The organism is Sulfurimonas lacustris, from assembly GCF_059705355.1.
In genome coordinates, this window is record NZ_AP046125.1 from 1,490,757 (window position 1) to 1,606,099 (window position 115,343).

Sequence of the window (115,343 nt, forward strand, 5' to 3'; positions counted from 1 at the left end):
ATGCAAAAAAAAGCTAACAAAATCTACATAGAACCAAACATTGAAACCATCAAAGAGCTTGGCGGTTGTTTTACGACACTTGTTGAAAATTTTGAGAAAAACAGAGAACTCTTCTTTGACACCACTCTTTTGAAGTAACAGAGAAGTTATGCTACACTATGGCACTAGATATAACTAACAACGAGTGCTTACAATGAACAAAGACCATCTCAAAAACAAACTCTCAACCCTTGCTTTAGCGATGTTTCGCAAAGATTTTTTTGGTATCTTTCACGGTTCTATCTCTGCAAAAACAGAGTCAAATCGTTTTGTTATCAACACAAAAGAGGCTATTTTCGACTCACTCGACAGTGCAACTCTTATTGAGCTTTACTACAAAAAAGATTATCGCTGGAACCAAGCGAGTATGGATGCAAACATCCATCACAGCATCTACTCCCAGATATCAGATGCAAAATTTATCTGCTTTACGATGCCGCCTTTTACAACAGCCTACTCGCTTGACCACAACATCATCACGCCAAGAGACTATTTTGGCTACAGTGAATTAGGCTCTGTTGACATCATAGACCCTAGAAGTTTTGATGATTGGTACGAGAGAGCAAGCAGTGAAATCGCCTACTATTTTCAAAGCAAAAAGAGAGATATCATGGTCATACGCGGCTATGGCGTCTATGCGTACAACCGAGATATCCATGAGATGGCAAAAAAAATCGCCATTTTAGAGAAGAGCTGCAGACTGCTCCTGCTTGACGCAGCACAAAAAGACTCCTCTTTTGACTAAATCAAACTCTCAATCGCCTCATACGCAACATCCATCATCACATCACACTCTTCTTTTGTGATGATATAAGGCGGCATAAAATAGACAATATGCCCTAACGGACGAAGCAAAACACCTTTTTTAAGCCCATAGTTATAAACCTGAAGCCCTACTCTCTCTTTTGGGTCGTACCCTTGAAGTTCTATGGCGCATATCATCCCTGTTTGTCTAACGGAGCCGACATTTTTGAGGTTTTTAAATCTCGCAAGCTTCTCTCCCATATAGACAGCCGTCTCTCTATTTTTTTCTATAACATTGTCACGTTCAAAAATATCAAGCGTAGCGTTTGCCGCCGCACATGCGAGTGCATTTCCCGTATAGCTATGCGAGTGTAAAAAGGCTCTGTTTTCGTTATAGTCACAGTAAAAAGCACCATAAATCTCATTGGTCGTTAGTGCCACAGAAAGCGGCAAATAGCCGCCCGTAAGCCCTTTTGACAAAACAATAAAATCCGGTGTTATGTTAGCACTCTGACACGCAAACATCTCCCCTGTTCGCCCAAAACCAACCATAACTTCATCGGCTATAAGATGAATGTCATATCTGCTGCAAATCTCACGAACTAAAACCAAAAACTCTTTATGGTACATGTGCATAGAGCCTGCTCCCTGCACGAGAGGCTCTAAGATGATGGCACTTATATCATCGGCTCTTATTGCGCACAACGCCTCAAACGCCGATGCAGCCTCTCTTGCCGCTTCTATGCTCCCATCTTTTGGCACAGGCGTTTGGATACTTTGTATAAGAAGCGGCTCATACGTCTCTTTGTAGAGCTTGACATCGCCGACACTCAGCGCACCGATGGTCTCGCCATGATATGAGTTAGTCAGTGAGACAAAAATAGTTTTTATCTTAGAGTTGTTTTTGTGTGCATGAAAACTCATCTTGAGTGCGACTTCAACAGCGCTTGAGCCGTTATCTGCATAAAAACACTTCTCCAACCCTTTGGGCGTGAGTTTTACTAGTCTCTCAGAGAGTTTCACCACTTGCTCATGCGTAAAACCCGCAAGGATGACATGCTCCAAAGTCTCTAACTGCTCTCTTATTTTTGCATTGATATAGCTGTTTGTATGCCCAAAAAGGTTAACCCACCAACTGCTTATGGCATCGATATAACGATTTCCGTCAAAATCTTCAAGATAGATACCATGTGCTTTTTTTATGGGGATGAGAGGTAACTGCTCATGGTCTTTCATCTGCGTGCAAGGATGCCACAATACAGCCAAATCTCTCTGTGTTAATTCAGCGTTATTCATTGAGGTGTTAATGCTTTATACTCATCCGTATAGCATAAATTTGTACATGCCAAAAGTCCGTAGAGTTCTATCTCTAGCCCGCTCAAATCAAAAAGTTCTTCACCCTCTTCGCCTAAGAAGATAAATTTCTCATATTTATGATTCTCTTTGTCGATGTATTTGGAGTAAACAACATAATACGCATCTTGAAGCTCTCTTATTTTAGACGAGGCTTTGAGAAATTTTTCGCATGTTTTGTCTATTTTTTTAATCTCTAAAACATCAGACTGGATGGTATTTAGAAGCACTACTGGCAGTTTTGGCAACTCTTCTTCAATATTGGCGTATTTTTTTGTTTCTCTCATAAAAAATCCTTGTTACCCTGTAAAATGAGTTTCGATTTTACACCCTTTTAATTTACATTTCTCTTAGACGTTCAAAGTCCCTCGATTCGGCTTTATCAAGGTTTAATACGAATTTACCTAAAATTACAAAAATATCACTTAGCAAGGCTTATAACACGATGATAACATGGATGCAAAAACATAAAAAATATCTCATAGTCACTATCTGGATTTCTACCATCGCATTTGTCGGTGCTGGGTTTGTTGGCTGGGGTCAGTATGACTATGGTGACAAAGCTGGTGCAGTCGCAAAAGTGGGGAGTGTAGAGATTACGATGGGTGAACTGCAAAAGAGCTACTCTGATCTTTACAACCAATACGCGCAGATATTTAAAGGAGATTTTGATGAGGAAAAAGCCAAAAGTTTTGGTTTACAATCACAAGCTCTCAATTTCCTAACACAACAAGCTCTTGTTTTAAATCTTGCAAAATCTTATAGCCTTGACGTGACAGATGCTGAATTGCTAGAACATCTCAAATCTTTAGAGTATTTTCAAAAAGATGGTGTGTTTAACAAGGATATCTATAAAGATGTTCTCTCAAAAAACAACCTCAAAATCAAAGACTATGAAGCCAATGTAAAAAAAGAGCTTCTTATCAAAAAAACACTTATGCTTCTGCCTATCGAGACAAAAGAGAGTGAGTCAAAAATCATCGATACGGCAATGAGCATCGCCGACAAACTTGACTATAAAGTGCTCAAAGAGGAGATTATCACTATCGAGACTACAGATGAACTTTTGAAACCATTTTGGGAAAAGATGCAAAATAGTTTTATGAGCGAAGTGAGTTATGATGTCAAGTATCTCAAACAGCCAAAAGTAACTAAAGAGTATGATGAGGCGCTTCTCGCTGAACACTACAATGAAAACAAAGCAAACTTCAAAGATGGCGAGGGGAAGATTTTAGCTCTTGATATGGCAAAAGAGCAGGTAAAGAGTGCTTTAGATGCAAAAGAGACAAAAAAAGAGGCGCTAAAAAAATACGTTGCTTATAAAAAAGGAGAAGCGGATGTGAGCGAGCTACAACAAGCAACGCTTTTAGCTTCTAGCAACCCTTTTGGAGCAGAAGCTTTGGACGTTGTCTCAAAACTGACGCCTGCATCTCCTTTTTCTAAACCTGTTTTGGTTGGCGAGGAGTATCTCATCTTTGAACTAGTTGCTCTAAATGCAGCAAAACCAAAAACATTTGAAGAGGCAAAAGCCGAGCTTCTCCCTATGTATGTACGAGACCAAAAAAGAATCAAGCTTTTAGAGCTTGCAAAAAACTCATTTGCTACATTTAATGGAAAAATAACCGATTTTATAACGGCAAATGATTCAAACAAACTAACAGATTTAACAAAAGATGAAGCAGACGAGTTTTTAAGCACTCTTTTTTCGTCACAAGAAAAAAGAGGATATATCGCTTTAGAGAGTGGAAATGTTGTTATGTATAACGTTATGGAACAAAGATTGCTTAGCAATACTAACACCGACCCAAACAACTCGATTGCTAGAGTAAAGAGCGGCATGTTTAACGAAGGTTTGATTAAAGTCCTTCAAAACAAGTATAAAACTGAGATTTTCATCCAAGGACTCTAAGTTGAGCAGAACTATTTTAGCCATAGATATAGGTTCGACAAAAATATGTGCAATTATCGCTGAAGTAAGCGCTGATAAATCCATATCTATTATAGGAGCAGGCGTCTGCAAAGCGCAAGGGATTAGAAGAGGGAGTATCACAAATATTGAACTTGCTTCAAAATCCATAAGAACAGCGCTCAACGATGCCAAAAGAGTCTCAGGTTCAGAAGCAAAAACTGCTGCGATAGTTTCTATCTCTGGGGCTTACACAAAAAGTTTAAATTCGAGCGGCATAGTCAACATCCAAAACAAAGAGGTCAGTTTTAAAGAGATAGAGAGAGTTATGCAAGCTTCTCTTTATAACGCTAACATCCCAAACGAGTATGAAGTGCTTCACGCTCTGCCTTATAACTTTAAAGTTGATGACCAAGACTACATCGAAGACCCTCTAGGGATGAACGCTTCAAGACTTGAAGTGGACACACACATCATCACAACACAAAAATCAAATCTCAACAATTTACGCAAAGCAGTTCGCGGTGCAGGCGTTGAAGTTGAAAACATTGTACTTGCCGGATATGCATCTTCTATCGCAACACTCAATCCAGATGAAAAAGAGCTAGGTGTTGCACTTATAGATATGGGTGGCAACACAAGCAATATCGTTATCCACTCTGGAAACTCCATACGTTACAATGACTTTTTAGGTGTTGGTTCTAACCATGTAACAAGTGATTTGTCTATGGCGCTTCATACACCACTCAACATTGCAGAAAACGTAAAGCTCAACTATGGTTCACTTTTAGCGCCGAGTAATGATTTGATTGAGATTCCCATTATTGGCAATGAAAATGCAACGCATGAAGTCTCTTTAGAAGTTGTCCACAATGTTATCTATGCAAGAGTGGAAGAGACACTGATGATTTTGGCACAGTTCCTTGAAAATAGTGGACTTAAAGACAAAATGGGTGCTGGCATAGTACTTACAGGTGGTTTTTCACAAATGGAAGGGATGCGAGAACTGGCAATCGCAACATTTGGCTCTATCCCTGTACGTCTTGCAAAACCAAAAGAGATGCATGGACTCTTCGACAACCTCCGTTCACCTGAGTACTCAAGTGCTATTGGTCTGGTTATTTATGCAGCTTCTGCATATACGCTCTATGAGATAGACGTCAACAGAAGAGTAAGACACTCAAATGAAGTTTTTGAAGAACAACTTCCGATTAACCTTGTAAATGAACCGGAGATTCCTGTTCCTCCTTTTCAGCAGGAGAAAAAAGAGATGATGGTCAATATTGGGCTAAAAAAAGAGAAGAAAAAAGACGAAGCTGGGGTATTTAGTAAATTTTGGAACTGGGCAACCCAGTTATTTTAAGGAGAAGATATGGAACCATTTTTGATTGAAGAAGCACAAAAAATTAGCGGTGCAAGAATAGTAGCTGTTGGCGTTGGTGGCGGCGGTGGAAATATGATTGGTCACATGATCAAAAATGGTGTCACTGGCATAGAGATGATTATGGTAAACACTGATGCGCAAGCACTAAAAGATGCAACAAGTGCAAGAACTATTCAAATCGGAACAAAGCTTACAAAAGGTCTTGGTGCCGGAATGAAGCCTGAAATCGGAAGAGAGTCTGCCCTTGAGAGTTATGATGAGATTAGAAGTGCGCTTGAAGGTGCCGATATCGTCTTTATCTCTGCAGGTCTTGGCGGTGGAACTGGTACAGGCGCTGCTCCTATCGTTGCAAAAATTGCAAAAGAGGTGGATGCACTTACTATCTCTATCGTTACAAAACCTTTTATGTTTGAAGCACCAAAGAGACTAAAACTTGCAAAAATGGGACTTGAAGAACTTAAAAAAGAGAGTGATTCAATCGTTGTTATTCCAAACGACAAACTCCTCTCTATCATCGATAGAAAACTTGGCATTAAAGATAGTTTTAAAATCGTTGATGGTGTTTTAGCTCAAGCTGTTAGTGGAACGGCAGGTGTTATCCTAGCCAATGGCGACAACGACATCAACCTTGACTTTGCCGACTTAAAAACAGTTATGAGTCACAAAGGTATGGCACTTATGGGTGTTGGCGAACATGAGGGTGAAAATGCAGCATATGAAGCCATCAAAGCAGCAATCGAATCACCACTTCTTGACAACGTCTCTATCAATGGCGCTATGGGTGTTTTAGTTCACTTCTATATGCATCCAAACTTCCCAATGATGGAAATATCAGATGCTATGATTGTTGTTCAAGAGAGCGCACATGAAGATGCGGATGTTATCTTTGGTACTTCAACAGACGAATCTCTTCCTGAAGATTATGTAAAAATCACAATTGTTGCAACTGGCTTTGAGAGAGACCTCAAGGTAGTAACAAACAATGAGCATTTTGTTAGTGAAACTCCTGCACATATACAAAAAATCCGCCCACGCCTTGTTGTTGGCGGTGATTTGGATAGTAACCATTTAGACATTCCCTCTTATATGAGAATCCAACAAGACTAACTCCACGCATCGGCTCTCTGCTTTATGCAGAGAGTTAAAATTATTGACAAAAAGAGAATCAGATGAAATTTCTACTCACCGCCCTTTTATTTCCCATATTATCTTTGGCTTCAAACATAACAACAAGGGAGATGCCTCTTGATAAAATGCAAGAACAAAACAGAGAGATTACAAGATTAGCAGCCGCTGAACTCTCAAAATCACTCCCACAAACCATAGACAAACATACAAAACTCACAAAAGTGGAAGCACAAGATACTGTTTTAGTCTATACCTATGAGATTGACGCTGCACCAAAAAGTGATGCACAAATCAAACAAGAAGACCATACAAGGATGCAAGAAGCTATCACGTATGGTGTTTGTTCTAGTTCACAGCGTTTTTTAAAAGCAAACATAGCTATCCGCTACATCTACAACAGTGCACATAGTAAAAACGAACTTTTTCGCTTTGATATAGAGAGTAAAAGCTGCGAAAATATCAAATAAAGAAGCCTTATCGTGCTCCTTAAAGACACTCTCTCTTCCTTAGATTTTTTCTCATCTTTAGGGGATGAAGAGCTGGATTTGCTCATCTCTTTTTCCTCTATAAGTTCTTACGCCAAAGAGTATATTGTCCACTATGAAAAACAAGAGAGTAGTGCACTTCTTTTTTTACTACAAGGAGTGGCAAAAGCATACAAAATCGATAAGCACAACAATGAAATCTTTTTACACTACATCTACGCTCCATCCCTTATCTCAGATATATCAAACTTAAAAAAAGAGAAAATCCTCACCTTCTCCAACGTCTCGCTTATTGAAGATTCTAAAATTCTTGCGATTGAATATAGCAAATTTAAAGAGTTTTTTTTAACAAAAGGACATCTTTGCGTAGAGTTTACGAACGAGGTTATCGCAAAATCAAACCAGTTACAGTCCCTTATCAATAGAGAGTTTATCTTTAGTTCGGTTGCAAAAGTGGCGATGATGCTGCATGATGATTTGGATATGTTTAACACACTTAAAAGAGGCGAAATCTCTTTGATTTTAAACATTCAGCCAGAGACGCTCTCAAGAGTTCTCAACAGACTCAAACGTGACAATATTATCGACTCCAAGAATGCAAAGATTGTCGTTTTGAACAAAGAAGCTCTCCTATCTGTTTATGAGGAATAAATAATGAAAAAGATTAAAATTACTGGTGCACTCATATTTCTGTTCTCTTTGCTACTTGCGTTTCTTTTTAACCACACTTCAACAAGCATAGCACGCCATAACAGTGAAATCACTGCTATGAATGCTCAAAAAAACTTTACACAAGATATCTCTAAAAATATTTTCTACTCCTACAAACACCCTCAAAACTCCTCAAAAGGGTTGGATGACTCCATAAAACTCTTTTTACAAAATATGAGCAATCAAGAAAATGGGCTGCTTCGGGATGAAAAGATAAGAAAACTTTGGAACAATTTTTATCTTCATGTACAACATTTTAGAGATCAGATAAAGCACACATCCATCTACTCAAACATTCTTTTGGAAAAAGAGGTAAAAGAGATTTACGACATCAACCTCGCACTTATCGTGGAGAGTGATAACTTTATTGACAAGGAAATAGCACGCTTTAATGAGGAGCAAAACAAGTATATCATCTTGCAATATCTGCTCTTTTTTATCTTAGTTTCACTGCTTCTCTACATCTTTACACAGCTCAAGAGCGTAATTTTATTTGTACAAAAATTTCTCTGGGCTTCTAAAGAGATACTCTCTCAAACGTCTATCAAAACACTCCAACCCATAGAAGTTCAAGAGAGCAATCACGATATCTGTGAAGCAAAAGAAAATTTCAATGAGCTCGTACAAAAAATCAACGACTCCATCGCTTCTGCCACACAATCCATGGAGCACACCTACAAATCTCTTGAGATAGTAGAACAAAATATAGAAAATCTAGTAGAGCTTATCTACGCAATGCATGAGGACTCTAGGGATAAAGAGCTCAAAAAGAAAGAGGATGCTATCATCCAATCTTTTGAAGAGTTAAGCATTTCAGCAAAAAAACTCAAAAACCTTAAGAGTGATTTGGATAGTTTGATCACACATACAAAATCTTAAATTTTCAAATTAATTTCAAAATTTGACCAGTGTCAAATTTTAACCTCCCTTTTTTTTCTAATATACATTTATGATTTGAGTAATTTTTTAAAACCTCAAACTAATTAAAGGAGAAAAAATGGCTAAGCATTCTAACAAACTTGTTTCGCTTCTTGTTGGTGCTTCTGTAGCTGCGTCACTTACGCATGCGGCAGACGGTGAACTGCAAAAAGTTATGAAAGCAAGAGGACTCAGTGAAATCGATGTCGTTCGTGCTGCAAAAACGTATAATCCTTCAGGCGGAAGAGATGAATTCGTTGTATTTAGCTCAGCTGGTCAAGCTGGACAGATGATTGTTTATGGTGTTCCATCAATGAGAATTTTAAAGTACATCGGTGTCTTTACTCCAGAGCCTTGGCAAGGATATGGATTTGATGAGGAGTCTAAAAAAGTTCTCAGACAAGGAAATATCAGAGGAAGAGAGATTAACTGGGGAGATACACACCACCCTGCTCTTTCAGAAAAAGATGGAAAATATGATGGAAAATGGCTTGCTATCAACGACAAAGCAAATCCACGTATTGCTATCATCGACTTAGCGGACTTTGAGACAAAACAAATCGTTGTAAACCCTGTTTTCAAATCTGCTCACGGTGGAGCGTTCTTCACTCAAAACAGTGATTATATCATTGAAGCGTGTCAGTATGCGGCTCCTTTTGATGATAACTACCACCCAATTGAAGACTATAAAGAGGTCTATCGTGGTGGTGCTACAATGTGGAGATTTGACACGAAAAAGGGAAGAATAGATACAAAAGAGTCTTTCACTATCGAGATGCCTCCATATATGCAAGACTTAAGTGACTCCGGTAAAGGTGTCTCTGATGGATGGGGCTTTACAAACTCATTTAACTCTGAGATGTACACAGGCGGTATCGAAGTTGGTATGCCACCAAACGAAGCTGGTATGAGTAGAAACGATACTGACTTTTTACATGTTTACAACTGGAAAAAACTTGCAGAACTTGCAAAAGACCCTAAAAATGTAAAAGTTGTCAATAACCATAGAATCGTTCCTATGGAAGTAGCTGTAAAACATGATGCGCTCTTCTTGATTCCAGAGCCAAAATCTCCACACGGAGTTGACGTATCTCCAGATGGTGAGTACATCACAGTTTGTGGAAAGCTTGACACACACGCTTCTGTTTATAAATGGAGCAAAATCAAAGAGCTTATCAAAAACAAAGATTATGCAGGTAAAGACCCTTATGGGATTCCTATCTTAGATATGAAAAAATCTCTTCATGGACAAGCAGAGTTGGGTCTGGGGCCATTGCACAACCAATACTCAAATGTTGACGGTGAAATCTATACTTCACTTTATGTTGATAGCCAAATCGTAAAATGGAACTATAAAACTCTAAAAGTTTTAGATAAAGTAAACGTTCACTATAACGTTGGTCACCTTTGTGGAATGGAAGGAAAATCTGCCGATCCTCAAGGTAAATATATCATCTCGCTTAACAAACTTGCGATTGATAGATTCCAAAATGTTGGACCACTGCATCCACAAAACCACCAGCTAATCGATATTAGTGGTAAAAAGATGGACTTACTTGTTGACATGCCTCTTCCACTTGGAGAGCCACACCAAGCAGTTGCAATTCGTGCAGAAAAGCTTCATGGGCACGTAAGATACACAATGGGTACAAACTCAAGAGAAGATAAAATTCACGAGGGTAAAACGCTTGCAGGTCAAGAGAGAGTTGAAAGAGATGGAAACAAAGTTAAAGTTTACGCAACTATGGTTCGTTCTCACATCAATCCTGAGAGAATTACAGTAAACAAAGGTGATGAAGTCACTTTCTACATCACTAACCTTGAGAGAGCACAAGATGAAGCGCATGGATTTACAGTGGACCACTACAACATTCACGCATCGCTAGAGCCTGGTAAAACTTCAAGTATCAAGTTTATAGCAGATATCGAAGGAGTTTTCCCTTACTATTGTACAGAGTTTTGTTCTGCGCTTCACCTAGAGATGATGGGTTACTTGATGGTTAAAGACCCAAATAAAAAGTATGAAAGTACACAAAAGAAAAAGATGCAGACTATGTCTCCAGAGCAACTCAAAGCTGAATACGACAAAACTGTAGCAACAAATGCTGCAACTGACGCTGTTATCCAGTCTGTTGTGAAGTTCTTAAAAGAGAATAAGTATGAAAAACATAAAGTTGTTGCGGATCTTGTAACGGATGCAATGGATCAGTATGGCAAAATCGCTGAAGAGAAAAAGAAATCTGATGCGGCTGTAAAAGCTGGCGATATGGAAAAAGCGATTCTTTTTGAAAACATGATTTGGCAGTACATGGTTAAAACTGCAGACGTTGGTATCAGAGCAAAAGATGCACTAGTAAGACTTGTTGCTACAAAACAGTCAGCTGCTGCAGCTGCGGGTGAAAAAGCATTTGGCGAAGGCGGATGTGGCGGATGTCACGTTATTGGTAAAGTATCTTCTGGTCCAGACTTGACGGGTGTTCTTCAAAGACATGGAGAAAATGGTGAAAAATGGGTAAAAGACTTTATCATGAATCCTGAAAAAATGTACACAGAACCTTATGTTAAAGGTATGATTGACTACTTCAACCTAAGAATGCCAAATCAGCATATGGATGAAGCAGAGACTAAAAACATCATTGAATACCTCAAGTGGGTAGATCAAAATGCAAATCTCTTCTAAGAGAGTTTTTTAAAGTGTCACAAAGGGGGAGGAGATAGATTTCCTTCCCCTTTTTTTATGTCAAATAATAAAAAAAATTTCATAAATCAATCTTATAAAAGAAATTTTGTTATATAATACATATAAAATAAAATTTGAATGTTTCACTCAAGTTTTGAGATTTTATTTTATTCAACAAAGGAACTCTTTTCATGCATCCAAGTATCATAAAAGCAAGAGTATTTGCAACACTAGCCCTTCTCATTTTGACCTTCTCCTTCACTTTTCCTATGATTGCATTTCATGGAACACTTAACAAGATTGAAGCTGGTAAAGTAGAAGAGATACCTGCATTTACTAAAACCGTCTGGAACCTCTACAATCAAGGCAGATATAAGAGTGTAACTACACCAAAAGAGGCTCACAACAACCTTGATGCAATGATAGATTCTGCTGCAGAGATAGGTGTCGCTTCTATGCCTATCTGGGCGGTATCGCTTGAAGCTCCAAACTACCCTAAAGAGGCGTTTCCTTTAGGTATCCCTGTCTTTTTTCACTTTGATGGATATAGCGGCGAAGTGCATGAGATGAACACCATCAATCACTATGTTGGAATGGATCCGATGTGGATTGGCGGAACGATTGAGAGAGAAATTGGCATCTATGCGCTTTTAGCTCTCTCTTTGGGAATGATCTATTTTATAGCGTTCAATGCAAAGATATTTAACTATATCATGCTCGTTCCTGCATCACTTCCTCTTCTTTTTATCGCTGACTACTCCTACTGGCTCTACTGGTTTGGACACAACTTGCATGACTGGGGTGCGTTTAAAATCAAGCCGTTTATGCCGACTGTTTTTGGAGATGGAAAAATCGCTCAGTTTACGACACACTCTTACCCGACTATCGGTTTTTATCTTATCGTAGCAATCGGTCTTTTGAGTCTTTTGGCATTTTTTGCGAAACAAAAAGCTTTTAAAGAGATGAATAAATAAAGATGTTCAAGCCACTCTTTGCACTATTGGTTCTTATTTTGCCCCTCTTTGGTGCAAATGTACTGCAAGAAGCAATTGATGCTGCACCAAGTGGCTCTATCTTGAAACTTCCTGCGGGTGTCTATAAAGGAAATCTGGTTATAAACAAGCCTTTGACTATTATCGGCAAAGAGGAAGGGGTTGTAATCGACGGTGAAAACAAAGGAACTGTTATCAAAATTAAAAGCTCTTTTGTAACACTCAAAAACCTCAAAATTATCAACAGCGGCGATAGACACGAAAACATTGATGCAGCGATTACTATCTCAGATGCAAGCCAATGCGAGGTGAGTGAGTGTATTATCGATGCTTGCCTCTTTGGTATAGATATGCAGATGGTACGTAACTCTATCATAGCTAACAACACTATAACTTCTAAAGATTTTGAACTAGGTCTTAAAGGTGATGGGTTAAGACTTTGGTACAGCAACGACAATATCATCAAGCAAAATAAACTTATTCACTCGCGTGATATGGTTGTTTGGTATAGCCATGGCAATATTATCGAAGAGAACATCGGAGAGCATTGTAGATACTCTTTGCACTTTATGTACGCTGGCAAAAATATCGTACGTAACAATAAGTACCAATACAACTCGGTTGGGATATTTTTTATGTACTCTAAAGATACCATAGCAACAGGCAACTTTGTCAAAAGTTCGCTTGGAGCTACAGGCATGGGCATAGGGCTCAAAGAGGTTTCAAGCTTTACTATCAAAGACAACACTATTTTGTACTGTGCGCAAGGGATGTACATCGATAGATCCTCTTTTGAACCAGATACAAACAACTCTATCGAGAACAACAAAATCCTCTACAACTCCGAGGGAATTCGCTTTCACTCTTTGAGTGAGAGTAACGTTATCAAGTACAACAAGATAATGGGAAATATCGAAGATGTTGTCAATGATGGAAGATCAAGCAAAACATATAACAACGACATAGCGCAAAACTACTGGGACAACTACGAGGGATTTGACAAAGATGGAGACAATATAGGCGATACACCCCACAAAGTGTATCAGTATGCAGACCAACTCTGGGTTTACAATCCAGATGTAAAATTTTTTTACGGCTCACCCGTGATTTCTTTGCTCAATTTTCTAGCAAAGTTGGCACCATTTACAAAACCGCTTTTTTTGTTTGAAGACAAAAAGCCCATAGTTAAAATAGAAGGATGAATTTTGGAAAAAGTAAAAACAGATAAAAGAGAGTTTATTAAGTACTCCACTTTGGGAGTTTTAGGACTTGTTTTAGGTGGCGGAATGGTTTTTTCTCCCTATGTGCTTCGTGCTGAAAACAGACTAAGACCCCCAGGTGCTGTGGATGAGAAAAAATTTTTAGCGCTCTGTATCAAATGTGGGCAGTGTCTTCAAGTTTGTCCTTACCACTCTATCAAACTCGCTGATTTTGTAAGCGGTCATGGAGTTGGAACACCTTACATCGATGCAAACGAGAGGGGCTGTTACGCATGTAGTGCCGTTCCTTGTGTTCTTGCATGTCCTAGTGGCGCACTTGACCATCACTGTGAAAAACCAGAAGATATCAAAATGGGTATAGCAGTGCTGGAGTTTCCAGATACCTGTATCGCGATAAAGAGTATCCCTATCCCAAAGGGGTACAACGAGAAGATGCACGCATTTACCAACTCTGTTGTTAACATCAACCCACTTGAAGAGAAGCTTTTAGAGAAATTTGACTCTTTTGAGGGCAAAGAGTGTACGCTTTGTGCTGATATGTGCCCTATTCCAAACCCTCTAAGCGCCATTGCTATGGTAAGAGATAGTGGCGGCGGTATGAGACCTGAAATCTATGACGGCTGTATCGGATGTGGTGTGTGCCAAGAGGTTTGTCCTACAAACACACCTTCTATCGTCGTAAAACCTAGAGTAACTTATGAACAATTTTATGGAAACAGAGGTTAATACAAATGAAAAATATCAATCTGCTTACACTCTCCACACTCCTCTCTCTTGCACTCTTTAATGGCTGTAGCGATGGAGATAAACAAGAGGGTAAAGAGACGTCAAACAAAGCACAAGAGGTAACCTCCGCACAAAAAATTGAAGTAGTCAAAAATGAAAATGCTGGTGAAATAAAAGTAGCACTCAAAGAGGGCGATGAGAATCAGAGCAAATCATACTACTACGACTACAACGTCAAAAGTGCGTACGACCCAAATATGCAACCAGCAAACAGCGATGCTTCTGTGCGAGAAAAAGCAAGAACTACTATTGATGCGAATTTGCATGTCAGAAGCCCTTATGAAAATGTAGAGATTTCCATGCTTGTCAAAAGACTAAGCAAAGAGTTTATCGTAAAGTGTTCTGCTTGCCACAATGACTATGCAAACGGTGTTATCGGACCCTCACTTCTTGGCAAAGATGCTGATTTTATCTTTGAAAAGATTTTAAAATTTAAAGATGGTTCGGCTACAAATGTACTTATGAAAGACCTTGTAAGTCAGATGAGCACGCAAGAGATACGAGCGATGGCAGACGAGATTTACGAATTTAACAAAAAAATCAAAGAGATGAGAAAATAGATATGAAAAATGTAATTGTAGGGATTTTGACACTTTTAATCGTAGGTTTGATGGCTTATACTGCTTCACAAGGAAGAGCATACCATGGTGGAGAGCACGCAAGAGTTATCGAGGACATAGGTGCAGATAAAAATATGCCTGCGCAAGCCAATACGCAGCAAATGGCACAACCTCAAGAAAAAAGCGATAGAGAAAAAGAGGATGAGCAACTCAAAGCCATCAAAGACAAAGCTGGAAATATCGGTGAAATCAAAGTCAGTGCAGAGTACAAGAGCAAATGTTCCGCGTGCCACGGTGCAAACGGCTCTGGAGAGCAAGATGGCAGAGCACTTATGGGACCAAAACTCTATGGGCAGGATGCAGAGAAAATCTACAAAGATTTGGTTGACTTTAAAGCTGGCAGAAAAGAGAATATCATCATGAAGGGGCTTCTCATCAACACAACTGAAGAGGAGTTGCGTAAGTATGCAGACGAGATTGGCAACTTCCATCTCCAGTCTAAAGAGTAGAAGGAGAGGACATGGATAAGTACAACAACCGAGAAACCATAAAACACTCTACATTTTGGTCCACTTTTTTCAACAAGACAAAAGAGGGCAAAACTGTTCTTAGTTACAGAGCAAAGAGATGGGCGCTAGTCATTGCAGTGCATCTTCTCTTTTTTCTCTCGTTTCATGTCGATATTCAGGCACTTGAGGGGACGCTTAATGGCTCACGCTTTTTAGGTTTTCATCTCATTGATGTCTTTACAACGATGCAGCTCTTTTTAGCAACGCATGAGATACCTGTAAACATGATTATCGGTACGGCTACCATCGTCATCGTTTATATGCTTATCGGCGGGCGGACGTACTGTGCGTGGGTTTGTCCTTATGGACTTCTAAGTGAAATCGGCGAGAAGTGGCACAACACGCTTGTGAGCAAAAAAATCATCAAAGAGAGAAAGTTCGACCACCGTGTCAGACATGTTTTTTGGGCTATCTTTTTGGTACTTGCATTTTTTAGCGGCTTTTTGGTTTTTGAGACATTCAATGTCGTTGGGATTTTAAGCCGTATGGTTGCTTATGGATGGAGCTTAGCACTTCTTTGGGTTGTGGCAGTTTTTGCAATAGAGGTTTTTTACTCACGCAGAGCATGGTGTACTTATATCTGTCCTATCGGGACAACGTATGGCTACATCGGGAAGGTTTCGGCACTTCGCATCGAGTGGAATGACAACTGTGACCACTGTATGGTTTGCCATGATGTCTGTTTTGAAAATCAGGTTTTAGAGATTACAAAAGCAAAATATGACAAACAAAGAGAAGAAAAAGGAATAACAAGAGAGTACATAACAGGTGCTGACTGTACGCTTTGCGGCAGATGTGTAGATGTTTGCCACGCTGATGCGCTTAACTTTGATTTTAGACTCAAAAGTTTGGTATAGCAGATGATAGAAGTAAAAAATCTTACCAAAAAGTTTGGCTCGCACCTCTCCTTAGATAGTGTCAGCTGTACTTTTGACATAGGGGAGTCTATTGCACTTATGGGGGCAAACGGAGCAGGTAAAACGACACTTATCCGTTCCATCCTTGGATACTACCATCCAGATGGCGGTGAAGTGCTTATCAATGGACAAAATCCCATCAAAGAGCGCACAAATGTGCTCAAAGATATCAGTTTTGTTCCACAGCTTCCCCCACCCATCAAACTCAGCATCGAAGAGCTTATGCACTATATCAGCGTGAGTGCAGATGTCGATAAAGAGCTTATAAAGCACTACGCAAACGAGATGAAGCTTGACATCAACGAAAATATGAGTAAATCATTTTTCAAACTAAGCGGCGGTATGAAGCAAAAACTCCTCATTGCTATCAGTCTTGCAAAAAAGAGTAACATCATCATCTATGACGAACCAACAGCCAACCTTGACCCAAAAGCAAGAGACGACTTTTACAGACTTTTAGAGCAAAACGAAGAGCCAAAAACACTTCTTTTTGTGACACATAGACTAGAAGAGGTAAAAGAACTCGTCAACAGACAGATTTATATGGATATGGGAAAAATATTTTCAGATGAAGTTTTTTAAGTTTTTTTCTCTTTTCATCATGTTAGCATTTGCGCTTGGATGCGGCTCTTCTGAGACGCCAACTGCACAAAAAAAAGAGGTATGCCCAAAATGCAATATGCCACTTCCAGAGTCTCACCTGCACACGGCAAAACTTGAAGCCAACTCTAAAAAACGCTCTTTTGATGATATCGGATGTCTAGTTTTATGGGCAAAAGAGCATAACGTGGCACTCGATAGCGCAAAAATAGAGGTTTTTTCAAACGATACACACCAGTACATCGATGCACGCAAAGCACACTTTAGCATCAATGAAAAAACACCTATGAACTATGGATTTGCAGCCTATGAAGCACAAAAATCCGATACAATTCCAATGGATGAAGTAGCACTTAAGATGCTACGCGGCGAACATATGGCAAACCCAAAAATCAGAAAACAGATATTAGGAAACTAGATGAAAAATCTCTCTCTCATCGCATACTTAGACCTCAAAGAGTCCATAAGAGCAAAATGGTTTATCGTCTATTCGCTTGTTTTTGGCGGGCTTATCGCACTCTTTTTCATCGCAGGGGTAACAGAATCTCAAGTGATGGGTTTTAGCGGACTAAGCAGACTTCTTTTGATGTACATCCAAATCACCATCGTGATTTTGCCCATCTTTATCCTCATCACCACCGTTCGCTCCATTTCAGGCGATAGAGACAACCACATCTTAGAGTATATGCTCTCCTTTCCCATTTCGCTCAAACACTACTATTGGGGTAAAATCATAGGAAGATTTATCACGGTCTATCTGCCTGTACTCTTTGCGATGGTTATCGCTATTATTTTTGGAGCTATCAAAGGTGCAGCGATTCCTTGGAGCATCTTCTTTTTATACACTGGGCTTCTCTTTTCGCTCTCAAGTACATTTTTAGGGATTGCTTTTTTTATCTCCTCTTTTGTTAAATCCTCTGAAGTTGCTCTTGGTATCGCATTTTTCATCTGGATATTTTTGTTAGCGTTTATCGACATAGCGCTTATCTCGCTTATGTTGCAACAGAGGATGAATGAGGGCGTCATCCTCTTTATCGCCCTTATCAACCCGATGGAACTCTTCCGTGTTGCTGCAATCTCCCTCTTTGACCCAGAACTCACAGTGATGGGTCCTGTAGCGTTTTACATACTTGATTTGATGAGTCAGGGTATTTTTGTACTTGTTGCCATAGGTTACCCGTTGCTACTTGGGCTTATGTTTGCTACATTTGGGTTTGTTATCTTTAAGAAAAAAGATTTAGTTTAAAGGAAAAATCATGAAAATAGTTCTTATCGCCGTCTTGCTTCTTAGCACACTACTCTTTGCCTACACGATGGATTATGACAAAGAGAGTGAGTGTGTAGTTAGAAAGCTAAAAGTCCACAAAGATCCGCAATGGGTCTCTAAAATCGAACTTACCAACGGTAAAAAACTCTTTTTTTCCAGCCCAAAATCGATGATAGAGTTCTACCACCAACCAGGAAGATGGTATGACATAGGCGTCAAAAGCGAAGAGGATTTTAAAGAACTTCTTGTAACTGACTACAACACACTCAAACCCATCGACGCCAAAGGCGCTTTTTATGTTTATGGAAGCAGTAAAACCTCTCCAGCAGGTGATGATTTAGTCCCTTTTGCAAGCTATGAAGAGGCAAAAATCTTTGCGCAAAACAACAACGGCAAAAAAATACTTAGCTTCAAAGAGATAAAGGAGTCCCTCATCAGGCTCCTCAACAATCGCCTTTAACCACAAAATCCCCATATTAACACTTCATTAACAAAAAATTAACACCCAATTCATACCAAACTTCTATACTTACACAACGCTATCGCTTCTACAAGAGATTGGCTAAAATAAAGGATGTACAGATGAAAAAGATTTTGATTATGTGTTTGCTTAGCTTATCGCTTATGGCGGCTGAGACAAATGTTTTTAAGGCGAGCTACAAAGCTCCGATTGACAAAGTGATGCAAAATATCCGTGATAAATTTAAAGCAGATATGCTCATCATCGTTTGGGAGTTAGATATCCTTGAAGAGTTTAAGACAAGAGGTTTGGTTCAAAAGCTAGGTGCTGAGTATAACAAGGCGGGTGTTACTGCTGTCAAAACTTTTGTCGCATGCAATGGAATGATTGGAAACAGTATCATCAATGCTGACGCCGACATGATGGCATACTGCCCTGTTCGTATCACGCTTACTGAAAAAGATGGCGTAACGTCTGTCCTATACGTTCGTCCAACATCAGCACCAAGAGACTCAAAAGCATACCCTGCTCTCGTAAAATTAGAAAACAAAGTCGTAGCAGCCATCCAAGGCTCAATGGAGATGGAGTAAAACTCCCTCTCCTCTCTAAAACATTCGCACTTTGCAAATGTTTTAGAACAGATTTTCCCACCCCTATCACCTCTCATTTGAATTTTGCCCTCTTTCATGAAGCTTTTATAACAGACTTTATCATCTCTCTCTTCAAATAAACAGAGGCGATAAAAAGAGATATACAAGAAAAAAGGTAAACATAGTTCAGAAAATAGGCTTTAGCCACGCAAAAAACATTTCACATAGAGAGGTACAAAAGTAAAAACATCTACAAGAGAGAGTATATGGAAGAAGCCCTTAGGATGAGACCTAAGAGCTTTGTAGGAGAAAAAAAAGAAGAAAGATTAGAAGTTATAGACGACTGCTGCACGGTAGTGGTTCATTCTTCGCTCAGGAGTTTTTGAAATCACTCTGCCATCAAATTCGCTTAGACGTCTTGCATTGAACACTCTAAAAAACCAGTTTTGATTTGGTTTGTATGTAAATCCTGTATCGATTTCATACGCATCTTCAAGCGCAGTATTTGCTGTAAGGGCTGTAATGCCGCCAACCGTGCTCTTTGATTTGCCATACTCCGCATAATCAACCGTAAATCTAAGTCCCTTCATAACGATGTAGTGTGCACCAATCTTATATGCATCAACATCTGTACGGTATGCGTTACGAGAAAAGATAGTGCTTGTATAGGCAGGGTCAGCTCCCCAAGCATTAAAGTACTGTCCCTCTGTGCCATCTTCATCACCAGATTTGTTATATGCAGCAAAAACACCCCACTGCTTTGCATCATAGGCTACCTTAGCACCAAACATATTGAAGTCTCTCTCGCCTGCAAGTGAATCTCCCGTATCTTTTTGCATAAGATATTGCGCACTGAGTTTAACTGCCGAGCTCTCATTGAGAGGGATTTTGTAGCCAACCTCTGCATAAAAATCATCTGCAACATCATCTGAATGGTACACCCAAAAATCAGCTTGAAGATTTTTGACACCTGTATATGTTGCGCCAACAACACTGCGTCCATTGGTGTTTTTTTTCAAACCTGCCGCTACTCCCATATTGTAAAACTTTGCTTGATCGATATAAGAAGTGGCTGTTTCAAAACTCATAAAGTCATCGTTTTTAAAACCAACACCTGCCGTTCCTGTGTTTTCGCCTATCATACCAGCATCTGCCGCTGCACGAGAACCAAAGGACATCTTCGTGATATGCCCTGCATTGAGACGCAGTCCATCAACAACATTAGTACCTAGCATATACGCCTCATAAAAGTTTGGCATAAGGGAGACTTGAATCTTTGTAAGTGGCGTATCTAAAGTTTGTCGTCCAAGTTTTGCATCAAAATAGCTGTTTTTATAGGTAACAAAAAACTCACCCATAAGTGCTTTTGACGCACCATCAACATCAACACTCAGTCCATATGCGCCCTTGTCATACTCTGGAGCACTATTTTTGTCCCAGTCCGTCAATCCCGCATCGCCATTGACATAAACCCCAACTCCTACCTTGAGATTATCTACCCAAATATCTGGTGTAACGTGCTTTACTTTGACTAAATAACCGCCGCCATTGCTTGGAGCAAAACCATTTTTATGGTCATCAACGACATAAATGCCTTTTAACATAAAATCAAGAGTCCCACCTCTATATCCATCTATGTCAACACTCGCTCCCTGAAGCATTGCTGAACCTACAAGCGCTGCTGCCAATGATAGTCTTATCGCTTTTCTCATTTTTAACCCTTTTTTCTCTTTAGTTTATTGCCGTTTATCTCAGAAAAAAACTCTTAGATAAACTTCATAGTAGCAGTATAAGTAAACAATATAAATCTGTTGTTAATTTTTTGTTAATGGCGTGTTAATGGCAAAATGAATTGTAAAGATGTTAAGCCCCTCTACATGGGTGTAGGAGAGCTCCATTCCATGCTTTTGCAAGATATAGTACACTATATAAAGACCAAGCCCAAAACTCTCTCCCGCATTGATGTCACATTTGGTAAAGGGCTGTATATAGTGCTCAAGCGACTTCTCCATCGGTTGCGCTCTGGAGCAAAAGGAGAGGTCATCCCCTTCTAGGCGCACGAAAACATCACTATCTTGTGAATACTTTATGCCATTGTCAAGAAGATTTTTAAAGACAATGCTCATCAGTTCAAAATCCGCTTCTATGGTATATTTTGTGATGTTGTGCTTGATGCTCTGAGGCTCTAAAAAAAGCAAATCTGCTGCATTGTCTAGGATGTCTAGCAGATTGTAGGTACGTTTATCTATCTGGCAATCACACGCTGTTACATTTTCAATCTGTAAAAATTCTCGCGTCAAGAGGTTGAGGCGCATAAAAACATTTCTCAAAATCTCTTTTGTTCGCGACTCCTCTAAAAACTCAAGAGAGAGCTGCCCTTTTGTAATGGGCGTTTTGAGCTCATGGGTAATGTTGCGTATGAAAATCGCTCGTGAGTTCATCATCGCTTTGATTTTGCTAACGGCTCTGTCAAACTCATTGGAAACCTCGGCAATCTCATCTTTTCGTTTGGATGCAAGGCTTAGATCCGTCTCTCCCTCTCCAAACCTGCGAATCTGCAACTGAAGCTGTTTAAGAGGGTAGATGCTAATAGCGATGGAGAGAAAAAGCGCAAACAAAACAAGGATAAAAGCGCCATAAAGCCACCACATATAGTAAACGTCGATTGGCTCTGTTTGCATATCTTTAAGCACAATTTCGCCTACACTTAAGGGCACCATCATATATCTGTACGCATCCCGCTCATACAAATCAAAGTTTTGCATCCCGCACGAGATAGTTTCAAACCGCTCTTTATCCACAAAAGAGCTATAAAAAGCGCCATCCTCCACCATCTCAATATTTTGATTTTTAAGCGTAAAGAGTAGCTCTTCTTTTGTCGTGCGCCCTATATGCCACAGCATTACAGACTTAGCCACCTTATGGTAGTGCATTTTAAGATTCTCTTTGACGGAGATAAACTCATAATCATGCATCATCTTAAAAAGTACCGTCATGGCTAAAAATGCCAAGAAAAAGAAGAGGCTGATTTTAAAAATGATGGAGTTTTTGTTCATGTCTTCATCCTGTAGCCTATACCGCGGATGGATTCGATGTACTTTGGAGCGCGAGGGTTGTCGCAAAGCTTGGAACGCAAACGGCTGATGATGACATCGATGCTTCTCTCGTCACTCTCCCAGCTAAGCCCCTCTACACCATCTAAGATGCTGCTTCGACTTAGAACCATACCTCGCTGTTTTAAAAACAAAGAGAGAATCCCATACTCCGCAACAGTCAAATCCAGAAGTTTATCATGGTGATAGATACTCATTTGCGCTTTATCTACTTTAAAATCAGCGTGACTCTCCTCCTCTAAGGGGGAGGCAGAGTTTTTTTTGCGACGCAGCATCGCATGGATTCTTGCCACAAGCTCACGAGGGTCGTATGGCTTTGGAAGATAGTCATCCGCACCCTTTTCGAGCCCAAGCACCTTGTCGCTCACTTCATCCCGCGCAGAAGAGATGATGATGGGCACATCAAAGGTAGTAGAAATCTTCTCGCAAAGAAAAAGTCCATCCATCTTAGGAAGGGACAAATCAAGAATCACAAGATCAAAGCTCTCTTTTTTGAGATGTTCGATAACCGTGGTAGGGTCGCCATTTATGGCAACGCTTATCCCGCAATTACGTAGATAACTCCCCAGCAACTCAGACAACACAACATCATCTTCCACCATCAATACTTTTATACCCTCTTGCATCCGCTTCTCCCACAAAAGCGTGCATTGTAGCATTATGAATGTTAAGTTTTTCTTATTTTTAGGGATGAAGTTTTTGCATTTAAAAGAAGTTTAGAGACTCTCTTTTTTACTTCTATACCACTTTTTAAGCCCCCAAAGACTTATCAAAATCCAAAAAAACTCTATGATAAAAGAGGCAAGATTCCAGTTGTACAAAAGCGAATAAACGATAAGCAGTGAGCCAAAAGCATTTAAAAACGAGTACAAAAAACCTTTTGAATCTATCTTTTGGCTCTGTAGTAAAAAATAGGTTATCAAAACCATTACTACACCAATAATGCCGATAGCATCTACCATAAAAGCGCTCATATTATGTTCTCCTTGGTATTTATCTTACCAAACTATAAGCAGGGTCTAGCGTTTTTGCTATAGTCTGGTGGGCCTCATCCGACCACTCTAATTTGAGAGCCATTTAGCCATTCTTGCTTTTACCTTCAAGCAAATTTTTTGCGTTTTGGCTTGTCACTACCTTTTTACCCGTTTTGGCTTCAAGTTCGGCTCTTGCTACTTTTGCTACATTGCCGCCTTGTTTGGCTACATCTTTGCTATCTTCAAAGCTCTTAGGATTTATCGCTTCTGAGATGTCTTTTGTAGAAGCTTCCGCCAACATGTTTAAAATCAGCTCCGTATTTGTCATATTATCCCGCAGGTTCTCTTTTTTTAGACCTTTTAGGATTTTGTACTCTTTTGTTGTTTTATCCGCCCAAGTTTTTGTGATAATGTCTGTAAGTGTCGCAAACTCTGTTCCCTCTTGCACTCCCACTCTTTTCCACTCATCCGTCAGCTCTTTTCGTATCTCTATGCTTTTTAGTCTTTGATTTATCCAGTTTTCGCTATATCCGAGTTCCAAATACTGCTTTAATGCTCTATCGATGCTAAGTTCAGGGTCGCTCATCTCATCAAGGCGCTCACTTGCCACCCTTGCCAACCAAAGCTTAAAAGGCTCTGCTTTTGGTGAGGGAATGGACTGTATAAGCCTAAAAAGCTGCTCGGTATCGGCTACATCCGTTAGCCTCATCTTGCCATCTTCCGCTTTCATTTTCAAACTGTGACATTTTGTCACGGTTTCATTTCCCTCAGCCTTTAGCCTTTGCTTTAGTTTCCTCCAGTAAGCACCTGAGTCGATACTCTCTGTCAATATCTCTACAACATCTACGATAGACACATACCATTTCTCTTGCTCATCATCCCAAAGAGTTCTCACTTTTTTCTCTTCAAAAAGTTTGATAGATTCGTGCGGTTTCATCGGTTTTGCCTTTTATAATCATTTCAAACATTATAGCTTTTGAGACAAATCAACTCAAAAAACATTGCAATTTGCAATACTTTTAAAACTATTTTTCAAAAAAGTAGCAATACTCCAAATTTCCCTCTTTACCTGTGAGTTTTGAAGGCGATTTTAGAAGCAGTTTCCATCCCAAAAGAGAGCATGCGTCTTCAAACTTTATCATGGCGTTTAGTACCGCTTTTTCATCGGTAACCACGCCGTTTTTGTCTCTTTTGGCTTCTCGCCCTACTTCAAATTGCGGTTTGAAAAGCAGGATGATTTTGCTCTTTGCAAGCCTATCGACGGCGTCTAAAATGTAGAGCAGAGAGATAAAAGCGACATCGCTTACTACTATGTCAAACTCCTTGTCGCTCTTGAACTCTCGTATGTCGCAACCCTCGTATGAGCGGACTTTTGGGTCGTTTTTTAGGCTTTTGTGGAGCTGTTCTCGTCCGACATCTACTGCGGTTACTTCGCTCACACCTCGCTCTAGCAAAACCTGCGTAAAACCGCCTGTGGATGCGCCGATGTCTAGTGCGTTCATCCCTTTTACATCAAGCCCTAGCTCATCCAAAAAAGCATCCAGTTTAAAAGCCGCGCGGGAGACATACTCTTTATGCTCTCGCACCGCAACTTTATCGCTCTCTTTGAGTGTATGAGAACTCTTGAGGATTTGCTCGCCGTTTACGCTTACAAGCCCCTCTTTTATGATGCTTTGTGCCTTGTTTCTGCTCTCGCATAAGCCATTTTCTACCAGATAGTTATCAAGCCTACTCAATTTTTTCCCTCATCTCTTGCTCGCTAAGAACCGCAACGCCCAAATCGATGGCTTTGTCGTATTTGCTTCCCGCATCTTCGCCGTAAATGACAAAATCGGTCTTTTTGGAGACGGAACTTACCACCTTTGCGCCCAGAGCTTCCAGCATCTCTTTTATGGCGTCTCTTGAGAGGCTCATGCTTCCCGTCAAAACAACGCTTTTGCCTTTAAATGGATTCTCATGTGCTTCTTCTCTTTGAAGCGGTTCAAGCGGGCGCAAAATCTCTTGAAGTTTTGCAATCGTCTCTTTGTTGACACGCACAAACTCCAAAACAGACTCCGCCATCTCCTCTCCAAATCCCTCAAGTGCGACTATCTCCTCTTTTGAGGCATCCACAAAAGAGCTTCCAAATTTAGCACTCAAAGCCTTTGAAGCAACCTCCCCGATATGCTCAATCCCCAAAGAGTTGAGAAATCGCCAGTAGTCACACCCTTTTGCCGCTTCAAGTGAATCAAGCAGATTTTGGGCTTTTTTCTCTTTGAAACCCTCTAAACTTAGCAGTTTCTCCATGTCCAACTCAAACAAATCAAGCACACTTTTGACCAAACCCGCTTCAAAAAGAGCCTCGACTATCTTAGAACCCAAACCGTCGATATTGAGACACGGTTTTGAAGCAAAATAGATAATGGAGTTGATAACTCTGGCTTCGCATGTGAGATTTTGGCACTTTAAAAGCACACCCTCATCCAAAAGTTCACTGCCGCAAACAGGGCAAGAGGTCGGTTTTTGCACCTCAACTTCACTTCCCTTTCGCTCATGTGTTAAAACTTTTATGATTTTTGGTATCACATCGCCGCTTCTTAGGATGATAACTTTGTCGTTTATGCGGATATCTTTTCGCTCTATCTCATCAAAATTGTGCAGCGTGGCACGCTCGACGATAACGCCGTCAATGTTTGTCGGCTCAACCACGGCAACGGGGGTCACAACGCCCGTGCGCCCGACTTGAAGCAAAATCTCTTTTAGCGTAGTTATCTTCTCAACGGCTGGAAACTTGTACGCCACGGAGAAACGGGGGTTTTTGACGGTATAGCCCATATCTATCTGTGCGGCTATCTCGTTTACTTTTATAACCATCCCATCAAGCATCATGGCGTAACTTTCACGGTTTTTGTTCATCTCCTCATAAACCGCTTCTATCTCCTCAAAGTTTTGGCAAGTAGCACAAAGCGGCGGTTTTTTAAACCCCAAAGAGTAAACATACTCCATCTTTTGGCTCAAAAGTTTCTGCTCAAGCGTGTTTTCTCCTACACCGTAAGGCAAAAAAACCAGATTTCTTGAAGCGGTAATGCTCGAATCCAGCTGTCTCAAACTCCCCGCTGCCGCATTTCTCGGGTTTGCAAAAACAGCCTCGCCTTTTGCGGCTCTCTCATGGTTGATGCGTTCAAACTCCTCTTTGTAAAGCACCACCTCGCCCCGAATCTCGATGCGCTCTTTATGCGAAATAACAAGCGGAACAGAGCGAATTGTTTTGACATTTTGCGTTATCAGTTCGCCCACGCTTCCGTCCCCTCTCGTGATGCCTTGTGTAAGGATGCCGTTTTCATAGATAAGATTTAGCGATGCACCGTCATACTTTGGTTCGCAGTAAAATGAGATATTGCGGTCTAGTTTGTAGGTTTTGGTAAGCCATTTTTGCAGTCCATCAGAGTCAAAAACATCTTCCAAACTCCACATACGACTAAGGTGCGACGCTTTTTCAAACCCATCAGAGATAGCGTCCCCTACCCTTTGTGTCGGAGAAGAGGGCAAAATATCCCCTTCATGATGCTCTTCATACTCCAAAACTTCATGATAGAGTTTGTCATAAACCTCATCGGTCGTCATAGGGTCGTCAAGGACATAGTAGTGGTAAGCGTAAAGGTTAAGAAGCTCTATGGCTTTTGTGTATTGTTCTTTGTTCATGTGTGCAATTTTATCGAAAAGTTGTTAATTGACCTTATGTATTCCTTTGGGAGCGTGGCTTTAGTAAAAGCTTCATTCATAGTGTACCATTCACTTATGCGAGGCTAAAGCCTCACTTCCAAAAAGAGGGTTACGTGAGCTATAAAACTGTTTTTATGATAATGACTATCACTATTTATCTTAGATTAAGAAATATTCTACTACACTTTCTTATTGAGAATGAATATCACTTTAAAAAAGGTAAGAAAAATGAAAAAAATAGCTTTAGCGTTAAGTGTGGTTACACCACTTATGATGTTTGCGGATGTTATCCCTGCCATCAACTCCAAAGGCGGGGCGCAGGTTTTGCCTGAGGGGAAACTCAAGATGGGTATAAAACATACACAGTTTGAGAGAAACAGTATGTTTGATGGCACAAACGAGGTGCCAAACAGAGAAAATCTTGATGCTACTGCAAACATAACAGTTGTTGGTTTGCACTACGGTTTGAGCCCTAAAGCGACTATTGGCGTTATGATTCCATATAAAAACATAAGCGCAACTGCAAAACTTGGGACAAATGATGTTGCCATTGACAACAAAGGGCTTGGCGATATCGTTTTGGTGGCGAGACAGGTGTTGCTTCCTATGGGCGAGTATGGCTTTCAACTCTCTCTTGATGGAGGTCTCAAACTCCCTACAGGTGCCACAAATGGCTCTTTTAAAAAAGCTCCCACCATCGCAAATGGGGTTGATACACCGATGCCTACACAGATGGGAACTGGGGAGTTTGAGTATATGATTGGGCTTGGAGTGACGAAAATGGTTCATGAGAGTTGGGAAGTAGATGCGCATCTCTCTTACACATATAGACCAAAGGCAGAGCATGATTATGATTTTGGAAATGCGCTCTCTTTGGATCTTGCAACGACAAAATCAGTGACAAAACAGTTTAATATTGGGGTTGAATACAATTTTACCTATAATACTAAAACTGATATGGGAGAGGACACCAATGCACAACTTCGTGCAATGCTTCCTTTTAAGGCTTTTAGCGGAAGTGTGGGTTATGTCACACCGCAGGTAGAGTTTTTGCCTTTTGGCAAACCAAAAATCCACTTTGGCGTGGGTGTTTCGTTCTTGGCGCATTATGACTTAAAAGAGTATCAGCCGCTTGAGAAAGAGAGATTTATCGCAAGAGTTGGGTATCTTTTTTAACTGATGCCATGCTTTTTTTTGGAAGTGAGGCTTTAGCCTCGCTTGCTATGTGTTTTGGGTTTTGTGCGGGGCTGAAGCCCCACTTCCGATTTGGTGTGTTGTTGCAGTCTTGATTAAAATCAATGATAATTACTATCATTATTAGTAATATACGGTATATATTTAGGAGAAGAGATTATGAAAAAATTACTCTATACACTTAGTGCGGTTGTAGTTCTGGGTGCTTCTTTTGCTGAGGCAAAGGTTGAAAAGCTTGTGGTTTCAGGACCTTTTGCCTCTGTTTCGCATCCGATTTTGCATATGATAGAGACAAACGCTCTAAAAGATGTAGCAGACAAAGTGGAGTTTCGTGTCTGGAAAAATCCTGATGAACTTCGTGCTATGGCGATTAAGGGGGATGTTGATTTTGTAGCAGTTCCGACCAACACGGCGGCAACGCTGAACAACAAAGGTGTGGACATAAAACTGCTGAGTGTCTCTGTTTGGGGGATTTTGGGGATGATAAGCCGTGACAACACGCTCAAAACACTCAAAGATTTTAAAGGCAAAAAGATAGCCGTTCCTTTTCGTGCAGATATGCCTGATGTCGTCTTTAAACAGCTTGCAAAAAAAGAGGGTTTAGACCCGCAAAAGGATTTTGAGCTGGTTTATGTCGCTACGCCTGTTGATGCGATGCAGATGCTTATCATGAGAAGAGTTGACCATGCACTTTTGGCTGAACCTGCCATCTCTATGGCACTTCGCAAAACAAAATCTTTTCCCGTGAGCATCGTCGCACCTGACCTTTACAGAAGTGTGGATCTACAAGAGGAGTGGGGCAAAGTTTTTGGAACAAAAGGCGATATCCCTGAAGCGGGCGTTGCGGTTATGGGACATGTAAAGGATGAACAGCTTATAAAAAGATTTCAAGAAGAGTATGCAAAGTCGCTTGAATGGTACAAAGCAAACCCAAAAGAGGCGGGAAAACTTGCCGCAAAAACGCTTACTATGCTCAATGAAGATGCGGTAAACGACTCCATCTCCCATGTACGTCTCAAAAATGTACCTGCAAAAGAGGCAAAAAAAGAGCTTGAGTTTTTCTTTGAAGTCCTTAGAGCAGAAGAGCCAAAAAGTATAGGCGAGAAGCTTCCGCAAGAGAGCTTTTACTATGGGAAGTAAACTATGAAATTTGCATTTAAGATTTTAAAAGATTTTCCCGCCTTTCTTTGGAGCGGGTGGGGAGCGGTGGCTTCCATCCTCCTCTTCATCGCTCTTTGGGATATGGGCAATCAAGTCTATGGTAACCTTGTCCTCCCCTCTCCACTAGAGACTTTCAAAACATTAAACTTGATGCTTCAAGATGAAGCGGTTATTGCAGAGATAGAGACGACGCTTTATCGCTCTTCCATCGGTTTTGGCATTGCTCTTGTGCTTGGAACATCACTTGGACTTTTGGCGGGATTTTTCGCTACCGCTTCCATGATGAGCCGCCCCATCGTTACCATACTTGTGGGTATGCCGCCCATCGCTTGGATAGTTCTTGCAATGATTTGGTTTGGGATGGGGGATGAGACGGTTATCTTTACCGTTACCGTCGCCTCATTTCCCATCATCTTTGTTGGTGCGCTTCAAGGGACACGCACGCTTGATGGCGACTTAAAAGAGATGGCGCAAAGCTTTCATTTTCCATGGCACATGCGCTTTTTTGATGTTTACTTTCCGCACATATTCTCTTATGTTTTTCCTGCATGGGTCAGTGCGCTTGGGATGGCGTGGAAGATAGTCATCATGGCGGAGCTTTTAGCAACTAGCAACGGTATCGGTGCATCGCTTGCAACGGCGAGAAGCCAGCTTGATACGCCCACAGCACTCTCTATCGTGGTCATCATGATAGGTTCGCTTATGTTCATCGAGTACATCATTTTAGAGCCGATTAAGCGGGAGGTGGAATTATGGAGAGACTAGAAGTTGCAAAACTCAACCACCATTTTGGTTTTACGGAGATTTTAAAAGATATCAACTTTACTCTCCAAAAGGGGGAAGTTCTCTCCATTGTAGGGCCTAGCGGAGGCGGCAAAACAACGCTTCTACACCTTTGTGCAGGGCTTCTGGATGTGCAAGAGGGAAGTGTGACCAACACATTTACAAGCAGTGCTTTTGCATTTCAAGAGGCACGCCTGCTTCCATGGAAGAGCGTCATAGACAACATCGCTTTGGCACTTTTGGCAAAGGGCGAAAAAAAGAGCGATGCCATCCAAAAATCGCAAGAGATTGCGCTCCGTTTTGGGCTTGAAGAGGATGATTTTGACAAATTTCCAAAAGATTTGAGCGGCGGCATGAAGCAAAGAGTGAGTTTTGCAAGAGCGTTAGTCGTCAAACCTGCCCTGCTCTTTTTGGATGAACCGTTTTCCGCACTTGATATCGGGCTAAAAAAAGAGCTTCAAAGCGTTCTCATCGATATGATAAGCAAAAAAGAGATAAGCGTTCTTTTTATCACTCACGACCTTATGGAGGCTATCCGCTTGAGTGATGAGATGCTGCTTCTCAAAGCCGATCCGGGGCATATCGTGAAAAAATTCAAGTTTGACCTTATCCAAAATGAGAGAGACGACAGATATGTCTATGGAAAAAGTGCCGAAATACTTCAAGATGAAGAGATTATAACTACATTTGAACTGGAACTAAAATAATGAACACAAAAGAAAAAGAGCAAGTTCTCCACGCAACGAACCACTATCTCTACTACCCTGATGAGCCAAATGTTCCAACCTATTTGGCGTATGGATTTCGCCCCGTATTTTTACTCTTAGCACCCTATATGATACTCTCCATGCTTCTTTGGGGGCTTATCTATGGCGGTGTACTCAACATCCCATTTATGCAAAATATCCTTGTTTGGCATGTCTATGAGATGCTCTTTGGCATCCTCACGGCGGGGGTTTTGGCATTTTTGACCACGGGACTTCCCGAACTCTTCCCTGGATTTGTTCCACTCATCGGGCAAAAACTCAAAAATGTGATGCTTTTGTGGATTGCGGGGCGGGTGAGTTTTTGGTTTATCGACATTACAGGTGTTTATGTGGCGGCATTTTTCAACCTCGCTATGCTTGTGTGGCTCTTGTGGTTTGCACGCATGGCGGTTCTTGACAAACTCCAGCGACACGCCTCTTTGGGGTATGCACTTGTAGCACTTTTAGTGATTGAGATATGGTTTTTTGCCGCGATGGCGGGACATGCACAAACAGACCCAATGGATATCCTCAAAGTTGGACTCGGTGGGCATGTGGTGCTTATCCTCTTGGCTCTTAGACGGGTAAATATGGAGGCGGTCAATGAGCTTATGGAAGACAAAGGTATCGATGATGTCTATGTCGCGCGCCCGCCTCTCACTAATCTTGCGATATTTACAGTTATGCTTTTTACGCTTGTAGAGTTTCTCTACCCTGCAAACTCTGCGCTTGGTTGGTTGGGACTAGCAGCGGGTGCTGCGATACTCGCGGTCACAAGCGACTATATCCTCAAAGATAAAGTGATCATAAACCAGCCTTATGTCATCTACCTTGGGCTTATTTTTGTCATGATGGCGGCGGGATATGCGTTTATGGGTTGGGATATCTTAGTAAATGGTGCAGTAAATACAAGCGGTTTTAGACATCTCATCACAAGCGGCGGCTACGGACTTGCTTATCTTATGGTTATGATGATTGTCGGATGGATTCACACAGGACGCCATCTCACAAGTAACATCTACACACACCTGATGGTCAGTTTGCTAGTTTTAGCCACGCTTATGCGAAGTGCCATTCCATTTTACCCAGAGCACGCACAAACACTCTACATGCTCTCCGCCATACTCTGGACAGTGCCGTTTATGCTCTATATCAAGGTCTTTTTTGGCTATCTAAAAGCTCCGCGAGCGGATGGGATTAAGGGGTAGTAAGTGGGGATAAAGCTCTCTTTTTTTTGGAAGTGAGGCTTTAGCCTTGCCTAGTCGTTGCAATAAAGTTACAATGAAAAGGAAGTTTTACGGGGCTAAAGCCCCACTTCCGGTGGTTTTGTCTCGATATAAAAAGCAATATCCATTACTATCTCGATCTTCTTTTTAAACCAGCGTGAAGAAGGGAGAGAACTGCCTTTTTTTTCTCTTAAGGGCATAAAGTTAGTTGTGTTTGGTACAATCACAGTCATAGAAAAAACGGGAGCGCTATATGCAATCATTAACCATAAACATTCAAAATGAGACACTTGCTCAAAAGGTTATTTGGCTGTTAGAGCATTTTAAAAATGATGGGTTAGAGATAATGGCAAAAGAGGATATAGAGGATTTGAAACTTTTAAATGCCACAAGACATGAAGAGCGTATCTCTTTTGAAGAGTATCTAAAACATGCAAATTGAAATCAGAAAAAGCGCCATCAAAGACCTAAAATAAACAAGCCTTTTAAAGCAACTCTTCACAGTAAAATTTTAGAACTCAAAAACTTTCCTAACGTCTCAAATATCAAAAAACTCACCAACTTTGAACCTGCTTACAGACTTAGAGTGGGAGACTATAGAGTCCTTTTTGATGTCATAGACGAAATTATTGTTATTGGTAGAGTTTTGCATCGACAAAATAGTTATAACTGATGTTACACATAAATAGGAGCAAAGCAACGGCATTAACGAACTCGGGCAAAATCTTAACAAATCAGATGGGTTTACTTTTTAAAACCAACTCCGCAAACCTCTCTTTAAATTCACTCTCGTTTGCATAGTTGTAAAACGGAAGTCCAAAAAGTTTATAACATCCATTTTCATAAAGCTTTAAACCATTTTCATTTACATCTTCTAGCACTAAACTATTTTGAGCAGTGAGTTTCGTAATATCTTCCAAAAACTCATTTTTCCATTTCTCCGAAGAGTTTTCAAACCCATCTTTTGCGTCCTTTGTCCAGTCGCCCTTTGGTTCACAAAAAATCTGATGAATACAATCATTTTTATCTTTTAAAAGCAGTACAAAATCAGGCTCAAACCTCTCCCCATCTCGCAGTTTGTCAAAACTGTAAATCTCAAATGCTTTTTCATTTCGTATAAGTTTTACGACTTTGTATTTTGTTTTTAACTCATCTGAAACTTTGAGTATAAAGTCCGTAAAGTGCCTCTCCTCGCTTGTTCCGCCGTGCGCTTCGTAAACATACCAATCATCTAAAACATCAATGCGGCTATCGCTATCTTTGAGTTTTACTGTTTTTTTAGGCGGTATTTTTGCACATATGCGTACAGGGTGAAACTCACGGCTGCCGATATGCTCTTTTGCATTTTTCAGTATCTTGCTCTCTATATCGCCTAAGAGTTCAAGGATATATTTTATCTTTACCTCATTACTTAGCTCAAACTCTTTTGTCGTGTAAAAAGCAAAATCCACGCACCCTAGATAGTCATTGCTCGTAATAAACTCACTTATACTTTTGAGATTAACAAAATATCTCTTTAGGTTATCAAAGTAAAAAAACGGTTTTTTATTTATCGCCACCCGCACTAGATTTTTATCAATCTCTTTGATTTTAAACTTTGCTATTTTATTAAAACTTGCCTCTTTTATCTCTTCATCAAAAACTTTTAGCTCATGCGTGGTGTTGTCTATGTACCTTTTTTGCGTCTTATACGCATTACCGATATAATCACTTATGCCTTTTACTATGCTCTTGTCTTGCGGCACTTTTTTGTTTACAAACACAACGCCGTTTTTGTAAAGCTCATCTTCCAAAAAGCTCTGCTTTAACCTTAGTTCTACGGTTTTAATTTCATCATCCGCATCATCAAGAAGCCCAATTTTTCTAAGCTCTTTTGTAAGAGAGGATATATATTCACTCTGATTTATGCTGTAAAAATACATCTCTTCCAAAACTCTCAAAGGATGTTCAAAATCCGCATCAAACTTTCTTTTGTATCTATCTTCATCTTTATACACAAAAGGAAAATACCTCGCCCCTCGCCCGATAAGCTGTGCTTCGCTGATAGTGCTTTTTGTGTTTTTTTGCATCTCGTCAAGTTTGACTATATCAAAAAGGTTTAAAACATCCCAACCCTCATTTAAGATATCCACCGCAAAAATAGCTCTGATTCTGTTTTTTGCATCTTCAAGAGAGTTAAGATATGTGAGCTTTTCCTCTTTTTCTTTTACTTTTGAGTGGATAACCAAACAGTTTGATTTTTCAAAAGCGTATTTGATATTTTGTACAAAAACATTTCTATCGCTTACTATTTTTTTTAGCTCTTTTATGGCTTTTATATCCGATATTTTGAAAATCTCATCAATATCTTTTTCGTTCAAATCTTCTATGAGTTTTACAAACATCTCAAACACCGCATCTATATTTTCGGTATTTTTTACGGTTTTAAACATGATGACGGGTTTTATGCTTAGGTTTAGCTCTTTTTGAGCGATGAGCCTTCTATATTCGCTTACCATAACCGCCGATAAAATCCGCTTTTTATCATCTAAACTATCGCTTATGAGTTTTATATCTTTAGAGTATCTATCCTCTTTAAACTTTACAAGCGGGTAATCGGCGATGATTTTATCTCTATATTTTGCGCCTATCTTCTTATCTTCCAAATCTTGCGTAGCAGTAAACTCTAACAAAATATTATCTTTGTTGGTGTTTAGCAGATTTTTAGTAGTCTGCTCCCAGTTTTGCTCCGTCTCTTTTTCGGTTTTTGTATTTGCGTTTAGGTGGTGTGCTTCATCGGCTATGAGTACAAGCTTTTTATCTTTAAAGTCGGCGTATGTGATGGAGTTCTCTTTTACGGTAGTCTCCAAATCGCTATGCAGTTTGTTTATGGTCGTAAAGAGAATATTTATATCATCACTTTTTGAGCTGTCAAATGTATCATCTATAAGATTTATAGCTACTTCTTGATTGTTTATAAGTATCTTTTCTTTAAAGAGGTATTTTGATGAGTATCTATCCGCAAGATTTGCTTTTGTTTTTGTGATGATGTTGTTTGTATTTACAAAAAAGATAAAATCTCTATATCCTCTCTCATAAAGGTACAAAATAGAAGCGGCGATGATATTCGTTTTCCCACTTCCTGTTGCCATGTGAAAAAGTAGGTGTTTACTTGGGATATCTTTATGTTTTTTGCTTGACATATAAAAGATAAAATTCTCCAGTGCACTCACTTGGTACTCTCGAAGAGGCTGTTTTATGTTGTCAGTTATGCTTTTTGGAATATCAGGTTTTTCTATATATTCAAAAGCACTCTCGATGCTTTGATATAAAAGATTACTCATCACAAAGTCCATAAAATCGTTTGTTAATTTTTATCTCTTCTTCTGACATGCCGTACTCCGCATCTTCTATCTCTGCAAACGGTAGATAGTGCATATTTTTATTTAGCTTTCCAATCTCTGCATCTTTAAAAGTCTCAATTTGTTTAAGTGCGGCATAGATGAAACTGCCGCCGCCGCTCCAGTTTAGAGCTTTACTAATTCCGCCTTGCTCACCCTCTATAACTTTTTTTAGCCTCTCGACTCCAATATCTTCGATATAGTCCATCTGCTCTATGCCAATATAGCGGCGGTTCATTTTATGAGCTACCGCACATGTGGTTCCTGTCCCTAAATGATAATCTAACACAATATCATTTTCATCTGTTGCAGATAAAATTATTCGTTCAAGTAAATTTTCAGGTTTTTGTCCATCAAAATCTTTAATTCTTTCTTTTGATGTTGCTGCCTGTTGAAAAGAAATAATATCACTCCATACATCACCGATAGATTTTCCTTTTTTAACAACTTCGTCTAAATATTTTTTTTCTCCCCTTCCATCAAAATACTTTCTCCCTGTCTCTTCTTCAACTTTATTAAATCTTAATAAGTATTTTTCACTATGAACAGTTTTAACTTTATTAAATTTCAACGACTTATTATTTTTTGAATAAAATAAAATTGTATCGTGCCCCCTTACCCAGTTGTTGGCGATAGTCTTATAGCCAGATAAAACAGATATATCCCATATAATTTCTCTTTGGAAATTTTCCAACCCAAATACTTCATCCATTAAAACTTTACAGTAATGTGTTTCATTGTAGTCTAGTTGAATATAAATACTCCCATCCTCACTCAAAAACTCCCTCGCAACTTCAAGCCTATTTTTCATAAAAGTTAGCCATGTGGAGTGGTTAAATCTGTCGTTGTATTTGAAGCTGTCATTTCCAGTGTTGTAAGGCGGGTCGATGTAGATGAGTTTTACTTTTCCTGCAAATTTTTTCTTTAGAGTGTGTAGAGCTATAAGGTTGTTGCCTTTTATGATTAGGTTATCATTTTCGGTTATTTGTGGATTTTCTTCTACGCCGTTTTTTGTATAGCGTTTTATATTTGTAAGTGCTTTTGGCTCAAAAAGCCTGTCAATCTCATCACGGCTTAGTATCTCGTTGTAAAAAATTTCATTTTTCTTATCATCGTCCTTGCTCTGCCCGCCCTCTAAGATGCAGTCTTTATGAGGCCATGCAAGGACGACATCATCAAATTTTTTGATAAAGCTGTCCTTTTTTATAAGCCCTATCTTGTTTGTATAACTGGTGTAGGAGTTTTTGGAAAACTCGTTCATGGTAAAAAACTCTATAAGCCTGTTTTGGTTGAGTACAAAAATATCTTCGACTTTTGTAAAAAACTGCTCTTTTGCTTGCTTATCTCCTAGAAGCAATCTAACAAGCTCTATGTCAATCTTTTCCACCGCTTCAAGTACACCAAGCACAAAAATATTTCCATCTTTATCGCAAAATTTTTCACTCTTTTTTAGCAGTTCTTGCATGTGTTGGATAATTTTTAAAGACATTTGTTTCTCATTTTTTAAGTTTTTTAGGATTTTAATTCCGAAAATAGTTTTTATTATATACATATACTTCCCATTTTAAAATAAAACACATACAAATGTTTCCGAATTTTTTTAGAATATTTTTTTGTGTAGAGTTTTTGCATGAAACTGACACAGCAAGATATGGCAAGATTGTTTGATATTGACCCTAGAACACTAAGAAACTGGCGTAAAGATAAACCATATTTGTACGAAACAATCATGAAAGGTCTAGCGTTTGACGAGATAGTTGAATCTTCAAAAGAATCTTATGAAAAAGCACTCTTGATAAAAGAAAAATTTGAGTTAAAAAATAAAAAAAATGGTTAAAAAGATTATCAAGATTTTTATGCTCTACATCAAACTGTTTTTTAGCTTTTTAAAAGCTCCTAGAGCGGATGGGGTTAAGGGGTGAGGCTAATTTTGCCGATTTAACCTCAAGTTTTTACAAGGCGGACACGATGGTAAATGGCTCTTATGCACTCGATACGTATAAATCTCATGACTTGAGCATTTTTATGCGCACATCAAGCGGCGATACTATAAATATGGATTTTTCAAGCAAAAGCGCACTCTCTTTGAGATACGAACAAAATCAAGATGCAAGCAGCAGTACACTCTCTTTTGCGTCCATGCAATCCTTTGATTTTTCTATGAAAAGCAACGGCATAGATGCGCAAGACAAAAAAGAGATAGATGCATTTATGAAAATAGCCCAACCCTACATCGACTCCTTTTTAAAAGAACTCGGTAAAGATGCACCGCAATCTCCCATAAACAAAATAGCAAAAGAGATAGCAAGAGAGTTCGCACCCATGAAACAAAAAGATGAAGAGGTGCAAAACTTCACAAAAGCAAATATCGTCTCCATGTTCGACAAAGCCGTAAAAGAGCTACAAATCCCTAAAAAAGAGCAACAGAGCCTAGAAGAGATAACGCAAAAGATACTAGAAAATGCGCAAAATCTTTTAGAAAAAACACTTCAAGCATTTGATGAGATTGGGAAAAGTCTTTATGCTTGAGAAGGTAGAGAGGGTTGCTTTTTAAATCAAACGCTTGCAATCTCAATAAGTTCTTTGTCTTTGCTGAGAAGTTTATTTATAATTTGTGTCAAATTTGTATTTTGTTTTTTTGCCAATGTTGAAAAAAAACTTTCAATCTCAGGTTCAAGATATATAGGTAAATTAAATGTAGCATTTTCTTTGTAAAATTTACCTCTTACACCCTTTGAAAAATCATATTCCTCTTTCATCTTAATCCCTCCAAGTAAATTTGTTGCTCTTTTTTGGTTGCTCTTCTAGCACTTATTATGGGTATATTGCAGTTATTGTTATCGACTGAAATATTTGTATGCACCACAACGAGCGTATTGGTATGCAAGTCCATACCAATACTTACCCATCTTATCTTCACTCTCACTATGTTCATCATCAAAGAGTGAAATCATGTTTTTATCTCTAAATACTGATGCAGAATCCTCAAAACTAACCTTATGTTTGGTGATATTACTTTTGGCTTTGTTCACATCCCATTCAAAATTGTAGTTCATAAATAACCTTGAAAACATTTCTCATGTATTGTATCAAAAGAATTGTAAAATATTTGTTCTCTTTAAATGCGGATGTATGATGAAAAAGGTGAACAGCGGAAAATAGCAAGAGTTCTAGGTATCAGCCTTGGAACTGTACAGTTTCATCTGAAAAAAAGATGAGTGAAACGAAATCATTTTACCAAGAGAGTGTCGAAAAGTTAAAGAGTTCACTGAGATCCAGTCACAGCATCATGGATGAACTCTTCACATTTGTGGGGAATAAACAGAATTGGCGTAAAGAGAAGCCGTATTTGTACGAAATAATCATAAAGGGCTTTGCGTTTGAAGAGGCAGTCAAGAAAGCGCAACAAAACGCCGATGAGCTAAAAGCTTTGGAAGAGCAGTTGAAAACTAAAAAGACGCATTGACAAAACAACTTAAAAAGTCTATACTTCAAAATATATACTTTCTAAAGGAGATGTCATGAGTGCTGTAGCAAAACTGTTTAAAAATGGTCAAAGCCAAGCGGTGAGATTGCCAAAAGAGTTTCGGTTTGAAAACCAAGAAGAGCTTTTTATAAAAAGAGTGGAAGATGGCGTAATTTTGATGCCAAAAAATGACAAAAGCGTGTGGGAACATATGTTTGAGAGGCTTGATGAGTTTTCAGACGATTTTATGCAAACAAGAGTGCAGCCGACGCAAACAAGAGAGGGTCTGTTTTGAAAAAGCAGATGCTTGACACCAATATCTGCATTTACATCATCAAAAATAAGCCTCAAGGTGTAAGAGAAAAGTTCAAAGAGTTTGATGTGGGTGATTTGGTTCTCTCAAGCATCACTGTAAGTGAACTTTACTACGGGACTTATAAAAGTGAACAAGTGGAGAAAAATCTCCTAGCATTGGAGCATTTTCTTAAACCATTTGACATTTTGGAGTACGACATAAAAGCCTCTGTTGTCTATGGAAAAATAAGAGCAGATTTAGAAAAAAGAGGGCAAATCATAGGAGGGTTAGATATGATGATAGCCGCCCATGCACTTTGTCACAACATGACACTTGTAACCAACAACACAAAAGAGTTTCAAAGAGTAAAAGATTTGAAACTTGATAATTGGGTTTAAACCCTCGTATCCAACCAAGCCCTCTTTTTATAAATAACCATATAAGCAACACCTTTTATAAGCGTCTCTATATTCATGATGATAAAAATCGCCTCTATGGGGTAGCCTAATTTATAGGCGACGAAAGAAGGGATGACGCGAAAAATCCAGAGCGAAAAAACGCTGATTTTGAGTGTGATTTTGGTTGCTCCTGCACCTCTTAGCGCACCTGAATAGACAAACATGATAGCAAGCGGAATTTGTGCCAAACCTACAAAGACAAGGTAGTAGGATGCCACGGCTATAGTCTGGGCGTCTTGTGTGAAAAAACTAACTAAAAACTCAGGAAAAAGGATGAGTACCACTCCGACACTTCCCATAAACATATACGCTATGCGTCCGCCGATGATGCCCATGACATAAGCTCTCTCTTTGTCTCTTGCGCCCAAGCTCTGCCCCACAAGTGCGGTTGCGGCGATGGCAAAACCAAACCCCGGCATAAAGGCGATTCCCTCTATGCGAAGCCCTACCTGATACCCCGCCAACTCCTCCGTTCCATAAGCGGCGATAATGGCTACAAAAAAGAGAAACGAAACGCTTGAGATGCCCCGCTCCAAAGCTGCACTCCACCCCACATGCCACACTCGAAACAAATCTTTTATGCGGATGATGGGAACGATGCCAAGTTTTGCGTGAGGTTTTTTGAGCAGTACCACATAAGCAGCGACGTTAAAACAGTAGGCTATAACTGTGGCATACGCTGCCCCCTCCACGCCCATAGCTTCAAAACCAAAGTGTCCAAAGATAAAAACATAGTTCAAAAAAGCATTGAGCGCGGAGGAGAGAAGTTTGATGTAGAGCGAGTTTTTTGTGTCACCTGCTGCCGAGAGAGCGTTGTAGAGGAGAGTATCGATAAACATAAAAATCATCCCAAGAGAGATAATCTTAAAATAGAGCGCGCCCTGCTCCACCACCTCTGTTTGCGCCCCCATCATGGCATAGAGAGCCTCACTTCCAAAGTAGCCGCCAAAACTCACAAAGAGAGAAAGAACCGCCGCAACGATGGCAAGAGCGTAGAGAAGTGCTGAGGCTCTCTTTTTTCTTCCCTGCCCGATAAAACGGGAAATAAGAGCATTGCCGCCCACGACATAGAGTGTCATAAGCACATTGACTATCATCATAAACTGCATGCTCATCCCAACCGCCGCAAGAGCTGAGACGCTTACCATCCCCACCATAAGCATGTCGATAAGTATCTGCAAAATATCAACGAGGTGCTTGAGCGCTGCAGGAATGGCGATGGAAAATACTTTACGGGTATCTTGAGAGAGTGTCAGATTTCTTTTCATAACTTAGATCCTGAATGACCAAAGGAAATACCCTTGCGGTACAAGTTCAGGATGACGAAAACCCACAAATCTCGTCATTCCAAGCTTGACTTGGAATCTCATTTTTAGGTTATATAAGAAGTTCATTAAAAAAATTGCGCTACCTCTTGCATCGCTTCAAAAAGTGCCTCTTTTGTCTCAAAATGAAGCTCTTTTTTCTCTCGTACTTTTTCATTTGGAAGCGTAAAATCAAAAACCAAAACATACGAAGTTATCTTCACTTTATCACCGTTTATCTCCGCCCATTCAAGGCTCATCTCAGCGATTTCTCCATGTGCATCGACCACAGCCGCAGGGTAGAGGCGTGTCACTTTTGCTAGGTCAATAACGCCGATTTTTGAGGGGTAAAGCATCTCTTTCACACTTGTTCTTGTGCGCCGATAAGGTCGGTCGGCTTCCCAAAATAGTACCCCTGAAACTCATTCACGCCATACTCTTTGAGCAGTTCAAAAATCTCTTCATTCTCCACATACTCCGCAACCGTGGTGATGCCAAGTTCACGTGCAAAACTGATGATGCTTTTTACCAAAATCTTTGAATTTTCATCACTTAAGATATTGCGTATAAGCGAACCGTCAATCTTAAGATAGTCAGGTTTTATCTCTAGGATATGCACATAGTTTGCATAGCCGCTGCCAAAGTCATCTATGGCGATAAGAACGCCGATTGCTCTTAGTTTTTTGACCACTTCAAGGAGTTTTTCGAAGTTTTCAACGCCCTCTTGCTCTGTTATCTCCACAACAACCCTCGATGGCGAATCAAAATTTTCCATCCCCTCCATCAATGTTTTTATGATAGATGGGTTAAAAAAATCATTTGGTAGGAAGTTGAGCGAGATGCGCTCTTTTCTGTTTTGAAAAAATTCCAAAGAGCGCCCTAAAATCTCTTTTGTCATTTTGATATACAAGTTGCTATTCATAGCAATATCCAAAAATTCGCTTGGATATAAAATCCTCTTTTTACCGCCATCAAATGCAACGATGCGCATCAATGCTTCATACTTAACAACCTTTGCGTTATGGTCGGTGATGGGTTGAAAAAACGGAATGACATTTTTATGTTCAAGCGCATGCCTGATACTTCTTTTTACTTGCACCACCGTTTGCGAGTGCTCTTTGGTATCGAGTTTTTGTGAGTAAATCATAAAAGAGAGCGACTCTTTTCGCACTTTTTTAAGTGCCATTTGTGCGTACTCCAACACATTTTCATTGTCAAACGCCACTCCTGAGTACATCTCAACGCCGATAACTTCATCTGCCTCTTTGAGGGCGATTTTAAGCACGTTTATCTTTTCATGCAGCTCTTTGAGGTTCTTAAAACATGCCTCTTCATCAAAGAAATCCTCTTTTTTAAGAAGCACAAACTCATCCGATGAGATTCTATAAGCCTCAAAACCTCTCTCTTTTGCAAAATCTCTAAAAAGTGCCGCTACTTGGATGAGCACTTCATTGCCAGCATCTACGCCATAAAGCTCATTGACAAGGCTAAACTCTTTGATATTACTCACAATAAGCGTTTTGCGATGCTTAGAAAAAAGCACATCATTGAGCGCGTATCTGTTGAGAAGTTCGGTCAAATGATCTACATAGACCTGCTTGGAAAAATAGTTTAAGATTTTGGTAAAACTTTGGTGCAACAAAAGAACCAAAACAAGCATACTTATAGCGATAAGAAAAAAGAAACGCTCCATAAATTCGGTATTTTTTTTGACAATATCTGCTATATCAAATCCTACAACCAGATACCCCGTCGTCTGCAAAAGATGGTTTTGCAAAGCGATGCTTGTATCGACTTTATAGTGTGACTTTTGGCTTGTCTGCTTTTGTAAAAAGTAGTTTTTGAGGGTTACATCGCCACGCACAAGAAGGAGATTTGCATCAATGGGCACCCCTTTTTGATCGAGCAAGATATCAAGCTGTGCTTTTTGCAGGGCGATGCCGACGTCTATCTTAAAAACTGTACCCAGCTCCTCCAAAAAAGCCTTTGGGTTGATGCCAAGTTCAACATTGCCGACATAAACATCCTTGTAAAAGATGGGTTTACTCAAGCGGTATGTCATCTCCAGATTTCCCACTTCAAAACCACTTAGCGGACGTCTTAAGAGACCTGTATCGACTATGAGGGCGCGTTTTTCGTTGAGTGCATCTCCATAATACTCTGGCTGATGGGCACGAAAAAGAGTGATATTCTCAGTGGAGCGAAATGTAAGAATTTCTACATCATACTCCAACTCTTTAAGCCGTTTATAGTAGGGAGTGATGATTTTTTCAAGCGCCTCATAGTCTCTTCTAGCCACAGCCTCTGCCAACCCATCTGCCGCAACGATGTTAGCAAGTTTGAAACTTAGGTCATCTTCACTCTTTTGGACATTTGCCAAAAAGAGGTTCTTTGTCCCCGAAGCCACCCTCTCAAACTCCTCCGATACAGCTTTTTGAAGCTGCTGCTCTAAAAGCATATAGATACCAAAAAGTGAAAACAAAAGTATGAAAAGCGTCAAAATCAGCGTATTGCGTTTGATTGTATTTGGAAGAAGCATCACTCTCTTTTGTTATGAAAATTTTTTAAAATCAAATTGTATCTCTCTTTATCTTAATCTATTTTTTTAAGCTTGGATTTAATTGCAAAAATCATTGAAAGAAGTTTATGATAAAACAATCTCAAAATTTTCACAAAAATTACACAAATATTGGTAATAATTAGAATTCTAAAACCCTACTTTGTGGACACTTTATGAAAAAAACCATTATTCTTTTTCTCTCTTGTTTTACCCTTTACGCAAAGACGCTTACACTTGATGGGTGTATAGAAGCGACATTGCAAAACCATCCCGATATCAAAAAACTCTCTTTGGGCAGCTTGCAAAGCAACTCTTTGGTCGATATCGCCAAAGCGGACTATCTGCCTCAGCTCAACTTAAGTGCGCAGTACAACCCGCACAACACCTTTACCATGCCCCAAAACGGCACGTTTAACACCATCGAGGATGACAACTTTGTAGCAGAGGCAAAGGTAACGCAAAAGATTTACGATTTTTCCAAAACCACCTCAACCATAGAAGCCTATGAAAAAAACAAAAACATCGCCGCACTCTCGCTTGAAGAGGCAAAAGCTCTTCTTGTCTTTAGTGTAAAAAATCTCTACAACAAAGTACTTTTCCAGACAAAAGCACTTGAGACGAGACAAAAAGATATAGAGACAAAAGAGGAGCTTTACAAACAAGCAGAGGCTCTTGTGCGTGAGGGGCTAAAAACAAAAGCGGATGCTTCAAGCATGTTAAGTGCGCTCTACAACGCAAAAGATGCTTATGCCACAACAAAAGCCGAACTTCACAAGGCAGTGGCAACGCTCTTTTTATATATGGGAGAAGAGGCGGATTTTGGCGTGACACTAGAGGAGAGTGCACCTATAACACTTCAAGGCGCAAACGCACTGGATACTATCTTTGCAAAAAACCCCTCGCTTTTGGGTTTAAATGAGCAAATCACAAGAGACACGCTCCTCTACAACGCTTCAAAAGCCGCAAATTACGGCTCTGTTGATGCGGTAGCCTCTTATACCTATCAAGATTCGCTAAACGAGTACGACACTTCCATGGTCGGCATAGGCATAAACATACCACTCTATAACGGTGGCAGACTAAGTGCGCAAAACGAGTACGCACGCATAGAAAAAGAGAGAACAAAAGAGTCCTACAGAGCAAAAAAACTCCAACTTGAGGAGCAGACACTAACACTTCTAGCCGATTTGGAACGTTACAAGGCAACCATCGAGGCAAAAGAGGCACTCATCGACTCATCCCTTGCAACCAAAGAGGTAGTTGAGGCACGCTACAAAGAGGGGCTTTCAACATACATAGAGGTTTTGGATGCGGCAACAACCCATCTTCAAGCACGCCTTGGACTTCTTGAAGCGAGATTTGCGCTACAAAACATTAAAAACAATTTAGAGTATTTACAAGGAGAGAAAAAATGAAAAGTTGGATAAAGTACACGCTTATCGCCGCCGCTATCATCGCCGGAGGTGCGATATTTTACAAAAAAGTGTATGTTGTCAAATCAACTTTTGAGATGACGCAACCCACAAAAGGCGACCTTAAAGTCTCTGTTAAAGGTATCGGAAATGTTGACGCAAAAAACATCTATGCCATCACGGCGCAAAGCGGAGGACGCATAGAGGAGATACACTTTGATGAGGGGATGTGGGTCAAAAAAGGGGATTTACTCCTTAGCATCGATGCAGTTGAGCTTCCATCACTCATAGGCGAGGCAAAAGCAACGCTTCAAAAATCTTCCCATGAAGCCGCTTCCGCCAAAGAGAACATAGCAAGTTTGGAAGCGCAAAAGGTGCTTCTTGAAGCTACACATGAACGCCACAAAAAGCTTTTGGAGCAAAAATTTGTCTCTCAAGCGGAGTATGACAAAGCAAAAAGCGACCTAGACAACATCAAAGCGCAGATGAACTCACAAAGAGCAAAAATCGCCTCCGCCGCTTCAGAAGAGCAGCGTATGCAAAAAAACATAGAAGCTCTCCAGACAAAACTTGAGCGGCTAAAAGTTTATGCGCCTGTTGATGGTTATATCATCTCAAAAGAGGCGGAAAAAGCCTCTTATGTTCTGCCATCAACCGTTATCTTTAAAATCGTTGACCCCACCACGCTTTGGGTGCGTGCCAACATAGATGAGAGAGTTGCGCAAAGTGTAAAAGTTGGACAAAACGCATCCATCAAACTCCGCTCCAAACCAAACGAAAAACTCAAAGGAACACTCCAGCGTGTAGTTGCCATGAGCAATGCAGTAACTTTGGAACGTGAGGTAAACATCGGTTTTGATGCTACACCTGAGACTTTTTATATCAACGAACAAGCAGAGGTTAACATTCACGTAGCAACACACAAAGATGTTCTCAAAGTCCCTATGAAACTTTTAAGCAAATACAACGGCAAAAAAGGTCTCTGGGTAGCAGAGGGCGACAAAGCCTACTTCAAAGAGGTCTCTATTCTGGCGCAAAACGATGAAGAGGCGGCGATTAGTTCGGGCATAGAGGCAGGTGCGGAGCTTTTAGTGCCAAAGATAAACAACAAACCGCTTAGTGATGGAATGAAGATTTTTCGATGATTGATTTAGCCAGAAGAGACATAGAGCATACACTCGGCAAGTTTTTAGTCACCGCCATGGGGGTGGGGATGCTCCTTGGGATAGTCCTTATTATGATTGGGGTTTACCGCGGGATGATGGTGGATGCGGAGATTTTGCTTGATGATATCAGTGCAGATTTGTGGATAGTGCAAGAGGACACACTTGGACCTTTTGCCGAATCCTCCCGTGTACACGAAGACCTTAAAGATATCATCTATGTGATGGATGGCATAGAGACAAGCGAGGCGATGACATTTCAAAACATCCAGCTTCCACGAGCCGAAAAACCGGTGCGTGTTGTTGCAGTGGGGTATGACATAAGAGGTGTTATCAACCCTGTTAACCCAAAAAGACTTATAGCAGGACGAGACATAAAAAACGACCACTATGAAATCGTCGTCACGGACAAAACAGGCTTTAAACTAGAGGATAAAATCAAGCTTGGACGCAACCTCTACACCGTCGTGGGCATCACGCACAGCACCGTCTCTAACGGCGGCGACCCGCTTGTTTACATCAGCCTCAAAGATGCGCAGGATTTGCAGTTCTCCTACTCAAACAAAGAGATTCAAAACAATATCGCGCGAGGTGTGAAAAACTCCGAAACCTTTATGGTAAATGTTATCGTCGCACGCATAAAAAGCGGCTATGATGCAGAGGATGTGGCAAAAGATATACGCAAATGGCAGCACAAAAGTGTCTATACCGCCGCACAGCAAAAGACGATTCTCACCAAAAACCTTATAGAAAAATCATCAAAACAGATAGGGCTTTTTACTGTTATCTTAGTTATCGTCTCCACCATCATCATCGCACTCATCATCTACACGATGACGCTGGAGAAGATGAAAGAGATCTCCATCATGAAGCTTATGGGGCTTCCAAACTCGCTTATCATCTCCATGATTGTCAAAGAGACACTCCTTCTTGGTGTTTTTGCTTTTATCTTTGGCAACATCTTTGCGCATCTTGTTTATGACAGGTTTCCAAAACGTATCGTGCTTGAGATTCCCGATGCGTGGGGGCTTTTTGGCGTTGTTCTCATCGCCTCCATCCTCGCCTCTTTTGTAGGTGTCAAAAAAGTTATCAGTGCCGACCCATCAGCGGCAATAGGAGGGTGAGATGCAAGAGACAGCCATAAAAGTGCAAAATCTAGTCAAAAATTTTGGCAAAGGCGACAACCTTGTCAAAGTCATAGAAAATGCCTCTTTTGAAGTCAAAAAAGGGGAACTCGTAGCCCTCATAGCTCCAAGCGGTGCGGGAAAAACTACACTTCTCATGATGATAGGATGCGTGCAAGAGCCGACAAGCGGAGAGATTTGGCTAGGCGAAGAAAAAGTTTACGACAACAAATGGACAGCAAAAGACACACGCAAGATCCGCCGAGAAAAGATAGGCTTTATCTTTCAAGCCCACTACCTCATCCCGTTTTTAAACATCATAGAAAACATCACGCTTCTGCCCCAGACCAACAAAGTAAGCGAAAAAGCGGCAAAACAAAAAGCGATGGAACTCTTAGAGTACCTCGACATCGCCGACAAAGCCCACGCCATGCCATCGCAACTCTCAGGCGGACAAAACCAAAGAGTAGCCATCGCCCGAGCCCTAGCCAACAACCCCCAAATCATCCTAGCCGACGAACCCACCGCCGCCCTTGATGCACAGCGCTCCATAAGTGTCATCAAGATGCTCAAAAAAATAGCCGAGGAGCAAAACGTAGCCATCATCACCGTAACCCACGATGACCGCATCCTCCCATACTTTGACAAAATCATGAAGATAGAAAACAGAGGGATTGTGTTTCACGAGTTAGAGGGGGAGAGGGTTATCTAATCCACAATTATTTCACGACCTTATATCATAATGTCTCAAATCAAAACAAAGGATACAAGATGAAGAAGGTTTTACTTGCGTTAGTGTTACTTGGCACTTTTAGTATGGCGGAAGAGAGTTTTGCTACGCATGAGGCGAAAATGCAGCAGATGCAAGAGCGTACGCAAAAGCAAGACGGCACAGGAGAGCAAAAAAGAAACAAAAACCAAAACGGTTCAGGAAAATCGGAAAAAGCAGGCTCAGGTCCAAAAGATGGTACGGGTAACCAGTACAAAGGCGCAAACGGCGGCGGAGGGAGAAAATAAGATGGAAATTCAGTCAAATGGCATGATGCAACAGATGCAGATGAGAAAAATGGACGGTTCAGGTGGCGGACAAGGCGACATGAGAGATATCATGCAAAATCTTCCCGAGGAAGAGAGAAGCGCTATCAAAGAACAGCTTAGTGCTATGACGCAAGAAGAGAGAGCAGCGGCTGTTGAGGAGATGAAAAGCGTGGATGCAACTACACTTAGTTCACAAGACTACACGCAAGCACTTCTGGACATTTTAAACAAAACAAACAAGCAAACAGCTCCAAGCGAGGGCTTCTCCGTATATGCGTAAAAAATTTTAGGTATAATCTTTTATGAAAATTTTATACCTAGAAGATGATATTGCCCTCTCTGAAACCGTTGCGGAGTTTTTGTGCGATGAGGGGTTTGATGTGGTGAGCGTTTATGATGGAGAAGAGGCTTTGGAAGCGATTTTTAGGGGCAATTTTGACATGCTTTTGCTTGATGTCAACGTCCCTCACATCAACGGATTTAAGCTTCTTAGCGAGTTGCGCGAGGCAAACATAACGACACCTGCCATCTTTACCACCTCCCTCAATAGCATAGACGACCTCTCAAAGGGGTATGACGCCGGTGCGGATGACTACATCAAAAAGCCATTTGTTCTAAAAGAGCTGCTCTTTCGCATCAAGGCTCTTTTGAAGCGGGAGTTTAAAACACAAAACGAAGTGACGCAAATCACACAAGAGATTTGCTTCAACACGCTTACGCATGAGCTGATTTTGCATGACCAAAAAGTTCTGCTCCACCCAAAAGAAGTTTTGCTTTTAAAACTGCTTCTCAAACATAAAAACGAGTGTGTCTCTTTTGAAGAGATTTACCAAAATGTCTGGTCTTTTGAGGCATCACACAGCGACATGAGCCTTAGAACCTACATAAAAAACCTGCGCAAGCATCTCGGAAAAGAGAGAATTTTGAGCATCAAAAAGGTGGGGTACAAATTTGTACAAGAGTGAAAAACAGACTATTTTTTATGTGCTGGGACTCTACCTCAGCTCCACTCTTCTGCTCATTTTTACGCTTTTTGGCAGTTACTACTTTTACAAGCTTGATGAGAGAACCCACAGTGAGAAGAAGATTTTAAAAGAGTTGAGCTTGGAGCTTGAAGAGAGACTTCTTGAGGTTCATGAAAACAGCGATACAAAGTACGAATACCCACGATTTGAGCAGTTTAAGAGTGCCATTTACGACATAGACAAAAACCTCATCTTCTCCACACTCCAAAAACCACCAAAAAATCTGGAGCAAGAACTCTTCTTTGAAGATGGCAATATTTACTACATCGCTTCGCTCAAACCCTACTATCTCGGTGCCGCTTACGCCGTGATAGAGAAAAAACAAGAGCCGCTCAACATCATGGGCGACCTCGTCATGGCGGCACTTCTTGTTGTTCTCATCGCTCTTGTAACCTCCTTTTTTCTTGTCAAACTTGTTTTGCGACCTCTGCGCAACACCCTGCATCTGCTTGACAACTTCATCAAAGAGACCACACATGAACTCAACACACCCATCACAACCATCCTCACCAACATTGAGACGTTAGAGGGTGCGGAGTGTAACGAGAAGTCCATGAAAAAGCTCCAGCGCATCAAAACAGCATCCATGACCATCTCCAACCTCTATCAGGATTTGGTCTATCTGCTTCTCAACCACCAAGTCGCCTCGCAAAACCAAACGCTCAACCTCTCCGAGATTGTAAGCCAAAGAGTGTATTACTTCTCAGATATGGCAAATGCGAAAAAACTAACCCTTGATACAACGCTCCAAGATGATGTCCATTTTTTTGCCGACAAACAAAAGATGGAGCGTCTTATCGACAACATCCTCTCCAATGCCATCAAATACACAAACAGAGCCACCACCATAACCATCACGCTTACGCCCTCCTCTTTGAGCGTACAAGACGAAGGTGGCGGCATGAGCCAAGAGGAGATAAGCAGGATTTTTGAGAGGTACAGCAGATTTGACAAGACACAGGGCGGTTTTGGCATCGGGTACAGCATCATCAAGTCCATCGTTGATGAGTACGGCATGCGCATCGCCATAGATTCGGAGCAAAAAAAAGGGACAAAGGTAACACTCACATGGTAAAAATCACGCTTCTAGCCCTCTCACTTGTCACTCTTTTAAGTGCTTCAAGCTTTGAAGAAAACTGCCTCAACTGCCACTCCAGAGACTTCAAATTTGCCATGATGATGAAAAAATACACCCAAAAGTACAGCAGCGAACGCAAAATCAAAGAGGCAATCTTTGAATACCTCAAAAACCCAAGTGCCGACAAATCCGTTCTCCCCTACGAGTACATAAACAGATTTGGCGTCAAAGAAAAAACCACGTTAGATGACGCAACACTAAGAGAGATGATAGATGTTTACTACCAAATGTTTAACATGAAAGAGAAGATTTATTAGACTTCTTTCGCAGAACCTGAATCCTGAAACACAAACCGTCATTCTGAACTTGATTCAGAATCTAAAAAATCAAATACTTTGAACAAATCACAAACTAGATTCCAAGTCAAGCTTGGAATGACGAAATACCAGTCATCCTGAAAACAACCCGTCATCCTGAACTTGATTCAGGATCTTTGCTATTATTTCCCTCTCACCATATGAAAAACCTTCACAACCGCCAAAACAACCACACCGATAACCACCCCAAGCAGCAGTTCATTGACAACAGCAGGAACGCCCTCTAAAAAGTAGTGGTGCAAAAACTCCACCTTATGCGCAAGGATGCCCCCACCCACCAAAATCATCGCAAATGTCCCCACAAACGCAAGCGTTTTTATAAGTTTTGGCATAGCGTTTATAAGAAAACCACCGCTTCTCTCATGCCCTTTGTCGATAAGCCAAAACCCAACATTGTCCATACGAACTATCATCGCAACAAACCCATAAACCCCAAAAGTAGCCACAAGTGCCACAATGACCACAGAAGCCACTTGCACCCCAAAAGATTTCTCCGCCACAGCCGCAAGAGCGATAACGACTATCTCCACAGAGAGGATAAAGTCCGTTAAAACCGCCGACTTTATCTTCTCCTTTTCTATCTCCAAAATCGTCTCAGGCGTGGAGTGCAACAACTCCTCTTTGTCCTCATGATGCTCTTTGTGAAAAAGCCACTCCTCTATCTTCTCCACCCCCTCATAAAGCAAAAAAAGCGCACCAAAAACAAGGATAACCGTGATAAGAGCAGGCGCAACCGCACTCAAAACAAAAGCCACAGGCAAGATAATCACCTTATTTTTAAGCGATCCTTTCGTAATAGCCCAGATAACAGCAAGCTCCCGAGACTGCTCAAACCCCGTCGCCTTTTGCGCATTAACCGCCAAATCATCCCCAAGTATAGCCGCCGTCTTCTTAGTAGCCACCTTACTAGCCACCGCCACATCATCAGCCAACATAGCGATATCGTCTAAAAGTAAAAAAATCCCTGATGCCATTTATATTTCCTTATTTAAACTCTGTTTTAACTCATCTTCTATCATTTGGATAGTCGGCAAGCTTGACTCAAACTCTTTTGGTAAAACCTCCGTCAATTCATACTCCGATATACCGATTGGCTGCGACATATTTCTCAGTGAATACTCAGCTACTATCTCATTTTTTTCTTGACAAAGGATAAGCCCAATCGTCGGTTTGTCTTCTTTGTGAGCCAAAATCCCATCTATTGCAGAACAGTAAAAATTAACTTGCCCCGAATATTCAGGCTTAAATTTACCTTTTTTAAGCTCAACAACCACATAACATCGAAGTTTTAGATGATAAAAAAGCAAGTCAATATAAAAATCATCCTCGCCAACTTCAAGCTTATACTGTCTGCCGACAAATGCAAAACCGCTTCCAAGTTCTATGAGAAACTTTTCCATATGTTTGATCAGATTTGACTCAAGTTCTCTTTCTAAAAAAGGCTCGGCAATAGTTAAAAAATCAAATAAATAGGGGTCTTTAAATGATTGTTGCACCAAATCGCTATCTTGCGGAGCTAAAATATTTTTAAAGTTTGATGCAAGCTTTCCCTCTCTTTTATGCAGTTGGTTCTGTATCATCAAAACCAACACATCCCTACTCCAACCATGTTCAAGAGTTTTTTGCATATACCAATATCGCAAATCTATATCTTTGATTTTCTCTATTAAAATTACATTATGCGACCAAGGAATTTGTGCCACTATGGGTGGCATTATCTCATCATCCATTTGTGCCACCGCCTGTGGCACTTTTTCAAAAGGCTGTGTATATTCCTTATAAAAACGCAACATTCTTTTAATATTTCTAGTAGAAAAACCGCCAAGCTCTGGAAATGCACTCTTGATATCATGACTAAGATTGTCAATAACCTTCGCACCCCACCCAAGCTCTTTTTGTTTTTGGCTTATCCTCTTCCCAATACGAAAATAAAGCAGTATCATCTCTTTATTTACACTATTGATAGCCCTTATCTGCGATGACTTTATCTGCTGTTTTATCTCTGCTAAAAAAGAGTTGTAGTCATTTTGTGTTTGCATGTCATTCATTGCTGTTCTTTTTATTTAATATATCTACGGCTTTGTAGAAAAAATTTTGAGAGTCAAAGTCAAATCAAAATATAGCTCTCATTCTCTTCTTTGAACATTCAAAAATTATAGCAACTTGCACTCATAAAAAGCAAACTTGCTATCAACCGAGATAATTTTGCATCTGTTTGTCATGGCTTGAGCGATTATCATTCTGTCAAAAGGGTCACGGTGATGCAGGGGCAAAGTTCCCAAAAGCATAGCACTTTTTGCGTCAAAGTCAAGTACCTTGATTCCCATGACATGAAGAACCTCATCCATATCAAAATCAACTTCAAGGTTACCGATTGATTTTTTTATCATGATTTCAGCGATGCTCATAGCACTAAAGTATATCGTGTTATCCAAATCTTTGAGATACTCCATATGTTTTTCATCGACTTTTTTTGTATCGTAGATAAGCCATAAAAATATGTGCGTATCTATGAGGATATTCATATTTTCGCCCCATAAAATATCTCATTTATAGCGTCATTCTCATCATCAAAATCATCCGGTACACGGCATCTTCCCTCATGTATCCCAAAAATTCTCTGCTTCTTTTCCTCTTCATAGGGGACGAGCATCGCTACTTTTTTGTGCTTTTTTCCATACTCTATGACATACTTTTCGCCAAAATTTTGCACTCTCTCAAGGATAGATGAAAACTCCGCTTTAAACTCTCCGACTTGTATTGTCTGCATGAAAATATCCTCACATATCAGATTTTTATCATTATAGCTTACTATTTGTCAAGTTGTCAAACAAATAAATTCACCCCAAATCCTGCGTCTTTAAAATCCATCTCACATAAACCGCACCCACTAAAAACCCAGCACCCATTAGCCATGCGATGAACTCCAGCGAGTAGCCGTTTGTCGCCAAAAATCCTATCATAAAGGATGTAAATGTCGCCATCGACAAAAAGAGCATGTCGTTGTATGCAACTATGCGCCCGTAGTATTTTTTGTCTATATTTTTTTGCAAAAGCGTGTAAGTATGCGACCAGAGCGTTGTTGTGAAAAAGCCCACTATCACGCTTGCAAAGAGCGAGAGGTAAAAATGCTCCATCATGTACGCCCAGAGCCAAATCGCAAAGGCTTGCGCTATAAAAACATAAACCAGCCTCTTGTCGTTGATAAATCTGCCCATAACGATTGGACCTATCACAAGCCCGATTGCTCTAAAAGCGTGCAAAAGCCCGAGTGCTAGCGATGTTGCAATGATGGAAGCGTAGTATTTGTCCACCATTAAAGCCACCAGTGCATCAAACGCGGTCAAGCCTACAAACGCATGAAGTGCCATCAGATGGAGCGCTTGCGGATTTTTTTTGAGGTACCTAAATGTATCGCCCATCATTTGCCACAGATTCTCTTTGACTTTGACAAAATCCGTCTCAAGCTTAAGCGTATAAAGAAGCCAAAAACCGACCACAAACATAAGCGCATCAAGCACAAAAGCCACCTTTATCCCAAGCCAAAAAACGACAAATCCGCTAAGTGCCATCCCCAAAGTGTAGGAAAATGACCAGATGATAGAGTGAAGCTCATTTGCTTTTTGCAGCCTCTCTCCGCCAAGGATTTTGGGCAAAAGCGACATCTCGGTAGTAAAGTAAAAACTAGCCGCCGCCATTTTTAAAAATATAAGTGTATATAAAAGCCAAAGGTCGGAGACATCATCCACAAAAACAAGAAAAAGCGTCGCAAATATCTCACATGCGATTAAAATCAGCAGAAGTTTTTTTGGCTTCATACTATCTATGACAGAACCCGAAAATGGAGCCTGAATGATGCCTGAGAGAAAATGTAACATAGCCGTAAATGCCACAACCTCGGCAGAAACTCTCATCTCTAAGAGAAGCGTATAGATAGCAACATTGCTAAACCACGCCCCAAAATAGGAGATAAGCTGCACAAGCGAGAGACGTCTTAGGATGGGTTCTGATTTGAGAAGTTGTATGTATTGATTCATAAATGCAAGGGTAGCATAAAAAAAAGTTACAAAAAAATTAAACTATTTTTTTTTTCTGCCGATTTGTGATTTAATAATATTCTTAAAAGATTAAGGAGCAGGTCATGGATGGCATAGCAAACGTTGCGAGACAGCAGCAATCACAAATGAAATCAGCACAAGTAGAGCAAGCAGCAGTTGAACAGGCAAAGGTGCAACAGCCAAAGCAGGTGGATTTAGTCAAGGAGATGCAAAAAGAGACATCAAACACCTCTGAGAAAATCAACTCAAAAGAGCAAGTGCAAGATTTAGTAGAACAACTTAACAGAGCACTAGCACCGATGAGTACCAACATAAAGTTTGGCGTTGATCAACAAGATGTTTTTTATGTATCAGTCATAGAATCTGAAACTAGCAAAATGATACGCAGATTTCCTGCAGAACAAGCAGCAGATTTCCTCCCAAAAATGCGTGAAGTAACGGGCATACTATTTGACTCAAAAGGGTAAGTAACGCCCTTTTGATTTCCCTTTTTTACTCTCATCTCCTCTCGCAACCCTTTGGTAACCATAGTTTAATACTTTTTATAGTAAAATCGCGCAAATTATTTTGCTTACAAAGGTTTTATCATGAAAAGAGAAGTTAAAAAAGTAGTTCTTGCATACTCCGGCGGGCTTGACACTAGCATCATTCTTAAATGGCTACAAGATGTTTATAACGCAGAAGTTGTCACTTTTACTGCCGATCTTGGGCAAGGCGAAGAGGTAGAACCGGCACGTGTAAAAGCTTTGGCGATGGGGATTAAACCTGAAAACATTTTCATTCTTGACATCAAAGAAGAGTTTGTCAAAGACTATGTTTTCCCAATGTTTCGTGCTAACGCTATCTATGAGGGCGAGTACCTTCTTGGAACTTCTATAGCTAGACCGCTTATCGCAAAAAAACAGATAGAGATTGCAAAACAGGTGGGAGCTGACTCAGTGAGCCACGGAGCAACAGGAAAAGGTAACGATCAAGTACGTTTTGAGCTTGGTTATCTTGCACTCAATCCTGACATTACCGTTATCGCTCCTTGGAGAGAGTGGGATTTGAACTCAAGAGAATCACTTCTTGCCTATGCAAAAGAGCATGGCATAGAGATTTCACAAAAACATATGGATGAAAACGGAAACCCAAAAGTTTCTCCATACTCGATGGATGCAAATCTTCTCCACATCTCTTATGAGGGTCTTCACCTAGAAAATCCAAATGCAGAGCCTGAAGAGTCTATGTGGCTATGGACAACTTCTCCGGAAAATGCTCCTGATGCACCAGAATACATCACTATAGAGTACAAAAACGGCGACCCTATTGCTATAAACGGCGAAGCGATGAGTCCAGCGACTATCCTTGCGACGCTTAACGCATACGGCAACAAACACGGTATCGGTAGAGCTGACATAGTGGAAAACAGATATGTAGGTATGAAAAGCCGCGGATGCTATGAGACTCCGGGCGGAACGATTATGCTAAAAGCTCACCGTGCTATCGAGTCTATCACGCTAGACCGTGAAGCGGCACACGCAAAAGATGAGATTATGCCAAAATACGCAAAACTCATCTATCAAGGGTACTGGTTCAGTCCGGAGAGAGAGATGCTTCAAGCGGCAATCGACAAAACACAAGAGCATGTAGAGGGAACGGTCAGACTTAAACTCTACAAAGGAAATGTAAGCGTTGTGGGGAGAGAGTCTAAAAAAACTCTTTTCAACCCTGAATACTGCACATTTGAAAAAGATGAAGTTTATAACCAAAAAGATGCTCAAGGCTTTATCAAGCTTAACGCACTTAGATTTATTATCGCCGGAAAAGCTAGAAAATAAAAAATCCCCTACAAGGAGAGAGAGATGAGCATTATCAAGATAGATATGAACTCCCCTGAGTTTCAGGCGGAGATGCAAAAAACCATAGAGTTTACAGACAAAGTCAACAAGCAGTTTGGCTGGGTTTACAACCCTCAAGCAGAAGTAAATGAGGGCGTACAGATGGGTCTTGCGAGAAACAAGATGATGTACGGCAAGAGATTTTGTCCATGTTTTATGGTTGAGACGGTTGATGGCAAACCAAAGAGCGTAGAAGACCGCATTTGCCCATGTAAACCTGCGATTGAGAGAGAGATTCCAGAGGATGGAGTTTGTCATTGCGGTATCTACTGTACACCTGAGTATGCGGCAAAAAAAGCAGCAGAGATGGGGATGGAGGAAGCAGTACACACGCACTCCAGAGGGCTTACAAAAGAGGAAGCGCAAACCCTTGTCAACGAGAGAGAGCTTGACAGCGATGAGCTAACATCTTTACTTGAAGCAAGAGCGCTTGGAATGGTTGATTTTAAGCTTGTCGATGTGCGTGAGCACATGGAGTGGCAGATGGGACATATCAAAGGAGCTGACAAACTTGTTCCAACAAGCAGTTTCTTTGCAGCGCTTGACAATGCAAAACTAAACAAAAATGAAAATATTATAGTTTACTGCCATGTCGGCAGCAGAAGCGCACACTGTGCAAGAATTTTGCGAGATATGGGATATACAAAAATGGGCAATTTAACTTACGGCATCGTCTCATACGGTGGCGAGATAGAGAGATAAAATGAAAATATTACTTATAAAAGATGTAAAAACACTCGGTAAAGCAGGTGAGGTAAAAGAGGTAAAAGACGGTTACGGTCAAAACTTTTTAATAGCTAAAGGTTTTGCAAAACACGCAACGACAGAGATTTTAGCACAACACAAAGAAGAAGAGCGTCTAGCAGCTGAAAACTTGGCAAAAGAGATAGCATCACTTAAAGAGCTAGCTACAAAACTTGATAAAGCTAAAATCGTTATCAGAAAAAAAGTGGGACAAAACGGACATCTTTTTGGTTCTATCACTAAAGATGAAGTTGCGCATGCACTTTTAGAGCAACACTCTGTTGAGATTGACAAAAAGCACATCACAGACAAACTCTCTATCAAGAGCGTTGGCGAGCATACCCTAGACCTTAAACTCGGACATGCCATCCATGCAACACTCCACGTAGAGGTAGTCGGCGAATAATGTTTGACGCAACAACCATACTTGCCTATAAGGGCAAAAACAGAGCAGTCATCGGCGGAGATGGTCAGGTAACGTTTGGAAACAGTGTCCTAAAAGGCAATGCTACAAAAATCCGTACACTTCATAACGGCAAAATTCTAGCCGGTTTTGCAGGAAGTACGGCGGATGCTTTTAATCTGTTCGATATGTTTGAAGACTTTTTAGAGGCAAAAAAGGGCGATATTTTAAAGTCAGTCGTTGAGTTTTCCAAAGCTTGGCGCAAAGACAAAGTTCTTCGCCGTCTTGAAGCGATGATGATAGTACTCAACAACGAACATATCTTTATCCTTACGGGCAACGGCGATGTTGTAGAGCCGGAAGACGGGCAAATCGCCTCCATAGGAAGCGGCAGCAACTTTGCACTCTCTGCCGCACGCGCTCTTAAAAAACATGCCTCGCTAGATGAAGTCGAACTTGTCAAAGAGAGTTTGAGTATTGCAGCAGATTTGTGTATCTACACCAACCATAACATTAAAATTCTTACACTAGATGGAGAAGAGAGTTGCAATTAACCCCAAAAGAGATAGTTGAGTACCTAGACAAATACGTTATTTCACAACACAATGCCAAAAAGACCATTGCTCTTGCTCTTAGAACAAGATATAGAAGAATGCAGCTAACTCCTGAACTTCAAAACGACATCACACCCAAAAACATCCTTATGATTGGCTCAACAGGTGTCGGCAAAACAGAGATTTCAAGAAGACTTGCAAAAATGATGAAAGTTCCTTTTATCAAAGTTGAAGCAAGCAAATATACAGAGGTCGGCTTTGTCGGTCGTGATGTCGAGTCGATGATTAGAGACTTAGTTGTTGCATCTATCGCCATTGTCAAAGCAGAAAAAGAGGAAGAGCAAAAAGAGAAGATAGAAAACTATATCTTAAACAAGATAGTAGAAAAGCTCCTTCCCCCTCTTCCATTAGGTGCGAGTGAGAGCAAAAAAGAGGATTATCAGAGACTTTTAGCAGCGATGGAAGAGAGAGTTCTCTCCGGAGAGATGGACGATAAAATCATACAGCTTGAAGTACAAAAGATTCATGTAGAGTTCAATGACACCAACCTCCCTCCAGAGATGGCAAAGGTACAAGAGTCTTTCTCAAAAGTTTTTGCGCAAATGAGCAAAGAGGACAACAAAAAAGATGTCACAGTGCGAGATGCAAAATCGATTTTAAGAGCAGAAGCAAGCTCAAAACTTCTTGATGCAACCTCCATCCACGCAGAGGCTCTTAGACGAGCTGAGGACGGCGGTATTATCTTTTTGGATGAGATTGACAAAATCGCTATCAGCGAAAAATCTCAAGGCAGAAACGACCCAAGCAAAGAGGGAGTTCAAAGAGATTTGCTCCCCATAGTAGAAGGTAGCAGCGTTAGCACAAAATACGGCGTCATAAACACCGACCATATACTCTTTATCGCAGCAGGCGCATTTCATCTCTGCAAACCAAGTGATTTGATTCCAGAACTTCAAGGCAGATTTCCGCTAAGAGTGGAGCTTGAATCCTTAACAGAAGAGACACTCTACAAGATACTCACGCAAACAAAAAACTCATTACTACATCAATATGAAGCACTTCTTAGCACAGAGGGGATGAAACTCATATTTGAAGATGAGGCGATTCGCGCAATTGCAAAACTGACACACAGAGCAAACGAAGTCACAGAAGATATCGGCGCGAGAAGACTTCACACTGTTTTGGAGAAAGTTTTGGAGGATGTAAGTTTTCATGCTGAGGAGTACAAAGACAAAGAGTTTGTCGTAACGGCGGAACTGGTACATAAAAAGCTTGATGTCGTTGTTGAAAACCATGATTTATCAAGATACATCTTATAGGAAAAAATATGACTAAAGCAGGCTTCGTCTCACTCATCGGTCGTCCAAATGCAGGTAAAAGTACCCTTATGAACTCCCTTTTGGGTGAAAACATCGCAATGGTAAGCCAAAAGGCCAATGCCACCAGAAAAAGGTCAAATGCTATTGTCATGCATGGCGAGACGCAAATCATTTTTGTTGACACCCCAGGATTACACGAGAGAGAAAAAGTCCTCAATCAGTTTATGCTTGATGAAGCACTAAAAGCGATGGGTGATTGTGACCTCATAGTCTATCTTGCTCCCATCACAGACAGTATAGAAAACTATGAAAAATTTTTAAAACTCAATAACTCCAAAGTAAAACACATTATAGTATTAAGCAAGATAGATCAAGTCTCACAAGAGAAGTTATTTAAAAAAATCGCACAATACAATGCTCTTTCAGACCATTTTGAAGCACTTATCCCAGTTGCTGTACCTAAAAAAGTCGGGCATAAAGACTTGCTTGATACTATCGCAAAATTCTTACCGGAGTCCCCATATCTTTTCGACCCGGAAGATCTCACAAGCGAGCTTGTACGAGATATCTACGCCGGCTTTATCAGAGAGGGAGTTTTTCAAAACGTAAGCGATGAGATTCCTTATGAGTCAGATGTGCTTATCGAGAAGATTTATGAAGAGAAAAATATCGACAGAATCATAGCTACCGTTATTGTAGAAAAAGAGTCCCAAAAAGGCATCATTATCGGTCGTGGCGGCGAGGGCATCAAGAGAATCGGAAAATACGCACGAGAAAAGATTGAACGTCTAAGCGGTAAAAAAGCCTACCTTGATTTACAAGTAGTTGTAAAAAAAGGGTGGACCAAAGACAAATCATACCTACAAGAGATAGGTTACAACTCATGAAGTTACTCCTTCTTTTACTATTGAACCTTCATCTTTACGCCTCAGATGTACTTACAAACTATAGACTGCATGGTATCATCAACATGGAAAAACAGATGGACTTGGAACTCTCTCAAGAGGAGTACTGGAAAACCCAAGTAGCACAAAGAGATACAACATTTGGGTATATAGAGTCTTTCAGCAATGTTCTTGCATGCGACAAAACACAATCAGCACTTCATCTCTATTCACTTGATCAAAATAAAACTTTTCAATTTAGAAAAAAGTATAGTGCATTTACTGGAAAACTCAAAGGAGACAAAGTCAAAGAGGGAGATTTAAGAACGCCAACAGGCATCTACCAAATCGTAGAAAAACTCTCTAAAGAGACAAAACTTGACCCTTTTTATGGACCTTTTGCCTTTGTTACTTCCTATCCAAATGTCTATGATACTTACAGAGGTAAAAATGGTTCAGGCATCTGGATACACGGTCTTCCCCAACAAGACAGAGATGAGTTTACCAGGGGGTGTATCGCCATCAACAACTCAAGCATTGAGTGTTTAAGTAACAATATCGACATCTCTAAAACACTTCTTATCATAGACGAATCTGAAATTAAAAAAAATATTGCGAAAGAGACTCTTGTTTCTATCTTAGCACAGCTCTATGCATGGCGCTATGCATGGATATATGATGACATAAAAAGTTATCTTAACTTCTATGCCTCTGAATTTGTGAGATTTGATGGGATGGATAGAGAAAAATTTGCAAGCTATAAAACAAGAATTTTTCAAAAAGGCGAAAGAAAAACAATCATCTTTAACGATATCAATGTCATCCCCTACCCTAATAGCTCTGACATATATGAAATCTCCTTTAAAGAGTTTTACAAATCTGACACCTTCGAGTTTACTGGTGAAAAAACATTGGTTGTTGCACTTGATGAAAATAGAAAAATCAAGATTTTGACTGAAAAATAAAAATCATGAAACTCTTTTTAGGAAAGTTTTTTCTGTTTTTAAATCTCTTTTTTGTTTCTCTTTTTGGAGATACCCAACTTATCAAAAAAGAGAACTCTGATTCTAACACAACCCTTCTTGTTATAGGCGGCATTCACGGTGATGAGCCAGGAGGCTATTTTGCCGCATCCATTTTAGCAACGCACTATAAGATACATTCAAAAAATCTCTGGATTGTTCCAAATCTCAACCAAGAGAGCATACTCAAAAACAGCAGGGGCATTCATGGTGATATGAATAGAAAATTTTCACAACTTGCACACAATGACAAAGATAAAGAGACCGTTGAAGAGATTAAAAAAATTATCACGCAACAAAATGTCTCTTTGGTCTTAAACCTCCATGATGGCAATGGATTTTACAGAAAAACGGACAAAGGAAATATCTTCAATCCAAATGCTTGGGGACAAACATGTGTTATCGACCAATGCAATCTCAGCAACCAGCCTTTTGGGGACTTAAACAAAATTGCTGCTGATATCAAAGAGAGAATCAACCAAAAGCTCATAGAAGAGCACCACACTTTTGATGTTAAAAATACCAATACAAAATTTGATGATGAGGCTATGCAACTCTCATTAACCTATTTTGCAGTAACAAACAACAAACCTGCCTTTGCCATAGAGAGCAGCAAAAACCTACCCTCTCTCTCCCAAAAAGTTTTTTACCACCTTTTAGCCATAGAGGAGTTTATGAACATTATGGATATCTCTTTTGAGAGAACATTTGAACTTAGCGAGCAAAATCTTGTTGCGATACTTGATAACTATGGTAATTTAAACATAAATAACAACATTTTTATTGATTTAACTAATATAAAAAAATTTTTAAGCTTTATTCCGATAAAATCAGAAAGTAATGCGTTTAAGTTCTCTAACCCACTCGGGAGTGTTGTTAGGGAGGGGCAAAATTTTGTTGTTTACATAGGCAACAAAAAAGTAACAACGCTAAGCCCTCAATACTTTGAGATGCTAGAGCCTTGTAAAAAAGAAAAAGAGTTTGATGTTGTTATTGATGGGAAGAAATTTTCCTTAGATTATGCTTCAGATTTTTTTGTACATGACGATTTTAACATCACTAGAAAAGATGGATATCGCGTCAATGTTATTGGTTATAAGGCAACAGGTCAAGTTGATGAGAGTGGTATAGCTATCAAGCTCCAAGATTTTGACAGGAGATTCTCTATGGATGTGGACGGTCTTGTTTACAGAGTTGAGTTTTATAAAAATGATGAATTTTGTTCTATGTCCAAAGTTCATTTTAGACAGGATAATGAAAAATGAGTAAAAAAGAACAACACTCTTTCTCCAGTGTACTTTCTATCAACCCCTACAAGGATGATTATGTTAAAGGAATTGCTGGCGCTTTAAATACAGTAGCTTCTCCAACATACAGCAAAGAACAGTATGTCATCTCTTATCTCAATACAAAAAGTTTTATCAATAGCAATATAGCGCTGAGCAAAAACATCCCGGAAGATGATTTATATGATGCTATTTACAACAAAGCGTATGATGAGCTAGGTCTTGATCAAGCTGTTATGTATCAGATTGAGTATATAGAAACTTTTAATAGACTTGATGAAGACAACAGAAACTTTCATGTGTTTATCATCGACCCTCTTATTATCAATGATGTTTTTAAGAGTGCTGTAGATAAGGTCAAATATATTGACTATATTACGCCCTCACCCTTACTACTAAAAGCACTCTATGCGAAAGAGATTATAGAAGATAGTGGTGTTCACTGTTTCATCTATTTTCAAGAAAATGATACTTTCATTACAATTTATAATGAAAAAGATTTTGTCTATACAAAGTCTATCAACTACTCGTTTGTTCAAATGCATGAGAGATTTTGTGAACTTTATGGTGAGATGGTTGAGTATGAAGATTTTATCCGCTTTCTCTCTTATGAAGATTTAAAAACAACTGATAATCCTTATAAAACGTTTGTTATTAAACTCTACAAAGAGATTTTTGCAAATATTAACGATATTTTAACTTATGTCAAAAGAGCGTTAGATATAGATAAAATCGACTCTATCTATATTGACACACAACTTCCATCATTAACAAAGATAGATGAAATGGCGGAAGTTGAACTGGGTATTAAGAGTAGTGGTTTTAACTTCAACTACGGATATCTTAGCAATGAAGCAAAGCATATAGACCATCTTCATGCCCTTATGCATCTCTATGCGTCTCTCACAGAAGCAGAGAGATATTCATGCAATTTTACCATCTACCACCGCCCTCCAAAATTTACACAAAGAGAGAGTGGACGGGCAATTATCTTCTCTATTGCTGCATTACTTGTTGCTTTCTTATATCCAGCTTCCTTTTGGACTCTTACATATGCACAATCTCTGCAGTATAAACTGCTTGAAGAAGAGTATAGAAATGTTCATATCATGAAAGTAACCAGAGAGGCGACTATCAACAGCAAAGAAGCTGAAAAAAAGAGAGTTGCTGCGTTGGTTGAGCATGAGAAGCAGGAGTATATTGATAAAAAAAATACACTCATAAAAATCCATGAAGTCAAAGTCAACTATCCTATGAAGGCTGACTTGTTGCAGATACTTACAAAAGATTTTAACACTTACGACGTCAATCTTGAAACAGCTTTTTACTCAGAAGTTGAGAAAAGTGAGAAGAGTGAAGCCTCTAAAGATTTCAAATTTGGTCTCGTCTCTGCTAGCGACAAAAAAATGACCGACTTGATCAAATACCTAACCAAAACGTACGGAGGAAAGTTCCACTTCTCTATCAATGAGATATCATTCAATAGTGAAGAGAAACTCTACTTTGGTGAGTTGAAAGTGAGTCTGCTATGAATTTTAAATTGATGATTGAAGAGATTTTGCAAAAGATAGATGCTTTTTTTAAAGAAAAATCGCAAAAAGATACTTACATGGTTTACATCATGATTTTGGCGATATTTTCTGCTGTTGCATACCCTTTTTATGAGAGTTCCCAAAATGAATTCAAAACCATAAAACAAAAGGTTGTTGATATTACAGCAAAAATTGATGCAGACAAAATTTATCTTAAAGTCAACACTGAAGCTACGGTTGCTAAACTTGAACAAGATATCAAAGGTTTAGAAAATGAATTGGTTGTTCAAAAAGACCAAAACAAGTATATCAAAGAGAGGATTGAAGAGATATCATCTCTCATTTATAACGAAAAGGCATGGGGTGAGTATCTCAACTCAGTCTCTATCCATGCTAAAAATCATGATATAAAGATACTCAACTTTACCAATACATACTCTCTAAACAACGCTGCCTCTTTTGGTCATGTACTCGACATCTCTTTGGATGTTACTGGAAATTATGTTGATACTGTAAAGTTTATTAACTCTTTAGAGCAGAGTGAGCTTGTAGTAGATGTTCACAATTTAGATATTAAAGCTCAGGAGAGACTTAATTCAAAAATTGTCATTTCAGTCTGGGGGATTACATACTAATGAAAACTCTATTCATATTATTACTCTCGCTGCTTTTATCTCACTCTCTTTTAGCTACGGAGCTAGACTGGGTCAACGAACAAATCGCAGCGATTAAGCCACCAAGAAAAAGTGTTGTCATCTCAGGAGTAAACAATCCATTTGTTTTTCTCAACAAAAACAAACCAAAAGATGAGAAAAAAGGTGCCTCTGTTGCAGCAACAAATACTACAAAACCAGTATCGACTCCTGCTGTTTTAAAAGAGAAGAAGCTTCTTACGAGTGAAGATTTTACTTTAAGTGCTATTGTCAATAAGTCAGCAATGATTAATGGAAACTGGTATAAACAGAATGATATAGTAAGTGAACATACCATTTCTGAGATAGATAGACAGTTTGTCATCCTGAAAAATCAAAAAGGCGATAGGACAATTCTCTTATCAACAGCAAACAACAAACCAACTCTAAAATTTAAAAATAAGTAGGGCAGATTCATGAAACTTATCAAAACAGCGGTGTCTTCAACACTTTTAACCTTTCTTCTCTCAAGCAGTGTTTATGCAGGCGATTGTACTTATGAACTCTTTAGCATTAGTTCTACAAAAGAGACTAAGATAATTGATTTCATAGAACAACTTAGTGATGAGTGTGACTTTAGTATCATCGTCACTGATCCAAATGCACAAAAATTTTTAGATTCAACGTTAAATAAGACAAATCTAAACAATTTAACGATTGATGAAGTCCTCAAGATTGTACTCAAAGAGAACAATCTTACATATACTCTTGAGAACAATCTTTTAAAGATTGCTTATCTTGAAACAAAGATGTTCAATATTGACTATATTCTCTCTCAGAGAAAGAGTGAGTCAAAAACGAACATAACACTCTCTTCAGAAGGTGCTGGTACTTCTTCAACAACAGGAACGACCACTACTTCCACTACAGGAAATGAGATAGGCGGTGGAAGTGCTGGCAAATCTGGCATGAAAGTGGATAGCTCAGACGAGGTTGCTTTTTGGCATGAACTAGACTTAGAATTTCAAAAAGTACTTAACAGACCTGAGGATCTTTACGAAGCACAACAGCCAGTTATCAACAAAAATGCTGGAATCATTACTGTAACTGCAACTGTCAAACAGATGGAAAGATTTGAATCTTATCTTAAAAAACTCCAAGATAAAGTACAACTCCAAGTTCTTATAGATGTACAGCTTCTCTCTGTTACGCTCAGTGATGGTAAAACAACAGGTGTAGATTGGTCTCAACTCTATAAACTTCAAAATATTGATTTAGGGTTTGACTATGTAAGCAAAAACAACCTTATCGAATTTACAAATGAAGGTGGAGTTCTAGGGGTTACATCATTCGACACGATGGGCAACCAAGCTGTAAACAATGCGCATGCATTTCAGATGTCGGCAAAAGGCAGCTTAAATGAAGTTATTAAATTTCTTAAAACTCAAGGAGATGTTAGCTCTATCTCTAATCCAAAAGTCTTAACACTTAACAACCAACCTGCCCTTATAACTGCAGGTACAGAGTATTTTTACAAAATTATAAGCACAGAGACACTCTCTGGTACAACAAGTGGCACACAAAGTACAAGTGAAGATTTGCAATCTGTTTTTGCAGGTGTTTTGCTCGACATTACTCCTGAAATCTCAGATGACAATATGATTACTCTTAAGATTAATCCTTCTCTCTCGGAGACTGCAAGTGATATAGCAGCGATAGAAGGAGCTGATAGAACAATGCCACCTGACCTTCGCCGTCGCCAACTCTCCTCGGTTGTAACTGTAAAAGATGGAAACCGTATTATTTTAGGTGGTCTTATCAATACACACGATTTTATTGATGTAAACAAAGTGCCTATTCTTGGTGACATTCCTATACTTAACTACCTTTTCAAGTATGAGAATAAATCAAAAACAACGCAAGAGCTTGTTATTGTTATTGAACCTCGTATTGTTCACAAAGGAAAGCAAGATATCTCACTCTCAGAGTTAGGCTATCAAGGATTACCTGATAAAATTTTGCTCAACGCTAAAGATGGTATCAATGCTACAAAAGATAGCATAAAAGAGAATGATTGAAACCAATCATCTATGAAAACTCAAGGGATGTTTTTTTAGATACTGTAGATGCTAAAGATTACATCCATTTTGAGAAGCTCTCGGTTATTTACGACTCTCTAAAACACTCCATAGGAAAACCACTTAAGATGGTTCTTCTTTATGGGAAACCAGGGACTGGAAAGAGTATGTTTTTATCAAAACTTTATGAAAGTCTTGAACCTACTCAAAAAGTTTGCCTCTATAAAACACCTATTTTAGATGAGAGTGAGTTTTTTAAAACTCTTGCGCAAGATCTTTATGATATGCGCTATGAGGGGGAACTCAATTTTACTCAATTTATCAAGATTGTTGAAAAAAGAGAGCTTGCTGAGACGATGGTTCCACTCATACTTCTAGATGAAGCTCAACTCTACACAACACCCATGATGGAGAAGATAAGACTTCTCTCAGATACACGCAAGGTAAAGTTTGTTATCGCTCTTCATAAAACCGAGCAAGAGGACATTATAGCAAAAGAGCATTTTCAAACCAGAATTTGGGAGAGCATCAAACTAGAAAATGCCTCTGCATCAGAGTTAAAGATTTACATTCAGAAAAAACTCATGAAAGTCAACTGTATAGATACTGCAAGTATGTTTACACAAAAATCTATAGACTTGATTCATAAGCTTACAGATGGAAACTACCGCGATGTCAACAAGATAGTCTATACTCTCTTTGATATCTATCTCTACTATGCCAACAACAATCCATCAAAAATAAACCAAAATGAAATTGCTACCAAATACATTGAGATGGCAGCTATTCATACAGGACTTATAGATGCTTAATATTCATGACCTAGAGAAGAGACATAAAAAATACAAAAGAGATTCCAACCTGCCTTTTATCGTCCTCTCCACCGTTATTGGAGCCACACTCATTGGGGCTACTTTTTTTGTTCTGACATATCAAAAAGAGGAAGTTGTAGCAGATGCGCAGCAAACACAACTTACCTCTTTAGAGAAAACTCCTGCTCAAACAACTCCTGTTGTAGAAAAGAGAGTAGAAGAAAAAAAAGATGAAACAAATGAAACCACTCTTGTTCCAAAACCCATAGAGGCAAACGAGTCTATCCCAAGTGTTGCAGAAGTCCCAAAAGAACTTGAAACTCAAAAAGAGCAAAAGAGAGTTGTTCTAACTCCATCCTTAGAGTTTATCTCCAAAATGGATGCAACTGCTCCAAAAAACTACTCTTCAGAACTTATCTCAAATGCTAAAGTAGAAGTTGCCCCTGCTGCAGAAGAGATAAAGTCTGTTGTTATCCCACCAAAAGTTCAAGAGATAAAAGAAGAGATAATTGAACCAATCAAAATGGAAAAAGTCGAAATTCCAGAGGTAAAAGAGGAGAAGAAAGGCTCTATCAGCATAGCAAGAAGAGATGAGCAAAAAGATATAGCAGATGTCATCAAAAGATTCAATGTCAACCACAATCCAGCACTGAGCCTCTTTGTTGCAAAAAAATATTATCAACTGGGCAACTATGAACAAGCTTATAACTACGCACTCATAACAAACGACCTCAACAACAACATAGAAGAGAGTTGGATTGTATTTGCCAAATCACTTATGAAACTAAATAAAAAAGAGATGGCGGTAGAAACACTCAAAAAATATATATCTCATTCAAATTCTTCACAGGCCAGACAGCTTTTAGATGAAATCAACGCAGGAAAATTTCGATGAAAATATTCATAGCCTTACTGTTAGCATTTAGCTTACACGCAGACGCAAAGAAAGAGCTCCTCCATCTTTTTCAAAACAAACAGTACGAAGAGGCATGTAATTTTGGTTTTAAAAATTTCAGTGATAATTCAAAAGATGAAGAGTATGTCTCTTTATACTCCTTTTCATGTTTAAACATAGACTATATTGATCGTCTCTCCGTTGCTATCACAACTTTAAAATACTCTAAAGAAGGGCGCGCAAACGCATCTTATTTCTCAACGATACTTCTGCAAAAAAAACTTCTTTACCATGCTATGCTTGATAATTATGATATAACATCACTCAATTTGCCAAAAACAGATTATGTTTTATCAAAAGTTTTTGATTTCTATACAAAAAAAACAGATGGTGAGAAAAAAGAGTATTACATCTTTGAAGATGAAAATGACGCAGCATTAAAATATAAGCTTTATATTTTAAAAGATGGTAAAATAGACAAAGTGGTCATTGAAGAGTTTTATAATTCAGTTAGCATCAAAAAACATATCTACTGGTAGGAAATAAGCATGTTAGATAGGATAACGTCAGATTTATTAGCTAATGGCTCCATTATGAAGAGTCAAGTTGATAGATTAATCGCAAAAGGTCTCGATAGCAATCTCATCTTAAGAGACATAACTATCTCTGGCTTTATGACTATGGATAGATTGATTAGATTTATTGTTGACAAAATCCAATCTGGTGAATATCACTTATCGATTATTGACAACTATGATTATATTCAAGAAAAAGATGTTCTTATCAAACTAGCTCAAAAGCAAAATATTCCATTCCTTGACTTAGATTCAATTGATATGGACTATAGACTTACTGAAAGAGTTTCTCTTACACAGCTGAAAAAGTACAATGCATTTCCAATCACAGAAGATGAACTTAGTATTACAGTTGCATTTTGTGATCCTCTGGACATTGAGGCTCAAGAGGCTTTGCAAAGACTTTTTCCAAAAAAACCAGTCAAAATTGCAGTCGCTACAAAAAGACAAATCGACTCCTACCTTTTCAAAGTAGAGTTAAAAGATAGCATTAAAGGTCTTGTCAAAAAAATCAGAGATGAGCTCAACTCCATAAACTCTATAGAGGAGCAGCAAGAAGCTTCTTCCATTCTTCTTCTTATTGATGTTATCCTCAATGCATGTATCAAAGACAGAGCGAGTGACGTGCATATCGAACCTACAGAAAAAAACTGTGTTGTTCGAACCCGTATTGATGGAAAACTTGTGGAGATTTTCATCTTTGAAAAAGACATCTACCCTCCTCTAGCATCGAGACTTAAACTCCTTGCAAACCTTGATATCGCGGAAAAAAGAAAACCTCAGGATGGGCGTTTTTCCACTATGGTATCTGGAAGAGAGTATGATTATCGTATCTCTACCCTCCCTATCCTCTACGGCGAATCTATCGTTATGAGGGTACTTGACAAGCAAAAAGCGCTTGTTCGACTTGAAGATGCGGGAATGGACTCTGTAAGTTATCAAAAGTTTTTAAAAGCTTTAAAAACTCCTTATGGTATCATACTCGTTACGGGTCCAACGGGAAGTGGTAAAACCACAACACTTTATGGTGCTCTTAATGAACTCAGAAACGTAGAAGATAAGGTTATAACAGTCGAAGACCCAGTTGAGTATAGGATGAATCTCATCCAGCAAGTACAGGTAAATCCCAAAGTGGGACTTACCTTTGCAGCGGCACTCAGGTCTATCCTCAGACAAGATCCAGATAAGATTATGATTGGGGAGATTCGTGACTCTGAAACACTTGAGATTGCCGTCAAAGCTGCTCTAACGGGTCACTTGGTTATATCAACTCTACACACAAATGACTCAATTAGCGCAGTCACTCGTATGGTCGATATGGGAATCGCTCCTTACCTTATAAGTGGTTCTTTGGTTGCCATACAAGCACAAAGACTTGTAAGAAAGATATGCCTCAACTGTAAGACAGAAGAGAGGATTTCTACTGCTGCACTTGAGGAATTTAAAGATCTTATTCCTCCTGAGAGCAAGTTCTACGTTGGAAAAGGGTGTAGAGAGTGTAAAGAGACTGGCTATATGGGTAGAGAGATGATTTGTGAAGTTTTAGTTGTCAATGAGAAAATCTCATCTCTTATTGCAAAAAATGCGTCAGTTGAAACAATACATGCGCAAGCTTTGGAAGATGGTTTTGTTGGACTACTAGAAAACGGCATCAGTAAGGCTCTTGCAGGTGTTACGAGTTTAGAAGAAATTTTAAGGGTGGCAAAATAATGAAGTACTTTATAGCAACTATACTTACCAGAGGTAAAAAAGAACAAATTGCGATGTACGCCGAGGATAGAAAGCAAGCTCATGAGCTTACAAAACTAAAGCATTCTGGCATTATCTTAAAAGTTTCAGAAGAGAAAGAGCCTCTTGATGCACAACTCAAAAGATTAAAGAACAATCTTTTAAGTAATTTCAAAAAAAGAAAAATAAAGCCTGATGCCCTGATTGCTTCTATCAGACAATTAGCTGTTATGACAAATGCTGGTATCTCTATCTATGATTCACTCAGCGAGATAGCAAGATCTACATCTGATGAAACTCTCAAATTAGTTTTTAGCAAACTTGCAGAAGATATCAACTCTGGGCATTCACTCTCCAAGTCTATGAACAACTTCCGTTTTGAACTAGGAAATTTAGCTATCGCGATGGTACAACTTGGTGAAAAAACAGGTAATTTAGATGACGCACTCTACTCTCTTGCAAATATGCTTGAAGAAATTCGCTCTAACGTTATCAAGTTTAAGAAAGCGATGGCATATCCAAGAAACGTTATGATTGCGATGGCTGTAGCATTTGTTGTTTTAATCTCTTATGTTGTTCCTAATTTTAAAACTATGTTTGAAAAGCTTAATGCGGAGCTCCCACTGCCTACACTCATATTGTTGAAACTTGAGTATCTTTTCAACAATTTCGGCTTATATGTCCTAGGAGGACTCTTTCTCTTTGTTGTCATTTTCAAGTATATGATTAACAACAATAAAGAGGTGCGGTATAGATGGCATCAAGTTCTCTTACGAACATACCTCATTAAAAACATCATCATGTTTGCTACGCTTAGCCGATTTACACTTGTGTTTTCAGAGTTGATTCGTGCTGGTATTCCTATCGCAGAGGCTCTTGAGACCGCTATCTCTATGATTGACAGTCTCCCATTAAAAAATAAACTCTCGACTGTTAGATTTGCAGTAGAAAAAGGCTCTTCCCTTAGTGAAGGGTTGGAAGATACGAAACTTTTTGAAAATATGATTATTCAAATGGTTAGTGCTGGTGAAGAGAGTGGTACGCTTGACACTATGGTCTCAAAGGTAGCAGAATATTACAAGATGCGCTTTGATGCTATTATTGATGGTCTCTCAGAAGCAATTGAGCCGATTATGCTCTTTATACTTGCAAGCATGGTTCTACTTCTTGCGCTTGGTATTTTCTTACCGATGTGGGATATGGGCAACGCAGTTATGGGTAAAAAATAGGAAAAAATCCTATTTTTTACGCGATATTTGTAAACACTTTTTGAACATCATCGTCATCCTCAAGTCTCTCAAGTACTTTATCGATGTCATGTTGCTGTTCTGGGCTAAGTGAGAGTGGACTTGTCGCCATTCTCTCTAGGTTTGCTTTTTTTATCTCTACTCCCATCTCTTCAAGTGCGCTATTGATTGCACCAAAACTTGTATAATCTGCAGTTACGATAACCACCCCATCTTCAGCTTCAATCTCTTCAAGACCAGCATCGATAAGCTCAAGTTCAATTCCTTCGATATCCATACCCTCTTTTAAGTCAAACTCAAAAATCGCTTTTCTCTCAAACATAAAATCAAGCGACCCTTTTGTGAGCATCTCTCCTCCATTTTTAGAGAGAATACTTTTAACATTTGCGACTGTTCTTGTATTATTATCCGTCATACACTCTATGAAAACCTGCACACCATGAGGAAGTTTTCCCTCAAAGTTCACCTCAAGCATATTTGTCATATCTTTTGACGTTGCTCTTTTTATTGCCGCTTCAATATTCTCTTTTGGCATATTTTCAGCTTTAGCATTGAGTATGGCTGTACGAAGCTTTGAGTTACTATCTGGGTCCCCACCACCCTCTTTTGCTGCGACAGTTATCAGTTTTCCCAGTTTTGGAAACAACTTTGACATTGCTCCCCATCTCTTTAGTTTTGATGCTTTTCTATATTCAAAAGCTCTTCCCATACATGCTCCTATTATTTACACTCACTTTAAAAATCAAAAATGTATAATAACATATTAGACTCTATGAGGAATTTAAATGCGACTAATTTTTCTTATCAAACACCATTTTTTTAGCGCATTTCGCGAACTATTTGTGCATCATCATGGCTCGCTTGAGTTTCGTGCCAAACTTTTTGCTCTTGTCATTGCCGCAAATGAAGATGCAAAAGTAGAAAATTATATAACAGTAAAAAAAATTGGCATGGAAATTTACAAGGATGATGAAGATAGAGCCAATTTACTAACACTTTCGACAAAAGAACTTGTTACAAAAATCAAAGAAAACAATGAGCTCAACATCGATACACTTATTTTAAATATTCAAAGAGAACTCAGACAAGTACCAAGATATGCAAAAAAGATAGATATAGACTCTCTCAAAGAGCTAGTAACACTTTCACACGATAGAGATACTATCTCTTACCAAGAAAACATCCTTGAATTTTTAGAAACGCTTAAAGAAGAGACGCTCCACGAGAAAAAATCACAAATCGAGAAAGATGAAGCAAAAATAGAGTCTAAATATTGAAAAACTCTTTTTGAAAAAAACTCTCTTTTGATATATTTTGAAAAGATGCATTGAGGCTAGTAAAAAGAGAGGGGAACTCTTTTTCCATTTTAGAAAGCATCTCTTTTGTATGTGCTCTAGCGTGAGGCATCTTTATATCAAAACGCATCGAAGGGCACGCTTCATCCCCAATAGTCTCGATGCCATTTTCCTGCACAAAAGCCAAAAGCTGACGTTCTCGCATCTGAATAAGCGGGCGAATAACAGTGACACCTCTATCTGCTTTATATTTTGGAGCGAGACTTCTTAGTTGCCCGTTATAGATAAAATTCATAAAAAAACTCTCTGCTGCATCATCCATATGATGACCAAGTGCAACTTTATTGCACCCAAATTTCTCAGCTGCGCTATAGAGAGATCCTCTTCTCATACGAGAGAAAAAACTGCAAAAAGAGGAATTTTTTCTTATTTTATCCTCTGCAATATCATATATATTGGTATCATACACCTCATGCTCTATACCGTATTCTTGACAGTGAGCTTTAAGTTTATCATAGTTTTCACCCATCCCATACGACACGGTTACGGCGATAAAATCGAACCTAAATGGAGCACGACGTTGCTGCTCTTTGAGTGCATGCACAAGTGTGAGCGAATCTTTGCCACCACTTAAGCCGACTAAAATCTTATCACCCTCTTCTATGAGCTCAAACTCGGCATTTGTTTTGCCAAGCTTACTCATGATTTTTTTAGATGGCTTAAGAGACAAGCTGATCTACCATTTTCATAATAAATACCGCACTCTCCTGAGCGCTACTCTCTAAAAATGCATCAAAACTAAAACTTGCGTCCATATCTGCCGCATCGCTTATGGCACGAAGGATGAAAAATGGAACACCTAGCGCATCACAAACTACTGCAACGCTTCCACCCTCCATCTCAAGAGCATTGGCGCCAAACGTTGTACCTATCCAGTTTTTTCGCTCTTCACTTGCCACGAACTGGTCTCCAGTAGCAATAATACCCTCTTGAGCGTTTTTGCCCATCTCTAATGCAACTTTTTTACTCAACTCTATCATCTCTTTATCTGCTGCAACAAAAACTGCTCCCTCCGGAACATAACCATACGGATGTCCAAAAGCGGTAATATCTAAATCATGCTGAGAAAGCTTTGTAGCCACTATCAAGTCTCCAACTTTAAGAGTAGAAGATATCGCTCCTGCAACACCTGAAAAAAGCAATCTATCTGCTCCAAAATGTTCAATCATAGTAGTTGCAGTAAGTGCTGAAAACACTTTTCCGATTTTACTATAAGCAACAACCAAATCAACACCAAGGTAAGTTGCTTCATAGTATCTGTTGCCGGCATACTCTATAGTTTTATAAGAACCTAGCTTCTCTAATATCGGTGCAATCTCTTCTGGCATCGCTCCCATTATGGCAATTTTCATTAATTTCCTTCTATTTCAAATGTCTCTACTCTTTTTTTGTAACGCGGTAGTTTATGCACAATGTTTGCTTTAGCATCAACTACGCAGCTTCCACCCCAAAAACCAAGACCGTCTTCAAAGCCAACTCTGTTGACAAAGAACAACTGGGCTTGGCACTCCAATGCTACGCTTTTTATGATTGCATACCACTTTTCCTCTATCTCAAGCCCATTATCACTAAAACCTCGTGCAGGAGAAGCAACAAGAGCGATAATATAATCAGGATTTTGCTCCATCAAATCTTCATGGACGCTTTTATGCCAAAGGTCTTCACAAACGACCATGGAGACTCTGCCAAATTTTGTTAAAAAACTCTCAAAAACTTTGCCTGCACGAAAATACCTTGCCTCTTCAAACATACCGTAATTAGGCAGATGTACTTTGTCATGTTTGGACAAAAGCTTCCCAGCAGAAAAGTAAAGTGCCACATTAAAAAAATCATCTCCATCACGCAGAGCAGCTCCAACTACTATATCTACATCTAAGCTCAAATCTTTCAAACTATCAAGTTCATCGATGTTCCACGCATCCTCTAAGAGTTTGTCTTGCAACATATAGCCACTCAATGAAAGCTCTGGAAAGAGTATCAAATCGCTTTTTTCTTTATGCGCCACAACTATTGAGATGGCTTCTGCAAGATTTGAGCGGTTGAGCCTTGGCGCTATTTGAGCAACTGTTACTCTCATCTTATTTGCAAAGTAGCGCAACAACTTCTTCTAAAGATTTCAAATCAGAGATAGTGTATGTCTCTAAATCAGGCGCAATTCTTTTATTGAGTCCTTTGAGTGTAGCTCCATTTCCGAACTCTATAGCAATATCAATATCATTAGCGATTGCTAAAATCGACTGCTTATACTTCACAGGTTTAATTAACTGCTCGGTTAAAAGCTCTACTGCCTCTTTTTTCGTTGCATAAGGAGTTGTTGTTACATTGGAGACAACAGGAGCTTCAAAATTTTCACTTATCATACTCTCCATTAAACTTCTAAGCGGAACTTGCGCGGGCGATAAAAGCTCACAATGACTTGCAACCGACATATTGAGCAAAAGTGCGCGCTTTGCACCCGCATCTTTAAATGTCTGCTCTAACGAAGCAAGATCTGATTTCATACCTGCAACAACCAACTGACCATCTTGATTGTAGTTTGCCGGCCAAACTTTTTTTCCATTACTTTGTGCATCGGAGCAAATCTTTTCAACCGCTTCATCATCAAGCCCCATAACAACCATCATTCCGGCTTCTATATCACTGCATGCATCTTGCATCAACTGACCACGTCTATGCACAAGCTCAACCGCATCCACATAGCCAATAGCACCACTTGCGCAAAGAGCAGAAAACTCACCAAGTGAGTGACCCAAGAAGAGTTCAGCTTTTAGTTCTGGGCATCTCTCTTTAAAAAGCCTATATGCTATCATCTGAATCAAAAGTATAGAGGGTTGTGTGTAAGCAGTCTGCCCGAGCAAATCATGTTCACCAAAAATAAGCTCATCAAAATGAAGCCCTACTCTTTTTCCTGCCTCTTCAAACATCTCTTTTGCTATGGCAGAGTTTTCATAAAAATCTTTTCCCATGCCAGTTGCTTGAGAACCTTGTCCTGCAAAAATCATCGCTATTTTTTTCATCTTCATCCTTTAGAAATATTTTTCATTATCTGCAATTTTTTTTCTTAATGTGTTTCTATTTAAACCAAGTTTATCAGAGAGCTGTAGTTGTGATTTAAATTTTCGAAGCCCCGCATTAATCAGCGGTACTTCAAAAAGATGTAAAAAGTTTTTATAATCACTATTTGAGCCAAGTTTTTCAAACAGATAATTTTCTACAATCTCCATCAACTCGTTCTCACTTATATTTTGAAGCAAATAGTGTATCATTATCTGCTTTCTCAAAGAGTGAGAATTTCTGCTTAAATCTGGTTTAATCTCATGAAACTTCGCTGTTTCCATTGGACCAAAAAGCAAGGAAGCCTCTTTAATAAACTTATGTATCAAAAGAACCACATCTTCTGGTCTCTCTTTGAGCGATGGAATATCTAATTTAATACTAAAAACTTTATCTACCATCTCATGATTATAAAGATACCCTGCCGTTGCAATAATTCTAATATTATGGACAACTACAAAATCTAAAATTTTTTTGATATTTGGTGAATTTTCTAAGTTAGTAATAATAACCTGATTTGTGCTCTCAAGAGCAAGTAGTAACTCATCATAACTAGACGCATCAAAGATAGGTGCATCAGGAAGTATATAACGAGCCAAACTACTCTTACCAACACCTGTTTCACCTCTTATGAGAGCGTTAATACTAAGTGTCTTTAAAAGAGTAGCTGTTTTAAATGCTTGTGCCGAAGAGGCAGAAGCAGTTATGTAATTAGCATCCACAACCCGTGCCACCACCAGTGCCACAGCAATCATCATGCTGGTTTTCAACAGGGATTCCACTCATCATCTCTTCAGTAGATGCTTCTCTGATATTATTAATTCCCACTAAAAATACCAAATCTTTTCCTGCTAATGGATGATTAAAATCGATAATAACACTCTCATCACCTATGTCTTGAACAACAACTTGAACAGTACCACCATCTTCGCCTTGTCCATAAAGCGTCATTCCAACTTCAAGCTCAATTCCTGCAAACTGGTCTCTGGGAACTTCTTGTTTTGCTTCTGCCTCATACGCTCCGTACGCATCCTCTGCTTTTACAAGAACTTCTGCTTTTTCGCCAATAGACATATTGCTAATTGCATTTTCTAGTCCTGGAATAATCTGACCTCTGCCAAACATAAACACAAGTGGCATTCCACCAATGTTGCTATCTACAACTTTTTCGCCATCACTTACTTCATATTCGATTGAAACGATTTGATTTTTTTCTATTGCCATTGCAAGACTACCTTTTTATTTAATTTACGGATTTTATCAAACTATTATTTGAGTGAGCTTAACTTCTTTTTTGCTATGTCAGCTTGCGAACTTTGTGGGTATTGAGAAACTACAGCATCATAAAACATACGGGAACTTTTCTTGTCACCAGTTTTTTCCATAGACATTGCGGTGTGAAGTAGAAGCGTTGGCATATAAGTAGCTTTATCGTGGAGAGTTGCACTCTTTTTAAAATATGCTATCGCTTCATCATAGTTGTTACTATAGTACTCTATTTCTCCTGCCATATAGTGAGCATTGGCAGGCTTATAGTTTTTATCTATAAGCTCTTTATAGATTGCTATAGACTCTTTATAGTTTTTTTTATCATATAATTGTTTGGCTTTTTTTTCTAAATCAGCATTAGAAAGCTCTTTTGTTTCTTTAGTATCAGCCTGTTTTGATTTTGGAGCTGTCTTTAGCTCTTTTGCTAAAAGATCTTTAAACTTATTTACATCATTTACTAATGCATTAAATTCCTCTTTACGTACGTAAGATTTATTAATTTCATCAATAAGCTTAGAGATCTCTACTATTTGAAGATTTATCTTCTCTAGTTCTTTGCTATTTACTTCGATTGAATCTGCTACACGCTGATTGTATTCACCTTTGGCACCACTACCAGATTTTTGCTCTTCTTCGAGTGCTTTTAACTTGAGTTTATTTTCACGACTTGTAGTGCTTATAGTTTCAATAATAGTCTGTAATCCATCAATTCTCTCTCTGAGTGAATCAACTTCATTTGCTTGATTATTGCTTTTTACAACAACTTTTTGAAGATTTTTTTTAGTCTCAAGAAGTGTTTCTTCTGTTGAAGAAAGACCATAAGGATTAGGGTTGTTTAAATTACCCGCACCGAACGCTGATGGCTCGGCACTGAGTAGATACGAAGGCAGAAAGATTGCTAAGGAAGCAATTACTTTAAAGTTCATCTAATGGCTAATTATGGTAGAAGTTTGAAATCAACTCTACGATTTTGTGCCCAGCACTCTTTTGTCTTGTCTGTACACGTTGGGCTGCTCTCACCAAAACTTACCATAGAAACACGATTAGCATCAACACCTTCAGCAACTAATGCTTTTTTTACTGTCTCAGCTCTTTTTAGTCCTAGTGCAAAGTTATACTCATCACTACCCCACTCATCACAATTACCTTCTAATTTTACAAGGAATTTGCTTGCTTTAGTGTTAGCAACTGATGCATCTGCTGAAAGGTCTGCTTGCATATCTGCTTTAATGTTGAACTTATCAAAATCAAAATAGATTGATTTCAACTCTTTTTCGATTCTTGCCATATATTCAGCTGCTGTTTCTGATACATCAGAAGTTGCAGGTGCTTTTACAGATGAAGCAGCTTGTACTGGTGCTTGCTGTGCAACAGCTGCATCAGTAGCTTCTACTTGAGGCTCTTTATCGCCACAACCACTTAAAACCAAAAGTGCTGCTACAGCACTTGCGAGAACGATACTTTTCATTTTTACTACCTTGTGTTTAGTTTGCGCAATTATATCTAAATAAAATTAAATTTTATTTAGACTAATCAAATTTTACCAATCTATTGATTGAATCTTACCTACTTGTAGTGGAAAAAGAAAGTTTTTATTGTGGTTTAACCTAATAATTCCAACTGAACTTTGAGACTGATAATTTTTTACAAAGATAATAGCATCACCATCTACTGAAAACTTAGGAAATTCATTCAAACCAACAGCAGTCAATCTTCTTACCATATCAGTATCAGTTGATGCAAGATGAAGATTAAATGTATTGCCTGAGAAAGACTCTGAACTCTCTCTTGCTTTATAAACAATATATTTTCCATGCACACTACAAGCTGAGTTGCTCTTTCCATAATAGACCATCTGTTCAACTGCTCCAGAGGCAATACTGAGCGAAAATATATTTGGATAACCTAATCTATCAGAGACAAAAACAACTTTGTCGTTACCCAAAAATTGTCCACCTACATCTATACCACCAAAGTTAGTTAACTTTTTCGTTGCTTGAGTTTTGACATCATATAAGTAGATATCAGGTTGACCACTTGGAGCCATTGTTAAGAGCAGCTTTGAAGCATCTTCGTTAATATCAGAACATATCATCATTCCATCTGATGATTTTATAACTCTGCTTTTTCCAGTTTTTAAATCTATATATTTTAATGTTGGTATTTTTTCAGCTAGTGAAGTATAGTAAAATGCGCTTTGCTCTTTATTTGCCCATTTTGGAAAAATATTAAAACCACCTTTTATAACAACATGCTGATATGTCAATGTATAATCAGCAACAACTAATTCACTTACTTGTGGAGAAATCATTCTTGAGAGAATAACTTTTCTTTTCATCCACTCTACAGGATTTTCACCCATAAATTCATTGACGTCATAAGCCATAGTATGTGCTACAAACATATAGATATCAGGATTATTTACCTTATAGTTTTTAGTAAGAACGACTTCTCCCCTACGCATAAGTTTCATCTCAACATTAAAAGCACGAGCATCATCTTGACTTAGTTTATAGCGCAAAACATAGTTCATATCTTTATTTTCATACAAAACTTCAGATGCATCAAAATTTACATTTCTGTATGATTTCTCAACATTGAAAATTGTCAAGACATTTAAATCTGCAACAATAGTTTTAAAAAATTTGCTTTTAAAAGTCGTATCATAACTCACTGAAGCATCTTCAAGTGCAATGCTTGGCAGTGAATCTGCCTTCTTTACAACATCAATAGTAGCATCACTCGCAAATAACGAAACCATGACTAATAAAATTGAAATAACTATTTTCACAATATACTCCTTCTTTACTCTGATATCAACTGAATTTTATATGTACCCGACTTATTGTCAGGGTTTTTTGGAAATAAAACAGTTTTCAATCTGTTTTTGATTTTGTCACATTCACTATCAAACAAACTATCATTTGAATAGGTCAAAATCCTAAAATCAATCATTTTTCCAAATGCATCAAGCTCAATTACAGCCAAAGCTACTTTTTGCTGAGAATTCTCTGGTGGAAAGAAATTCTCGTAAATAAGAGCTTGAATTGTAGCACGATATTCATTTACATCACTACCAGTAGAAGCCTTAGTCGCTTTGTCAGATTTCACTTGAGAGTTAATTTTTTCCATTTTACTAGCAAGAGATTCAACTTGGTTCTCTTGTGCTTTTGTGCTTTTTTTTGAAAGCTCCTGAGCTACCCGCTTATCTACTTCTTTTTCTACTTTTTTATCATCTTTTTTTATATCTTTTGTGGTTACTTGACTAAAGAGATTGTCGATATTTATCTCTTTTTTTTGCGTTTGAACTATCGCTTCTTCTTTTGGTACCTCTTTGACGACAGGCTTTTCAACCTCTTTCTCTACAGGCTTTTCAATACTTTTTTTTACGTTATCAACTTGAATATTTGCCATATTGACAGAGATAGAGATTTGATCGTCTTTTTGCAAAGCATAACTCTTTACGTCATTAGACATAATAATGCCAACAAAAAAAAGTGCCATAAAGAAAAGAAAAAGTGAAATGGATATCAATCCACTCATATAAAAATAAGAGTCTTTGTTACCCATTCGTTGCTAATGAGACCTCTACAAAACCTGCCTGCTTTACAGTAGCCAATACAGACATGACTACGCCATAATCCAAACTCTTATCTGCACTAATCAAAACTGTTGCTTTAAGATCGAGTTGTTTAGAGTAGAGAAAGAAATTTTCTATAAAAACATGTAGTTCAAAATTATCTTTATTTACTTTTAAATTCTTATTCTTATCTATCGTTATATGAACAGGAGGAATTTTTGCTAAAGATTTTGTTTTTGAGCTCTGAGGAAGGTTTATCTTCTCTTCATAAATCATACTAGGCGCTATAACCATCATAATAGCCAAGAGAACAAGCATTACATCCACTAAGGGAGTAATGTTTAGTTCGGGTTTATCATCCCAATTATAAGCCATAGGTTATGCTTTTCTTGCTTGAATAGCATCACTTTGCATCTCAAGAAAACTAATGAGTTCATACGATTTTCTCTTAAGAATTTGATGATACGTATAGGCAAAGATTGCAACAAATATACCAGCAGCCGTAGCTACGAGCGCATCCGAAACTCCAGCAGCAATAAGTGACATTCCACCACTTGTCTGACCGATATGCGTAAAAGTATCTAAAATGGAAACAACTGTTCCAAAAAGACCAATAAAAGGAGTGGTAGATGCAAATATGGAAAGTATTGAGAGCCCTTTTGTTGACTCTTTTGTTGCTGCTGATAATCCTAGAGAGAGTATCTCTTTACTGATTCCAGAAGTTGATTTGAGAAAGTTATTTAAAAAAGATTGGTGACTCACGCTTGAAGCACCCATCAATAAACTCTCTAGTGATTTACCTTCAGTTTCAAGCCAATTATTAAGAGAAAAATATCTGTAGAAGAAAACCCAGTTTAGTACTATAAAATAAACTGCCAAAAGAACCAAAACACCCAGAGTAACTGGGTGGCTCTTAATATAAAAATCAATTATATCGTTAAACATCAGTAGCGTTTAGAGTAAATTTTGAGCTGCTGACTCTAATCTTGCACTAACAGTAGCAATCGCAGGGTTGTTATCTTTAATAGATTCGATGAGTTCTTTAGCATCACTAAGTGCTTTTGCAACTGCACTCTCACTATCACCACGAATCGCTACAGCACCCTCAACTAATACAATAACTTTTTTCTCATCAACTTGAACTACGCCCCAGTTGATAAGAATTGATTCGACTGATTTATCCTCTTTCTCTATATCAATTACACCTGCTTCAAGCAGTGTAGTCAAAGAAGAGTGTTCCGCAAGAACCCCAAACTCGCCCTCTTCACCAGGAAGAGTTACGCTAAGAGCTTCACCGTTATAGATGACACCATTAGGAGTTAGGATTTCAAGTTTTAACTTATCCATGTCAGTCCTTTATGAATTACTTCATTTTTTGAGCTTTTTCAATTGCCTCATCTATACCGCCAACCATATAGAAAGAACCTTCTGGCATATGGTCACATTCACCACTAAGAATCATTTTAAATCCTTTGATAGTATCTGCTAATGAAACGTACTTTCCAGGTGAACCTGTAAATACTTCGGCAACGAAAAATGGTTGTGATAAGAACTTCTCAATCTTACGAGCACGTTCAACAACATTTTTATCATCTTCACTAAGTTCATCCATACCAAGAATCGCAATAATATCTTGCAAATCTTTATATTTTTGAAGAGTTTGCTGAACACCACGTGCAACACTATAGTGCTCTTCACCCAAAATTTGTGGATCAAGTAGTCTTGAAGATGAATCCAATGGATCAACCGCAGGATAGATACCTTTTTCCGCAATTTTACGGTTAAGAACTGTCGTCGCATCTAAGTGAGCAAAAACAGAAGCCGGAGCAGGGTCAGTTAAGTCATCCGCAGGAACATAAACAGCTTGAACAGATGTAATAGAGCCATTTTTAGTTGATGTAATACGATCTTGAAGAGCACCCATCTCACGAGCAAGTGTCGGTTGGTAACCAACAGCTGAAGGGATACGTCCAAGAAGTGCAGACATCTCAGAACCAGACTGTGCGAAACGGAAAATGTTGTCGATAAACATTAACACGTCAAGACCTTTTTCATCTCTGAAATACTCAGCCATAGTAAGACCTGTTAACGCGATACGGTTACGTGCCCCAGGAGGCTCGCTCATCTGACCATAGCACAGCGCAACTTTGTCAAGTACGTTTGACTCTTTCATCTCATGGTAAAGGTCATTTCCTTCACGCGTTCTCTCACCAACACCTGCAAATACAGAAAGACCATCATGACCCATCGCAACGTTGTGGATAAGTTCCATGATAATAACTGTTTTACCAACACCGGCGCCACCGAAAAGACCAACTTTTCCACCTTTTGCATATGGTGCTAGTAAGTCAACAACCTTGATACCAGTTTCAAACATCTCTGTTCTTGTTGACTGCTCAACAAGTTTTGGAGGTTGACGGTGGATAGACCACGTTGGAGCGTCAGTTATTTGATCACCATCATCTATCGTCTCACCGATAACATTAAAGATACGTCCAAGTACTTTTTCACCAACAGGAACTTTAATAGGTGCTCCAGTAGCTACTGCGTCCATACCGCGCACTAGGCCTTCACTCATATCCATAGCAATCGTTCTTACACGACCATCACCTAAATGCGCTGCAACTTCAAGTACTAAACGAGTTTGTGTACCTTCTAAATTTATATTAACTTCGATTGCTTCGTTAATTATCGGAAGATAACCATCAAAATCAACGTCAACAACCGGGCCCATAACCTGGCTAATTTTACCAATCATATTATTCTCCATTATTTCATAGACTCCACACCACTTATAATCTCTATAAGTTCTGTAGTAATAGCTGCCTGTCTAGCTTTATTAAACTCAACCTTCAGTGACTTAACCATCTCTTTTGCATTGTTCGTTGCTGTATCCATCGCTTGCATTCTCGCACTATGTTCAGCAGCAACTGAATCAATTAGCGAGTAGTACATTGCATACTGAACATACCTGTCAACTAATGAATCGAGCATTTTCTCTTCATCTTGAGATTCTATTTCAAGCATAGATTTTTCTGCTTCTGTACATTCAAACTGAGATGCATCTACAGGCAAAACTTTATTAACATGCAACTCTTGTGTTATCATGTTTTTGTAACCATTGTAAACAAGATACAGAGCATCTATCTTGCCCTCTTTAAAGTCTTCTATTGAAGAGACAATAAAGCTATCAGATCTCTCTTTATCAGGTTTTGAACTGAGATTTGCAACTGAATCAAAAAGTTCAACTTCATTATATTTAAAAAATTCAATACCTTTTTTACCGATTCCACGTAAACGTACTTTTACATTTTTTGTTTTATATTCTGACAAGAGTTTTTTAACAGCTTTAATAGTTTGTATATTAAAACCACCACATAAACCTTTATCAGCCGTTACAAAAACAATGTCAACCGTTTTTGGATTTTCAATCTCTACAAAACAACGATTGTCAATTCCACCAACTTTGTTACATTTAATACGTCCAGCAATTTCGGCAATTACCTGATTCATTTTTGCAGCATAAAGACGAGAGCGTTTTGCAAGCTCTTCTGCACGACGAAGTTTTGCAGTTGACACAAGCTTCATTGCACGAGTTGTCTTTTCAGTGTTAGAAACACTTTTAATCTGTCTTTGAATATCTTTCAAGTTTGCCATAAGTTATCCTTACGCTACTATAAAGCTAGCTTTGAACTCTTCAAGTGCTTTTTTCATCAATGCATTTGTAGTATCATCTACTTTAGCAGTACTTCTGATATTTTCAAAAATCTGAGGATATGAAGCCTCAATAAATGGATACAATTCAGACTCAAAACGAACAACATTCGACGGATTCATATCATCGAAGAAACCTTCGTTTCCAGCGAAAATAATAAGAACTTGTTTCTCAACAGAAAGTGGTGAGAATGGAGGCTGTTTAAGAACTTCAACCATTCTTTGACCACGTTCAAGTTGCTTACGAGATGTCTCATCCAAGTCAGATGCAAACTGAGCGAATGCTTGAAGTTCACGATACTGAGCAAGGTCAAGTCTAAGTGTTCCTGCAACTTGTTTAGTAGCTTTGATTTGCGCAGCACCACCAACACGTGAAACAGAAAGACCAACGTTAATCGCTGGACGAACACCTGAGTTAAAGAGTTCAGTTTCAAGGAAAATCTGACCATCTGTAATAGAGATAACGTTCGTAGGAATATATGCTGAAACGTCACCTGCTTGTGTCTCAATAATTGGAAGAGCAGTTAAAGAACCGGCACCTCTTTCATCTGAAACTTTTGCAGCTCTCTCAAGTAAACGAGAGTGAATATAGAAAACGTCACCTGGATATGCTTCACGACCTGGAGGGCGACGAAGAATAAGTGACATTTCACGGTATGCAACTGCATGTTTACTTAAATCATCATATACGATAAGACCATGTCTAGCGCTATCACGGAAGTATTCACCCATAGTAACACCCGTATATGGAGCCAAGAATTGAAGTGCTGCTGCCTCAGATGCAGTAGCAGAAACAATAATTGTGTACTCCATAGCACCGTGGTCTTCTAAACGACGAATGATTTGTGCAACTGTTGACTCTTTTTGACCAATAGCAACATAAATACATACAACGCCATTACCTTTTTGGTTGATAATAGCATCTAATGCGATAGTTGTCTTACCAGTCTGACGGTCACCGATGATAAGTTCTCTTTGTCCTCTACCAATTGGAACAAGAGCATCAATTGCTTTAATACCAGTTGCTAAAGGTTCGTGAACAGATTTACGAGCCATAATACCAGGAGCTTTTTCCTCAACGAAACGAGTTTCAGTTGTCTCAATTGGACCTTTTCCATCGATTGGCTCGCCTAGTGCATTGACAACACGACCAAGAAGTGCATCACCTACAGGAACACGAAGAAGACGACCTAATCTTTTTACAGACATACCCTCTTTCAACATCGCTCCAACCCCGAGAATAACAACACCAACCGTGCTCTCTTCTAGGTTCATAACGAGACCTCTTGTACCCTCTTCGAACTCTACCATCTCACCAGCCATAACATTGCTTAGTCCGTAAACTTGTGCAACACCATCAGCATATGAAACGATTTTACCTGTTTCGTTAATATCAACACTTAGTTCAAAGTTATCAATACGCTCTTTGATTATTGAGCTGATTTCATCAGCTTGAATTTTTGCTACCACTACACATCTCCTCTCATGAAGTTAAATTGCTTTTATAATATGTTCTATCATTTGACTGTTGATTCTTGCTTTTGAGAAACTAATCTCTACTCCAAGGTCTTCAACATCTACTTTTATACCAGTAAAGTCATTTTTGACAAACTCTAATGATATTTTAGAATCAAATCTGCCGCCTAGCCCATTGCCCAAATCTTCTATAACTTTCGAATCTATAGTGCTATCGCTATATACGATACCATTATAAATTTTCTTTGTTTGAGCAATATCTTTTCTCATTACTTCTGCTATTGCAGGGATAATAGAGATACGATTGTTTTGAGCAAGTAGTTTGATTAGGTTTTCAACATCTTTATAACCCGCTGATTTAACTGCTGTTAATAAAATCTCTGACTTTTGATCTCTACTCACGTCTGGATTATTGATAATTTGATTGAATTTCTCATTATCAAATGCTTTAGCTAAAACAGAAAATATCAAAGCTATATCTTCTATCGCTTGTGCACTAGAACGTTGTTTTATGGCTTTTAGATATCTTTTTGCAATCAACTCTTCCATCTATGCCACCTTCTTTAAGATGACATTTGCCATAGCTTCTTTATCAAATGAATCATCACTTTGACTTAAAACATCACTTAATATATTTTCAACAACGTTTCTAACCATTTTTCTTTGTTCAAACTCCATAAGCACAGCTTGCTGTTTTGCCATTACTTCCATATCAGCATCACACTGCGCCATAATTGTGTCGCTTAAAATCTTATTCTCTTTTTTAGAATTGATTGCTAGTTCTTCGGCAAATTTTTCAGCCGCACTCACCTTCGCTACAACCTCTTTTTTCAAAGAAACAGACTCTTTTAACTTGTCTTGAACTTTTTTCATCTCATCAGCAATAGCATTGCTTCTGGATGCAAAATAGCTTTTTGCTGGCTCAGCAACGAGATACCAAATAAGTCCAGCAAAGAGTAAAAAGTTTACTGTTCTCTGGACAATATCAGTGTCTGCATGCTCTGCACTTCCACTAGATGCCAATGCATATGTTGATATCATTAGCATAAATACTAAAATTCTACTCACATCACATCCTTATATTTGACTAAATTTAGCTTTTACAGCTTCTCTAAACAGAGGAGTTTGTGATTTTAAATCACTGCTCAACTGTTCACGAACTTGAGCAAGTGATTGCTCAAACTCTAAATACTGACTAGCTAATTCAGCACGTTTTGCTTCTAATTTACTCTCTGCTAACTCTCTAGCATCCGCAATAACTTTCTCTCTCAGGGCCGCAGCTTCCAATTTGGCATTTGTAATTATTGTTTGCGCTCTTGATTCAAGTTCGTTGATTTCATCATCATTAGAACCTACTTTTTGTAGGTCTTTTTTGATGTCCTCATCTCTTTTACTCATGTAAGCAAACAACGGATTGTAAAGCCAACTGTTTAGAACGGCGATAAGAGTAAGAAACACGATTAATGTAGCGACAAGTAGTATCGGATTTATATCTAACATAGCACCTCCTAAAAGTTGCGTGATTATACTATGTTAAAATTAAAAGAATTGTTAAACTGATAGAAAATTTAAACTATTTTTATATTATTTATAAATAATATTTACAATAAAGAAGCAATTAAAAGTTTATTTTGAGAGAAGTTGAAGAAATTGCTCTACTTGCATTGCATCGTTAAATTCTATGGTAACACTTTTAGTTGAACTTTTTGCTGCAAATCCTAGTTTTGAAAGTTTCTCTTTTAAAGCTTGAAAATCATAAGAGAGCAACTCTTTTGCAACATTTTGCTCAGCTTTAGGATTTTTCACGCTTTTCATCGTTGCTTCTACTTCTCTAACGCTCAACTTTTGTCCTATGATAGAGTCCACCATAAGCTGTTGCTGTTTTTCATCAAGTCCAACCAAAACTTTTGCATGTCCAGTTGTAATCTTTTTCTCAATGAGCGCTTTTTGTGTTTTTTGAGAAAGCTGTAAAAGTCTTAATGTATTTGTAATATGTGTTCTACTCTTATGAATTTTAGTGGAGAGTTCATCTTGTGTAATGTTGTGAAGCTTAATCAGTTCGCCATAAGCGTGTGCCAACTCTATAGAGTTTAATTCATCTCTTTGGATATTTTCTATCAATGCGAACTGTCGCATTTTTTGCTCATCGCTGTTTAAAACAATAGCACGAATAGTTTTTAGTTTTGCCAATTTTGATGCACGAAGTCTTCTCTCTCCTGCAATAAGAATATAACCATCAACATCTTCTGTTACAATGATTGGCTGAATGAGTCCATCATTTTTTATGGATTCACCGAGTTCATAAAGAGAACTCTCTTCAAAATGTTTTCTTGGCTGAAACGGATTTGGTCGTATATCTTTAAGCGCAATCTCAATAATCGAATCTTTTTGAGAAACTTCATTTTCATATGCTTCTTCTATCTCTCCTAAAAGCTCACCCAATCCTCTTCCTAATTTTTGTGACTTCATGCTTCTATAATCGCCTGTGCTAAATTTTGATAAGAGATAGATCCCATTGACTTTACATCATAAAGAATCGCTGGTTTTCCAAATGATGGGGATTCTGCTAGTTTTACATTTCTTGGAACTACAATCACTTCACCGTTTGCATCTTTAAAAAGTTTACTGCTAAAGTGCTGTTTCAAATCTGCAAAAACCTGTTTTGAAAGGTTGTTTTGTGCGCTAAACATTGTTGGTAAAAAGCCTCTAATCACTAACTTTTGATTGATAGATTTTCGCACAAGCTTTACTGTGTTTAAAAGCTGCGCAAGTCCCTCAAGAGCAAAAAACTCACACTGAATAGGAATAATGACTGAGTTTGATGCAGAGAGTGCGTTAATCGTCATGGGACCGAGTGCAGGTGGAGAGTCAATAATAATATAGTCATAATCTTTTAAAACAGTTGCAAGTGCTTTTTTGAGAAGCAACTCACGACCTTTGGAGTTTTGAGCATCATAATACTCTTTTTCTATCCCGACCAAACCGATGTTTGAAGGTGCCAAATGAAGGGTTGGCAATTCTGACTTCAAGATGATATCTTTGAGTTTTTTCGTACCGATGAGTACATGGTAAATGTTGAACTCATAGTCATTTCTATGAAATCCAAGAGAAGTTGTTGCATTTGCCTGAGGGTCTGAGTCTATAAGAAGCACTCTTTTTTCTGCAACAGCAAGGGATGCGGCTAGGTTTACGGCTGTAGTTGTTTTGCCAACACCACCCTTTTGATTTGCTATTACAATTACTTCACTCATCGTCTGCTGTATATCCTCTCGCCGTTAATTACGATTGAGCCATCACCTTGAAGTGCTGCCTCTCCTAAAGAAATTATTAAATTTTTTTCATGTGTATAAAAGTTTTGATTCTTGTAAAATTCTAACTTATATTTACTAAAAACTTGCTTCCAAAGGCTCTTTTTCTCTATATTGGAAAAATAGCTCTCAAGGAGCTTCTCTCTTTTGATAGAGATATCGAGTTTATCGAAATTTTCTGGTGCATTTTGGAGATTGAGCCCAATCCCGCAAACGATGCACCCACCCAAAAGATTTGTAATCATTCCTCCTATTTTTTTGTCGTTTATATAGAAGTCATTGGGCCATTTCAACCAAACTTTTGAGCCAAACTCTTCAAGCGTCTCTTTCATGATGCATGAAAAATAGATTGATGCAGACTCTAGTTTAAGATCCTGTGGCAAATCGCCAAGTGGGATAGCGAAAGATAAGAAAAGATTATTTTCTTCTCCCTTCCATGCATTACCTCTGCTTCCAACGCCATCTGTCTGCATACAAGCAACAACGCTATAGGGTGGAGTAACTCTCCCTTGCGCAATCAGCTCTTTGAGATGCTTTTGCGTTGAGTCTATACTTTCAAGAAAGAGTATCTGCAAGGTTTAATCTTTTTCCGTTGATGTAAGAGAGTACATCCATCTCATTTTTTGACTCTGGCTGCACACGTGAAATTTTTATGCTTCCTTGTTTGCATCCTACAATAATAGCATCTTTGTCGATTTGAAGGATTTTACCGCTCTCATTTTGGCTTTTGTTTTCGAGAAGTTCAATTTCTTTGAGTTTTAATCCTGAAGCAAGATAAACCCCTGGCCATGGTGTAAATGCACGGTATTTGTTGAAAATCTCCTCTGCGTCCCCAAAAGTAACCTCGCCATCTTGTTTTGTTATTTTTTTACAGTGTGATGCAAAAGCGTTATTTTGTACTTGAGGTGTATAAGTCGTGAAGTTTTGAAGTACATCTATGGTCAAATCAGATGCAACAACTGTAAGTCTCTCAAAAAGAGACTCTACCATTTCATCTGAACTTACGTCAATGGTCGCTATCTTAATGATAGCACCAGTATCAAGTCCCTCTTCCATCAACATAGCAGTGACGCCAGTTTTAGTGTCCCCATTTAAAAGTGTTTGTTGAATCGGGCTTGCACCTCTGTACTGAGGCAAGATAGAAGCGTGAAGATTGATACAAGGGGCATGGCATAAAATCTCTTTTGGCAATATCTGCCCATAAGCGGCAACTACAATATAGTCGCACTCTATTTTTTCTAGCTCTTTTACAACATCTGCTTCTCTAAGCCTCTGGGGCTGATAAACACGGATACCGTTTTGGAGTGCGATTGTTTTTACAATGGGAGGGGTGAGAATTTTTTTGCGTCCTACTGGTTTGTCAGGTTGTGTATAGACCGCAACTACTTCCATATCTGGAGTAGCGATGATTTTTTCTAAAATGCACCCTGCATACTCTGGCGTTCCCATAAAGATAATCTTCATTAAGCACCTCTTGTAAAGAGAGTTCCGCCTAGATGTTTGTCCTCAAGCATCAAACTTTTGATGTTACCCAAGTCATAACCGCTTGTAAGCACCATGTCGATGTTATGTGCTAAAAGATAGTTTGCGGCTTTGAGTTTTGTAAGTATCCCGCCAGTCGCAAAAGCGCTGTTTGGGTTTGCATCTTTTTCAAGCTCATCTGCATCAATGCTGTTTACTATTTTTAAAATCTTTGCATCATCAAATTTTCTCGGGTCTTTGTCATAGTAAGCATCTATGTCTGAGAGAATGATAAGAAGGGATGAAGCGGTGTGTTTTGCAACATAGGCGGAGAGTTGGTCATTGTCACCGACTACAAGCTCTTTTGTCGTTGTTGCGTCGTTTTCGTTTATGATAGGAATAACGCCGTTTGAGAGAAGTGTATCAACTGTATCTTTGACTCTTCTGCACTCATTATCATCATTGAAATTTGCAGCGGTAACTAAAACCTGCGCTGTTAAGATGTTGTGCTCGGCAAATTTTTTTGCATATTTGTTCATCAAGATAGGTTGCCCAATGGAAGCGAGCGCTTGTTTGTTTTGAAGAATGGCTCTGTCTAGTCTAAGCGCTGTGTATCCAGCTGCTACTGCGCCAGATGAAACTAAGATAACTTCATTCTCTTTTCTTAGCTCTGCTAAAAAATCAACTAAATTTCTCATTCTTTGAAGTGCTATGGCATCATTTTGCGTAAGCACCGCACTTCCAACTTTTACAACTACTCTTCTCATTTTGACTTCTCTATTTGCTATATCTATTTACTTGCACAAGGTTAAAGAGCGCATGTTTTAGCGGCTCTATATTTTTATTTGTCGCTGATGAAATAGGTGCTACAAAGTAAGGAAGCGTCTTGTCGTAACCAAGTGTCTCATCTGCACTTTTTTGGATAAAGTACGGAAGTGACGCATCAAAACCGCTTTCTCTCTCATGTGATGCACTCAAGCCAATAGTCTCTAAAAATCCACTCACCAAATCACTCACTTCCTCTTGAGGAACAACATCTAAGCGTGTAAGAGCTATAGCATAACTGCTACCTGCCAACGTATCAGAAAATGCTGCAACTTCGGCTTTGAGAGTTTCTATCTGCTCCCTTAAATCTCTGTATGATGCCAAGTCAACCATAAAAAGAAGAATCTTTGTTCTCTCTATATGTCTTAAAAATTGGATACCAAGACCCTTTCCTTCATGCGCTCCACCGATAATACCTGGGATATCTGCCATGATAAACGACTCGAAATCTCCAATATTTACCTGCCCAAGCTTAGGTGTGAGTGTTGTAAACTCATAGTTTGCAATCTCTGGACGTGCGTTTGAAACTGTTGAGATAAGCGTAGATTTGCCTACATTTGGAAAACCAACCAAACCAACATCTGCAATAAGTTTCATCTCAAGCTTGATGGTTCTTGTCTCGCCTTTTTCCCCTGGTTGTGCATAAGTTGGGCGCTGTTTTGTAGAAGATTTGAAGTGTGTATTTCCAAGTCCGCCTCTGCCGCCTGTTAGAAAAAGTGTCTCTTGCCCATCTTCAAGCATATCAAAAAGAACTTCGCCGCTCTCTACATCAATAATCTGTGTGCCTGGAGGGACGATAATCACTCTTTTAGCACCAGCTTTTCCAGCCATATTGGTACTTCCACCCTGAATACCATTTTCTGCTTTTATGTGCATCTTCTTTTGAAAGTGAGAGAGGGTATGCGTGTTGTTGTCGCACTTAAACCAGATATCTCCGCCTTTGCCGCCATCTCCGCCATCTGGTCCGCCGTTGATTACGAATTTTTCACGGCGAAAAGAGACGCATCCTTGACCGCCTTTTCCTGAAGAAACTGTAAGTTCTACGCTATCTGTAAACATGAAAATCCTTGAATATTAATACTTAAAAACAGACTATACTAAGAAAGTAAATTGTTAAATATTTAAATTGTTTAGGTGCTAAACCTAATGTATTGAAGAGAAATATTTGGGGAAAACCCAAATATTAGAAATTACGCAGCAGGAACGATTGAAACTTGTTGGCGTTTTTTGTCTTTTCTATGAAACAAAACAGTACCTTCAACAAGAGCATAAATTGTATGGTCTTTGCCCATACCAACATTTTTGCCTGGGTGAACTTTAGTTCCTCTTTGGCGAATAATAATGTTACCAGCTACTACAGCCTCTCCACCATACTTTTTTACACCAAGTCTTCTACCAGCTGAGTCACGATTATTCTGTGTACTACCTTGACCTTTCTTATGTGCCATCTTGAATCTCCTTCGTTAATTTACAGCGCTAATTACGCTGCGATTTTTATGATACGTACGCGAGTAAAATCTCTTCTAAAGCCTCTTTTAACTTTAGAGTCTTTACGACGACGTTTTTTGAATGTCATAACTTTTCTATCACGACCCTCATTGATAACTTCAGCAGTTACAACAGCACCCTCTACAAAAGGCGCTCCCACTCTAAGCTCGCCTGCGTTTACAGCGAGAACTTCTTTAATCTCGATTGAAGCTTTTGGCTCAAGAGACATGTTATCTAGTAATAAGATATCACCCTCTTGAACTTTATACTGCTTGCCACCGTTTTTGATAATTGCGTACATATACAATTCCTTAAATCTTTAAATACTTATAGCCTCTAAAAGCATATTGTGAATGCTTTTATCGGTTTCGTTTCTACAAAAAGTTCGGAATTATACTCTTACAAGCTTTAAGTTTTGTTTAATCATATCATTATATTTCTATCTTTTCATTTTGATAGAACTTTTTTAGCCATATATCGAGTGGGTTTATGATTTTATAGATGGCGGGAACTACTAGAAGAGTTAGAATCATGGAGCTTAGAAGTCCTCCTATGATGGAGATTGCCATCGGTGCTTTTGTTTCACTGCCAAGACCACTACTAAGTGCGAGTGGAAGCATCGCAAAGACCATGGCAATGGTTGTCATAAGGATGGGGCGCAACCTCTTTTCTCCTGCTTCTATGAGTGCTTCATCTGCATTTTTTCCATTTTGTACTGCATGATTTGCAAAATCAACCAGCAGAACTGCGTTTTTGCCTACCATTCCCATCAACAACATAAAGCCAATCATGACAAAAAGGCTAAATTGTAGTCCTGAGAGGTAGAGCGAGAGCATCACACCGATGATACTTAGCGGGAGTGCTACCATGATGATAACTGGCTGGATAAGCGATTCATAGAGTATCGCCAAGATAATAAACATCAGAATAACGCTCAGTCCAATAGCCACGCCAAATGCCTGAGCGGTTTTTACCATCTCCTCTGCAAACCCAGTAAAACGGTACTCTACGCCTTTTGGCAAGAGTTCATGAAGCTGCTCTTTTGTGTAGTTTACCGCTCCGCCTAAGTCAAGTCCGAAAAGGTCGGCAAAGATGGTTACCTCTCTTTGTCTGTCAAAGTGGTTGATAGCTCCAAGTGTTTGTGAGTTTTCAAAAGAGACCAAACCATCAAGATAGACTAAAGAGCCATCTTTTGCACGTACTTGAAGTTTTTTGATATCCTCCAAACTCACTCTGTTTGCATCACTTAGTCTGAGCGTGATATCGTACTGTTTACCGCTCTGTTCAAAGTAAGAAATCTCCAAATCACTTGAAAAAGCAATAGCAACAGCCTCTGCAATCTGTGAAGCAGAAACGCCCAAAAGTGAGGCGTTTTCTCTTATGATGTTGATGTCAATTTTGGGTTTTTGCTCATCCAAATCTGTGTCTATATCTACAAAACCCTCTTTTTTTGCCAGATGTGCAACTAGATTTTTCTTCGCCTCTTCAAGTGCTTCAAACGAATCGCTTTTTAAAACTATCTGATATGGCACTGAAACACCTGCACCTTTGATGTTTGGGATGGCTGATGCGGTGATAAACATCTCTTTTTTGAATGATTCGAGTTTTTGTCTAAAATCTTGAATTATCTCCTCTTGGTTGCGCTCTCTTTGTTTTTTTTCAACAAGCTTGACATAGATAAGAGCTTTGTGCTTCTCCTGCATTGCGTTATAGCCGATACTAAGCGTTGTGTAGGCAACATTTGGGTCTTTTCTTACGACATTTTCTACGCTTTTGGATTTGCGTACCATCTCTTCAAGGGAGATTCCTGCATCTGCTTTGATTTTTATCTCAAACTCCGCTTTATCCTCTTTTGGTATAAAATCCATACCGATTTTTGGAAATAGACTAAGAGAGGCAAAAAAGAGGGCAAAAACAACTATAAGCGTACTCTTTCTCCATCGCAAGATTTTAAGCAGAAGTGCTTCATAGATACGCTCAAGAGCTTTAAAAAAAGGCTCTGTAAGGCTATAAAATCTGCTCTCATCCTTGCGTAAAACCCGTGCGCTTAGACTTGGGATAAAACTAAGAGCTATCGTATAGGAGATGATGATGGCAAAACCTACCGTCATGGCAAAACTCTCAAAAAATTTCCCAACGATTCCGCTCATAAAAGAGACCGGGATAAAAACTGCAAGAAGCATGGCGGAGATAGCTAAGATGGTAAAAGCCATCTCTTTTGTCCCCTCGTACGCCGCTTCGTATTTGCCCAAACCCTCTTCCATCTTTTTGTAGATATTTTCGATGACAACGATAGCATCGTCGATGATAATCCCAATCGCAAGTGTAAGCCCTATGAGCGTCATCTTGTTTAGCTCAAAACCCATATAGTCCATAAGCGCAAATGTGCCAAAGATAGAGGACGGGATGGAGAGTGCGGAGACAAAAGTGATGGTAAGGTTTCGCAAAAAGATAAAAACTATGATTGCCGCCAAAATCGAACCGTAAATAAGGTCAAACTCAACATCACTCAAAGAGTGTAAGATAAATGTGGAAGTGTCGTTTAGAACCTCCACGCCAAACCTATCCCCCGCCATCAACTGAAGTTTCGGCACTACCTCTTTGACACGCTTGATGATATCTATGGTGTTTGTTCCCGAGATTTTTTGAACCTCTAGCATGACACCCTCTACTCCGTTGTAAGAAGCGTAACTTTTGGCATCACTTAGAGAGTCTTCCACACTTGCTATATCTTTAAGCCTGATATTATCTTTTATCTTGATATTTTTTAAGGCATCAACGGTAAGCGCATCTGCTTTTGTCTCAAGCACAAACTCTTGGCTCTTTGTGATAAGCTTGCCGCCGCCGAGTTTAAGGTTCTCCTCTGCAACTGCATCGTTAAGTTCTGCGATAGTTATGGCGTATTTATTCAGTGCCTCTGCGTGGGGAAATATCTTTATCTCCCTCTCTTTGTAACCGACAATGTTGATAGCACCGACATCATTTACCTTTTGGAGTGCGGGTTTTACCTTTTCATCTGCAAAAAGCATCAGATTTTGAAGGCTCTCTGCTTTGGCGGTTAGAAAGATATTGATAATGGGTGCGCCGCCGATATCTAGTTTGCTCACAAGCGGCATCTGGGCATCTTTGGAGAGTTTGATGGCTGAAACCTTGTCTCTGACATCGTTAGTCGCCTCGTCAATATCACGCTCTAAAAAGAACTTTACCGTAACTATACTCACGCCGTCACTGCTGCTTGAAGTGATGCTGTCAACCCCGCCGATTCTTGAAATCGCCTCTTCTATCTCATCCGTGATTTGCGACTCTATCGTACTAGCCTCTGCGCCTGGATAGTTTGTCTGGATGGTAACTATGGGAAAGTCAACATTTGGAAAAAGTGCGGAGGGCATCGCTTTGTAGCTCATGTATCCAAAGATAACAAGCGTGATGACATACATCAGTGTCGCTATGGGTCTTGTTATGGCTAGTTTAAACATCTACTTTGTCGTCTCTGCAACTATAGTGCCATCGCCAAAAAGTCCAATCGCAAAATCTCCTGCTTCAACCTCAGCACTCATTTTTCTGCTCTTTGCATCTGCATGCGGATAGACTTTTGTTATCAAGCCTTGATGCTCTTTTGTATCGCCGTCCACCTTATACTTAAATGTCTGCCCCGCTTTTACGCTCTTCCAATACTTCTGGTCAAACTCCAAAACAAGTTTTCTCTTTTTGCTTAAAATCTTAAAAACGCTCTTTGGCGACATCTCTGTAACCACATCTCCGACTTCTGCGTTTTTCTCATAGATAGTCCCATCAAACGGAGCTTGTAGAAGCGTTTTGTTGTAGAGTGTCTCTTTGTAGGAGAGGTTTGCAAGTGCGAGAGAGAGTGCTGTTTTTGCTCTCTCGTAGGCGAGTTCATAGACATCAAAACGTGCCTCATCAAGCAGATGTTTCACTTTTTGCCCTCGCTCATAATCTCTTTGGGCATATTTGAGTGCAACTTTTGCATTTTCTACATCAGCTTTAGCGACATTCAAAAGGGCTTTTTGCTCCTCGTTTGCAAGTTCTGCTACCAAACTCCCTTTTTTTACACTCTGTGCAACATCTGCGTGAAGTGTTTTGATAATCCCGCCTGCATGAAAGGCAAGTGTCGCATCTTGATGCGCTCTGACGAAAAAATTTGCATAAACTTCCTGCGCATCAAGCTGGACAAAAAGGAGCAACAATCCAAAAAATAGTTTTTTCACTCTACACACTCCTGAAGTTTTTTACCGCCGTAAAAGCAGCTTGTTGCATAGGCTATCTGCAAGTCATAAAGCGAACCCTCATAAAGAGAGAACGCATCCGTTTTAGCACTCAGTGCATCAAGATAAACCACATAATCAACGATTCCTGCACTATACTTTTCGTTTATGGTTGTAAATGCGCTCTTTGCGGCGACCAAAGCACTTTGCGCACTTTTTATCTTGGATTTAAGCGACGCTACTCTTGCGATGGAGAGTTCATAAAGCATCTTCTGCTCTTTTGCGTGGTACTTTCTCTCTTCACCCAGAGCTTTAGCATCCAAAAGGAGTGCCTCTTTCGCCTCTTTTGCAGTTGCGTTGTCAAAGATTCTCATGTTTAGGTTTAGCATAAGTACATTTTGTTTATCTATCTTGGCAGGGTGGCTTGGAGCGATATCGCCATACTCATAGAGCGTGTATCTATCTTCTAGCTTTATATTTGGAGCATAGACACTACCCAGTGCCTCAGAAGCGCTTTTTATCGCACTCTCTTTATGTTCTAGCGATTTTAGAGAACTCTTTGGTTCATACGACACGCTTTCATGAAATGCAGACGGCTCAAAACTCTCTATCTCCATGCCGACTTGAAGCTGTATGGACTTTTTGACACGCAATATCTCAAAATGAAGCGACTCTATCTCATAACTTTTTTGGTCATACGAGGCTTGAAGTCTCGCAACATCATCTTGCGTTGCCATTTTCGCATCGTAAAATGCCCTTACCCTCTCCCGTTGTTCAAAAAGAGACTTTTTTGCATCTTCAAGTGCGCTAAGGCGTGCCTCTAGTGTTTTAATGGTATAAAACTCTTTGACGACATCAAGCAAAAGAGCCTCTTTAGCCTCTTGCGCATCATAAGAGGCTGCTCCAAACTCATCTTTTGCTCTCTTTAAAAGTGCCGCCTTTGCGCCACCGTCGTAGATATCCACTCCGACTTTGCCATAGAGCGTATAGACATCTTGTATCTGAAAAAGTGTGGTATCGGTACTGTTTTGATAAGTTGCCCCGATATCTATCTTTGGAAAATAGTCACTCTTTTTAGATGCAACTTCACTCTCTTTTGCGCTTTTTGTAAGTTTTTTCGCCTCTAAAAGATTGTTATTTTGGCTTGCGTACTCTAAGATAGATTTGAGGCTCTCCCCAAACAAAAGTGCGGGAAGAAGAAGCAAAAGTGCTTTTTTCATCCAACAAGTGCGACAGCGTCGATTTCTACTAAAGCATTTTTTGGAAGTGTTTTGACCGCCACGGTAGAGCGAGCTGGCTTATGAGAACCAAAAGCCTCAGCATAAATCTCATTGACCGTTGCAAAATCATCCATAGATGCCAAAAAGATAGTTGTTTTGATAACACCGCCCATAGAACTCCCCGCCTCTTCTAAAACCGCTTGAAGATTTGTAAGAACCTGTTTTGTCTGCACGACAACATCATTTTCCAGCATAACACCCTCAGGAGTAAGAGCGATTTGCCCAGATGTAAAAACCATTCCGTTTGCCACTACCGCTTGTGAATATGGACCTATCGCCGATGGCGCTTTGTTTGTTTGTACGAATTTCATATCTATATTTCCTTCATTTACTTCTATTTTTTTGGAAGTGAGGCTTTAGCCTCGCTTAGTTTTTAACGGGGCTAAAGCCCCATTTCCGATAAAGTGCATAAAAGTTTTTAATCTTTTTTAGCCTCATCCACTTCAGCCAACATCTCTTCAAACCCCTCAAGGCTTCTGCCGCCGATGGTTGTGTAGATGATTTTGCCGTCACTCTTTAAGAAGTAGTGTCTTGGTACGGGTTTGGTTTCAAGATGTGCGGGGATGTCGTCTATGTCTCTGGATAGATAGAGCAAAACATACTTTTTTTTGAGTTTTGCTTCCACATCCTTGCGCACTAAAACCTCTTCTTTAAACTTTTCACAATATTTGCAATACTCCGAACCTAAAAAGAGATAGACATCTTTTTTCTCTTTTTTTGCCGCTGCGAGTGCCGCTTCATAATCGCCTGACCATTTTAGCTCCACACCCATAAGCATCGCAAAGAGTGCCATCATAAGAACGATTACTCTCATTTCTTACTCCCAATTCTCTATAAGATTTTTGAAAACTTCATAGAGTTTTTCTACCTCTTTTCTTGAAGTTCTCTCATTTACGGCGTGAATTGTATCATTTATTACGCCAAATTCGACAACGTCTATACCCAGCAGAGCCATGTATCTGGCATCGGAAGTTCCGCCTGCCGTGGAGTGTTTTGGTTTTATGTGGGTTACTCTCTCTATCGCCGCATCAATGTTTTTTACTACTTTAGAGGAGACATCGGTTCTAAAGGGGTAAGAGCCTTGCGTGAGGGTAAGTTCATACTCCAACCCCTCAAGATTTTTTGCTACAAACGCACGTACCTCTTCTTGTGTTGTGAGTGTTGTATTTCTGACATTGAACATCATCTTTAGTTCGTTTGGCGTGACATTTGTTACCTGCATGCCGGCTCTTATGTCGGTGATGACAAACTTGCTTGGTGCAAAAAAAGCATCGCCGTTATCCAAATCAACCCCCGCCATACCGACAAGCCTTGGAGCGATAAGGTTGATGGGATTTACCCCTTTTTCAGGGTATGCCGCATGCCCCTGTTTGCCCTTTAGCGTGATATAGCCATTAATCGACCCACGGCGACCCACCTTGATGGCATCTCCAAAAACCGCCTCACATGTCGGCTCCGCCACCACTGCGACATCAGGAAGCATGTCATGCTCTTTGAGATAGCGAAGCATCTCTATAGTGCCATGTGTCGCCTCGCCCTCTTCATCGGAGGTTAGCAGAATCGAGAGCGTTCCGTTAAATTTTTCTGTCTCTTTGAGTGCTTGCACAAATGCCGCAACGCCGCTTTTCATATCTTGCGTGCCACGCCCGTAGATGTAGCCATCTTTTTCCACCGCTTTGTAAGGGTCACTGCTCCACCCCTCGCCTGCTGGCACAACATCCACATGCCCCGCAAAACAGAGGTGTTCCCCATCGCCAAATTTTTTATAGAGAAAAAGATTTTTGACACCTTCTACATCAACGCGCACCGCCTCAAAATCCTCAAGATACTCTGCTACAAAATCCAAAAGCCCGCCATCATCCGGCGTTTGACTTTTCTGCTCTATCATGTATTTAAAAAGTTCGATTATTTTCATCATTGTTCCGTTCAAAATAAAAAAGCTAATTATACTAAACTTTTCTCATGCCATTGAAAAGTGTTATCTTATTTCACACTTTTTAATTATTTCATATAAAACTAAATTTAAATTTTAACTATAAATAACTTTTATGATAACATAGCACTTACAAGAAAATAAGAGGTTTTATATGTTCAGTCTTGAAAAAGAGCGTCGTCAAAAATATTCTAATGAAGTCATCCATGCCCTTGAAGAGTACTCTTACCGCTACAAAAGATACCACATCAACTTTGCTCTAGCTCTTTGCTACTGCTCAAAAGAAGAAGCAGTGCTTTCAGAGCTAGTTGATATAAAAAGAAAAACTGACAGATTTATTCTACTTGAGAACAATTTATGTTGCGTTATTTTTGACTGCATCGACCATAAAACATCCAAAAAAGCGGCTCAAAACCTAGAAGCTCAAATTCAAGAGCACTGTACTAATAAAGACTATTTTATGCGTGCAGTAAGCTCTCTTGAGTGTGAAAGCGCTTCAAAAATGATAAACTCACTCTTTGACACTCTCGAAGAGTTCTTATATAACGCAAACCTTAAAAAGATTTAGTCCCAATCATCAAGCACAAACCCCTTTGGTTCGTTTATCTCGGGGTCGGTTGCTTTTTGCGCCTCTTTTTTACTCAAACGCTCCTCAAACTTTAGCTCCAAACCGCTGCTTGTCATCATAAAGCCATCTATCTTTATACTTCCCTCATGGATGGCTTTGTGGTGTTCTTTGCAAAGAGGGACAAGGTTGTGCTTGGCGTCTTTGTGAAAATGCCCTATAAAACCGCTGCTATCGGCTAAAGATTGGTGGTTTATGTGATGCACATCTTCTGCCATCGCTCCACAAATAACGCACTTTGTCACATAGAGCTCTTTGTTGTACTTGCTTGTTTTTTTCTTGACAAGCAGTTCTAACTCATCAAAATCTTTTGCCAATCTTTTGCGGATTTTGTTTGCCATATCTAAAAAATCGCCGTCCATGTGAAGCGATTTTGCAAACTCCAGACCATAGATACTGCTTCCGCTCCCGCTTTGAAGCACTCTGTTAAAAAGTAGTTTGTCCTGCGCCTCATCATACGCAACGCTTAGGTGCAGATCCACAACATTTTTTTGCTCACGTATCTCTCGCATCGTGGAGAGTTGATGAAGATGTGTCGCAAAGAGAAAAAGTGAGCGCATACGAGCGAGCTTGATGATGGCACTTGAGACTATCGCCACACCTGAGAGCGTCTCTGTTCCGTGGCTTATCTCATCGCCGAGGATAAGTGAGCGCACGCTTGCACGGTTGAAGATATTTTTGAGTTCAAGCATCTCTACTGCAAAGGTTGAGAGTCCTTTTGCGAGGTTGTCTCGTGAGACGATGCGGGTAAATAGCGAATCAAAAAGAGAAAACTTCATAGCCGAAGCACTTACAAAAAACCCTGCTTGTGCCATAAGCGTGGCTAGCCCGATGCTCTTCATAAGGGAGGATTTTCCGCTTGAATTTATCCCGTAAAGCAAAACCCCGTTTATCTGATGTCCGTCATGAACCGCCACCTCAAGCATAACCGTTTTTGGATGCGGCAAATCAACATAATCACGGTTGCCCATCACGATATCGTTTGGAACATACAGACCGCCTCGCTCCTGAATCTCTATGAGCGGATGACGCAACTGCATTATCTGTAAAAAGTTCTCGTCTCTTTTGACATCCACTATCATCGGTCTTGTGTGTTTGTACGTCTGGGCTACTTTTGAGGAGCTTACCCCGACATCCAAGTCCGCAACATAGGCGATAACACGGTCAAAAAGGAGTGCGTAGCGTTTTTCAAATACACCTTGAAGCTGTACAAACCTCTCTTTTGCCAAAGTGACGATTTTGCGGCGATTTTTCATCAAACGGTCTGAGAGGGTGTCTGTAAAATCGGAGGTGATTTTTACGCTGTTGGTAAACTTTTTTACCACGCATTTTTTGAACTCCTCGCTTCTAGTAAACTCACTCTCTATCATCGAAAATCTGTTTTTACTCAAAGAGATGTAGTACCCCTCTTTTTCCAAAAGACCAAGTGCCACGGTAGAGTTTGCCCCGCCTGCACCAGCAGATTCTAGCATCGTCTCTATCTTTGCCATCATGTCATCAAAGGCTATAAGCATCGTTTGGTTCTCTTTGACAAGCGTGTCGATAGCCTCATCCACACCGCTCATCAAAAAGTTATCATCAATAGTCGCATGGGTAAAACGGCGGGAGATATCCAAATCTATAGTTTTAGAGATATCACGTAAAAACTCATCAACCTCGCTCTCATGAAAAGGGATTTTTTGTATCTTATGCTTTTTTGCGTAACCTATAAGCTCTTTGACGCTTTGCATAGAATCGTAAATGTGGTTTATCTCAAAAGGGTGCAGTCTGCCCAGATAGAGCCTGCGGGAGAGCCTCTGGACATCGTAAATCCCACGCATCACCTCATCGAGATAACGTACATGAGAGGAGACTTTTTCTATGAGATTGTAGCGGCGTTCAAGCTCCTCTTTTTCCATGATAGGATTTAAAAGTCTCTCTTTTAAAAACCTGCGTCCAACCGCCGTCGCACTCTTGTCAAGAAGCCTTAAGAGTGTGAGTTCGTTTCTATCTTTGGAAATAACACTCATCTGCTCAAAAGCGTTGTTGCCAAGGTACATAAAGCGTCTGTTGTCGATGATTTTTGGGTAGTCAAGCTTTTGGACTATGTGGATATCATGCTCTATAACAAAGTGAATCAAAATCGCCAAAGACTCCGTTATCATCGGACTTCTCTCCAAGTCCAAGTGTTCTATGGGAGAGAGAAGAGAGCGGATTTGGTAAACCTCGCTAAAGAGTTCATTTTGAAACTCTATACGAGGGCGTTGGTTGTTTACGCTGTAGTGGTAATGCTCCGCTATCTCAAGGTAGTACATCACATGACGCTGGTCATCCACTCCGTCCAAAAAGGTAACGACAACCTCTGATGTACGGTAAACATTTAAAAGGTTAAAAAGCTCATCAAGCGCATAGGATGGGTCTTCACTCGTTCCATGGCTCTCATAAAGCCAAGTTTTGCCCGTTGTAACATCTATGGCACTGTAGCCTACAAAGTAGATATCTCTATGTTTATCAACCAAAATCGAGACAATGTAGTTGTCGTCATTATCGATAATATGGTCAAAGTTCGTCCCCGGAGAGACTATCTGGGAGATGTAGCGGCTGATTTTTGGAGGATTGCCCTTTTGTTTAACAACAATAACGGTGTATTTTTGCTCTGCGATAAGACGGCTTAAGTAGCGTTCAAACGAGACGGCGGGAACACCTGCTAGAAGAGGATTTTTATCGCTGTTTTCTAAAATGCTTTTGTTTTTTTTGGTAAGCTGGATATTTAAAAGCTCAGCTATCTCTTTTGCCTTGCCGACTTGCTCTTCATCGTTGTTTATCTCATAAACCTCAAAAAAAGTCCCTATCTCCATAAAAACAACCGTATCCACACCATACTTCGCCTCAAAATGCCTTTGAAGGTCAAAATAGATTTGCGTTAAAAGTTTGTCTTTGGAGTTTAAAAGAGTTTCAACATCTGATGCAAGCATGGTTTACTTTTTTTGTTATTTTTTAAAGGTGGGGATTATAACATAAAGAGACTTTAACAAAATCCTTCACAAAGGAAGGATTGAGAGATTAGACCTCTACACAACCGCCATAGTAAAGTTAAGGCTTGGGTCATCGGCAGGCGTTACGCTGTAGCTTGAGTTCACTGTTAAGTTTGTAACATCCGTGCCGCCTTGTATATCGGTAATGGTGATTTTTGTTCCCTGCGTGTTGTTTGCTATGTCCAATGTCAAATTTGTACCGTCAATCCAAGTAGCCAAAACATCTGCGCTCAACTCCATCGTATAGGCGGTTGCTTGGTCTATATCCAGTGATTCGATATTTGAAAACAAATCGTTATAGCCTGCATCCGTAAAGTCAACATTTTGAGTAAAAGTTCTTATATCAACTCTGTCTGCTCCGCCTGCCCCATCTATACTCAGCTTTCCATCTCTTATAGCCGTATAGTCAACATAAAAGGTATCGTTACCGCTGCCGCCTATAAAATTTATATGCGCATCATTAGCAAAATCAACATCATCAAAATTTTTGTTATGTGCATAAAATGATCTACCGCTGTTGTTAAGAGCTGTTACATTGAGCGTTGAGTCAGCACCGATGTCAAAATCTTCAAAAGTGTTATAGTAGTTATCCGTCATGTTAATAGTTTGATTTGTTCCAAGTTTGAGAGTGTCTATATTTCCTCCCGCATCGAGGTAAAAAGTGGCATCGTTACCCAAGGTTGCATTGCTAAAATCAAATATATCATTTCCGTTATAGCCATAAATATAGACTTTACCGCTAAACTCACTAAAGTTTATATTGCTAAAGTCAAATGTTTCAGCGCTGTTCGTACCGTAAAGATAAAAATTCCCGCTTCCTTTTATAGTTTGAAACTGTGATAACTGGGAGAGATTAAGATAACCGCTATAAGATTGAAGGTCTAGTGTTTCAAAATCACTTACGGTCTTATTTCTCAAATCAACATTTTGAACAAGCTGAAGAATATCTGTGCCTCCGTTACCATCATAAATCTCGCCTGAAGTATTTCTGGTAATTATAGTGTCATTCCCCGCACCGCCGTAAAGGCTATCCGTACCGCTCCAACCGTCCAGATACATACCTGAGTTATTGGCAGTTATGGTATCATTTCCCGTGCTGCCGATGATTTTTGTAAAGTTTTTCACTTTATCATCGTAAATAGTACCTGTACTCATATCTACGGTTGCATAGCCGCTGCCATCAACTGCCGTCATATCAAGAACGAAGCCGTTATTCGTTCCCGTATAATTAAGCGTGTTTGTACCCGCACCACCGTCTATAGTGTCATTGTTTGAGATACCGCTGTCATATCTTCCATATCCATAAACAGTATCATCACCATCACCGGCATCTATAGTGTCATTGTTTCTATCTCCGTAGATGATATCATTGCCTGCTCCCCCATAGATAGTGTCGGCTCCATCTCCGGCTCTGATGGTGTCATCCCCGTCAAATCCATAAATCCGATCACTTCCATTGTAACCGTTTATAACATTGCTCTGAGAATTACCATAGAGCGCATCGTCATACCATGAACCGCCAAATCCTTCAAACTCATAAGCGAGATTGACACCTCCGTTTGCATTATAGCCATCAATCCAAGTTCCATCCACTCCATTTGTACTATTTGTTGAGTACTGAATCGTTCCTGTTTCGGTTAGCCTGATATTGCGAGATCCTGCAACCAAGCCATCATCATAAAGTTCTAGGTAGTCTATGCCTAAGCCACCCCAGCTTACATCCAGTCCTGCACCCGGTCTAATGTAGTCATCTCCACCCCCACCATAGAGTGTATCATTGCCGCCCCTGCTCTCAAGTCTGTCATTGCCATCAAGCGCCCAGATGGTCTCTGCACTCGTATTATTTCCATAGACAACATCATTGCCGTTTGTAGCCACTATCTGCTCAACACTCTTTATGAGGTCAAGAAGCCTGTTTGTTGTCGTCTCTTTTACCATAACAAAATCAGTGCTGTTTAAGTCAACCGTTATACCTTGTATCTCTTCCATAAAATTTGGGTTAGTGACACGGTTCGGATAATCAGCAGGGTTGTAACTTATCCAGTCGCTGCCTGCCCCACCGTCTATAAAGTCATAACCACCGCCTGCGAGTATGCGGTCATCTCCAGCTCCTGCTTCTATGAAGTTAGTATTTCCGTTTCCATAAATAGTGTCATTGTAAGCAGAGGCTCGGATATCTTCTACATTGACAATCGTATCTTTGATAGTAGTACTGCCATCGTTTTTTAGAGTATAGTCAAACTCCTCCCCGTTTGGTCTGTCAAAATGGACAATCATGCCCTCCGTCGCATTTTCGTAACTCAGCGTATCCGTGTCGCCCCCACCGTCTATATAGTCGTTCCCGCTACCGGCGATAAGAGTATCGTAACCGTCTCCGCCAAGTAGTGTGTTATTGCCACCTCTTCCATCAAGTCTATCACTGCCTCCAAGACCTGAGAGGATATTATCCACAAGGACATTTCCATAAATGGTATCGTTATAGCTGCTGCCTTTGACATTTTCTACATCTTCTACAATGTCATAACCTATGGGTTGGAGATTTTCTAAACCGCTCTCTGTAAGTGTAGTGCTTATGGCATTGCCGTCTTCATCGTATGTAAATTTTCCATCTCTATCTGCAAATTTTGAGATGACGTTGATTTTGTCATTTGCATCTATAACCTCATCACCGTTTACATCAATATCAAGCCCATCAACATAAACCCCATCCAAATCAACATAAACCCCTTTGTAGTAGGCGAGCATATCGACATCAAGAGAGTTTGCGATTGGATTGCCATCCCCATCTAGTTCTACATATGTTCCGTTTAACTTTTGGCTCTCCTCGGCAGACAACAAACCTACTTGGTCAAGCAGTTTTACCTCACTTGATGCAAAACTTTTGACACTTTCATAGCTAAGTGTATCTTTCCCCGCATACTCCATGGCATCAACTCCGCCTTTATCTGCGTCGCCATAAATGTAGTTTGTACCGCTTCCCCCATAGAGCGTGTCATCCCCCGCACTCAGATAGACCTTGTCGTCTCCTGCTGCGTCATATATCGTGTCTTGAACCATACCGCCGTATATGGTATTATCTCCGCTGCCGTCTTTTATGATGTTGACATTTGGCTCTTTTGATAAGATAAATCCTTCATCCTGACCATTTACAAAATCAGTCTTCTTATAGGTGTAATCACTTGCGGCTGTTATGTCTTTGAGAGCAAAAGTGTATTGGTTGGTATAGGATTGAGACGGCAAAAGGTCTGTTGTCTCCAAGTATGCATCATCAAGCTTGTAGTTTGCAGTTATAGCAATGTTAAAAGGAGAAGCAAGTGCGGCATCATACTCTATGACAAACTCTGCGCTCTTAAATTTTGTGAGAAAATCTGCATCATCAAAAGAGATGACATTACCAAGTGCATCTTTAAAAACCATCTGCTCTTTAGTAAGCGTCGAGCCAACAATAGCATTTCCGTCTTTATCGAGGATGGTTACACCTACGGGAAGACCGCTTAGAGTAAAGCTATCGACATAAAATCCCTCAGGCATTTGCGGCTCAAACCTTAAAACCCTAGAGAGCTCCGTTGAGCCCTCCGCTCTGATAATCATATCTTCGCTTCTTTGGCTCATATCTATGGTTTCTGCTTCAAACTGGTTGGTTATAGAATCAAATTTATAACCGTTGATACTTCCGCCGCCGCCTAAAATCTCTATCTGCCCATCATCATTTATAGTCTCTTTATATGTTGTTTGATGTGCTGTAGCTTTAAAATAAAAGACAGGCTTTGCAGCGTCGTTAACCGTGCCCCCCGTTGGGATGTAACTTGTAAAGTGTCGGCTGTAAGAATCAGAGTAATAATCCGTAAAAGGATTTTCTATAATAACAGGAATAGGCTCTTGAAATGTATTGATAGTGGAAAAATCTTCGTATGTTAATTTTTTGGCATCATTTTCTCCATCAGCAAATGAGTCTCCGAAGCTTTGCTGTAGTGAGACATCTTTGGTGAGCTTACGTGTTAAATCCTCAAGCTCCTCAATGATTTTTTTGACTTTATCTTCATACTGGATATCAGCTTCAACCGCTATGGAATCAAAGGGCAAATCATTGACCTCTTTAACCTGAGAAAGAACATCCTCAAGAGTAAATTTTTGACCGCCTACTCCAAAAAAAGAGGGAGGACTTTCACTGTAGCCCATAAGCGCCATAGATACGAAAGTAAAACTCCCTCCATTTGGCATAGATACAACGATGTCACCACCAACAAGGCGATACTCCAAAGAGGCTAAATCAACACCTGCCATTTCATAAAAAACATTATCACCAGGGCGAACATACACCGCTATATTCTGACCTTTTAGCGGTATTTTTTTTACAACAACTTTATTGCTCTGATACTGCAAAACATCTTTTGCATCCACTGTAAATTCTGTTGTTTGTGTTATTTGATTTTTGTTTTGTTCTGGCATTGTGAACTCCTTGAGTATCGTTTATGTGCCTTTTTTTACCGCGTTTGGTCTATTTTAACATATATCATAAGATAGACTGCTTATTTTTTATTTACTCTTTTCAAAAAAGCATTTGCGAAAGAGTAGCCGTTCTTTTTGGATTTCTCCATCCAAAAAAGCCCTTTCTCTTTGTCTTGCGCAACTCCGTACCCCTCATAATGGAAAAGCCCTATATAGTACTGCGCCTTTGCGTACCCAGCGGCGGCCGCCTCAAAGTACCAAAAAAACGCCTCTTCATAGCTCTGTTCTACAAGCTCCCCGCTTCTGTAAAAATCACCAAGTTGTGTTTGCGCAAATTTATTTCCTTTTTTTGCAGAAAACTCAAGCCAAGAGAGTGTTTTATCGTACTCTTTGGATGTACCCTCGGCACTATAGTACATAAGTGCCAAATTAAACGCTGCCACGTCATCACCGAGATTTGCGGCTCTCTCATACCACTCAAAAGCTTTTTTCAAATCCTTTTGCGTACCGATACCAAAATAGTACAAACGTGCCAAGTTGTTTTGAGCAGGAAGAAGCCCTGCTTGCGCCGCTTTTTCATACCACTCAAAAGCTTTTGCTAACACCTTTTTATCTGCTACAAATGTTTCGTACAGCACCGCAAGGTTAAACTGAGCAGGAACATATCCTTGCATTGCCGCTTGCTCGTAGAGTAGTATCGCCTCTTTTATGTTTTTTTCAACACCAATGCCGTTTTCATAAAAATATCCCAGCTTGTTTTGCGCAGTTGCGTTGCCAAGTGCTACAGCTTTTTGCAGCCAGTAGATACTCTTATCTAAGTTTTTTTCAACTCCTTCACCATGTTCATACATGAGTGCAAGATTGTACTGTGCATAGGCATTCTCTTTTTGAGCGGCAACTAAAAACAGCGCATGTGCTTTTGTGAACTCTTTACTTTGGTAAAACTCCATTCCCTTTTCAAAGTCACCACAAAAAGCTAATGAGAAAAAAGAGAGATGAAGTAAAATGAACGTAGCAATTTTCATTAATTTTTCACGCTCTCTTTTATCAAACCATTTTCAAACTCATTTTTTATACTACATTTGCTCATATCTTTGGTGGGCTTGATAAAAATATTTCTATATCTGTCAGTCTCATTGGTATCAAAAGAATCAATATCATCACTTTTTTGGGTTACAAAATACTCGATCTTCTCCCAAATATCTAGGTGTTCATTCTCCCCAAAAAGATACTTGTCCGTTTTTTCTGCACCAAAAGAGCCCTCCGCCTCAAGCGTAGCCAAAGTGCCACACGCATCCTCTTCTACTTTAAGCAGATAATCTTTATGATGCAAACTATAAAAATCAAACCCTATTTTTGTAACTTCAAGTCGGTCTCTGTATGCATCTACGATATACTCATACTCTTTGCCACTTTTAAAAGCATATTTTCCTGCAAGAAGTATCTCATCTTTTGTATAGCTTGGATAGTAGGCTGAAGTAAGAACTTCTTTATGACTACAACCGCTAAAAAGTAAAAAAAGAGCACCCAAACCGATACTAAAAAGTTTTTTTTTCATCTACGCTCTCCTAGTAGTTACTAATCGCATCTAAGCCGATGCTCGCACATGCAGCGATATCTCTCTCATCTCTTATACTATCTCCGATGATAAAAATATCATTTGATTGTCCAAGGTTGATGATAGTTCTTAAAAAATGTTTTTTATCTCTATCGTTAAAAATACCGCTCGTATAATCCTTGTTTATTCTTAAATAATCCAAATGCAAATCCCCAAGCTTTTCGACCGCAAAATCGTTTATGCTAAATCTTTTTAAAATGATTTTTGCTCCAAAACGATGAATCTCTTGCACAAAGTTTTTAAAAACTTCCTCATCCAAAGAGGCATTGTAAGAAGTCATACTAAAGATGATTTTTTTAGAAATATTTTTATTGAACAAAAATAGAGAGTGCAACCATGTTGTAAATTCATTATCTTTGAGCGAATGCATAGAAAGGTTCACAACGATGCTATATCTCAACTCATTTTCTTTGATGTAATTAACAACGGATTCTATAATTTTTTTATCAAATGTTGTCGCAAGCTTGATTTTTTCTGCCGCTGAGATAAACACTCCAATAGAGAATTTCCCTCTATTCTTATCATAAAGGATTGGAATCGCTTCAAGCATAATGATTTCATTACTAGTGATACTTTTTGTTTCAAAACCGTACTCAATTTCAAAAGAGTTGTTTTCTATGATTTCTCTTACATTTTGCTCTACAACACTAAACTTATCTAAAACTTCCGATGGGCTCACTACATGGTAGTAACCTCCACTCTCTTTTGCAATGTTATAAACATCACTAAGGAGGTGCAGCATCGATTCCATCGTTCCATATTTATCAAAAGGGATGAAACCAAAATAAGCAGATTTATTTTCTACTTCATAGCGCATCCCCATCTCTTGAAGCTCTTCTTCCAAGGCTCTACAAAACTCTAAAACTTTTTCCTCTTTTTCATTTTTTAAAATGATGGCAAACTCAGAGCCAAAAAATCTATAAAGCGATGCTTCTTGCAAATCAAGTTCGTAAAATTTGTTTTGTACGACATTGGTAAACTCTTCTATATAGTGATTTGCCAAAGCAGAGCCAAATTTTTTAGTAAACTCTCCGAGTGATTCAAGTTTAACCGTACCAATAAACCCATCAGAGCCCACAATAAACATATTTTTCAAATCAAGCTCAAAAACTTTTTGATTTGGAAGTCCCGTCAAGTCATCCGTAAATACTTTTCTCTCTAAAATATTTTTATTGATATTTAGCTCGTTTAGAACGATGATATATTTTTTTGTAATATTGCCAACCAAGCGAAAAGCTTCATCTATATCTTCGTTGAGAGATTTTTTCTTCTCATCAAAAACAAAATTATTATTGAGCGTGTCGGCCATAGTCTCTTTAAAATATTTTATAGCATCTAAAAGCATTTTTTTGATAAAAATCAGATAGATTGCTCCAAAAACAAATCCCAAAAGTAAAATGGTAAAAATATAGTATGTTTTGTATGTTTTTTGCAAAATTGCCGTTTTTTCGTGGAGCGCACTTTGATCTATAATGTACTCAAGTTGTGCAAAAGGTTGCTTTTGTAAAAGAATGCTTTTGCTCTCTCTTAAAAAAGTCGTTGCCGTTTCGCTTTTTTGGAGCAAATCTCGGTTGAAATTTTCTTTAAAGACTTCATACTCAAAATAGATTTTAGCCACCGCATTGATAAGTATCTCGTTTTTGTACAAAAAGAACTTAAAAACTACTGGTTCTTGCACATGTAAATTTTTAGCACTTGAGAGTTTGTACGTGTTGTTTTCAAGTACCGTAATAGTTCCATTTTTGGCATCTGTTGTTATATCGCCTATCTCCCAGTCACTATTTTGTGCATAATTGGAGTTGTGAAGAAGCGTCTCTTTTGAAAATAACAACTCTTTATTTGAGAGCTTGAGAGAACTTATGTCCGTAGTTTTAACAGCGTATGAGAGTATAGCGCGTAGGTTTTCATGGCTAGCGTGCAGCAGATTTTTTTCTAGTTCTTCAAAAATAACCTCTGTATCTTTTTTAACTCTCTGGCTAAACTCATCTTTTATTGCTTCTTGAGCGTTAAAATAGCTATATGCAAAAACCAAAGTTACCACAAGCAAAAAAAGCAAAACACTCAGTGCAAATTTTATACCAATGGTAAATTTTATTTTATTCTTCAATTTTTATTCGCTTTTATGGTGGTTGCATTTATATCACGCACTTCTTCTTTAGCGTCTTGAGATACTTCTCTATACTGAACCTCACCAAGTGCTGTAGATGGTGTACCTAGCTCAAAATGAGTATATTTTGCATAAAGCTCTTGCTTGTCTTTAATGTTTTCGATAATCGGATAATAGTTCTCTTTTACTCCTGTAGATAATGCACTAAGCCCTGCTTGCGCCTCTTCATAAGTTGCAAACGCTCCATAAACAACCTTTATCCACTCCGCATTTGTGCCATATCTAAAAATCAATGCCTTAGTATCTATTTTTTCATTGTTTACAAGTGCTATAGCATCATCAAGCTTCGTAAAAGTCGCAAGATTGATAGTATAGGCATCGTTATTCATCTTTACAAACTCTTGCTTAAAGCCCTCATTTGTAAAATAAGGTTGCGGCGGCTTAGGGACAAGCTTTACTATTTTCGTTCTTACAATCTCTTTTGGCGGCAGTGCTTCTTTAGGCTGTAATTCTAAATTGTCCAAAAACTTTTTGTAAAGTTCTTTGATTTTAGCTATAGGTACTACTTCATACTTTTTATTTTGTACTTTTCTCATCCCCTCCAATGCACTTCGTGCAAGTTCAAAACTACTGTACATACCATGTGCCATCGCATTTTTAAGCTTCTCTTCTTCAAAGATATCCACTACAAATGTCTCTTTAGTCAGATTATGCTCTTTCATAAAACCAAAAGTATCATACATAGAGTCAAAACTGCTGATAAAGAGCGTAAAATCGGTATCATTCGCATCCAAAAACTTATCTTTAAAAAGTAAAATATCCTCAAGCGTGTCAACACTCTGTATCTCTTTTTTTGCGACCAAAGAGACATCTGCCGCCACTTTTATAACTGGAACCATCGGAGCATCTGCTTTTTGCTCTGGTTTTTTATAATATTTATTATCATATTTACTCTTTGTAAAATCTATGAAATTCTCTTTTGTAGGGTCTAACTCAAAAAAGGAGACAAGCTCACCAGTTTCAAAAAGAAGTTTAAAATAATCATTGAGCCTATTTTGATAAGATTCTATCAAAGAGACTTGAGCAGTGTTAAGCTGTCTTTGTGCTATCAGAAGCGTTTGCAAATCCTGTTCTCCGTTTTTATACGCTTCCCAGTAGGAGTCAACCATGGATTCTGAGGATGTGACCTCTTGTTCTATAGTTCCTATCTCTCCTTGAAGTGCGTTTATAGACTGAAAAAGGTCAGAGAGTATCCACTTTACCTTTCTCCTCTCCTCTTCTATAACGTACTGTAACTCTCGGATATTGCTATATGTTGCAGCAATTGCATTCGCATCTTTATCACCGTTATACAGGTTGTACTTAAGTGTTAGAAGAATTTCATTTGTGTCTTGGACATAAAACTCTTCTGGTGCAATATCTTTGTTAAAAGTTCTTGTCTGTGTAACCTCAAGATCTACTTTTGGCTTAAATGCAGACTGTGAACCCTTGAGCTTATATTTTTCCGACTGCACAGTTGTCAAATAACTCACTATATTTAAATTGTGCTCCTCCCCTTTTTTGAGCAACTCTTCAAGCGGTTCTAACTCTATAGCATACTCATACTCAAAAGGCATAGTCTGTTTAAAATCTTCCCCTGCGATATACTCATAGTATCTAAGCGCTTCCATAAGTTTTAAATTAGTTTGACTTAGTTTAGTCTCCGCATTTGCCACACTTGCTTTAATGGAACTAACATCGCCAATAGTAGCTGCACCAAGGTCATATCTCACAGTTACAATTTCAAGAATTTTTCGCAACATTTCCATGTTTTTCTTTGTCACTACTGAAGACTGAGAGGAAAAAACAACACCAAAATATGCCTTTATGGCATTTTGTATCTCTTGGGCAATCGCAAGTTCATAACGGCTTTTTGCCACCTGAAGGCTTTTCTCAAGAGCTTTAATCTTATACTCTGTCGCCCCACCAGCGTAAATATTTTGTCTCAAGAGAATCTTGAGATTTTCATCATCATATCTATGCGTTCC

The 115,343-nt window shown here is 39.3% G+C and carries 122 protein-coding genes (2 of these 122 cut by a window edge); 61 read left to right on the top strand and 61 right to left on the bottom strand.

Annotated features, from left to right (window positions below):
• Both AC6H4V_RS07710 and AC6H4V_RS07715 read left to right on the top strand, forming a co-directional pair.
• Positions 1-138, top strand: partial view of an ArsR/SmtB family transcription factor gene (locus AC6H4V_RS07710; protein WP_428729571.1) — the end only. It extends 237 nt beyond the left edge of the window; the window shows 138 of its 375 coding nt (coding positions 238-375); its start codon lies beyond the left edge, outside the window; the stop codon is at positions 136-138.
• A 55-nt stretch (positions 139-193) separates the two neighbouring features.
• Positions 194-784 (top strand): class II aldolase and adducin N-terminal domain-containing protein, encoded by a 591-nt coding sequence (locus tag AC6H4V_RS07715; protein ID WP_497606382.1) that lies wholly within the window; start codon positions 194-196, stop codon positions 782-784.
• Here AC6H4V_RS07715 and AC6H4V_RS07720 read toward each other — a convergent pair.
• Positions 781-2,079 carry an adenosylmethionine--8-amino-7-oxononanoate transaminase gene (locus tag AC6H4V_RS07720; protein ID WP_497606383.1) on the bottom strand — a complete coding sequence of 433 codons (1,299 nt, stop codon included), beginning with the start codon at positions 2,077-2,079 and terminating at the stop codon, positions 781-783. The genes AC6H4V_RS07715 and AC6H4V_RS07720 overlap by 4 nt on opposite strands.
• Positions 2,076-2,423 carry a hypothetical protein gene (locus tag AC6H4V_RS07725; protein WP_428730916.1) on the bottom strand — a complete coding sequence of 116 codons (348 nt, stop codon included), beginning with the start codon at positions 2,421-2,423 and terminating at the stop codon, positions 2,076-2,078. The genes AC6H4V_RS07720 and AC6H4V_RS07725 overlap by 4 nt, the downstream gene beginning before the upstream one ends.
• Before the next feature lie 158 nt (positions 2,424-2,581).
• Here AC6H4V_RS07725 and AC6H4V_RS07730 point away from each other — a divergent pair, with 158 nt between their 5' ends.
• The 18 genes from AC6H4V_RS07730 (at position 2,582) to AC6H4V_RS07815 (ending at position 19,309) form a co-directional block, all read left to right on the top strand.
• Positions 2,582-4,045, top strand: a complete 1,464-nt coding sequence (locus AC6H4V_RS07730; RefSeq protein ID WP_497606384.1) for a peptidylprolyl isomerase — start codon at positions 2,582-2,584, stop codon at positions 4,043-4,045.
• 1 nt (position 4,046) lies between these two features.
• Complete coding sequence (gene ftsA, locus AC6H4V_RS07735) at positions 4,047-5,405, top strand: cell division protein FtsA (protein WP_428730918.1); 1,359 nt, start codon at positions 4,047-4,049, stop codon at positions 5,403-5,405.
• A 9-nt stretch (positions 5,406-5,414) separates the two neighbouring features.
• Positions 5,415-6,533, top strand: coding sequence for a cell division protein FtsZ (ftsZ, locus tag AC6H4V_RS07740; protein ID WP_428730088.1), 1,119 nt, complete (start codon positions 5,415-5,417; stop codon positions 6,531-6,533).
• Between the two features lie 62 nt (positions 6,534-6,595).
• Complete coding sequence (locus AC6H4V_RS07745; RefSeq protein WP_497606385.1) at positions 6,596-7,021, top strand: hypothetical protein; 426 nt, start codon at positions 6,596-6,598, stop codon at positions 7,019-7,021.
• Between the two features lie 12 nt (positions 7,022-7,033).
• Positions 7,034-7,690 (top strand): Crp/Fnr family transcriptional regulator, encoded by a 657-nt coding sequence (locus AC6H4V_RS07750; RefSeq protein WP_428730090.1) that lies wholly within the window; start codon positions 7,034-7,036, stop codon positions 7,688-7,690.
• A gap of 3 nt (positions 7,691-7,693) precedes the next feature.
• Positions 7,694-8,629, top strand: a complete 936-nt coding sequence (locus AC6H4V_RS07755) for a hypothetical protein (protein ID WP_428730919.1) — start codon at positions 7,694-7,696, stop codon at positions 8,627-8,629.
• Between the two features lie 118 nt (positions 8,630-8,747).
• Entirely contained in the window at positions 8,748-11,348 is a 2,601-nt protein-coding gene (gene nosZ / locus AC6H4V_RS07760; RefSeq protein ID WP_497606386.1) for a Sec-dependent nitrous-oxide reductase, read from the top strand.
• Positions 11,349-11,539: 191 nt separating this feature from the next.
• The gene (locus AC6H4V_RS07765) at positions 11,540-12,322 is read left to right on the top strand and encodes a cytochrome C (RefSeq protein WP_428730093.1); all 783 of its coding nucleotides are present in this window, start codon (positions 11,540-11,542) and stop codon (positions 12,320-12,322) included.
• A 2-nt stretch (positions 12,323-12,324) separates the two neighbouring features.
• Positions 12,325-13,542, top strand: coding sequence for a nitrous oxide reductase family maturation protein NosD (locus AC6H4V_RS07770; RefSeq protein WP_497606387.1), 1,218 nt, complete (start codon positions 12,325-12,327; stop codon positions 13,540-13,542).
• Positions 13,543-13,545: 3 nt separating this feature from the next.
• Positions 13,546-14,286 carry a 4Fe-4S dicluster domain-containing protein gene (locus AC6H4V_RS07775; protein ID WP_428730095.1) on the top strand — a complete coding sequence of 247 codons (741 nt, stop codon included), beginning with the start codon at positions 13,546-13,548 and terminating at the stop codon, positions 14,284-14,286.
• Positions 14,287-14,291: 5 nt separating this feature from the next.
• Positions 14,292-14,906, top strand: coding sequence for a c-type cytochrome (locus AC6H4V_RS07780; protein ID WP_428730096.1), 615 nt, complete (start codon positions 14,292-14,294; stop codon positions 14,904-14,906).
• A 2-nt stretch (positions 14,907-14,908) separates the two neighbouring features.
• On the top strand, positions 14,909-15,415 hold the full coding sequence (locus AC6H4V_RS07785; RefSeq protein ID WP_428730097.1) for a c-type cytochrome: 507 nt from the start codon (positions 14,909-14,911) through the stop codon (positions 15,413-15,415).
• A gap of 11 nt (positions 15,416-15,426) precedes the next feature.
• Positions 15,427-16,332, top strand: a complete 906-nt coding sequence (locus AC6H4V_RS07790; RefSeq protein WP_428730098.1) for a NapH/MauN family ferredoxin-type protein — start codon at positions 15,427-15,429, stop codon at positions 16,330-16,332.
• Between the two features lie 3 nt (positions 16,333-16,335).
• A complete protein-coding gene (locus tag AC6H4V_RS07795; protein ID WP_497606388.1) occupies positions 16,336-16,974 on the top strand; it encodes an ABC transporter ATP-binding protein in 639 nt (212 codons plus the stop codon).
• Complete coding sequence (locus AC6H4V_RS07800; protein ID WP_497606389.1) at positions 16,961-17,410, top strand: hypothetical protein; 450 nt, start codon at positions 16,961-16,963, stop codon at positions 17,408-17,410. The genes AC6H4V_RS07795 and AC6H4V_RS07800 overlap by 14 nt, the downstream gene beginning before the upstream one ends.
• Entirely contained in the window at positions 17,411-18,238 is an 828-nt protein-coding gene (locus AC6H4V_RS07805; RefSeq protein WP_428730101.1) for an ABC transporter permease, read from the top strand.
• 10 nt (positions 18,239-18,248) lie between these two features.
• Entirely contained in the window at positions 18,249-18,719 is a 471-nt protein-coding gene (locus AC6H4V_RS07810; RefSeq protein WP_428730102.1) for a nitrous oxide reductase accessory protein NosL, read from the top strand.
• A 122-nt stretch (positions 18,720-18,841) separates the two neighbouring features.
• The gene (locus tag AC6H4V_RS07815) at positions 18,842-19,309 is read left to right on the top strand and encodes a DUF302 domain-containing protein (RefSeq protein ID WP_428730103.1); all 468 of its coding nucleotides are present in this window, start codon (positions 18,842-18,844) and stop codon (positions 19,307-19,309) included.
• Between the two features lie 326 nt (positions 19,310-19,635).
• On the opposite strand, the gene AC6H4V_RS07820 is transcribed toward AC6H4V_RS07815, so the two are convergent.
• The 7 genes from AC6H4V_RS07820 to ligA form a co-directional block, all read right to left on the bottom strand.
• On the bottom strand, positions 19,636-21,021 hold the full coding sequence (locus tag AC6H4V_RS07820; RefSeq protein ID WP_428730104.1) for an OprD family outer membrane porin: 1,386 nt from the start codon (positions 21,019-21,021) through the stop codon (positions 19,636-19,638).
• A gap of 102 nt (positions 21,022-21,123) precedes the next feature.
• A complete protein-coding gene (locus AC6H4V_RS07825) occupies positions 21,124-22,365 on the bottom strand; it encodes an ArsS family sensor histidine kinase (protein ID WP_497606390.1) in 1,242 nt (413 codons plus the stop codon).
• On the bottom strand, positions 22,362-23,081 hold the full coding sequence (locus AC6H4V_RS07830) for a response regulator transcription factor (RefSeq protein WP_497606391.1): 720 nt from the start codon (positions 23,079-23,081) through the stop codon (positions 22,362-22,364). The genes AC6H4V_RS07825 and AC6H4V_RS07830 overlap by 4 nt, the downstream gene beginning before the upstream one ends.
• Before the next feature lie 57 nt (positions 23,082-23,138).
• Positions 23,139-23,396, bottom strand: a complete 258-nt coding sequence (locus AC6H4V_RS07835; protein WP_428730107.1) for a CBU_0592 family membrane protein — start codon at positions 23,394-23,396, stop codon at positions 23,139-23,141.
• Positions 23,397-23,499: 103 nt separating this feature from the next.
• Positions 23,500-24,333: a BRO-N domain-containing protein gene (locus AC6H4V_RS07840; RefSeq protein WP_497606392.1), complete on the bottom strand. Its 834-nt coding sequence runs from the start codon at positions 24,331-24,333 to the stop codon at positions 23,500-23,502.
• An 88-nt stretch (positions 24,334-24,421) separates the two neighbouring features.
• Positions 24,422-25,132: a 23S rRNA (cytidine-2'-O)-methyltransferase TlyA gene (gene tlyA, locus AC6H4V_RS07845; RefSeq protein WP_497606393.1), complete on the bottom strand. Its 711-nt coding sequence runs from the start codon at positions 25,130-25,132 to the stop codon at positions 24,422-24,424.
• Entirely contained in the window at positions 25,125-27,077 is a 1,953-nt protein-coding gene (ligA, locus tag AC6H4V_RS07850) for an NAD-dependent DNA ligase LigA (protein WP_497606394.1), read from the bottom strand. The genes tlyA and ligA overlap by 8 nt, the downstream gene beginning before the upstream one ends.
• A 249-nt stretch (positions 27,078-27,326) precedes the next feature.
• Here ligA and AC6H4V_RS07855 point away from each other — a divergent pair, with 249 nt between their 5' ends.
• From AC6H4V_RS07855 to AC6H4V_RS07885, 7 genes are all read left to right on the top strand, one after another.
• Positions 27,327-28,274 carry a transporter gene (locus AC6H4V_RS07855; RefSeq protein WP_497606395.1) on the top strand — a complete coding sequence of 316 codons (948 nt, stop codon included), beginning with the start codon at positions 27,327-27,329 and terminating at the stop codon, positions 28,272-28,274.
• A 177-nt stretch (positions 28,275-28,451) separates the two neighbouring features.
• Positions 28,452-29,432, top strand: coding sequence for an ABC transporter substrate-binding protein (locus tag AC6H4V_RS07860; RefSeq protein WP_497606396.1), 981 nt, complete (start codon positions 28,452-28,454; stop codon positions 29,430-29,432).
• 3 nt (positions 29,433-29,435) lie between these two features.
• Positions 29,436-30,218, top strand: a complete 783-nt coding sequence (locus AC6H4V_RS07865) for an ABC transporter permease (RefSeq protein ID WP_497606397.1) — start codon at positions 29,436-29,438, stop codon at positions 30,216-30,218.
• A complete protein-coding gene (locus AC6H4V_RS07870; RefSeq protein ID WP_428730114.1) occupies positions 30,206-30,943 on the top strand; it encodes an ABC transporter ATP-binding protein in 738 nt (245 codons plus the stop codon). Before AC6H4V_RS07865 ends, AC6H4V_RS07870 begins: the two co-directional genes overlap by 13 nt.
• Positions 30,943-32,190, top strand: coding sequence for an NnrS family protein (locus AC6H4V_RS07875; protein WP_428730115.1), 1,248 nt, complete (start codon positions 30,943-30,945; stop codon positions 32,188-32,190). Before AC6H4V_RS07870 ends, AC6H4V_RS07875 begins: the two co-directional genes overlap by 1 nt.
• Before the next feature lie 271 nt (positions 32,191-32,461).
• Positions 32,462-32,650 (top strand): hypothetical protein, encoded by a 189-nt coding sequence (locus AC6H4V_RS07880; protein ID WP_497606398.1) that lies wholly within the window; start codon positions 32,462-32,464, stop codon positions 32,648-32,650.
• 66 nt (positions 32,651-32,716) lie between these two features.
• Positions 32,717-32,881 carry a type II toxin-antitoxin system RelE family toxin gene (locus AC6H4V_RS07885; protein WP_497607924.1) on the top strand — a complete coding sequence of 55 codons (165 nt, stop codon included), beginning with the start codon at positions 32,717-32,719 and terminating at the stop codon, positions 32,879-32,881.
• A gap of 61 nt (positions 32,882-32,942) precedes the next feature.
• On the opposite strand, the gene AC6H4V_RS07890 is transcribed toward AC6H4V_RS07885, so the two are convergent.
• Positions 32,943-35,531, bottom strand: a complete 2,589-nt coding sequence (locus AC6H4V_RS07890) for a DEAD/DEAH box helicase family protein (RefSeq protein ID WP_497606399.1) — start codon at positions 35,529-35,531, stop codon at positions 32,943-32,945.
• Complete coding sequence (locus AC6H4V_RS07895) at positions 35,524-37,077, bottom strand: DNA methyltransferase (RefSeq protein ID WP_497606400.1); 1,554 nt, start codon at positions 37,075-37,077, stop codon at positions 35,524-35,526. The genes AC6H4V_RS07890 and AC6H4V_RS07895 overlap by 8 nt, the downstream gene beginning before the upstream one ends.
• Before the next feature lie 141 nt (positions 37,078-37,218).
• Here AC6H4V_RS07895 and AC6H4V_RS07900 point away from each other — a divergent pair, with 141 nt between their 5' ends.
• Positions 37,219-37,425, top strand: coding sequence for a hypothetical protein (locus AC6H4V_RS07900; protein WP_497606401.1), 207 nt, complete (start codon positions 37,219-37,221; stop codon positions 37,423-37,425).
• Positions 37,426-37,493: 68 nt separating this feature from the next.
• Positions 37,494-38,117: a hypothetical protein gene (locus AC6H4V_RS07905; RefSeq protein WP_497606402.1), complete on the top strand. Its 624-nt coding sequence runs from the start codon at positions 37,494-37,496 to the stop codon at positions 38,115-38,117.
• 26 nt (positions 38,118-38,143) lie between these two features.
• Here the strand turns inward: AC6H4V_RS07905 and AC6H4V_RS07910 are convergent, their stop codons facing one another.
• Positions 38,144-38,347, bottom strand: a complete 204-nt coding sequence (locus tag AC6H4V_RS07910; RefSeq protein WP_428730119.1) for a hypothetical protein — start codon at positions 38,345-38,347, stop codon at positions 38,144-38,146.
• A 78-nt stretch (positions 38,348-38,425) separates the two neighbouring features.
• The gene (locus tag AC6H4V_RS07915; RefSeq protein WP_497606403.1) at positions 38,426-38,644 is read right to left on the bottom strand and encodes a BrnT family toxin; all 219 of its coding nucleotides are present in this window, start codon (positions 38,642-38,644) and stop codon (positions 38,426-38,428) included.
• Between the two features lie 158 nt (positions 38,645-38,802).
• Between AC6H4V_RS07915 and AC6H4V_RS07920 the strand changes: the two genes are divergently transcribed.
• From AC6H4V_RS07920 to vapC, 3 genes are read left to right on the top strand one after another with little or no spacing between them, the layout of a single operon-like run.
• Positions 38,803-39,054 carry a hypothetical protein gene (locus AC6H4V_RS07920; protein ID WP_497606404.1) on the top strand — a complete coding sequence of 84 codons (252 nt, stop codon included), beginning with the start codon at positions 38,803-38,805 and terminating at the stop codon, positions 39,052-39,054.
• 55 nt (positions 39,055-39,109) lie between these two features.
• The gene (locus AC6H4V_RS07925) at positions 39,110-39,349 is read left to right on the top strand and encodes an antitoxin (RefSeq protein WP_497606405.1); all 240 of its coding nucleotides are present in this window, start codon (positions 39,110-39,112) and stop codon (positions 39,347-39,349) included.
• On the top strand, positions 39,346-39,747 hold the full coding sequence (gene vapC / locus AC6H4V_RS07930; protein ID WP_428730124.1) for a type II toxin-antitoxin system tRNA(fMet)-specific endonuclease VapC: 402 nt from the start codon (positions 39,346-39,348) through the stop codon (positions 39,745-39,747). The genes AC6H4V_RS07925 and vapC overlap by 4 nt, the downstream gene beginning before the upstream one ends.
• Here the strand turns inward: vapC and AC6H4V_RS07935 are convergent.
• From AC6H4V_RS07935 to AC6H4V_RS07945, 3 genes are all read right to left on the bottom strand, one after another.
• Positions 39,744-41,075: an MATE family efflux transporter gene (locus AC6H4V_RS07935; protein WP_497606406.1), complete on the bottom strand. Its 1,332-nt coding sequence runs from the start codon at positions 41,073-41,075 to the stop codon at positions 39,744-39,746. The two genes, vapC and AC6H4V_RS07935, sit on opposite strands and share 4 nt — an antisense overlap.
• Before the next feature lie 125 nt (positions 41,076-41,200).
• The gene (locus AC6H4V_RS07940; RefSeq protein ID WP_497607925.1) at positions 41,201-41,467 is read right to left on the bottom strand and encodes a hypothetical protein; all 267 of its coding nucleotides are present in this window, start codon (positions 41,465-41,467) and stop codon (positions 41,201-41,203) included.
• A 5-nt stretch (positions 41,468-41,472) separates the two neighbouring features.
• The gene (locus AC6H4V_RS07945) at positions 41,473-43,650 is read right to left on the bottom strand and encodes an EAL domain-containing protein (protein ID WP_497606407.1); all 2,178 of its coding nucleotides are present in this window, start codon (positions 43,648-43,650) and stop codon (positions 41,473-41,475) included.
• A gap of 194 nt (positions 43,651-43,844) precedes the next feature.
• On the opposite strand from AC6H4V_RS07945, the gene AC6H4V_RS07950 reads away from it, so the two are divergent.
• Genes AC6H4V_RS07950 through AC6H4V_RS07990 form a run of 9 tightly spaced genes read left to right on the top strand, consistent with a single transcriptional unit; the run spans position 43,845 to position 50,828 of the window.
• Positions 43,845-45,086: a TolC family protein gene (locus tag AC6H4V_RS07950; protein ID WP_497606408.1), complete on the top strand. Its 1,242-nt coding sequence runs from the start codon at positions 43,845-43,847 to the stop codon at positions 45,084-45,086.
• Entirely contained in the window at positions 45,083-46,228 is a 1,146-nt protein-coding gene (locus AC6H4V_RS07955; protein ID WP_497606409.1) for an efflux RND transporter periplasmic adaptor subunit, read from the top strand. Before AC6H4V_RS07950 ends, AC6H4V_RS07955 begins: the two co-directional genes overlap by 4 nt.
• The gene (locus tag AC6H4V_RS07960) at positions 46,225-47,370 is read left to right on the top strand and encodes an ABC transporter permease (protein ID WP_497606410.1); all 1,146 of its coding nucleotides are present in this window, start codon (positions 46,225-46,227) and stop codon (positions 47,368-47,370) included. Before AC6H4V_RS07955 ends, AC6H4V_RS07960 begins: the two co-directional genes overlap by 4 nt.
• A gap of 1 nt (position 47,371) precedes the next feature.
• Positions 47,372-48,082 (top strand): ABC transporter ATP-binding protein, encoded by a 711-nt coding sequence (locus AC6H4V_RS07965; RefSeq protein WP_428730131.1) that lies wholly within the window; start codon positions 47,372-47,374, stop codon positions 48,080-48,082.
• 59 nt (positions 48,083-48,141) lie between these two features.
• The gene (locus AC6H4V_RS07970) at positions 48,142-48,387 is read left to right on the top strand and encodes a hypothetical protein (protein ID WP_497606411.1); all 246 of its coding nucleotides are present in this window, start codon (positions 48,142-48,144) and stop codon (positions 48,385-48,387) included.
• Position 48,388: 1 nt separating this feature from the next.
• Positions 48,389-48,688, top strand: coding sequence for a hypothetical protein (locus AC6H4V_RS07975; RefSeq protein ID WP_428730135.1), 300 nt, complete (start codon positions 48,389-48,391; stop codon positions 48,686-48,688).
• 22 nt (positions 48,689-48,710) lie between these two features.
• Entirely contained in the window at positions 48,711-49,373 is a 663-nt protein-coding gene (locus tag AC6H4V_RS07980; protein ID WP_497606412.1) for a response regulator transcription factor, read from the top strand.
• Positions 49,360-50,508, top strand: a complete 1,149-nt coding sequence (locus AC6H4V_RS07985; RefSeq protein ID WP_497606413.1) for a sensor histidine kinase — start codon at positions 49,360-49,362, stop codon at positions 50,506-50,508. The genes AC6H4V_RS07980 and AC6H4V_RS07985 overlap by 14 nt, the downstream gene beginning before the upstream one ends.
• The gene (locus tag AC6H4V_RS07990; protein ID WP_428729332.1) at positions 50,502-50,828 is read left to right on the top strand and encodes a hypothetical protein; all 327 of its coding nucleotides are present in this window, start codon (positions 50,502-50,504) and stop codon (positions 50,826-50,828) included. The genes AC6H4V_RS07985 and AC6H4V_RS07990 overlap by 7 nt, the downstream gene beginning before the upstream one ends.
• A gap of 182 nt (positions 50,829-51,010) precedes the next feature.
• Here AC6H4V_RS07990 and AC6H4V_RS07995 read toward each other — a convergent pair whose 3' ends face one another.
• From AC6H4V_RS07995 to AC6H4V_RS08015, 5 genes are all read right to left on the bottom strand, one after another.
• Entirely contained in the window at positions 51,011-51,862 is an 852-nt protein-coding gene (locus AC6H4V_RS07995) for a DUF808 domain-containing protein (protein WP_428729331.1), read from the bottom strand.
• Entirely contained in the window at positions 51,863-52,936 is a 1,074-nt protein-coding gene (locus tag AC6H4V_RS08000; protein ID WP_428729330.1) for a PDDEXK nuclease domain-containing protein, read from the bottom strand.
• Positions 52,937-53,041: 105 nt separating this feature from the next.
• On the bottom strand, positions 53,042-53,413 hold the full coding sequence (locus tag AC6H4V_RS08005; protein WP_497606414.1) for a type II toxin-antitoxin system VapC family toxin: 372 nt from the start codon (positions 53,411-53,413) through the stop codon (positions 53,042-53,044).
• Entirely contained in the window at positions 53,410-53,658 is a 249-nt protein-coding gene (locus AC6H4V_RS08010; protein ID WP_428729328.1) for a type II toxin-antitoxin system Phd/YefM family antitoxin, read from the bottom strand. Before AC6H4V_RS08010 ends, AC6H4V_RS08005 begins: the two co-directional genes overlap by 4 nt.
• A gap of 70 nt (positions 53,659-53,728) precedes the next feature.
• Complete coding sequence (locus AC6H4V_RS08015) at positions 53,729-54,925, bottom strand: MFS transporter (RefSeq protein ID WP_497606415.1); 1,197 nt, start codon at positions 54,923-54,925, stop codon at positions 53,729-53,731.
• 104 nt (positions 54,926-55,029) lie between these two features.
• Here AC6H4V_RS08015 and AC6H4V_RS08020 point away from each other — a divergent pair, with 104 nt between their 5' ends.
• The 18 genes from AC6H4V_RS08020 to AC6H4V_RS08105 all read left to right on the top strand — a co-directional run bounded on the left by AC6H4V_RS08020 (position 55,030) and on the right by AC6H4V_RS08105 (position 72,519).
• A complete protein-coding gene (locus AC6H4V_RS08020; protein ID WP_428729326.1) occupies positions 55,030-55,413 on the top strand; it encodes a flagellar protein FlaG in 384 nt (127 codons plus the stop codon).
• A gap of 120 nt (positions 55,414-55,533) precedes the next feature.
• On the top strand, positions 55,534-56,766 hold the full coding sequence (locus tag AC6H4V_RS08025) for an argininosuccinate synthase (RefSeq protein WP_497606416.1): 1,233 nt from the start codon (positions 55,534-55,536) through the stop codon (positions 56,764-56,766).
• Positions 56,767-56,790: 24 nt separating this feature from the next.
• On the top strand, positions 56,791-57,528 hold the full coding sequence (locus tag AC6H4V_RS08030) for a ferredoxin-thioredoxin reductase catalytic domain-containing protein (RefSeq protein ID WP_428729324.1): 738 nt from the start codon (positions 56,791-56,793) through the stop codon (positions 57,526-57,528).
• A 1-nt stretch (position 57,529) separates the two neighbouring features.
• On the top strand, positions 57,530-57,976 hold the full coding sequence (rplI, locus tag AC6H4V_RS08035) for a 50S ribosomal protein L9 (protein ID WP_497606417.1): 447 nt from the start codon (positions 57,530-57,532) through the stop codon (positions 57,974-57,976).
• A complete protein-coding gene (hslV, locus tag AC6H4V_RS08040; protein ID WP_497606418.1) occupies positions 57,976-58,527 on the top strand; it encodes an ATP-dependent protease subunit HslV in 552 nt (183 codons plus the stop codon). The genes rplI and hslV overlap by 1 nt, the downstream gene beginning before the upstream one ends.
• Positions 58,518-59,846, top strand: coding sequence for an ATP-dependent protease ATPase subunit HslU (gene hslU / locus AC6H4V_RS08045; RefSeq protein ID WP_497606419.1), 1,329 nt, complete (start codon positions 58,518-58,520; stop codon positions 59,844-59,846). The genes hslV and hslU overlap by 10 nt, the downstream gene beginning before the upstream one ends.
• A gap of 8 nt (positions 59,847-59,854) precedes the next feature.
• A complete protein-coding gene (era, locus tag AC6H4V_RS08050; RefSeq protein WP_497606420.1) occupies positions 59,855-60,733 on the top strand; it encodes a GTPase Era in 879 nt (292 codons plus the stop codon).
• Positions 60,730-61,695, top strand: coding sequence for a L,D-transpeptidase family protein (locus tag AC6H4V_RS08055; protein ID WP_428729319.1), 966 nt, complete (start codon positions 60,730-60,732; stop codon positions 61,693-61,695). Before era ends, AC6H4V_RS08055 begins: the two co-directional genes overlap by 4 nt.
• 5 nt (positions 61,696-61,700) lie before the next feature.
• Entirely contained in the window at positions 61,701-63,017 is a 1,317-nt protein-coding gene (locus AC6H4V_RS08060; protein ID WP_497606421.1) for a M99 family carboxypeptidase catalytic domain-containing protein, read from the top strand.
• On the top strand, positions 63,014-64,570 hold the full coding sequence (locus tag AC6H4V_RS08065) for a hypothetical protein (RefSeq protein ID WP_497606422.1): 1,557 nt from the start codon (positions 63,014-63,016) through the stop codon (positions 64,568-64,570). Before AC6H4V_RS08060 ends, AC6H4V_RS08065 begins: the two co-directional genes overlap by 4 nt.
• Entirely contained in the window at positions 64,567-65,205 is a 639-nt protein-coding gene (locus AC6H4V_RS08070; RefSeq protein WP_497606423.1) for a hypothetical protein, read from the top strand. Before AC6H4V_RS08065 ends, AC6H4V_RS08070 begins: the two co-directional genes overlap by 4 nt.
• The gene (locus tag AC6H4V_RS08075) at positions 65,205-65,669 is read left to right on the top strand and encodes a hypothetical protein (protein WP_497606424.1); all 465 of its coding nucleotides are present in this window, start codon (positions 65,205-65,207) and stop codon (positions 65,667-65,669) included. The genes AC6H4V_RS08070 and AC6H4V_RS08075 overlap by 1 nt, the downstream gene beginning before the upstream one ends.
• Before the next feature lie 9 nt (positions 65,670-65,678).
• Complete coding sequence (gene mshL / locus AC6H4V_RS08080) at positions 65,679-67,280, top strand: pilus (MSHA type) biogenesis protein MshL (protein ID WP_497606425.1); 1,602 nt, start codon at positions 65,679-65,681, stop codon at positions 67,278-67,280.
• Positions 67,277-68,092, top strand: a complete 816-nt coding sequence (locus AC6H4V_RS08085; protein WP_428729312.1) for an AAA family ATPase — start codon at positions 67,277-67,279, stop codon at positions 68,090-68,092. The genes mshL and AC6H4V_RS08085 overlap by 4 nt, the downstream gene beginning before the upstream one ends.
• Entirely contained in the window at positions 68,085-68,987 is a 903-nt protein-coding gene (locus tag AC6H4V_RS08090; protein WP_497606426.1) for a CDC27 family protein, read from the top strand. The genes AC6H4V_RS08085 and AC6H4V_RS08090 overlap by 8 nt, the downstream gene beginning before the upstream one ends.
• Complete coding sequence (locus AC6H4V_RS08095) at positions 68,984-69,526, top strand: hypothetical protein (protein WP_497606427.1); 543 nt, start codon at positions 68,984-68,986, stop codon at positions 69,524-69,526. Before AC6H4V_RS08090 ends, AC6H4V_RS08095 begins: the two co-directional genes overlap by 4 nt.
• A gap of 54 nt (positions 69,527-69,580) precedes the next feature.
• Positions 69,581-71,272, top strand: coding sequence for a GspE/PulE family protein (locus tag AC6H4V_RS08100; RefSeq protein ID WP_497606428.1), 1,692 nt, complete (start codon positions 69,581-69,583; stop codon positions 71,270-71,272).
• Complete coding sequence (locus AC6H4V_RS08105; protein WP_428729308.1) at positions 71,272-72,519, top strand: type II secretion system F family protein; 1,248 nt, start codon at positions 71,272-71,274, stop codon at positions 72,517-72,519. Before AC6H4V_RS08100 ends, AC6H4V_RS08105 begins: the two co-directional genes overlap by 1 nt.
• A 16-nt stretch (positions 72,520-72,535) precedes the next feature.
• Here AC6H4V_RS08105 and AC6H4V_RS08110 read toward each other — a convergent pair whose 3' ends face one another.
• On the bottom strand, positions 72,536-73,246 hold the full coding sequence (locus AC6H4V_RS08110; protein WP_428729307.1) for a YebC/PmpR family DNA-binding transcriptional regulator: 711 nt from the start codon (positions 73,244-73,246) through the stop codon (positions 72,536-72,538).
• Positions 73,247-73,322: 76 nt separating this feature from the next.
• Between AC6H4V_RS08110 and AC6H4V_RS08115 the strand changes: the two genes are divergently transcribed.
• The gene (locus AC6H4V_RS08115; protein WP_497606429.1) at positions 73,323-73,814 is read left to right on the top strand and encodes a hypothetical protein; all 492 of its coding nucleotides are present in this window, start codon (positions 73,323-73,325) and stop codon (positions 73,812-73,814) included.
• Here AC6H4V_RS08115 and AC6H4V_RS08120 read toward each other — a convergent pair.
• The 33 genes from AC6H4V_RS08120 to dapE form a co-directional block, all read right to left on the bottom strand.
• Complete coding sequence (locus AC6H4V_RS08120) at positions 73,804-74,535, bottom strand: tRNA 2-thiocytidine biosynthesis TtcA family protein (protein ID WP_497606430.1); 732 nt, start codon at positions 74,533-74,535, stop codon at positions 73,804-73,806. The genes AC6H4V_RS08115 and AC6H4V_RS08120 overlap by 11 nt on opposite strands.
• Before the next feature lie 16 nt (positions 74,536-74,551).
• Positions 74,552-75,244: a 5'-methylthioadenosine/adenosylhomocysteine nucleosidase gene (locus AC6H4V_RS08125; protein ID WP_497606431.1), complete on the bottom strand. Its 693-nt coding sequence runs from the start codon at positions 75,242-75,244 to the stop codon at positions 74,552-74,554.
• Positions 75,244-75,969 carry a nitrilase-related carbon-nitrogen hydrolase gene (locus tag AC6H4V_RS08130; RefSeq protein WP_497606432.1) on the bottom strand — a complete coding sequence of 242 codons (726 nt, stop codon included), beginning with the start codon at positions 75,967-75,969 and terminating at the stop codon, positions 75,244-75,246. The genes AC6H4V_RS08125 and AC6H4V_RS08130 overlap by 1 nt, the downstream gene beginning before the upstream one ends.
• A gap of 1 nt (position 75,970) precedes the next feature.
• On the bottom strand, positions 75,971-76,909 hold the full coding sequence (gene fabD, locus AC6H4V_RS08135; protein WP_497606433.1) for an ACP S-malonyltransferase: 939 nt from the start codon (positions 76,907-76,909) through the stop codon (positions 75,971-75,973).
• 9 nt (positions 76,910-76,918) lie between these two features.
• Positions 76,919-77,716, bottom strand: a complete 798-nt coding sequence (locus AC6H4V_RS08140) for a Fis family transcriptional regulator (RefSeq protein ID WP_497606434.1) — start codon at positions 77,714-77,716, stop codon at positions 76,919-76,921.
• Positions 77,658-78,170 carry an FKBP-type peptidyl-prolyl cis-trans isomerase gene (locus AC6H4V_RS08145; protein WP_428729300.1) on the bottom strand — a complete coding sequence of 171 codons (513 nt, stop codon included), beginning with the start codon at positions 78,168-78,170 and terminating at the stop codon, positions 77,658-77,660. The genes AC6H4V_RS08140 and AC6H4V_RS08145 overlap by 59 nt, the downstream gene beginning before the upstream one ends.
• A gap of 44 nt (positions 78,171-78,214) precedes the next feature.
• A complete protein-coding gene (locus AC6H4V_RS08150; RefSeq protein ID WP_428729299.1) occupies positions 78,215-79,141 on the bottom strand; it encodes a tetratricopeptide repeat protein in 927 nt (308 codons plus the stop codon).
• A gap of 11 nt (positions 79,142-79,152) precedes the next feature.
• Positions 79,153-79,683 (bottom strand): OmpA family protein, encoded by a 531-nt coding sequence (locus AC6H4V_RS08155; protein ID WP_428729298.1) that lies wholly within the window; start codon positions 79,681-79,683, stop codon positions 79,153-79,155.
• 72 nt (positions 79,684-79,755) lie between these two features.
• A complete protein-coding gene (tolB, locus tag AC6H4V_RS08160; protein ID WP_428729297.1) occupies positions 79,756-81,006 on the bottom strand; it encodes a Tol-Pal system protein TolB in 1,251 nt (416 codons plus the stop codon).
• Between the two features lie 14 nt (positions 81,007-81,020).
• Positions 81,021-81,785, bottom strand: a complete 765-nt coding sequence (locus tag AC6H4V_RS08165; protein WP_497606435.1) for a TonB C-terminal domain-containing protein — start codon at positions 81,783-81,785, stop codon at positions 81,021-81,023.
• The gene (locus tag AC6H4V_RS08170; protein ID WP_497606436.1) at positions 81,778-82,170 is read right to left on the bottom strand and encodes an ExbD/TolR family protein; all 393 of its coding nucleotides are present in this window, start codon (positions 82,168-82,170) and stop codon (positions 81,778-81,780) included. Before AC6H4V_RS08170 ends, AC6H4V_RS08165 begins: the two co-directional genes overlap by 8 nt.
• 3 nt (positions 82,171-82,173) lie before the next feature.
• Complete coding sequence (locus AC6H4V_RS08175; protein WP_428729294.1) at positions 82,174-82,740, bottom strand: MotA/TolQ/ExbB proton channel family protein; 567 nt, start codon at positions 82,738-82,740, stop codon at positions 82,174-82,176.
• Positions 82,741-82,749: 9 nt separating this feature from the next.
• Positions 82,750-83,142, bottom strand: coding sequence for an ATP synthase F1 subunit epsilon (atpC, locus tag AC6H4V_RS08180; protein WP_428729293.1), 393 nt, complete (start codon positions 83,140-83,142; stop codon positions 82,750-82,752).
• A 16-nt stretch (positions 83,143-83,158) separates the two neighbouring features.
• Positions 83,159-84,553, bottom strand: coding sequence for a F0F1 ATP synthase subunit beta (gene atpD, locus AC6H4V_RS08185; RefSeq protein WP_428729292.1), 1,395 nt, complete (start codon positions 84,551-84,553; stop codon positions 83,159-83,161).
• An 11-nt stretch (positions 84,554-84,564) separates the two neighbouring features.
• A complete protein-coding gene (gene atpG, locus AC6H4V_RS08190) occupies positions 84,565-85,452 on the bottom strand; it encodes an ATP synthase F1 subunit gamma (protein WP_428729291.1) in 888 nt (295 codons plus the stop codon).
• A 9-nt stretch (positions 85,453-85,461) separates the two neighbouring features.
• Positions 85,462-86,979: a F0F1 ATP synthase subunit alpha gene (gene atpA / locus AC6H4V_RS08195; protein WP_428729290.1), complete on the bottom strand. Its 1,518-nt coding sequence runs from the start codon at positions 86,977-86,979 to the stop codon at positions 85,462-85,464.
• Positions 86,980-87,000: 21 nt separating this feature from the next.
• Positions 87,001-87,534, bottom strand: coding sequence for a F0F1 ATP synthase subunit delta (locus tag AC6H4V_RS08200; protein WP_428729289.1), 534 nt, complete (start codon positions 87,532-87,534; stop codon positions 87,001-87,003).
• The gene (locus AC6H4V_RS08205) at positions 87,535-88,053 is read right to left on the bottom strand and encodes a F0F1 ATP synthase subunit B (RefSeq protein WP_428729288.1); all 519 of its coding nucleotides are present in this window, start codon (positions 88,051-88,053) and stop codon (positions 87,535-87,537) included.
• Positions 88,054-88,062: 9 nt separating this feature from the next.
• Positions 88,063-88,485, bottom strand: coding sequence for a FoF1 ATP synthase subunit B' (locus tag AC6H4V_RS08210; protein WP_428729287.1), 423 nt, complete (start codon positions 88,483-88,485; stop codon positions 88,063-88,065).
• Positions 88,486-88,611: 126 nt separating this feature from the next.
• Entirely contained in the window at positions 88,612-89,454 is an 843-nt protein-coding gene (locus AC6H4V_RS08215) for a ParB/RepB/Spo0J family partition protein (RefSeq protein ID WP_497606437.1), read from the bottom strand.
• Positions 89,451-90,236: a ParA family protein gene (locus AC6H4V_RS08220; RefSeq protein ID WP_428729285.1), complete on the bottom strand. Its 786-nt coding sequence runs from the start codon at positions 90,234-90,236 to the stop codon at positions 89,451-89,453. The genes AC6H4V_RS08215 and AC6H4V_RS08220 overlap by 4 nt, the downstream gene beginning before the upstream one ends.
• Positions 90,233-90,868 carry a biotin--[acetyl-CoA-carboxylase] ligase gene (locus AC6H4V_RS08225; RefSeq protein ID WP_497606438.1) on the bottom strand — a complete coding sequence of 212 codons (636 nt, stop codon included), beginning with the start codon at positions 90,866-90,868 and terminating at the stop codon, positions 90,233-90,235. The genes AC6H4V_RS08220 and AC6H4V_RS08225 overlap by 4 nt, the downstream gene beginning before the upstream one ends.
• On the bottom strand, positions 90,849-91,757 hold the full coding sequence (gene fmt, locus AC6H4V_RS08230; protein WP_497606439.1) for a methionyl-tRNA formyltransferase: 909 nt from the start codon (positions 91,755-91,757) through the stop codon (positions 90,849-90,851). Before fmt ends, AC6H4V_RS08225 begins: the two co-directional genes overlap by 20 nt.
• Positions 91,757-92,521, bottom strand: a complete 765-nt coding sequence (gene proB, locus AC6H4V_RS08235; protein ID WP_497606440.1) for a glutamate 5-kinase — start codon at positions 92,519-92,521, stop codon at positions 91,757-91,759. The genes fmt and proB overlap by 1 nt, the downstream gene beginning before the upstream one ends.
• A gap of 10 nt (positions 92,522-92,531) precedes the next feature.
• Positions 92,532-93,638: a GTPase ObgE gene (obgE, locus tag AC6H4V_RS08240; RefSeq protein ID WP_497606441.1), complete on the bottom strand. Its 1,107-nt coding sequence runs from the start codon at positions 93,636-93,638 to the stop codon at positions 92,532-92,534.
• 131 nt (positions 93,639-93,769) lie between these two features.
• Positions 93,770-94,027 (bottom strand): 50S ribosomal protein L27, encoded by a 258-nt coding sequence (rpmA, locus tag AC6H4V_RS08245; RefSeq protein WP_300696000.1) that lies wholly within the window; start codon positions 94,025-94,027, stop codon positions 93,770-93,772.
• A gap of 32 nt (positions 94,028-94,059) precedes the next feature.
• Entirely contained in the window at positions 94,060-94,368 is a 309-nt protein-coding gene (gene rplU / locus AC6H4V_RS08250; protein WP_497606442.1) for a 50S ribosomal protein L21, read from the bottom strand.
• 130 nt (positions 94,369-94,498) lie between these two features.
• Positions 94,499-97,543: an efflux RND transporter permease subunit gene (locus AC6H4V_RS08255; protein ID WP_497606443.1), complete on the bottom strand. Its 3,045-nt coding sequence runs from the start codon at positions 97,541-97,543 to the stop codon at positions 94,499-94,501.
• Complete coding sequence (locus AC6H4V_RS08260; RefSeq protein WP_497606444.1) at positions 97,544-98,293, bottom strand: efflux RND transporter periplasmic adaptor subunit; 750 nt, start codon at positions 98,291-98,293, stop codon at positions 97,544-97,546.
• Positions 98,290-99,510 (bottom strand): TolC family protein, encoded by a 1,221-nt coding sequence (locus tag AC6H4V_RS08265; RefSeq protein ID WP_497606445.1) that lies wholly within the window; start codon positions 99,508-99,510, stop codon positions 98,290-98,292. Before AC6H4V_RS08265 ends, AC6H4V_RS08260 begins: the two co-directional genes overlap by 4 nt.
• Entirely contained in the window at positions 99,507-99,881 is a 375-nt protein-coding gene (locus AC6H4V_RS08270; RefSeq protein ID WP_497606446.1) for a RidA family protein, read from the bottom strand. The genes AC6H4V_RS08265 and AC6H4V_RS08270 overlap by 4 nt, the downstream gene beginning before the upstream one ends.
• A gap of 107 nt (positions 99,882-99,988) precedes the next feature.
• Positions 99,989-100,384, bottom strand: a complete 396-nt coding sequence (locus AC6H4V_RS08275; RefSeq protein WP_497606447.1) for a thioredoxin family protein — start codon at positions 100,382-100,384, stop codon at positions 99,989-99,991.
• A gap of 3 nt (positions 100,385-100,387) precedes the next feature.
• Complete coding sequence (gene dapE / locus AC6H4V_RS08280; RefSeq protein ID WP_497606448.1) at positions 100,388-101,485, bottom strand: succinyl-diaminopimelate desuccinylase; 1,098 nt, start codon at positions 101,483-101,485, stop codon at positions 100,388-100,390.
• A gap of 172 nt (positions 101,486-101,657) precedes the next feature.
• Between dapE and AC6H4V_RS08285 the strand changes: the two genes are divergently transcribed.
• A complete protein-coding gene (locus AC6H4V_RS08285) occupies positions 101,658-102,071 on the top strand; it encodes a hypothetical protein (protein ID WP_497606449.1) in 414 nt (137 codons plus the stop codon).
• Here the strand turns inward: AC6H4V_RS08285 and AC6H4V_RS08290 are convergent.
• The 6 genes from AC6H4V_RS08290 to AC6H4V_RS08315 form a co-directional block, all read right to left on the bottom strand.
• Complete coding sequence (locus AC6H4V_RS08290) at positions 102,068-105,082, bottom strand: MutS-related protein (protein WP_497606450.1); 3,015 nt, start codon at positions 105,080-105,082, stop codon at positions 102,068-102,070. The two genes, AC6H4V_RS08285 and AC6H4V_RS08290, sit on opposite strands and share 4 nt — an antisense overlap.
• A gap of 96 nt (positions 105,083-105,178) precedes the next feature.
• Positions 105,179-109,591, bottom strand: coding sequence for a calcium-binding protein (locus AC6H4V_RS08295; RefSeq protein ID WP_497606451.1), 4,413 nt, complete (start codon positions 109,589-109,591; stop codon positions 105,179-105,181).
• Between the two features lie 80 nt (positions 109,592-109,671).
• Positions 109,672-110,616, bottom strand: a complete 945-nt coding sequence (locus AC6H4V_RS08300; RefSeq protein WP_497606452.1) for a tetratricopeptide repeat protein — start codon at positions 110,614-110,616, stop codon at positions 109,672-109,674.
• The gene (locus AC6H4V_RS08305) at positions 110,616-111,149 is read right to left on the bottom strand and encodes a hypothetical protein (protein WP_428729270.1); all 534 of its coding nucleotides are present in this window, start codon (positions 111,147-111,149) and stop codon (positions 110,616-110,618) included. The genes AC6H4V_RS08300 and AC6H4V_RS08305 overlap by 1 nt, the downstream gene beginning before the upstream one ends.
• Before the next feature lie 10 nt (positions 111,150-111,159).
• Positions 111,160-113,316: an EAL domain-containing protein gene (locus AC6H4V_RS08310; protein ID WP_497606453.1), complete on the bottom strand. Its 2,157-nt coding sequence runs from the start codon at positions 113,314-113,316 to the stop codon at positions 111,160-111,162.
• Positions 113,313-115,343: the 3' portion of a TolC family protein gene (locus AC6H4V_RS08315; protein ID WP_497606454.1), read on the bottom strand. 372 nt of this gene lie beyond the right edge of the window; 2,031 of the gene's 2,403 nt are visible here — the last part of the coding sequence; its start codon lies off the right edge, out of view; the stop codon is at positions 113,313-113,315. Before AC6H4V_RS08315 ends, AC6H4V_RS08310 begins: the two co-directional genes overlap by 4 nt.

What these genes read in the sequence shown, in the direction of transcription:
- AC6H4V_RS07715 (WP_497606382.1), top strand. Translation starts at nt 194, where the DNA reads ATGAACAAAGACCATCTCAAAAACAAACTCTCAACCCTTGCTTTAGCG.
- AC6H4V_RS07720 (WP_497606383.1), bottom strand. Translation starts at nt 2,079, where the DNA reads ATGAATAACGCTGAATTAACACAGAGAGATTTGGCTGTATTGTGGCAT.
- AC6H4V_RS07725 (WP_428730916.1), bottom strand. Translation starts at nt 2,423, where the DNA reads ATGAGAGAAACAAAAAAATACGCCAATATTGAAGAAGAGTTGCCAAAA.
- AC6H4V_RS07730 (WP_497606384.1), top strand. Translation starts at nt 2,582, where the DNA reads ATGATAACATGGATGCAAAAACATAAAAAATATCTCATAGTCACTATC.
- ftsZ (WP_428730088.1), top strand. Translation starts at nt 5,415, where the DNA reads ATGGAACCATTTTTGATTGAAGAAGCACAAAAAATTAGCGGTGCAAGA.
- AC6H4V_RS07745 (WP_497606385.1), top strand. Translation starts at nt 6,596, where the DNA reads ATGAAATTTCTACTCACCGCCCTTTTATTTCCCATATTATCTTTGGCT.
- AC6H4V_RS07755 (WP_428730919.1), top strand. Translation starts at nt 7,694, where the DNA reads ATGAAAAAGATTAAAATTACTGGTGCACTCATATTTCTGTTCTCTTTG.
- nosZ (WP_497606386.1), top strand. Translation starts at nt 8,748, where the DNA reads ATGGCTAAGCATTCTAACAAACTTGTTTCGCTTCTTGTTGGTGCTTCT.
- AC6H4V_RS07765 (WP_428730093.1), top strand. Translation starts at nt 11,540, where the DNA reads ATGCATCCAAGTATCATAAAAGCAAGAGTATTTGCAACACTAGCCCTT.
- AC6H4V_RS07770 (WP_497606387.1), top strand. Translation starts at nt 12,325, where the DNA reads ATGTTCAAGCCACTCTTTGCACTATTGGTTCTTATTTTGCCCCTCTTT.
- AC6H4V_RS07780 (WP_428730096.1), top strand. Translation starts at nt 14,292, where the DNA reads ATGAAAAATATCAATCTGCTTACACTCTCCACACTCCTCTCTCTTGCA.
- AC6H4V_RS07785 (WP_428730097.1), top strand. Translation starts at nt 14,909, where the DNA reads ATGAAAAATGTAATTGTAGGGATTTTGACACTTTTAATCGTAGGTTTG.
- AC6H4V_RS07790 (WP_428730098.1), top strand. Translation starts at nt 15,427, where the DNA reads ATGGATAAGTACAACAACCGAGAAACCATAAAACACTCTACATTTTGG.
- AC6H4V_RS07795 (WP_497606388.1), top strand. Translation starts at nt 16,336, where the DNA reads ATGATAGAAGTAAAAAATCTTACCAAAAAGTTTGGCTCGCACCTCTCC.
- AC6H4V_RS07800 (WP_497606389.1), top strand. Translation starts at nt 16,961, where the DNA reads ATGAAGTTTTTTAAGTTTTTTTCTCTTTTCATCATGTTAGCATTTGCG.
- AC6H4V_RS07805 (WP_428730101.1), top strand. Translation starts at nt 17,411, where the DNA reads ATGAAAAATCTCTCTCTCATCGCATACTTAGACCTCAAAGAGTCCATA.
- AC6H4V_RS07810 (WP_428730102.1), top strand. Translation starts at nt 18,249, where the DNA reads ATGAAAATAGTTCTTATCGCCGTCTTGCTTCTTAGCACACTACTCTTT.
- AC6H4V_RS07815 (WP_428730103.1), top strand. Translation starts at nt 18,842, where the DNA reads ATGAAAAAGATTTTGATTATGTGTTTGCTTAGCTTATCGCTTATGGCG.
- AC6H4V_RS07820 (WP_428730104.1), bottom strand. Translation starts at nt 21,021, where the DNA reads ATGAGAAAAGCGATAAGACTATCATTGGCAGCAGCGCTTGTAGGTTCA.
- AC6H4V_RS07825 (WP_497606390.1), bottom strand. Translation starts at nt 22,365, where the DNA reads ATGAACAAAAACTCCATCATTTTTAAAATCAGCCTCTTCTTTTTCTTG.
- AC6H4V_RS07830 (WP_497606391.1), bottom strand. Translation starts at nt 23,081, where the DNA reads ATGCTACAATGCACGCTTTTGTGGGAGAAGCGGATGCAAGAGGGTATA.
- AC6H4V_RS07835 (WP_428730107.1), bottom strand. Translation starts at nt 23,396, where the DNA reads ATGAGCGCTTTTATGGTAGATGCTATCGGCATTATTGGTGTAGTAATG.
- AC6H4V_RS07840 (WP_497606392.1), bottom strand. Translation starts at nt 24,333, where the DNA reads ATGAAACCGCACGAATCTATCAAACTTTTTGAAGAGAAAAAAGTGAGA.
- ligA (WP_497606394.1), bottom strand. Translation starts at nt 27,077, where the DNA reads ATGAACAAAGAACAATACACAAAAGCCATAGAGCTTCTTAACCTTTAC.
- AC6H4V_RS07855 (WP_497606395.1), top strand. Translation starts at nt 27,327, where the DNA reads ATGAAAAAAATAGCTTTAGCGTTAAGTGTGGTTACACCACTTATGATG.
- AC6H4V_RS07860 (WP_497606396.1), top strand. Translation starts at nt 28,452, where the DNA reads ATGAAAAAATTACTCTATACACTTAGTGCGGTTGTAGTTCTGGGTGCT.
- AC6H4V_RS07865 (WP_497606397.1), top strand. Translation starts at nt 29,436, where the DNA reads ATGAAATTTGCATTTAAGATTTTAAAAGATTTTCCCGCCTTTCTTTGG.
- AC6H4V_RS07870 (WP_428730114.1), top strand. Translation starts at nt 30,206, where the DNA reads ATGGAGAGACTAGAAGTTGCAAAACTCAACCACCATTTTGGTTTTACG.
- AC6H4V_RS07875 (WP_428730115.1), top strand. Translation starts at nt 30,943, where the DNA reads ATGAACACAAAAGAAAAAGAGCAAGTTCTCCACGCAACGAACCACTAT.
- AC6H4V_RS07880 (WP_497606398.1), top strand. Translation starts at nt 32,462, where the DNA reads ATGCAATCATTAACCATAAACATTCAAAATGAGACACTTGCTCAAAAG.
- AC6H4V_RS07890 (WP_497606399.1), bottom strand. Translation starts at nt 35,531, where the DNA reads ATGAGTAATCTTTTATATCAAAGCATCGAGAGTGCTTTTGAATATATA.
- AC6H4V_RS07895 (WP_497606400.1), bottom strand. Translation starts at nt 37,077, where the DNA reads ATGTCTTTAAAAATTATCCAACACATGCAAGAACTGCTAAAAAAGAGT.
- AC6H4V_RS07900 (WP_497606401.1), top strand. Translation starts at nt 37,219, where the DNA reads ATGAAACTGACACAGCAAGATATGGCAAGATTGTTTGATATTGACCCT.
- AC6H4V_RS07905 (WP_497606402.1), top strand. Translation starts at nt 37,494, where the DNA reads ATGGGGTTAAGGGGTGAGGCTAATTTTGCCGATTTAACCTCAAGTTTT.
- AC6H4V_RS07910 (WP_428730119.1), bottom strand. Translation starts at nt 38,347, where the DNA reads ATGAAAGAGGAATATGATTTTTCAAAGGGTGTAAGAGGTAAATTTTAC.
- AC6H4V_RS07915 (WP_497606403.1), bottom strand. Translation starts at nt 38,644, where the DNA reads ATGAACTACAATTTTGAATGGGATGTGAACAAAGCCAAAAGTAATATC.
- AC6H4V_RS07920 (WP_497606404.1), top strand. Translation starts at nt 38,803, where the DNA reads ATGAGTGAAACGAAATCATTTTACCAAGAGAGTGTCGAAAAGTTAAAG.
- AC6H4V_RS07925 (WP_497606405.1), top strand. Translation starts at nt 39,110, where the DNA reads ATGAGTGCTGTAGCAAAACTGTTTAAAAATGGTCAAAGCCAAGCGGTG.
- AC6H4V_RS07935 (WP_497606406.1), bottom strand. Translation starts at nt 41,075, where the DNA reads ATGAAAAGAAATCTGACACTCTCTCAAGATACCCGTAAAGTATTTTCC.
- AC6H4V_RS07940 (WP_497607925.1), bottom strand. Translation starts at nt 41,467, where the DNA reads ATGCTTTACCCCTCAAAAATCGGCGTTATTGACCTAGCAAAAGTGACA.
- AC6H4V_RS07945 (WP_497606407.1), bottom strand. Translation starts at nt 43,650, where the DNA reads ATGCTTCTTCCAAATACAATCAAACGCAATACGCTGATTTTGACGCTT.
- AC6H4V_RS07950 (WP_497606408.1), top strand. Translation starts at nt 43,845, where the DNA reads ATGAAAAAAACCATTATTCTTTTTCTCTCTTGTTTTACCCTTTACGCA.
- AC6H4V_RS07955 (WP_497606409.1), top strand. Translation starts at nt 45,083, where the DNA reads ATGAAAAGTTGGATAAAGTACACGCTTATCGCCGCCGCTATCATCGCC.
- AC6H4V_RS07960 (WP_497606410.1), top strand. Translation starts at nt 46,225, where the DNA reads ATGATTGATTTAGCCAGAAGAGACATAGAGCATACACTCGGCAAGTTT.
- AC6H4V_RS07965 (WP_428730131.1), top strand. Translation starts at nt 47,372, where the DNA reads ATGCAAGAGACAGCCATAAAAGTGCAAAATCTAGTCAAAAATTTTGGC.
- AC6H4V_RS07970 (WP_497606411.1), top strand. Translation starts at nt 48,142, where the DNA reads ATGAAGAAGGTTTTACTTGCGTTAGTGTTACTTGGCACTTTTAGTATG.
- AC6H4V_RS07975 (WP_428730135.1), top strand. Translation starts at nt 48,389, where the DNA reads ATGGAAATTCAGTCAAATGGCATGATGCAACAGATGCAGATGAGAAAA.
- AC6H4V_RS07980 (WP_497606412.1), top strand. Translation starts at nt 48,711, where the DNA reads ATGAAAATTTTATACCTAGAAGATGATATTGCCCTCTCTGAAACCGTT.
- AC6H4V_RS07990 (WP_428729332.1), top strand. Translation starts at nt 50,502, where the DNA reads ATGGTAAAAATCACGCTTCTAGCCCTCTCACTTGTCACTCTTTTAAGT.
- AC6H4V_RS07995 (WP_428729331.1), bottom strand. Translation starts at nt 51,862, where the DNA reads ATGGCATCAGGGATTTTTTTACTTTTAGACGATATCGCTATGTTGGCT.
- AC6H4V_RS08000 (WP_428729330.1), bottom strand. Translation starts at nt 52,936, where the DNA reads ATGAATGACATGCAAACACAAAATGACTACAACTCTTTTTTAGCAGAG.
- AC6H4V_RS08005 (WP_497606414.1), bottom strand. Translation starts at nt 53,413, where the DNA reads ATGAATATCCTCATAGATACGCACATATTTTTATGGCTTATCTACGAT.
- AC6H4V_RS08010 (WP_428729328.1), bottom strand. Translation starts at nt 53,658, where the DNA reads ATGCAGACAATACAAGTCGGAGAGTTTAAAGCGGAGTTTTCATCTATC.
- AC6H4V_RS08015 (WP_497606415.1), bottom strand. Translation starts at nt 54,925, where the DNA reads ATGAATCAATACATACAACTTCTCAAATCAGAACCCATCCTAAGACGT.
- AC6H4V_RS08020 (WP_428729326.1), top strand. Translation starts at nt 55,030, where the DNA reads ATGGATGGCATAGCAAACGTTGCGAGACAGCAGCAATCACAAATGAAA.
- AC6H4V_RS08025 (WP_497606416.1), top strand. Translation starts at nt 55,534, where the DNA reads ATGAAAAGAGAAGTTAAAAAAGTAGTTCTTGCATACTCCGGCGGGCTT.
- AC6H4V_RS08030 (WP_428729324.1), top strand. Translation starts at nt 56,791, where the DNA reads ATGAGCATTATCAAGATAGATATGAACTCCCCTGAGTTTCAGGCGGAG.
- rplI (WP_497606417.1), top strand. Translation starts at nt 57,530, where the DNA reads ATGAAAATATTACTTATAAAAGATGTAAAAACACTCGGTAAAGCAGGT.
- hslV (WP_497606418.1), top strand. Translation starts at nt 57,976, where the DNA reads ATGTTTGACGCAACAACCATACTTGCCTATAAGGGCAAAAACAGAGCA.
- era (WP_497606420.1), top strand. Translation starts at nt 59,855, where the DNA reads ATGACTAAAGCAGGCTTCGTCTCACTCATCGGTCGTCCAAATGCAGGT.
- AC6H4V_RS08055 (WP_428729319.1), top strand. Translation starts at nt 60,730, where the DNA reads ATGAAGTTACTCCTTCTTTTACTATTGAACCTTCATCTTTACGCCTCA.
- AC6H4V_RS08060 (WP_497606421.1), top strand. Translation starts at nt 61,701, where the DNA reads ATGAAACTCTTTTTAGGAAAGTTTTTTCTGTTTTTAAATCTCTTTTTT.
- AC6H4V_RS08065 (WP_497606422.1), top strand. Translation starts at nt 63,014, where the DNA reads ATGAGTAAAAAAGAACAACACTCTTTCTCCAGTGTACTTTCTATCAAC.
- AC6H4V_RS08070 (WP_497606423.1), top strand. Translation starts at nt 64,567, where the DNA reads ATGAATTTTAAATTGATGATTGAAGAGATTTTGCAAAAGATAGATGCT.
- AC6H4V_RS08075 (WP_497606424.1), top strand. Translation starts at nt 65,205, where the DNA reads ATGAAAACTCTATTCATATTATTACTCTCGCTGCTTTTATCTCACTCT.
- mshL (WP_497606425.1), top strand. Translation starts at nt 65,679, where the DNA reads ATGAAACTTATCAAAACAGCGGTGTCTTCAACACTTTTAACCTTTCTT.
- AC6H4V_RS08090 (WP_497606426.1), top strand. Translation starts at nt 68,085, where the DNA reads ATGCTTAATATTCATGACCTAGAGAAGAGACATAAAAAATACAAAAGA.
- AC6H4V_RS08095 (WP_497606427.1), top strand. Translation starts at nt 68,984, where the DNA reads ATGAAAATATTCATAGCCTTACTGTTAGCATTTAGCTTACACGCAGAC.
- AC6H4V_RS08100 (WP_497606428.1), top strand. Translation starts at nt 69,581, where the DNA reads ATGAAGAGTCAAGTTGATAGATTAATCGCAAAAGGTCTCGATAGCAAT.
- AC6H4V_RS08105 (WP_428729308.1), top strand. Translation starts at nt 71,272, where the DNA reads ATGAAGTACTTTATAGCAACTATACTTACCAGAGGTAAAAAAGAACAA.
- AC6H4V_RS08110 (WP_428729307.1), bottom strand. Translation starts at nt 73,246, where the DNA reads ATGGGAAGAGCTTTTGAATATAGAAAAGCATCAAAACTAAAGAGATGG.
- AC6H4V_RS08115 (WP_497606429.1), top strand. Translation starts at nt 73,323, where the DNA reads ATGCGACTAATTTTTCTTATCAAACACCATTTTTTTAGCGCATTTCGC.
- AC6H4V_RS08120 (WP_497606430.1), bottom strand. Translation starts at nt 74,535, where the DNA reads ATGAGTAAGCTTGGCAAAACAAATGCCGAGTTTGAGCTCATAGAAGAG.
- AC6H4V_RS08125 (WP_497606431.1), bottom strand. Translation starts at nt 75,244, where the DNA reads ATGAAAATTGCCATAATGGGAGCGATGCCAGAAGAGATTGCACCGATA.
- AC6H4V_RS08130 (WP_497606432.1), bottom strand. Translation starts at nt 75,969, where the DNA reads ATGAGAGTAACAGTTGCTCAAATAGCGCCAAGGCTCAACCGCTCAAAT.
- fabD (WP_497606433.1), bottom strand. Translation starts at nt 76,909, where the DNA reads ATGAAAAAAATAGCGATGATTTTTGCAGGACAAGGTTCTCAAGCAACT.
- AC6H4V_RS08145 (WP_428729300.1), bottom strand. Translation starts at nt 78,170, where the DNA reads ATGGCAATAGAAAAAAATCAAATCGTTTCAATCGAATATGAAGTAAGT.
- AC6H4V_RS08150 (WP_428729299.1), bottom strand. Translation starts at nt 79,141, where the DNA reads ATGAACTTTAAAGTAATTGCTTCCTTAGCAATCTTTCTGCCTTCGTAT.
- AC6H4V_RS08155 (WP_428729298.1), bottom strand. Translation starts at nt 79,683, where the DNA reads ATGAAAAGTATCGTTCTCGCAAGTGCTGTAGCAGCACTTTTGGTTTTA.
- AC6H4V_RS08165 (WP_497606435.1), bottom strand. Translation starts at nt 81,785, where the DNA reads ATGGGTAACAAAGACTCTTATTTTTATATGAGTGGATTGATATCCATT.
- AC6H4V_RS08170 (WP_497606436.1), bottom strand. Translation starts at nt 82,170, where the DNA reads ATGGCTTATAATTGGGATGATAAACCCGAACTAAACATTACTCCCTTA.
- AC6H4V_RS08175 (WP_428729294.1), bottom strand. Translation starts at nt 82,740, where the DNA reads ATGTTTAACGATATAATTGATTTTTATATTAAGAGCCACCCAGTTACT.
- atpC (WP_428729293.1), bottom strand. Translation starts at nt 83,142, where the DNA reads ATGGATAAGTTAAAACTTGAAATCCTAACTCCTAATGGTGTCATCTAT.
- atpD (WP_428729292.1), bottom strand. Translation starts at nt 84,553, where the DNA reads ATGATTGGTAAAATTAGCCAGGTTATGGGCCCGGTTGTTGACGTTGAT.
- atpG (WP_428729291.1), bottom strand. Translation starts at nt 85,452, where the DNA reads ATGGCAAACTTGAAAGATATTCAAAGACAGATTAAAAGTGTTTCTAAC.
- AC6H4V_RS08200 (WP_428729289.1), bottom strand. Translation starts at nt 87,534, where the DNA reads ATGGAAGAGTTGATTGCAAAAAGATATCTAAAAGCCATAAAACAACGT.
- AC6H4V_RS08210 (WP_428729287.1), bottom strand. Translation starts at nt 88,485, where the DNA reads ATGTTAGATATAAATCCGATACTACTTGTCGCTACATTAATCGTGTTT.
- AC6H4V_RS08215 (WP_497606437.1), bottom strand. Translation starts at nt 89,454, where the DNA reads ATGAAGTCACAAAAATTAGGAAGAGGATTGGGTGAGCTTTTAGGAGAG.
- AC6H4V_RS08220 (WP_428729285.1), bottom strand. Translation starts at nt 90,236, where the DNA reads ATGAGTGAAGTAATTGTAATAGCAAATCAAAAGGGTGGTGTTGGCAAA.
- fmt (WP_497606439.1), bottom strand. Translation starts at nt 91,757, where the DNA reads ATGAAGATTATCTTTATGGGAACGCCAGAGTATGCAGGGTGCATTTTA.
- proB (WP_497606440.1), bottom strand. Translation starts at nt 92,521, where the DNA reads ATGAGAAGAGTAGTTGTAAAAGTTGGAAGTGCGGTGCTTACGCAAAAT.
- obgE (WP_497606441.1), bottom strand. Translation starts at nt 93,638, where the DNA reads ATGTTTACAGATAGCGTAGAACTTACAGTTTCTTCAGGAAAAGGCGGT.
- rpmA (WP_300696000.1), bottom strand. Translation starts at nt 94,027, where the DNA reads ATGGCACATAAGAAAGGTCAAGGTAGTACACAGAATAATCGTGACTCA.
- rplU (WP_497606442.1), bottom strand. Translation starts at nt 94,368, where the DNA reads ATGTACGCAATTATCAAAAACGGTGGCAAGCAGTATAAAGTTCAAGAG.
- AC6H4V_RS08255 (WP_497606443.1), bottom strand. Translation starts at nt 97,543, where the DNA reads ATGTTTAAACTAGCCATAACAAGACCCATAGCGACACTGATGTATGTC.
- AC6H4V_RS08265 (WP_497606445.1), bottom strand. Translation starts at nt 99,510, where the DNA reads ATGAAAAAAGCACTTTTGCTTCTTCTTCCCGCACTTTTGTTTGGGGAG.
- AC6H4V_RS08270 (WP_497606446.1), bottom strand. Translation starts at nt 99,881, where the DNA reads ATGAAATTCGTACAAACAAACAAAGCGCCATCGGCGATAGGTCCATAT.
- AC6H4V_RS08275 (WP_497606447.1), bottom strand. Translation starts at nt 100,384, where the DNA reads ATGAGAGTAATCGTTCTTATGATGGCACTCTTTGCGATGCTTATGGGT.
- dapE (WP_497606448.1), bottom strand. Translation starts at nt 101,485, where the DNA reads ATGAAAATAATCGAACTTTTTAAATACATGATAGAGCAGAAAAGTCAA.
- AC6H4V_RS08285 (WP_497606449.1), top strand. Translation starts at nt 101,658, where the DNA reads ATGTTCAGTCTTGAAAAAGAGCGTCGTCAAAAATATTCTAATGAAGTC.
- AC6H4V_RS08290 (WP_497606450.1), bottom strand. Translation starts at nt 105,082, where the DNA reads ATGCTTGCATCAGATGTTGAAACTCTTTTAAACTCCAAAGACAAACTT.
- AC6H4V_RS08295 (WP_497606451.1), bottom strand. Translation starts at nt 109,591, where the DNA reads ATGCCAGAACAAAACAAAAATCAAATAACACAAACAACAGAATTTACA.
- AC6H4V_RS08300 (WP_497606452.1), bottom strand. Translation starts at nt 110,616, where the DNA reads ATGAAAATTGCTACGTTCATTTTACTTCATCTCTCTTTTTTCTCATTA.
- AC6H4V_RS08305 (WP_428729270.1), bottom strand. Translation starts at nt 111,149, where the DNA reads ATGAAAAAAAAACTTTTTAGTATCGGTTTGGGTGCTCTTTTTTTACTT.